The 115343-nt window shown below is 69.1% G+C and carries 82 protein-coding genes and 1 tRNA gene (2 of these 83 running past the window's edge); 33 read left to right on the plus strand and 50 right to left on the minus strand.

The features are described 5' to 3' along the window. Positions 1-47: the 5' portion of a tRNA uridine-5-carboxymethylaminomethyl(34) synthesis enzyme MnmG gene (gene mnmG, locus ISP17_RS18585; RefSeq protein ID WP_404635870.1), read on the minus strand. The gene continues 1828 nt to the left of window position 1, outside the view; 47 of the gene's 1875 nt are visible here — the first part of the coding sequence; it begins with the start codon at positions 45-47; its stop codon lies beyond the left edge, outside the window. Between the two features lie 593 nt (positions 48-640). Here mnmG and ISP17_RS18590 point away from each other — a divergent pair. Beyond that, positions 641-826 carry a hypothetical protein gene (locus ISP17_RS18590; RefSeq protein WP_404635872.1) on the plus strand — a complete coding sequence of 62 codons (186 nt, stop codon included), beginning with the start codon at positions 641-643 and terminating at the stop codon, positions 824-826. Between the two features lie 117 nt (positions 827-943). On the opposite strand, the gene pepN is transcribed toward ISP17_RS18590, so the two are convergent. Continuing rightward, a complete protein-coding gene (pepN, locus tag ISP17_RS18595) occupies positions 944-3580 on the minus strand; it encodes an aminopeptidase N (protein ID WP_404635874.1) in 2637 nt (878 codons plus the stop codon). A 65-nt stretch (positions 3581-3645) separates the two neighbouring features. Here pepN and ISP17_RS18600 point away from each other — a divergent pair, with 65 nt between their 5' ends. The 3 genes from ISP17_RS18600 (at position 3646) to ISP17_RS18610 (ending at position 6585) form a co-directional block, all read left to right on the plus strand. Then, the gene (locus ISP17_RS18600; protein ID WP_404635876.1) at positions 3646-4647 is read left to right on the plus strand and encodes an aldose 1-epimerase; all 1002 of its coding nucleotides are present in this window, start codon (positions 3646-3648) and stop codon (positions 4645-4647) included. Beyond that, positions 4644-5615 carry a pyridoxal-phosphate dependent enzyme gene (locus tag ISP17_RS18605; protein ID WP_404635878.1) on the plus strand — a complete coding sequence of 324 codons (972 nt, stop codon included), beginning with the start codon at positions 4644-4646 and terminating at the stop codon, positions 5613-5615. The genes ISP17_RS18600 and ISP17_RS18605 overlap by 4 nt, the downstream gene beginning before the upstream one ends. Positions 5616-5862: 247 nt before the next feature. After that, entirely contained in the window at positions 5863-6585 is a 723-nt protein-coding gene (locus ISP17_RS18610; protein WP_404635880.1) for an MHYT domain-containing protein, read from the plus strand. 68 nt (positions 6586-6653) lie between these two features. On the opposite strand, the gene ISP17_RS18615 is transcribed toward ISP17_RS18610, so the two are convergent. Next, positions 6654-7733, minus strand: a complete 1080-nt coding sequence (locus ISP17_RS18615; RefSeq protein WP_404635882.1) for a sterol desaturase family protein — start codon at positions 7731-7733, stop codon at positions 6654-6656. A gap of 200 nt (positions 7734-7933) precedes the next feature. Then, positions 7934-8815, minus strand: coding sequence for a DMT family transporter (locus ISP17_RS18620; RefSeq protein ID WP_404635884.1), 882 nt, complete (start codon positions 8813-8815; stop codon positions 7934-7936). Positions 8816-8907: 92 nt separating this feature from the next. On the opposite strand from ISP17_RS18620, the gene ISP17_RS18625 reads away from it, so the two are divergent. Then, a complete protein-coding gene (locus tag ISP17_RS18625; RefSeq protein ID WP_404635886.1) occupies positions 8908-9465 on the plus strand; it encodes a DNA-3-methyladenine glycosylase I in 558 nt (185 codons plus the stop codon). Positions 9466-9519: 54 nt separating this feature from the next. Beyond that, positions 9520-10038, plus strand: coding sequence for a GNAT family N-acetyltransferase (locus ISP17_RS18630; RefSeq protein ID WP_404635888.1), 519 nt, complete (start codon positions 9520-9522; stop codon positions 10036-10038). 10 nt (positions 10039-10048) lie between these two features. Here ISP17_RS18630 and ISP17_RS18635 read toward each other — a convergent pair whose 3' ends face one another. Beyond that, positions 10049-10369, minus strand: a complete 321-nt coding sequence (locus tag ISP17_RS18635; RefSeq protein WP_404635890.1) for a DUF6916 family protein — start codon at positions 10367-10369, stop codon at positions 10049-10051. Positions 10370-10420: 51 nt separating this feature from the next. After that, positions 10421-10990, minus strand: coding sequence for a phage tail protein (locus ISP17_RS18640; protein WP_404635892.1), 570 nt, complete (start codon positions 10988-10990; stop codon positions 10421-10423). A 293-nt stretch (positions 10991-11283) separates the two neighbouring features. Here ISP17_RS18640 and ISP17_RS18645 point away from each other — a divergent pair, with 293 nt between their 5' ends. The 8 genes from ISP17_RS18645 (at position 11284) to ISP17_RS18680 (ending at position 28017) form a co-directional block, all read left to right on the plus strand. Further along, a complete protein-coding gene (locus tag ISP17_RS18645; protein WP_404635894.1) occupies positions 11284-12111 on the plus strand; it encodes a sulfotransferase family protein in 828 nt (275 codons plus the stop codon). A 40-nt stretch (positions 12112-12151) separates the two neighbouring features. Next, positions 12152-20248: a DUF4347 domain-containing protein gene (locus tag ISP17_RS18650; RefSeq protein ID WP_404635896.1), complete on the plus strand. Its 8097-nt coding sequence runs from the start codon at positions 12152-12154 to the stop codon at positions 20246-20248. Between the two features lie 65 nt (positions 20249-20313). Beyond that, positions 20314-21825, plus strand: a complete 1512-nt coding sequence (locus ISP17_RS18655) for a TolC family protein (RefSeq protein ID WP_404635898.1) — start codon at positions 20314-20316, stop codon at positions 21823-21825. Positions 21826-21851: 26 nt separating this feature from the next. Next, positions 21852-22577 (plus strand): efflux RND transporter periplasmic adaptor subunit, encoded by a 726-nt coding sequence (locus ISP17_RS18660; protein WP_404635900.1) that lies wholly within the window; start codon positions 21852-21854, stop codon positions 22575-22577. Next, positions 22574-23899, plus strand: coding sequence for an efflux RND transporter periplasmic adaptor subunit (locus ISP17_RS18665; protein ID WP_404635902.1), 1326 nt, complete (start codon positions 22574-22576; stop codon positions 23897-23899). The genes ISP17_RS18660 and ISP17_RS18665 overlap by 4 nt, the downstream gene beginning before the upstream one ends. Positions 23900-23912: 13 nt before the next feature. Continuing rightward, on the plus strand, positions 23913-26036 hold the full coding sequence (locus ISP17_RS18670) for an HlyD family efflux transporter periplasmic adaptor subunit (protein ID WP_404635904.1): 2124 nt from the start codon (positions 23913-23915) through the stop codon (positions 26034-26036). A 295-nt stretch (positions 26037-26331) separates the two neighbouring features. After that, on the plus strand, positions 26332-27105 hold the full coding sequence (locus ISP17_RS18675) for a hypothetical protein (protein ID WP_404635906.1): 774 nt from the start codon (positions 26332-26334) through the stop codon (positions 27103-27105). 75 nt (positions 27106-27180) lie between these two features. Beyond that, positions 27181-28017, plus strand: a complete 837-nt coding sequence (locus ISP17_RS18680) for a transporter (protein ID WP_404635908.1) — start codon at positions 27181-27183, stop codon at positions 28015-28017. Between the two features lie 92 nt (positions 28018-28109). Here the strand turns inward: ISP17_RS18680 and treF are convergent, their stop codons facing one another. Both treF and ISP17_RS18690 read right to left on the minus strand, forming a co-directional pair. After that, positions 28110-29723, minus strand: a complete 1614-nt coding sequence (gene treF / locus ISP17_RS18685) for an alpha,alpha-trehalase TreF (RefSeq protein ID WP_404635910.1) — start codon at positions 29721-29723, stop codon at positions 28110-28112. Then, the gene (locus tag ISP17_RS18690) at positions 29720-30487 is read right to left on the minus strand and encodes a glucose 1-dehydrogenase (RefSeq protein WP_404635912.1); all 768 of its coding nucleotides are present in this window, start codon (positions 30485-30487) and stop codon (positions 29720-29722) included. Before ISP17_RS18690 ends, treF begins: the two co-directional genes overlap by 4 nt. A gap of 259 nt (positions 30488-30746) precedes the next feature. Here ISP17_RS18690 and ISP17_RS18695 point away from each other — a divergent pair, with 259 nt between their 5' ends. Continuing rightward, the gene (locus ISP17_RS18695; RefSeq protein ID WP_404635914.1) at positions 30747-31628 is read left to right on the plus strand and encodes an EamA family transporter; all 882 of its coding nucleotides are present in this window, start codon (positions 30747-30749) and stop codon (positions 31626-31628) included. A 1-nt stretch (position 31629) separates the two neighbouring features. Here ISP17_RS18695 and bioC read toward each other — a convergent pair whose 3' ends face one another. From bioC to bioB, 5 genes are all read right to left on the minus strand, one after another. Next, positions 31630-32511 (minus strand): malonyl-ACP O-methyltransferase BioC, encoded by an 882-nt coding sequence (gene bioC / locus ISP17_RS18700; RefSeq protein ID WP_404635916.1) that lies wholly within the window; start codon positions 32509-32511, stop codon positions 31630-31632. Further along, entirely contained in the window at positions 32508-33278 is a 771-nt protein-coding gene (gene bioH, locus ISP17_RS18705; RefSeq protein WP_404635918.1) for a pimeloyl-ACP methyl ester esterase BioH, read from the minus strand. The genes bioC and bioH overlap by 4 nt, the downstream gene beginning before the upstream one ends. Continuing rightward, on the minus strand, positions 33275-34036 hold the full coding sequence (locus ISP17_RS18710) for a sulfurtransferase (RefSeq protein WP_404635919.1): 762 nt from the start codon (positions 34034-34036) through the stop codon (positions 33275-33277). Before ISP17_RS18710 ends, bioH begins: the two co-directional genes overlap by 4 nt. A 48-nt stretch (positions 34037-34084) precedes the next feature. Beyond that, positions 34085-35341: an 8-amino-7-oxononanoate synthase gene (bioF, locus tag ISP17_RS18715; RefSeq protein WP_404635920.1), complete on the minus strand. Its 1257-nt coding sequence runs from the start codon at positions 35339-35341 to the stop codon at positions 34085-34087. Between the two features lie 93 nt (positions 35342-35434). After that, the gene (bioB, locus tag ISP17_RS18720; RefSeq protein ID WP_404635922.1) at positions 35435-36472 is read right to left on the minus strand and encodes a biotin synthase BioB; all 1038 of its coding nucleotides are present in this window, start codon (positions 36470-36472) and stop codon (positions 35435-35437) included. A 136-nt stretch (positions 36473-36608) separates the two neighbouring features. On the opposite strand from bioB, the gene ISP17_RS18725 reads away from it, so the two are divergent. After that, the gene (locus ISP17_RS18725) at positions 36609-36815 is read left to right on the plus strand and encodes a hypothetical protein (RefSeq protein WP_404635924.1); all 207 of its coding nucleotides are present in this window, start codon (positions 36609-36611) and stop codon (positions 36813-36815) included. A 16-nt stretch (positions 36816-36831) separates the two neighbouring features. Next, complete coding sequence (locus ISP17_RS18730; protein ID WP_404635926.1) at positions 36832-37545, plus strand: ComF family protein; 714 nt, start codon at positions 36832-36834, stop codon at positions 37543-37545. 71 nt (positions 37546-37616) lie between these two features. Here the strand turns inward: ISP17_RS18730 and ISP17_RS18735 are convergent, their stop codons facing one another. Both ISP17_RS18735 and ubiA read right to left on the minus strand, forming a co-directional pair. Beyond that, positions 37617-37994 carry a YkvA family protein gene (locus ISP17_RS18735; protein ID WP_404635928.1) on the minus strand — a complete coding sequence of 126 codons (378 nt, stop codon included), beginning with the start codon at positions 37992-37994 and terminating at the stop codon, positions 37617-37619. Then, positions 37991-38926 carry a 4-hydroxybenzoate octaprenyltransferase gene (gene ubiA, locus ISP17_RS18740; RefSeq protein WP_404635930.1) on the minus strand — a complete coding sequence of 312 codons (936 nt, stop codon included), beginning with the start codon at positions 38924-38926 and terminating at the stop codon, positions 37991-37993. Before ubiA ends, ISP17_RS18735 begins: the two co-directional genes overlap by 4 nt. A gap of 368 nt (positions 38927-39294) precedes the next feature. Between ubiA and ISP17_RS18745 the strand changes: the two genes are divergently transcribed. Next, entirely contained in the window at positions 39295-40383 is a 1089-nt protein-coding gene (locus ISP17_RS18745; RefSeq protein WP_404635932.1) for a GGDEF domain-containing protein, read from the plus strand. A gap of 12 nt (positions 40384-40395) precedes the next feature. On the opposite strand, the gene ISP17_RS18750 is transcribed toward ISP17_RS18745, so the two are convergent. The 19 genes from ISP17_RS18750 to ISP17_RS18840 form a co-directional block, all read right to left on the minus strand. After that, entirely contained in the window at positions 40396-41718 is a 1323-nt protein-coding gene (locus ISP17_RS18750) for an MFS transporter (protein ID WP_404635934.1), read from the minus strand. 52 nt (positions 41719-41770) lie between these two features. Continuing rightward, positions 41771-43360 (minus strand): threonine ammonia-lyase, biosynthetic, encoded by a 1590-nt coding sequence (gene ilvA / locus ISP17_RS18755; protein ID WP_404635936.1) that lies wholly within the window; start codon positions 43358-43360, stop codon positions 41771-41773. A gap of 5 nt (positions 43361-43365) precedes the next feature. Beyond that, positions 43366-43638, minus strand: coding sequence for an acetolactate synthase small subunit (gene ilvN, locus ISP17_RS18760; RefSeq protein ID WP_404635938.1), 273 nt, complete (start codon positions 43636-43638; stop codon positions 43366-43368). 35 nt (positions 43639-43673) lie between these two features. Beyond that, the gene (ilvB, locus tag ISP17_RS18765; protein ID WP_404635940.1) at positions 43674-45584 is read right to left on the minus strand and encodes a biosynthetic-type acetolactate synthase large subunit; all 1911 of its coding nucleotides are present in this window, start codon (positions 45582-45584) and stop codon (positions 43674-43676) included. 160 nt (positions 45585-45744) lie between these two features. Then, a complete protein-coding gene (ilvC, locus tag ISP17_RS18770; protein ID WP_404635942.1) occupies positions 45745-46770 on the minus strand; it encodes a ketol-acid reductoisomerase in 1026 nt (341 codons plus the stop codon). Beyond that, a complete protein-coding gene (ilvD, locus tag ISP17_RS18775) occupies positions 46767-48482 on the minus strand; it encodes a dihydroxy-acid dehydratase (RefSeq protein WP_404635944.1) in 1716 nt (571 codons plus the stop codon). The genes ilvC and ilvD overlap by 4 nt, the downstream gene beginning before the upstream one ends. 135 nt (positions 48483-48617) lie before the next feature. Further along, on the minus strand, positions 48618-49715 hold the full coding sequence (gene leuB, locus ISP17_RS18780) for a 3-isopropylmalate dehydrogenase (RefSeq protein ID WP_404635946.1): 1098 nt from the start codon (positions 49713-49715) through the stop codon (positions 48618-48620). Between the two features lie 55 nt (positions 49716-49770). Beyond that, positions 49771-50355 (minus strand): 3-isopropylmalate dehydratase small subunit, encoded by a 585-nt coding sequence (leuD, locus tag ISP17_RS18785; RefSeq protein WP_404635948.1) that lies wholly within the window; start codon positions 50353-50355, stop codon positions 49771-49773. After that, the gene (gene leuC / locus ISP17_RS18790; RefSeq protein ID WP_404635950.1) at positions 50352-51770 is read right to left on the minus strand and encodes a 3-isopropylmalate dehydratase large subunit; all 1419 of its coding nucleotides are present in this window, start codon (positions 51768-51770) and stop codon (positions 50352-50354) included. Before leuC ends, leuD begins: the two co-directional genes overlap by 4 nt. Continuing rightward, on the minus strand, positions 51767-52747 hold the full coding sequence (locus ISP17_RS18795; RefSeq protein ID WP_404635952.1) for a branched-chain amino acid transaminase: 981 nt from the start codon (positions 52745-52747) through the stop codon (positions 51767-51769). Before ISP17_RS18795 ends, leuC begins: the two co-directional genes overlap by 4 nt. A gap of 34 nt (positions 52748-52781) precedes the next feature. Continuing rightward, complete coding sequence (locus ISP17_RS18800) at positions 52782-54356, minus strand: 2-isopropylmalate synthase (protein ID WP_404635954.1); 1575 nt, start codon at positions 54354-54356, stop codon at positions 52782-52784. 107 nt (positions 54357-54463) lie between these two features. Beyond that, complete coding sequence (locus tag ISP17_RS18805; RefSeq protein WP_404635956.1) at positions 54464-54604, minus strand: hypothetical protein; 141 nt, start codon at positions 54602-54604, stop codon at positions 54464-54466. Between the two features lie 252 nt (positions 54605-54856). Beyond that, entirely contained in the window at positions 54857-56164 is a 1308-nt protein-coding gene (thrC, locus tag ISP17_RS18810) for a threonine synthase (RefSeq protein WP_404635958.1), read from the minus strand. Between the two features lie 31 nt (positions 56165-56195). Next, the gene (locus ISP17_RS18815) at positions 56196-57185 is read right to left on the minus strand and encodes a homoserine kinase (protein WP_404635960.1); all 990 of its coding nucleotides are present in this window, start codon (positions 57183-57185) and stop codon (positions 56196-56198) included. Continuing rightward, positions 57182-58339 (minus strand): homoserine dehydrogenase family protein, encoded by a 1158-nt coding sequence (locus tag ISP17_RS18820; RefSeq protein WP_404635962.1) that lies wholly within the window; start codon positions 58337-58339, stop codon positions 57182-57184. Before ISP17_RS18820 ends, ISP17_RS18815 begins: the two co-directional genes overlap by 4 nt. A 352-nt stretch (positions 58340-58691) precedes the next feature. Further along, positions 58692-61568, minus strand: coding sequence for a TonB-dependent receptor domain-containing protein (locus tag ISP17_RS18825; RefSeq protein ID WP_404635964.1), 2877 nt, complete (start codon positions 61566-61568; stop codon positions 58692-58694). Positions 61569-61573: 5 nt separating this feature from the next. Then, complete coding sequence (locus tag ISP17_RS18830) at positions 61574-62590, minus strand: FecR family protein (RefSeq protein ID WP_404635966.1); 1017 nt, start codon at positions 62588-62590, stop codon at positions 61574-61576. Then, positions 62587-63153 (minus strand): RNA polymerase sigma factor, encoded by a 567-nt coding sequence (locus ISP17_RS18835; RefSeq protein ID WP_404635968.1) that lies wholly within the window; start codon positions 63151-63153, stop codon positions 62587-62589. Before ISP17_RS18835 ends, ISP17_RS18830 begins: the two co-directional genes overlap by 4 nt. Positions 63154-63386: 233 nt before the next feature. Next, positions 63387-65405, minus strand: a complete 2019-nt coding sequence (locus tag ISP17_RS18840) for a bifunctional 2',3'-cyclic-nucleotide 2'-phosphodiesterase/3'-nucleotidase (RefSeq protein ID WP_404635970.1) — start codon at positions 65403-65405, stop codon at positions 63387-63389. Positions 65406-65578: 173 nt separating this feature from the next. Between ISP17_RS18840 and ISP17_RS18845 the strand changes: the two genes are divergently transcribed. After that, the gene (locus ISP17_RS18845; RefSeq protein ID WP_404635972.1) at positions 65579-67318 is read left to right on the plus strand and encodes a sulfatase-like hydrolase/transferase; all 1740 of its coding nucleotides are present in this window, start codon (positions 65579-65581) and stop codon (positions 67316-67318) included. Positions 67319-67345: 27 nt separating this feature from the next. On the opposite strand, the gene ISP17_RS18850 is transcribed toward ISP17_RS18845, so the two are convergent. The 5 genes from ISP17_RS18850 to ISP17_RS18870 all read right to left on the minus strand — a co-directional run bounded on the left by ISP17_RS18850 (position 67346) and on the right by ISP17_RS18870 (position 74181). Continuing rightward, positions 67346-69319 (minus strand): alkaline phosphatase family protein, encoded by a 1974-nt coding sequence (locus tag ISP17_RS18850; RefSeq protein WP_404635974.1) that lies wholly within the window; start codon positions 69317-69319, stop codon positions 67346-67348. Between the two features lie 136 nt (positions 69320-69455). Next, positions 69456-70610 carry an N-acetylglucosamine-6-phosphate deacetylase gene (nagA, locus tag ISP17_RS18855; protein ID WP_404635976.1) on the minus strand — a complete coding sequence of 385 codons (1155 nt, stop codon included), beginning with the start codon at positions 70608-70610 and terminating at the stop codon, positions 69456-69458. Further along, entirely contained in the window at positions 70610-71644 is a 1035-nt protein-coding gene (locus tag ISP17_RS18860) for an SIS domain-containing protein (protein ID WP_404635978.1), read from the minus strand. Before ISP17_RS18860 ends, nagA begins: the two co-directional genes overlap by 1 nt. Before the next feature lie 121 nt (positions 71645-71765). Continuing rightward, positions 71766-72827, minus strand: a complete 1062-nt coding sequence (locus tag ISP17_RS18865) for a LacI family DNA-binding transcriptional regulator (RefSeq protein ID WP_404635980.1) — start codon at positions 72825-72827, stop codon at positions 71766-71768. Positions 72828-72921: 94 nt separating this feature from the next. Continuing rightward, complete coding sequence (locus ISP17_RS18870; protein ID WP_404636066.1) at positions 72922-74181, minus strand: sugar MFS transporter; 1260 nt, start codon at positions 74179-74181, stop codon at positions 72922-72924. A gap of 463 nt (positions 74182-74644) precedes the next feature. Between ISP17_RS18870 and glk the strand changes: the two genes are divergently transcribed. The 9 genes from glk (at position 74645) to ISP17_RS18915 (ending at position 90339) form a co-directional block, all read left to right on the plus strand. Then, positions 74645-75679 carry a glucokinase gene (gene glk, locus ISP17_RS18875; RefSeq protein ID WP_404635982.1) on the plus strand — a complete coding sequence of 345 codons (1035 nt, stop codon included), beginning with the start codon at positions 74645-74647 and terminating at the stop codon, positions 75677-75679. A 146-nt stretch (positions 75680-75825) separates the two neighbouring features. Then, positions 75826-78561, plus strand: a complete 2736-nt coding sequence (locus tag ISP17_RS18880) for a TonB-dependent receptor (protein ID WP_404635984.1) — start codon at positions 75826-75828, stop codon at positions 78559-78561. A gap of 163 nt (positions 78562-78724) precedes the next feature. Next, a complete protein-coding gene (locus ISP17_RS18885; protein ID WP_404635986.1) occupies positions 78725-81076 on the plus strand; it encodes a beta-N-acetylhexosaminidase in 2352 nt (783 codons plus the stop codon). Positions 81077-81281: 205 nt separating this feature from the next. Continuing rightward, positions 81282-82370 (plus strand): acyltransferase family protein, encoded by a 1089-nt coding sequence (locus tag ISP17_RS18890; RefSeq protein WP_404635988.1) that lies wholly within the window; start codon positions 81282-81284, stop codon positions 82368-82370. Between the two features lie 231 nt (positions 82371-82601). Further along, positions 82602-84362, plus strand: a complete 1761-nt coding sequence (locus ISP17_RS18895; RefSeq protein ID WP_404635990.1) for an alkaline phosphatase — start codon at positions 82602-82604, stop codon at positions 84360-84362. Positions 84363-84501: 139 nt separating this feature from the next. After that, positions 84502-85599: a glycerophosphodiester phosphodiesterase gene (locus ISP17_RS18900; RefSeq protein ID WP_404635992.1), complete on the plus strand. Its 1098-nt coding sequence runs from the start codon at positions 84502-84504 to the stop codon at positions 85597-85599. A gap of 79 nt (positions 85600-85678) precedes the next feature. After that, positions 85679-87016 (plus strand): alkaline phosphatase family protein, encoded by a 1338-nt coding sequence (locus ISP17_RS18905; RefSeq protein WP_404635994.1) that lies wholly within the window; start codon positions 85679-85681, stop codon positions 87014-87016. A 181-nt stretch (positions 87017-87197) separates the two neighbouring features. After that, a complete protein-coding gene (locus ISP17_RS18910) occupies positions 87198-89534 on the plus strand; it encodes a TonB-dependent receptor (RefSeq protein ID WP_404635996.1) in 2337 nt (778 codons plus the stop codon). Positions 89535-89607: 73 nt separating this feature from the next. Next, positions 89608-90339, plus strand: a complete 732-nt coding sequence (locus ISP17_RS18915; protein ID WP_404635998.1) for a lysoplasmalogenase — start codon at positions 89608-89610, stop codon at positions 90337-90339. An 11-nt stretch (positions 90340-90350) separates the two neighbouring features. On the opposite strand, the gene ISP17_RS18920 is transcribed toward ISP17_RS18915, so the two are convergent. The 6 genes from ISP17_RS18920 to ISP17_RS18945 form a co-directional block, all read right to left on the minus strand. Beyond that, positions 90351-90896, minus strand: a complete 546-nt coding sequence (locus ISP17_RS18920; protein WP_404636000.1) for a hypothetical protein — start codon at positions 90894-90896, stop codon at positions 90351-90353. A 31-nt stretch (positions 90897-90927) separates the two neighbouring features. After that, positions 90928-91350, minus strand: coding sequence for a hypothetical protein (locus ISP17_RS18925; protein ID WP_404636002.1), 423 nt, complete (start codon positions 91348-91350; stop codon positions 90928-90930). Between the two features lie 210 nt (positions 91351-91560). After that, positions 91561-94572 carry a TonB-dependent receptor gene (locus ISP17_RS18930; RefSeq protein WP_404636004.1) on the minus strand — a complete coding sequence of 1004 codons (3012 nt, stop codon included), beginning with the start codon at positions 94570-94572 and terminating at the stop codon, positions 91561-91563. A 404-nt stretch (positions 94573-94976) separates the two neighbouring features. Next, a complete protein-coding gene (locus ISP17_RS18935) occupies positions 94977-98036 on the minus strand; it encodes an efflux RND transporter permease subunit (protein ID WP_404636006.1) in 3060 nt (1019 codons plus the stop codon). A gap of 10 nt (positions 98037-98046) precedes the next feature. Then, positions 98047-99207: an efflux RND transporter periplasmic adaptor subunit gene (locus tag ISP17_RS18940; protein ID WP_404636008.1), complete on the minus strand. Its 1161-nt coding sequence runs from the start codon at positions 99205-99207 to the stop codon at positions 98047-98049. Between the two features lie 11 nt (positions 99208-99218). Further along, positions 99219-100754, minus strand: coding sequence for an efflux transporter outer membrane subunit (locus ISP17_RS18945; RefSeq protein WP_404636010.1), 1536 nt, complete (start codon positions 100752-100754; stop codon positions 99219-99221). A 314-nt stretch (positions 100755-101068) separates the two neighbouring features. On the opposite strand from ISP17_RS18945, the gene ISP17_RS18950 reads away from it, so the two are divergent. Further along, the gene (locus ISP17_RS18950) at positions 101069-102355 is read left to right on the plus strand and encodes a sterol desaturase family protein (RefSeq protein ID WP_404636068.1); all 1287 of its coding nucleotides are present in this window, start codon (positions 101069-101071) and stop codon (positions 102353-102355) included. A 108-nt stretch (positions 102356-102463) separates the two neighbouring features. Beyond that, a complete protein-coding gene (locus ISP17_RS18955; RefSeq protein WP_404636070.1) occupies positions 102464-103948 on the plus strand; it encodes an amino acid permease in 1485 nt (494 codons plus the stop codon). Positions 103949-104032: 84 nt separating this feature from the next. Here ISP17_RS18955 and ISP17_RS18960 read toward each other — a convergent pair whose 3' ends face one another. Beyond that, entirely contained in the window at positions 104033-105871 is a 1839-nt protein-coding gene (locus tag ISP17_RS18960; RefSeq protein ID WP_404636012.1) for an XVIPCD domain-containing protein, read from the minus strand. Then, positions 105852-106454: a hypothetical protein gene (locus tag ISP17_RS18965; protein ID WP_404636014.1), complete on the minus strand. Its 603-nt coding sequence runs from the start codon at positions 106452-106454 to the stop codon at positions 105852-105854. Before ISP17_RS18965 ends, ISP17_RS18960 begins: the two co-directional genes overlap by 20 nt. Positions 106455-106713: 259 nt before the next feature. Here ISP17_RS18965 and ISP17_RS18970 point away from each other — a divergent pair, with 259 nt between their 5' ends. The 3 genes from ISP17_RS18970 to ISP17_RS18980 all read left to right on the plus strand — a co-directional run bounded on the left by ISP17_RS18970 (position 106714) and on the right by ISP17_RS18980 (position 110948). After that, positions 106714-108672 (plus strand): M61 family metallopeptidase, encoded by a 1959-nt coding sequence (locus ISP17_RS18970; protein ID WP_404636016.1) that lies wholly within the window; start codon positions 106714-106716, stop codon positions 108670-108672. A 77-nt stretch (positions 108673-108749) separates the two neighbouring features. Continuing rightward, on the plus strand, positions 108750-110654 hold the full coding sequence (locus tag ISP17_RS18975; RefSeq protein ID WP_404636018.1) for a M61 family metallopeptidase: 1905 nt from the start codon (positions 108750-108752) through the stop codon (positions 110652-110654). A gap of 217 nt (positions 110655-110871) precedes the next feature. After that, a tRNA-Arg gene (locus tag ISP17_RS18980) sits at positions 110872-110948 on the plus strand. Positions 110949-111219: 271 nt separating this feature from the next. Here ISP17_RS18980 and ISP17_RS18985 read toward each other — a convergent pair. The 3 genes from ISP17_RS18985 to ISP17_RS18995 form a co-directional block, all read right to left on the minus strand. Then, on the minus strand, positions 111220-113835 hold the full coding sequence (locus tag ISP17_RS18985) for an AAA family ATPase (protein WP_404636020.1): 2616 nt from the start codon (positions 113833-113835) through the stop codon (positions 111220-111222). A 271-nt stretch (positions 113836-114106) separates the two neighbouring features. After that, positions 114107-114760, minus strand: a complete 654-nt coding sequence (locus tag ISP17_RS18990) for a hypothetical protein (protein ID WP_404636022.1) — start codon at positions 114758-114760, stop codon at positions 114107-114109. Between the two features lie 431 nt (positions 114761-115191). Continuing rightward, a protein-coding gene (locus ISP17_RS18995; protein ID WP_404636024.1) for a TniQ family protein crosses the window boundary here: on the minus strand, positions 115192-115343 show its 3' portion. The gene runs 1150 nt beyond the window's last position; 152 of the gene's 1302 nt are visible here — the last part of the coding sequence; its start codon lies off the right edge, out of view — the gene reads right to left on this strand; it ends in the stop codon at positions 115192-115194.

Genomic DNA, 115343 nt, shown 5'->3' on the forward strand with positions numbered 1-115343 from the left:
TGGCCGCCGCCGATCACGATGACGTCGTAGGGTGTCGGGTGACGCATGGAACTGACCTGCTGGGTCCAAAAGTGGACGTGATTGGGCGATATGGTAAGTCGGCGTCAGTCGATGCGCCGGGCTCCCTGTTGCTGGCACGAATCGTGCAAAACCTCGGGCGCACTTTTCACGGGCAGACGCAGCGCAGTCGATGCGCGCCGAGACGGAACGACAGGGGTTCCGCCGCGTGCCGGGGAAAGGAAGCAATGACGGCGCCTTCGGGCGCCGTCTCCCTTTGTGGGGTCCGCAAATACAAAGCCCCGCGCCATGTGGCGCGGGGCTTTGTTTTGAGAGATCTGGCGTCCGGCGGTCTCAGGAACAGGGGGAATCCAGGATGACCGTGTTGCCGGACGCCAGAAACCGGGAAATCGAGTGTTGCTGGCGACCAAAACGTCGGTGACGTGGGCTCGATATTCGACTCGTGCGCGTGAACCCGGTGTGACTGAAATGGCCCTTTTGGCCTTATGGCGGCAGCACCTGACGCGATGCGTCAGTTCCGGTGGCGTACGCACAAAAGAGACGTGACGAGCATCACATTGTTGGCACGCCGAATGCATTCCCCCTGTCGGGACAACCGCATCAATCCGAAGGGGTACGCGTCATGGACATGAGCATCAATTTCGAACCGGTCTATCAGCAGCACGATCTGTGGATGGAGATTGGTCGCGTCGAGATGGCGATGGAGCAGCTCGAGCGCCGCGGCGAGCGCGAGCGCAGCACGCTGCGTCCGCGTCTGGAGTCGCGCCGCCACCGTCTGCTCGAACAGCTGCAGCAGCTCTCCGCCTGAGCTGACCAACCGTACCGGTCACGGTACGAGCTACCTTCGGTACGACGTGGAGCAGGCACTGCTCCGTCGCGCCGAAGGTCGGCGAGGGACGCCAGGCGTCTCCGCTTCGCGGATCGATCAGCTCTTCAGCACGCCCGCGACGATTTCCGCCAGATTCCGCGACAGCTCCGGCTTTTCAGCCAGCGCTGACAGCACCCGTCTGGCCGCGTCGCGGCGCACCGGCTCCAGCCTCTGCCAGCCATTGAAGGCGGTGGCCAGTCGCGCGGCAATCTGCGGATTGAGTGCATCGAGCGCCACCAGGCGCTCGGCCAGCAGCTGGTAGCCCGCGCCGTCGGCGCGATGGAAGCCGCTCGGGTTGCCGCTGGCGAAAGTGCCCAGCAGGGCGCGCGCGCGGTTGGGATTCTTCAGTGTGAAGGCCGGATCGCTCTCGAGCGAGCGCACGCGCTCCAGCGCTCTCTCGCCCGGCAGCTGCGCCTGCACCGCGAACCACTTGTCCAGCGCCAGCGGATTGTCCGCGTGGCGGCGACGGAAATCGGCCAAGGCGTCGGCGGCCGATGCCGCGTCGCTGCGCACCAGCACCGACAGTGCGGCCAGGCGATCGGTCATGCCCTGCGCCCGCCGGTATTGGGCGTCGGCACGAGCCTGCGCCGTGGGCGCATCGATCAGCGCGAGCAGTTCGAGCACGCGGCGCTTGAGCCGCCGCTGCGCCTTGGCCACCGCATCGAGCTGCAGCGGTCCGGCCACCTCGAGCGCGGCCAGGCGTTGCGCCAAGGCGAATGCGCCGATCGTCTCGGCCAGCTGCTTCTGCAGTTGCTGTCGCAAGGCGTGGATCTGCGCCGGATCCACCTCCTGCTCGCGCTCTGCCAGCTCCACCTCGCCCGGCGGCGTCAGCAGGTCGGCCAGCAGGGCCGGGTCCAGCGTGGGGTCCGCAAACAGCTGCGCCAGCGCGTTACACCATGCTTGCAGGGCGATCTGCCCGCCATGGCGGCAGTCGTCGAACGCCAGCGCGGCCAGCTGCTGGCCGGCCTCCCAGCGGTTGAAGCCGTCCGGATCATGGGTGAGCAGCAGGGCGAGGTCGGCCGGGGCGTAGTCGCACTCCAGGATCACCGGCGCGGAGAATCCGCGCAGCAGCGAGGGCACCGGCGAGCGCTCGATTTCGTCGAACGCGAACGTCTGTTCGTCCCGGTCGAGCACCACCACCGCCTCATGGCCGACCGTCTGGCCGTCCATGCGCAGCGCCAGCATGCGGCCATCGCGATCGAACAGCGCCAGCTTCACCGGGATCGGCAGCGGCGGCTTCTCCGGCAGGTCGGCATGGGCCTGCGCGTGCTGCGACAGCGTGAGCGTGTAGCGGCGCGCGCCGGCGTCGAAGTGTCCGCGTGCGCGCAGTCGGGGCGTGCCTGCTTGGCCGTACCAGGCGAGATAGGGCATCAGGTCCAGATCGTTGGCGTCGCCCAGCGCGGCAAGGAAATCCTCGATCGTGGCGGCGCGGCCGTCGTTGCGTTCGAAGTAGCGGTCCATGCCGCGACGGAAGCCCTCCGGTCCCAGCTTGCCGGCCAGCATGCGCACCAGTTCCGAGCCCTTCTCGTACACCGTGGCGGTGTAGAAGTTGTTGATCTCGCGGTACTCGGCCGGGCGCACCGGATGCGCCAGCGGGCCGGCATCCTCGGGGAACTGCGCGCGGCGCAGCAGGGCCACGTCCTCGATGCGCTTGAGCGCGGTCGAGTTCATGTCGGCGGAGAACTGCTGTTCGCGGAATACCGTGAGCCCTTCCTTCAGCGAGAGCTGGAACCAGTCGCGGCAGGTCACGCGGTTGCCGCTCCAGTTGTGGAAATACTCGTGGGCCACCACCGCCTCCACCGCCTTGTATTCGTCGTCGGTGGTGGTGTCCGGGTCGGCCAGCAGGTACTTCGCGTTGAAGATGTTGAGGCCCTTGTTCTCCATCGCGCCCATGTTGAAGTCGTGCGTGGCGACGACGTGGAACACGTCCAGGTCGTAGTGGCGCCCGTAGGCCTGCTCGTCCCAGCGCATGCAGCGCTCGAGCGCATCCATCGCGTAGTGGCAGCTGTCGATCACGTTGGCTTCGGACCAGATCACCAGCTTCACCGTGCGGCCTTCGCCGGTGAGGTAGTCGCGCTCGATCTTCTCAAGCCGTCCGGCGACCAGCGCGAACAGGTAGCAGGGCTTGGGATGCGGATCGACGAAGCGCGCCCAGTGGCGACCGTCCGGCAAGTCGCCCGCACCGTCCGGGTTGCCGCCGGCCAGCAGCACGGGAAAGCGCGCGCGGTCGGCCTGCAGCGTCACCGTGTAGCGGGTCAGCACGTCGGGGCGATCGGGGAAAAACGTGATGTGGCGGAAGCCTTCCGCCTCGCACTGCGTGAGCAGGAACCCGGCCTCGCGGCTGCCGGAGAGATACAAGCCTTCCAGTGCGGTGTTGGCGGCGGGGTGGGTGCGCACGCGGGTAGTCAGCACGCTGCCGTCGCTCACGCCATCCACCTCCAGCACGCCGTCGGCGTAGCGCCATGCGCCGGCGTCCAGCGGCTGCTCGTCCAGCGCGATCGCCAGCAGCTCCAGCCCCTCGCCGTCCAGCCGTAGCGGCCTGCTGGCGTCGCCGCGCAGATGCAGGCGGGCGGTGACCTCGGTGGTGTCGATGCCGAGCTCGAAGCTCAGCTCGATCGATTCCACGCGCCACGCGGGCGGGGCGTAGTCGCGCAGGCGGATCGGAGCGGTGGCGTGGTCGTGACGGTCGGACATGGGAGAGCGGATCGGGTGGGGCCGATCAGGCTAACATGGCCGGCCTTGTGGCCAGGTTCACGTCGATGCCGTCCTTCGAGGTTGCCCGCGACGCGCTGGGAGCGAACGCACTGATCGTGCTGCATGACGCCGCGCGGGGTCGCCGTGTGCGGATCGCCCACCGTGGCGCCACTGTGCTGTCGATCGAGGTGCGCCACCGCGGCCGCGCGATCGATCTGGCCGACGGCTACCGCGACGCCGCCGAACTCGACGCGCGAGCCAGCTCGCGCTTCGCGGTGATGGTGCCGTTCGCCAACCGCATCGCCGATGCGCGCTACCGTTTCGATGGCACCGACCACGACCTGCAGCCCGGCGTGCCGGAAACCGAGCGCGCGGCCCGCCATGGGTTCGTGCGCGGCGTCGATTTCGATCTGCAGGCGCTCAGCGCAGACGACGACGGCGCGGAAGCGACGTTCACCACCGCGATCCCGGCGAACGCGCACCCCGGCTATCCGTTCGCGATCGCGCTGGCGATCCGCTATCGGCTCGACGCGCGCGGGCTCACCCTCGAGGCCACCATGCGCAACGTCGGCGATGACGCCGCGCCGTGCTTCTTCGGCTGGCATCCGTATTTCCGCCTCGGCGACACGCCGCTGGCCTCGTGGGAACTGCAGGTGCCCGCGCGGACCGTGATCGCCGCCGGCGCGGACTACATTCCGCTGGCCGGCGCGGCAGCGCATGTTCCGATCGAGCGCGCGCCTCCGCTCGATTTCCGCACGCCACGCGCGGTGGGCGCGCTGGAGCTCAACCACGCCTTCGCCGACCTCGCGTCCGACGCCGACGGCCTGCTGCGCAGCCACCTGCGTGACCCTTCCAGCGGCCTGGGTCTGGCGCTGTGGCAGGAGCGCGGCGTGATGCTGGCATTCACCGCCGACACGGTGAGTCGCGACGTGCGCGGCTCGCTGGCGCTGGAGCCCATGGAAAGCTGGGCCGACGCTTTCAACCGGGCCGATTGCGCCGACGCGATCCGCCTTGCCCCCGGCGCCGAGCGCCGCTTCCGCTGCGGCGTGGAGTTCGAAATCGCATGAATCAGCACGCGCTTCCCACCATCGAAACCATCCGCGACGCCGCCGCGCGCATCGCCTCGCATGCCGTGGTCACGCCGGTGCTGCGCAGCGATGCGCTCGACGCGTTGGCCGGCGCCCAGCTGCACTTCAAGTGCGAGAACTTCCAGCGTGGCGGGGCCTTCAAGTTCCGCGGCGCCTGCAACGCGGTGTGGTCGCTGGATGACGCCGACGCCCGCCTCGGCGTGGTCACCCACTCGTCCGGCAACCACGGCAGCGCGCTGGCGCTGGCGGCCGCCACGCGCGGCATCGCCGCCCACGTGGTGGTGCCCGAGGGCGCGGTGCAGGCCAAGCTCGACCTGATCGCGCGCGCCGGCGCGGTGCTGCATCGCTGTGCACCGAACCAGGCCGCGCGCGAGGCGATGGCCGAACACGTGCAGCGCGACACCGGCGCCGTGCTGGTGCATCCGTATGCCGACGCGCGGGTGATGGCCGGGCAGGGCACGATCGCGCTGGAGCTGCTCGCGCAGGTGCCCACGCTGGATGCGCTGGTCACGCCGGTGGGCGGTGGCGGACTGGCCGCCGGCGTGGCGATCGCCGCGCACGCGCTGCGCCCGGGCCTGCCGTTGTTTGCCGCGGAGCCGGCCGGTGCCGACGATGCCGCGCGTTCGCTGGCCGCCGGTCACCGCATCGAGAGCGTTGCTCCCGATACCGTCTGTGACGGCCTGCGCGCGCTGGTCGGCGAGCCGAACCTGCACGCGTTGCGCGAGCACGCGGTGGAGGTGATCACGGTCACCGACGCGGAAACCATCGCCGCGATGCGGCTGATCTGGGGCGAGCTCAAGATCATCGCAGAGGTCTCCTGCGCCACCGTGCTGGCCGCGGTGCTGAAGGCGCCAGAACGCTTCGCCGGTCGCCACGTCGGCCTGGTGCTCACTGGCGGCAATGTGGATCTCGACGCGCTGCCCTGGGGCACGACGCCGCACCCCTGATCCGTGCCGGCGGCCGCAGGCCGCATCAAAAAACGGTTTTCGTCAGGTCGCCACGCATCGCACGCGTTCGATGCCGCGTTCGCGTGCATCCGCCACCGGCGCCCGCGCGTAGACGCTCGTGCCTCGCGTTGCCGTCACGGGACTGACGCCGCCACGGCAAGCCCATGTCCCGACACGCGAACCGCCGGTTCGCCAGCGGCGTTCGGGCGTCATTCCTCCGCTCCTTTGAAAAGGTCACGCAACGGCCATGCACCACTACAACTATCTGCTCGTGCTTCTTTCCTACATCGTCGCGGCACTCGGCTCGTTCACCGCGCTGCGGCTGATCGGCGGTCTCGCCCACGCGCGCGCTGGCCGCGAGCGCACGCTCACCATCCTCACCGCCAGCGTGGTGATGGGGCTGGGCGGCATCTGGGCGATGCACTTCATCGCGATGCTGGCCTGCCACATGCCCGGGCCGGTGACCTACGATATTCCGCTCACCGCGCTGTCGGCCGCGGTGGCCGTGCTCGCCTGTCTGGTGGGCTTGACGCTGGCCTCGCGCGAGCATCATTCGGCGATGACCCTGGTCACCTCCGGCAGCTACATGGGCATCGGCGTGGCCGCCATGCACTACCTGGGCATGTACGCCATGCGTCTGCCGGCCGCGGTGGGCTACGACGGCGGTACGGCCGCGCTGTCGGTGGTGGTGGCCATCGTGGCGTCGATCGCCGCGCTGTGGATCGCGTTCGACCAGCGAGGCCCGGTGAAGACCATCGTCGGTGCGCTGGTGATGGGCCTGGCCGTGTGCGGCATGCACTACACCGGCATGGCGGCGGCGGACTTCGAGCCCAACCAGATGGTCGTGCGCGCCGGTGGCCTCGGCGGCGAGTACCTCGGCCTGGTGGTGTTTGCGGCGGTGGGAGCGCTGCTGCTGGTGGTACTGATCGGCGTGGTCAGCCGCCAGCGTCGGTTCGCGTTCGACGGCTGAGATCGCGGATCATCAGGCCGTATCAATGCCGTGCGCCGCATGCTTACGCATCGGCGCGCGGCATCGGCTCAGTCGCTGATCGTCTCGCTTTGCAGGGACGCTGCGTGCTGGCCCGGCGGCGCGTCGTGATCGACCGGCACCGGCCGGTAGCCCGGGCCGAACGACACCTCGCCCGGCTTCCAGCCATCGAGCGTGCGCACCGCGCCCCAGAAGCGCTTGAACGCCGCCCAGTGCAGGCCGACCAGGCCGTGCTCGTTGTCCGCATCCACCACCGGATCGCCCACGCCGGTGGGACGGATCGGCTCGCCGTACAGCGCGGTGCCGAACAGCACGTCCCAGATCGAGAACACCTGGCCGTAATTGCAGTTGTGCAGGCCCGGCCGGGTGGGGTCGACCCGCATGTGGTGCAGGCGATGGAAGGTGGGGTCGACGAACAGCCGTCCAAACACCGGCCCGAAGTGCAGTCGCGTGTTGGTGTGCGAGAAGTTCTGCACCAGCTCGCCCAGCAGCATCAGCCAGGCGAAATCGGTGGGCGCCACGCCGATCGCCAGGCCCACCACGGCCAGGATCATCGACTGGATGAAGCCGTCCACCAGGCTGCCGCGGTCGTTGGTCCAGCAGCTCATCTGGCGCGTGCTGTGGTGCATCGAGTGCAGCGCCCACCACCACGGCAGTGCGTGCTGCACGCGGTGCATGGTGTAGTACACCAGGTCGTAGATCACGTAGTAGACGAGGAACAGCGCCAGCGGATGCTGGCCCAGCACGGGGAACCAGTGCGTGATGCCGAGGATCGAGTCGCGGCTGGAGGTGTCCGTGCCGCTGGACACGCCACCGAAGTAGTTGGCGAACGGCGTCAGCACCAGGTAGGAAAACAGCGGGAAGATTCCCAGCAGCATCCACAGCGTGTATTGGCGATCGACCCGGGTGAGCTTGCGGTCGCTCCAGCGTTCGGCCGGCCAGAAGGTCTCCAGCGGGCGGAACAGGCAGGCGATGATCGCCACCTGCACCACCGCGATCATCAGCGATTCGGCGATCTCGCGCGGGTCGCCGGCAAGCCGGTCGATGTGCAGCCACTGCAGCAGCGGCAGCACGCCGTGCCGGGAAAAGGCATCGACCAGGGCGGTCCAGGCGTGCACGAGGGAAGGCATCGAAACGGCACCGGCGGAAATCAGTCCACCCGTTAGCTTCGCCGCTGCGTCTTTCCGGCGGGTTTCTCCGGAACCGTCGATCCGGCGTGACGCATCGATGCAAAGGGCGAGCCTGTCGGCTCGCCGTTCGTCCCCGGGTCGTTCCCAGGGGCAGGTTCTCGCCGTGGCTTTTGACGGGGTTGCAGGCCGGGCGGATCGCTTCAGCGCCGCCGCAGGCGCAGGCCGCTCACCGCCAGCAGCCCCAGCAGCACGAACACGATGCCCACGCCCTCCATCGGCGACGGCTGCTCGCGGGTGATCGCCCAGGCCAGCAGCACCGCCAGCACCGGCACGCCGAGGCTGGACAGGCTGGCCACCGCAGTCGGCAGCCGCTGCAGCACGATCAGCCACAGCCACCACGCCAGGCTGGAGGCGAACAGCACGCTGTAGACCAGCGCGCCGACTAGCGCGTGGTTCCACACCATCGGCTTCTGCGGCACCGCCAGCGCGACCACGCCCAGCGCCAGCCCACCGCACAGCATCTGCCACGCGGTGAGGTTGAGCGGCGCCACCGCATGGCGCTGGAACAGTCGCTTGCTCAGCACCGTGCCGGCCGCCCACGCCGCGCCGCCGGCGATCGCCAGCGCGGTGCTGAGCGGGCTGCCCAGCCCGCGCCACGGATCCAGGATGAATACGAGGCCGATCGCCGCCAGCGCCGTGCCCGTCCACTGTCGGCGCGTGGGCCTGTCGGCCAGCAGCGGCCACGCCAGCAGCACCGCCCAGAACGGCATGGTGTAGGCCAGCAGCGCCACATGGCCGGCGCCGCCGTCGACCAGCGCCCACTGCTCCAGTCCCTGGAAGGCGGCGGTCTGGCACAGGCCGATCAGCGCGGTGGCGGCCAGCGGCGGTGGCGCGATGCGCTGGCGCGTGGCGGCCAGCGCCAGGAACAGCACGCCCGCGCCCAGCAGGTAGCGCAGCGCGGCGAAGTCGAACGGACCGGCATAGGCCAGCGCCTGCTTCATCACCACCCAGCTGTACGCCCATAGCACCAGCGTGGCGAGTAGGGCGGCGATGGCGCCGCGGCGGGAGGAGTCGTTCGACATGAGCGTGATGGCCGTGGGTAATGCGCCAGTCTAGCCAGGCCGGGGCGGCGCGCTTGCGCTAGATTGCAGCTCCGCTGTCACCGGAGTTTTCCATGCAACGCTGCCGCTGGGCCGGTCAGGACCCGCTGATGTGCGCCTATCACGATCACGAGTGGGGCACGCCGCTGCACGACGACCGCGCGCTGTTCGAGTTCCTCTGCCTGGAGGGCGCGCAGGCGGGGCTGTCGTGGCGTACCGTGCTGGCCAAGCGCGAGCGCTACCGCGAGGTGTTCCACGGCTTCGCCATCGACCGCGTGGCGGCGATGAGCGACGCCGAACTCGACGCGCTCATGCTCGATCCCGGCATCATCCGCAATCGCCTCAAGATCACGTCCGCCCGCGACAACGCGCGCGCTGCGCAGGCGGTGATCGCCGAGCACGGCAGCCTGGATGCCTGGCTGTGGTCGTTCGTCGACGGCACACCGATCCGCAACGCCTGGCGCAGTCCGGCGCAGGTGCCGGCCACCACCGCGCACTCCGACCGCATGAGCAAGACGCTGAAGAAGCGCGGCTTCCGCTTCGTCGGCAGCACCATCTGCTACGCCTTCATGCAGGCCACCGGCATGGTCGACGACCACACGGTCGACTGCTTCCGCCACGGCGTGCGCTGAATCGGCGGGCTGTGGCACGATCCCGCGCTCGCCACGTCAGACATGGATGCTCGCATGCTCGGCTCATCATCGCTGGTCGGCTCGTCACTTTCCCTACGCCCTGCCGCGCCGGCCGACGAGGCGTTCCTGGCCCGGCTGCATCGATCCACCCGCCCCGACCTGGAGCAGCTGCCGCTGCCGCCACCGCTGCTCGACGCGCTGATGGCACAGCAATACCAGGCATTGATCCAGGGCGCCGGCCATGCCTACGCCGGCGCGATGCACTGCGTGATCGAGCGGGCGGGCGAGCGTGCCGGTGCGCTCATCGTGGACATCGGGGCGAACGAAGTGCGGCTGGTGTATCTGGCCCTGCTGCCGGTGCTGCGCTGTCAGGGCTACGGCGCCGAGATCCTGCGCGGACTGCAGCAGGCCGCCGCGCAGGCGCGGGCGCCGCTGGTGGCTACCGTGTGGCACACCAATCCGCGCGCCCGCTCGCTGTACCTGCGGATGGGATTTGTGGTGGATGCGGCGGAGCCGGGTGTCGAGCGGCTGGTGTGGTACCCCGAGGCGCGCCCGATGGTGATGCTGCCCTGAACCGGCCGGCTCAGCCGAACACCATCTGGAAGCAGGGCGTGTGCGGGTCGGCGGTCCATGGGGTCACGCGCTGGATGCGGATGCCTTCGACCCAGCCCAGCTCCGGCAGCTCCATCGCGCAGGGGCCATCCAGCAGCGGTGTCGGATCGATGCCGACCAGATCCACCCGGAACGGCGTGCGCGCACCCTCCGGAGCCCCGGGTCGCTGGGCGAGCGGCTGCGCGTCGACGCGCTCGACGCATACGGTGAGCGACTGGCCATCCTCCAGTCGCAGTTCACGGCGTTGCCCCACCAGCGGATGGAAGTGGCTTTCGGCGATGCGGTCGAGCATGTAGCGGATTCCTGCGAGCCGGGGCGACACCGCGGCGTCGCCCCGGAGAGATCAGTTGCGCGAGGGGAAGATGCCGAACAGGGCGATGCTGAAGTTGATCGCCAGGAACGGATTCATGACGCCCACCGGCTGGCTGCCGCCGGCCACGCCCACGTCAACTTGCGTCGAGACGCCGGCCATCGCCACCGGCGTGTTCAACGCGTTCGACCAGATGGTTGCCGACCCCGTGCCAGCACCACTGGCGCCAAGGTAGTTGTTGGTGTCGCTCGGCGCGTTGGCCGGCGCGGTGGGTACACCGCAAACCTGCGCTTGCGTGCTGGCCGTGGCCGTATGCGAATGCACCGGCATGTTGCCGGTGGTCAACGTCACGTTCTCGGTGCCACTCACCTCGCCGATGGTGCGCGGGGTGAGCCCGGCGCCGTTGCCCATGCCGATCGGCATGCGGCCCTGCAGATCCGGCAGCTGGAAGGTGGTCTGCCCGTTGCCGCCGTAGTAGGTGCCGAGCAGTGAGAACAGCGCCGAGTTCTGCGAGATAGCCATGGTCTGGCCTGCGCACAGCGCCCAGTTCTTGGGCGGAAAATTGAACCCGAACGGCAGGATGGTTCCGATGAAGACTTCCATTGCGTGACTCCCCTATTCCCTTGCAAAGGCCGTGGCGGCCGTAATGGACGCGAAGCTCCGCGCGTGGCCGCGTGATGGCGGCCGCGGCGGGGCGGTCCGGATGGCTGCCGGGCGTTGGTCGACACCCCTGAGGCGCGCGGCAGCGGCGGCATGTTTAGCTCACCGTCGTGCAAAAGGGAACTGCCGTCAGCGGGAGGTCGGCCTGTCCTTTCCGGCAGTAGACGCCGCGTGGGCCGGTGCTACCATCGCGGCGATCAAGGGGCTGTGCGCAGGCGCACGATCGGGGCAGGGGCGTGGCAGGGAAGATCCACTTCATTTCGGGATTGCCGAGGTCGGGCTCCACCCTGCTGGCCGCCTTGCTGCGCCAGAACCCCCGCTTCCAGGCCGGCATGACCAGTCCCGTGGGCAGCCTGTTTACCGGCATGCTCAACCAGCTCGGTGCCGGCAGCGAGTTCGGTCCGGTGGTCGATCGCCAGACGCGCCGCCGCCTGCTGCGCGGCCTGTTCGACAGCTACTACGCCGGTGACGACGACCGCGAGGTGGTGTTCGACACCAACCGCCTGTGGAGTGCGCGGCTGCCGGCCATCGTCGACCTGTTTCCCGATGCCAAGGTCATCGCCTGCGTGCGCAACGTCGCCTGGGTGATGGACAGCATCGAGCGGCTGTATCGCGCCAATCCGTTCGAGCAGACCAAGCTGTTCGTCGATGACAGTGAGCGCAACACCGTCTACAGCCGCGTCGACACGCTGGCCCAGCGCAACCGGCTGGTCGGCTTCGCCTGGGCCGCGTTGAAAGAGGCCTACTACGGCGAGCAGGCCGGCTCGCTGCTGCTGGTGGACTACGACTTGCTCGCGCAGGCGCCCGAGCGCGTGCTGCGGCTGGTCTACGACTTTCTCGGCGAGCCGTGGTTCGCCCACGATTTCGAGCACATCGCCTACGACGCGCCCGCGTTCGACGAGGCGCTGGGCATCAGCGGCCTGCATCGGGTGCGCCCGCGCGTGGCGATCGAGCCGCGCCGCACCGTGCTGCCGCCGGACCTGTTCGAGCAGTACAGCAAGTTGTCGTTCTGGCAGGACGGGCAGGGCAGTGCCGCGCACGTGATCCGCAACAAGACCGATTGAAATCGCGCGGGCCGCCGGCCCGCGCCAGGGGGATAGTCCGATGGCATGGTGGAAGCGCAGCAAGCCTGTTCGCACGCCGGTGGAAAACGTCCGCGCACCCGCGCGGCGGCCGCTGGCCATGGCACTGGAGCCGCGGGTGATGTTCGACGGCGCCGTGGCCGCCACGGCGGCCCAGTTGCCGCACGGCCCGGAGCCAGCCGTCGCCGCCGGGCCGCACGCACTGGCCGCCGAGCGTGCCGAGTTCCGCTTCGCGCCGGCCGGGCTGCGGCCGGACATGCTGGCGACGCGGCCGATCGCCGAGCACGACATCGCCCCGCTGGCGGCCTCTTCCGCCGGACGCGACGTGCTGTTCATCGATGCGCGCGTGAAGGACGCCGACAGCCTGCTCACCCACGTCGCCGCGGGCACCCAGGTGGTGTTCTTGCAGCAGGGCGTGGACGGCCTGCAGCAGATGGCCGATTACCTCGACGCCCATCCCGGTGCACGCTCGGTGCAGATCATCACCCACGGCAACGATGGCGACCTGTGGCTGGGCAGCACCTATCTCTCCGCCGACAACGTCGGCCAGCATGCCGATGCGCTGGCGCGGATCGGCGCGGACATGCAGGCCGGCGGCGACATCCTGATCTACGCCTGCGATACCGCGGCGGGTGCCAAGGGCCTGTCTTTCGTCGACTCGCTGGCCAGCCTCACCCATCGCGATGTGGCCGCGTCCAGCAACCGCGTGGGCGCTGGCTACGACTGGAACCTGGAAGTGACCACCGGCAGCATCGAGGCGCGCCCTGTGCTCTCGGCGGTGGACGAGGCGGGCTACACGCACGACCTGGCCACGATCACCGTGACCAGTAACGCCGACTCCGGCGCGGGCACGCTGCGCCAGGCCATCATCGACGCCTCTACGTCCGTCAGCGACACCATCACCTTCAGCAGCAGCATGACCATCAACCTGTCCACGATCACGTCGGGCAACTCGTTGCTGGTGGTGAGCAAAAACCTGACGATCGAGGGTGATATCGACGGGAATGGCACGCCTGACGTCACGCTCAACGGCCAGTACCTTGGCCGCGTACTTGAAATTACCTCCGGATCCAACGTGCATCTCGATGGACTGGTCATCGAGCACGGCCTTGTCTATGGAAACGGCGGCAACGCCACCAGTACGAGCCTTTCCGTGCTCAATGGCGGTGACGCGCTGGGTGGGGGCATCTTCAATGCCGGCACGCTGACGCTCTCCAATTCCACCGTTTCCGGTAACCGTGCGGCAGGCGGCGGCGGCGCTTCCTACACAAACAGCAACCCCGCCAGCCCTGGTACGTTCTACGGCTTTGGCGGCGGCGGCGGCGGCGGGTACTCCGGTCGAGGCGGCGGTAGCGGCGGTCTCGCCAGCACTTCGTTCACTCCCGGTGCGCCGCGCACGTTCGGCGGCAGTGGCACCGGTGGAAACGGTGCCGAGGGCTTCAACAATACCAGCGGCGCGCATTTCTACGGCGGCGGCGGCGGCGGCGCCACGGCAGGTATCGGTGGCTATCAGGGTTCCTCCTTTGGTGGCGGCAGCGGTGGCAGCGCCGGCGGTATCGGCGGTGGCGGCGGCGGCTGGGGAAACTCGGGTGGCGTGTCGGGCAAGGGCGGCGACGCAGCTGGCGGCATCTACAACTCCGGAGCCCTGACGGTTCTCCACACCACCATCAGCAACAACGCAGCGGCCGGCGGCGGCGGAGCGGGCTGTTCATACCGAGGAGGCGCATACGTCGCGGGAGCCGGCGGCGTCGCCGCTGGCGGCATTCTGAATCGCGGGACATTGCAGATCGATGCATCCACAGCTAATGGGTTCACCGGTAACGCGGCCCAAGGGGGACAACGCGGCGAGAACGGAGCGTCCGATCCTTCCCGGCCGCTCGCAAGCAGTAGTGCTAATTCGTACGCGGACAGCGGCGGCACGCAGGTCACGCTTCCTTCGGTGAGTTCGGTTTCCGCGATCACGGCCAACGGCACCTATAGCCCGGGCGACGTGATCTCCATCACCGTGAGCTTCAACCAGGCGGTAACGGTCACCGGCACACCCTTGTTGACGCTGGAAACCGGCACCGTGGACCACACTGCCAGCTACAGCAGTGGCGGCGGCAGCAATGTCCTGACGTTCACGTACACGGTGCAGTCGGGGGATACGAGCAGCGACCTCGACTACGTGAGCAGCAGCTCCCTGAATCTGAACGGCGGCACGATCAAGGACTCGGCGGGCGGCACCCACGATGCATCACTGGCCTTGCCCACCCCGGGTGCGACGGGCTCCCTTGCTGCGAACAAGGACATCGTGATCGTCCCGGATCTCGCCCCTGTTGTCGCCAACCTCAACGGCGACAGCGTCAGCTACACCGAAGGTGGCTCGGCGGTATTCATCGATTCCGGCAGCAACGCCACCGTCACCGACAGCGACAACGCCAACTTCAGCGGTGGCAACGTCACCGTGACGATCGTCACCAATCGGGTGTCTGCCGAGGACGTGCTCGGCATCCAGAACCAGGGCACCGGCGCCGGGCAGATCGGCGTATCGGGCAGCAACGTCACCTACGGCGGCGTCACCATCGGCACCTTCACCGGCGGCACCGGTACCAGCGATCTGGTGATCAGCCTCAACGCCAGCGCCACGCCGACGGCGACCACCGCGCTGGTGCATGCGCTCACCTATACCGACTCCAACAGCACCGACCCCGCGACAGCGGCGCGCACCGTGCGCGTCACGGTCAACGACGGCAGCGGCGGCACCAGCACCGCATCCGATGTGACGGTCTCGGTGATCGGCGTCAACGATGCGCCCACGATCAGCGCCACCGGCGGCACGCCCACCTACACCGAGAACGGGGCGGCGGTCGACTTGTTCAGCGGCGTCAGCATCAGCACGGTCGAGGCGGGCCAGACCGTGAAGGCGCTGACTTTCACGGTGAGCAACGTCAGTGACGGCAGCAACGAGATCCTGGCGATCGACGGCAGCAATGTGGCACTCACCAACGGCAACAGCCTGACCACCGCGACCAACGGCATGACCGTGACGGTCAGCGTCGTCGGCAGCACGGCGACGGTTAGCGTCAGCAAGGGCGTCGGCATTTCCTCGGCGGCCGCGCAGACCCTGGTCGACGGCATGACCTATCTCGACGCCGGCAACGCTCCCACCGCCGGCAACCGCGTGGTGACGCTCACCAGCATCCAGGACAACGGCGGTACCGCCAATGGTGGCGTCGACACCACGGCGACCTCGATCGCCGCGACCGTTACCGTCGTCGCGGTCAACGACGCCCCGGTGACAACCGCCAGCGGCGGCTCGGCGGCCTTCGTGGCGGGCGACAATGTCGCCAGTACGCCGGTGGTGGTCGATGGCGGCCTCACCGTCACCGATGCGGACAACGCCACGCTGGCCAGCGCCACGGTAGCGGTCACCGGCAATTTCCACAGCGGCGAGGATGTGCTGTCGTTTACCAACGACAGCGCCACGATGGGCAACATCGCGGCCAGCTACAACGCCGCGACCGGCGTACTCACGCTGACCTCTGCCGGTGCCACGGCAACGCTCGCGCAATGGCAGTCAGCCTTGCGCTCGGTGACCTACACCGATACCGCGATCACGCCCAATGCCGCCACGCGCACGATCAGCTTCAGCGCCAGCGACGGCACCGATAGCAGCGTCGCCGCGGCCCGCACGGTGACGGTGACGGCCACCGACCAGACGCCGATCGCCACCACCAGCGGCGGCACCACGGCGTTCACCGAAGGCAACAACGTCGCCAGCACCCCAGTGAACGTGGATGGTGCGATCACACTCAGTGACCTGGACAACACCACGCTGGCCAGCGCCACGGTATCGGTCACCGGCAACTTCCACAGCGCCGAGGACGTGCTGGCATTCACCAACGACGGCGCCACGATGGGCAACATCGCCGCGTCCTACAACAGCGCAACCGGCGTGCTGACCCTCACCTCGTCGGGCGCGACGGCGACGCTGGCGCAGTGGCAGGCAGCCCTGCGGGCGGTGACCTACACCAACGCGTCCGACACGCCCAATACCGCCAACCGCTCGATCAGCTTCGCAGTCAACGACGGCAGCAAGAGCAGCGCGGCGGCGAGCAAGACAATCAGCGTCACCAGCGTGGACGACACGCCGATCGCCACCACCAGCGGCGGCACCACGTCGTTTACCGAAGGCAACAACGTCACCAGCACACCGGTGGCGATCGACGGTGGCCTCACCGTCACCGACGCGGACAACACCACGCTGGCCAGCGCCACGGTAGCGATCACCGGCAATTTCCACAGCGGCGAGGACCTGCTGGCGTTCGCCAACGATGGCGCCACGATGGGCAACATCGCGGCCAGCTACAACGCCGCGACCGGCGTGCTCACGCTGAGTTCTGCCGGTGCCACGGCAACGCTGGCGCAATGGCAGTCGGCGCTGCGTTCGGTGAGTTACACCGACACCTCGGACGCCCCCAACACGGCCAGCCGCACCATCAGCTTCACGGCGAACGACGGCAGCGTCGACAGCGCCGTCGCCACCAAGGTGGTCAGCGTGACGGCAGTGGACGACACGCCGGTGGCCACCACCAGCGGCGGTACGACCGCTTTCACCGAGGGCAACAACGTCACCAGCACGCCGGTGGCGATCGATGGCGGCTTTACCGTCAGCGACCTCGACAACACCACGCTGGCCAGCGCCACCGTGTCGATCACCGGCAATTTCCACAGCGGCGAAGATCTGCTGGCGTTCGCCAACGACGGCAGCACGATGGGCAACGTCACGGCCAGCTACAACGCCGCCACCGGCGTACTGACGCTCACCTCCGCCGGCGGCACGGCAACGCTCGCGCAATGGCAGTCGGCGCTGCGCTCGGTGACCTACACCAACGGCTCGGAGCTGCCGAATACCGCCACGCGCACGATCAGCTATGTGGTGAATGACGGCACCGTCGACAGCGGGGCGTCGACCAAACTGGTCAGCGTTGCCAGCATCAATGACGCGCCGATCAACGGAGTGCCCGCCGGCCAGTCGTTGAACCAGGACAGCAGCCTGGCCTTCAACAGCGGCAACGGCAACCTGGTCGCGGTCAGCGACGCGGACGCCAACGGCGGCATCGAGCAGGTCACGCTCACCGTCACGCACGGCGCACTGAGCCTGAGCGGCACCACCGGCCTGAGTTTCCTGGTCGGCTCGGGCAGCGGCGACGCCACCATGACCTTCCAGGGCACGCTGGCGGACATCAACGCGGCGCTCAACGGCATGGTCTACACGCCCACCGCCGGCTACCACGGCGTCGACGGCCTGCAGATCACCACCAGCGACCTGGGCAACACCGGCAGCGGCGGCGCGCAGACCGACACCGACACCGTCGCCATCACGGTCAACTCGATCAATCCGCGGGTCACCGATGTCAGCTCCACTTCCGCCGACGGCGGCTACAAGGTGGGCGACACGATCTATGAAACGGTGACCTTCGATCAGGTCGTCACCGTGGACACCTCCGGCGGCGCACCCACGCTGCTGCTGGAAACCGGCACGATCGACCACAACGCCAGCTACGTCTCCGGCTCCGGCACCAACACGCTGACGTTCGCGTATACGGTGCAGGCCGGCGATGCCTCGGCCGACCTCGACTACGCCTCCACCGCCGCGCTCGCGCTCAACGGCGCCGTGATCCGCAACGGCAGCGGCGACAGCGCCATCCTCACCCTGCCCACGACGGGCAGCGCGCAGTCCATCGCTGGTCAGAAAGCCATAGTCGTCGACGGCGTCGCACCCGCCGTCACCAGCGTGTCCGCACCCGCCAACGGTACCTATGTCGCCGGGCAGAACCTCGACTTCACGGTCAACTTCAGCGAAGCGGTCGTCGTCGATACCGCGGGCGGCACACCGCGCCTGGCGGTGACGCTGGACACCGGTGGCACCGTCTACGCCGACTATGTGAGTGGTTCCGGCAGCACGGCGCTGGTGTTCCGCCTGACCGTGACTACCGGCGAGAACGACGCCACCGGCATCCAGGTCGGCGCAACACTCGATGCCAACGGCGGCGCCGTGCGTGACGCCGTGGGCAACGACGCGGCCAGCGCGCTGAACGCGGTGGCCTCGACCGCCGCCGTCAACGTCGATGCGATCGCGCCCTCGCCCACGGCGATCGTGCGGACGAACCCCAGCCCGACCAACGCCGGCGGTGTGGACTACACGGTCACCTTCTCCGAGGACGTGACCGGCGTGGACGTCACGGACTTCACCCTCGCCTCCACCGCGACGGCCGCGGGCAGCATCGCCTCGGTGACCCAGGTGGACGGCCATACCTACACCGTGCATGTCGGCACGATCAGCGGCACCGGCACGTTGCAGCTCAACCTCAACGCGTCGGGCACCGGCATCGCCGATGCCGCGGGCAACGCGATCACCGGCGGCCTGGCCGGCGCCAGCTACAGCGTCGACCGCGACGCGCCGACGATCACCAGCGTCAGCGTGCCTGCCAACGGCACCTATGTCGCCGGACAGAACCTGGACTTCGTCGTTCACTACAGCGAGAGCGTGACGGTCGATACCACGGCCGGCACCCCGCGCCTCGCGGTGACGCTCGACACCGGCGGCACGGTCTACGCCGACTACGTCTCCGGCAGCGGCACCAGCGCACTGGTGTTCCGTCTCGCCGTCACCGCCGGGCAGGCCGATCCGAACGGCATCGCGCTGGGCGGAACCATCCAGCTCAACGGCGGCGCCATCCATGACGTCGCGGGCAACAGCGAAGTCGACACGCTCAACAGCGTGGCGTCCACCGCCGGCGTGCGCATCGATGCGATCGCCCCCATCGCCAGCATCGCGCTGTCGGACACGGCCCTGAAGGCCGGCGAGACCTCGCAGGTGACGATCACCTTCAGCGAAGCGGTAAGCGGACTGACCACGGCGGACTTCAGCGTCGCCAACGGTACGCTCGGCGGTCTGAGCAGCGCCGACGGCGGCGTGACGTGGACGGCCACGTTCACCCCGAGCGCCAACGTCACCGCGGCCGGCAATCGCATCACCCTGGACAATGCCGGCGTCAACGATGCGGCGGGCAACACCGGCCTGGGCACCACCGCCTCGGCCGCGTTCGCCATCGATACCCAGGCGCCCCAGGTGGTGTCGATCGCCCGCAACGATGCGGCCATCACCAGCGGACAGCAGGGCGTGGCCTACACCATCACCTTCAGCGAGGACGTCAGCGGGCTCACCGCCGGCGATCTGCAGCTGGTGCTGGGCGGCAACGCCAAGGCGTCGATCGACAGCCTGGTGGCGGTGGACGGCCACACCTACGTGGTCACGCTGGGCGGTGTGGCTGGCAACGGCACGCTGCGTCTGGATCTCGCCGCGGCCAACAGCGGCATTGCCGATCTGGCCGGCAATGCGCTGTCGTCGAATGCGCAGGGCGAGGTGTACACGATCGGTGGTGTGGCGCCGGTGATCCTCCCCGTTGCGTCGGTCACGCCGCTTGGGTTGCCGACGCTTGCGCCGGCACCGGACGCCTTCTCGCCGCTGTCGCCGGACGTGCTGCCCACGATCTATTTCCGCGATGCGGCGCCAATGACTTCTCCGGCGCTGCTGACCGGCGGTGGCTTCGACGGCCTGCCATTGTCGCTGTCGTCGCGCGCGAGTTTCGCCGACCAGGTGCGCGACGGCCTCGTGCTACCCAGTTCGCTGGAGATCACGCCGGGGCGTCCGTTCGTGGTCGCGTTGCCGGGGATGCCCGGGCGCGGCGGCGTCGTGCAGGTGCAGCAGGCCGATGGCCGTCCGCTGCCGGGTTGGCTGCGCTTCGATCCGGCGGCGGGCACGCTCGAAGGCCGGGCGCCGGCTGGCCTGCACGGCAGGATCGCGTTGCAGGTGCTGGTCATCGACGCCGACGGCCGGGTGCACACCACCGTGGTGGAGCTGGATCTGTCCGCGCGCGACACGCGTGGCGCGGCCACCGGGTCGCCGGATCGGCGCACCACCGCGGACACTCCGCGCGCCGTCACGGCGGGCAAGCCCGCGCTGCAGGCCCAGTTCGGCCAGCAGCGACACGCCGGTCACGCCGACCACGCGGCGCTGCTGCATCAGCTCGCCGTCGCCCAGCGCCACCAGCCGGCACCGGTGACGCCATGACCCGTTGCCCGATCGATTCGCGCCGACGTTCCCTTTTCGTTTCCTCTGCCCTGGAGAGATGCGCCTTGTCGCCCATCATGATGCCCCGGAAGATCCTCGCCGCCGCGCTCGCCACCGTCGTGCTCGGCGGCTGCGCCATCCACCCGCGTCCGATCACCGACGATGAGCGCAAGGCGGCGATGCAGGCCGACGCGCAAGCCATGTTCGGCGAGCAGGAACCGGTCGCCGCGCCGATCACGCTCGACGAGGCGATGGCTCGCGCGCTCAAGTACAACCTCGACCATCGCGTGAAAATGATGGAAGAGGCGCTTGCCCAGCGGCAGCTGGACCTGGCCAACTTCGACCTGCTGCCGCAGCTCACCGCGGCGGCGGGCTACACCTCGCGCGACAACGTGCTGGCCTCGTCCTCGCAGGACATCGTCACCGGCCAGCAGTCGCTGGTGCCGTCCACCTCCAGCCAGCGCCAGGCGACGCGCGCCGACCTCGGCTTCTCGTGGAACATCCTCGACTTCGGCGTGAGCTACTACACCGCCCAGCAGCAGGCCGACCGCGTGCTGGCCACCGCCGAGCGCCGCCGCAAGGTGGTGCAGCTGCTGATGCAGCAGACGCGCCAGGCCTACTGGCAGGCGGCCGGTGCGCAGAAGCTGCAGGGCCAGATCGAGCCGCTGCTGGCGCAGGCGCGCCAGGCGCTGGACGATTCGCACGCGATCGAGACCAAGGGCCTGAGCGATCCGCTGCAGTCGCTCGGCTACCAGCGCGAGCTGCTGAGCCTGGTGCTGCAGCTGGAATCCATCCGCGATGAACTGGCCCAGGCCAAGCCGAAGCTGGCGTCCATCATGAACCTGCCCCCGGGCAAGCCGTTCGAGCTGGCCCCGCCGGATGCGCTGGACACGCCCACGCTGGCGATCGCCCCCGAGGCGATGGAAGAAACCGCGCTGCTGCACCGCCCGGAGCTGATCGAGGCGAACTACAACGAGCGCATCGGCCTCAACGAAACGCACAAGGCACTCGCCAAGCTGCTGCCGGGCGTGCAGCTGAGCGTCGGTGCGCACTACGACAGCAACGACTTCCTGGTGAACAACTCCTGGCGCGATGCCGGCGTGCAGGTCAGCTGGAACCTGCTCAACCTGCTCAACGCCAGGAACATCAAGGGCGCCGCCAAGGCCCAGTACGAGCTCGCCCGCGAGCAGCGCCTGGCGCTCAACATGGCCGTGCTGACCCAAGTGCACGTGGCGTGGATCGACTACGACAGCCGCCGTCAGCAGTTCGAGCTGACGCGCGATCTGAACGACGTCGAGCAGCGCATCCTCGAGCACACCCGCAACGCGACGAACGCCAACGCGCAGGGCAAGCTCGCCGAGATCCGCGCCGCCACCAGCGCGCTGATGTCCGAGCTGCGGCTGTACCAGAGCTACGCGGCCTATCAGGGCGCCTACGGCCAGATGATCGCCAGCCTGGGTCTTGATCCGGTGCCGAACGCCGTCGCCGGGCACGATCTGCCCACGCTCGAAAAGGCCATCGCCGAGACTGAAAAGCAGTGGGAGCGCCCGCTGGTGACGGAGGCGGCGGCCAAGTGAGAGTCGGTGTTGCAGCAATCGTGTGGATGGCCGTGGCGCTGCCGCTGGCCGCGCAGACCAGCGATGCAGGGGCGCCGGTCGATGGCGGCAGCGGGCGCATCCGCACGCAACTGGTAGCGCAGAATGATGTGGAGATCTCCAGCGAGGTGGCCGCCAAGATCGATCGCCTGCCGCTGAAGGAAGGGGATGCCTTCGCCAGGGGCGATCTGTTGGTCGGCTTCGACTGCAGCCTGTACCAGGCGCAGCTCAACAAGGCGGCCGCCACCGCCGCGGCGGCCACGCGGCAGCTCGACGTCACGCGCCAGCTGGCGAGCCTGCACTCGGTGGGTGCGATGGAGGTGGCGCAGGCCGATGCGCGCGCCAAGGAGGCGGCGGCCGATGCCGCCTACATGCGCACGACGGTGGGCAAGTGCGCCATCCGCGCGCCGTTCGCCGGGCGCGTGGCCAAGCGCGATGCCGCGCCGTTCGAGTACGTCACGCCGGGCAAGCCGCTGCTGGAGATCCTCGATACCGGCACGCTGGAAGTGAAACTCATCGTGCCCTCGCGCTGGCTGGCGACGATCGAGCCGGGTTCGCGTTTCGTGGTGCATGTGGACGATCTCGACCGCGACGTGGATGCCGAAGTGGTGCGGCTCGGTGCACGCATCGACCCGGTGAGCCAGACCGTGTCGCTGAGCGGCCGCATCGTGGGCGCGCAGGCGCAGTTGCTGCCGGGCATGAGCGGCTGGGCGAGCTTCCCCGGCCATCCATGAGTACGGTCAACGCTTCCGTGCAGGGGCTGCTGGGCCTGCTGCAGCTCGGTCAGCGCGTGCGCGCCGCCACCAGCATCGAGGCGCTGGGCTTCGTGGCGGTGAACGAGACGCGCGCCGTGCTCGGCTACCGTCAGGCGGCGCTGTGGCGCGAGGGTTCCGGCGTTGCGGCGGTCTCCGGCGTGCCGCAGGTCGAGCACGACGCTCCTTACGTGCAGTGGCTGGCGCGGCTGTTCCGCGCGCTGGGTCCCGTGCATGCGCCGCGCGTGCTGGATCCGGCCACGCTGCCCGCGCTGGTCGCCGAGGAGTGGACGACCTGGCTGCCGCTGCACGCGCTGGTGATGCCGCTGCCGCAGGCCGGCGGCGGGCCGCAGGCGTTGCTGCTGTTGGCGCGCGAACAGCCCTGGCTGGACGAGGAGCTGGCGCTGGCCGGCGAACTCGGCGCCCTGCTCGGGCACGGCCTGTATGCGCTGCGTCCGCGCGAGGCGCTGTGGCGGCGCGGCGTGGCGCTGCTGCGTCGGCGCAAGGCGTGGTGGAAGATCGCGCTGGCGCTGCTGGTGGTCTGCCTGATCCCGGTGCGGCTGTCGGCGCTGGCGCCGGCCGAAGTGACGCCGGTGGACCCGTTCGTGGTACGCGCGCCGCTGGACGGCGTGATCGACAGCCTGAAAGTGGTGCCGAACCAGCCGGTGAAAACCGGCGCGCTGCTGTTCAACCTCGACGCGACCACGCTGCGCAGCCGCTATGCCAGTGCCCGCAAGGCGTACGAGACGGCCCAGGAGGAGTACCGGCAGAGCGCGCAGCAGGCGGTCACCGACGACAAGAGCAAGCTGCAGATGGCCGAGCGTCGCGGCGACCTCGCACAGAAGGCAGTCGACGTGGCGTACAGCGCCGACCAGCTCGCCCGCGTGCAGGTGAAGGCCGAGCGTGACGGCGTGGCCGTATTCGCCGACGTCAACGACTGGACCGGCAAGGCCGTGGTGGTGGGCGAAAAGGTGCTGGTGCTGGCCGATCCGGCGGGGGTCGAACTGACCGGCTTCCTGCCGGTAGGTGACCAGATCGCGCTGGCGCCCGGCGCGGACGTCACGTTCTATCCCAAGGCCTCACCGTTCACCGCCTATCACGCGACCGTGGAGAGCGTGGCCTACAAGGCAACGCCGACCGACGAGGCCGTGCTGGCCTATCGCGTGAAAGCGCGCTTCGCTGCCGGCGAAGCGCTGCCGCGGCTGGGCCTGATGGGCACCTCGCGGCTGTATGCCGGACGCGTGCCGCTGATCTACTACGTGCTGCGCCGGCCGCTGGCCAGCCTGCGGCAGTGGCTGGGCTGAACCGATGCAGGCGATGGCCGACCCCGAGGCCCTGCGGCTGCCGCCGCTGCGGCAGGAGCTGACGCTCCACGCCGCGCCGGCCGCACCCGACGGCGCGCCCACCTGGACGCTGCACGATCCGGCCGCCAACCGCTTCTACCAGCTCGGCTGGCCGGCGTTCGAGATGCTCTCGCGCTGGGGCCTGGGCGATGCCGAGGCGGTGGTTGCCGCGGTGAACGCACAGACGACCCTCACCGTGGAGCGCGACGACGTGGTGTCGCTGCTGCAGTTCCTGCTCGGTCATCACCTGGTGCTGGCGGTCAGCGCGTACGACACCCAGCGCCTGCAGCAGGCGGCGCAGCGGCAGCAGCTGTCGCCGGCGATGTGGCTGCTGAAGAACTACCTGTTCCTGCGCGTGCCGCTGGTGCGGCCGATGCCGTTCCTGCGTCGCGTCTCGCCGTGGATCGCCGGTGTGTATCGGCCCGGCTTCTGGTGGCTGGTGGCTGGTGTCGCGCTCACCGGCCTGTACCTGGTGTCGCGGCAGTGGGACAGCTTCGTGCACACCTTCCGCGCCTACACCACCTGGCAGGGCCTGCTCGGGCTGGCGCTGGCGCTGAGCTTCGCCAAGGTGCTGCACGAACTCGGCCACGCGTTCACCGCGTACCGGCACGGCTGCAAGGTGCCGACCATGGGGGTGGCGCTGCTGGTGATGTGGCCGGTGCTGTACACCGATACCAACGAAGCGTGGAAGCTCGCCTCGCGCCGCCAGCGCCTGCAGATCGGCGCGGCCGGCGTGCTGTCGGAACTAGCGCTGGCCGCGTTCGCCACGCTGGCGTGGAATTTCCTGCCCGATGGCCCGCTGCGTGCCGGCGTGTTCATGCTGGCCACCAGTACCTGGCTGGTGACGCTGGCGATCAACGCCAGCCCGTTCACGCGCTTCGATGGCTATTACCTGCTGTCGGACTGGCTCAATGTGCCGAACCTGCACGAGCGCGCGTTCGCGCTGGGCCGCTGGTGGCTGCGCGAGCAGCTGTTCGACTACGGCGATCCGCTGCCGGAAACCCTGCCGCCGCGGCTGCAGCGCACGCTGATCGCATTCGCGCTGGTGACCTGGGTGTACCGCTTCGTGTTGTTTCTCTCCATCGCGCTGCTGGTGTTCCACCTGTTCTTCCGTGCGCTCGGGATCGTGCTGATGGGCGTGGAGATCGGCTGGTTTCTCGGCCTGCCGATCGCGCGCGAGATGCAGGTGTGGTGGCGGCGGCGCGCCGAGCTGCGCTGGAACCGGCGCACGCTGCGCACCTCGCTGCTGGCCGTGCTGCTCGGCGTGATCGCCTTCGTGCCGTGGCAGGGCGTGGTGCATGCGCCGGCGGTGGTCGGCCAGGTGCAGGCGCAGACGGTGTACGCGCCGCGTCCGTCGCAGGTGCTCTCCGTGAACGTACGCGAAGGCGATCGCGTGACCGCGGGCCAGGTGCTGGTGGCGCTGGCTTCGCCGGACCTGGATTACCAGCGCAAGAGCGCCGAGCAGCAGGCCGCACAGTGGAAATGGCAGCTCGACCAGCAGCCGTTCGACGCTGACCTGCGCGCACTCGGCCCGGCCCTGCGCAAGCGCTGGGAGACCGCGCAGCAGGCGGTCGACGGCTACCGCGACGAACAGCAGCGCCTGCTGCTGCGTGCGCCGTTCGACGGCCGCGTGGTCGACGTCAACGACGCGCTGCACGCCAATGGCTGGCTCAAGGGCGGCGAACCGGTGCTGGGCGTGGTGGGCGGCGGCGGCGTCAAGGGCGAGGCGTTCGTGGGCGAGTCCGATCTCGCGCAGCTGGCGGCCGGTCAGCGCGTGCGATTCGTGGCGGCCCTGCCGGAGTCGCCGACCCTGCATTGCCGGGTCAGCGACGTCGATCGACTCAATCTTGCCGCGCTGGACGAACCCTACGTGGCCAGCGTGTACGGCGGCGCGGTGCCCAGCGTGCATCGTCCCGATGGCAGCCTCGCCCCGCTCGACTCGACGTTCCGGGTGCGCTTTGACCACTGCGAAGGCGCCCCGGCCACGCTGACGCGCGAATGGTCCGGGCGCGCGGCGATCGCCGGCGAGTCGCGCAGTCTCGCCATGCGCTTCGTGCGCTGGCTGGCCGCGCTGATGCGGCGCGAGGCGAGTTTCTGAAGGCTTGTCCGCGCGCGCCCAGCGCGAAAGTTTTTGCGGAGCGAGTGCCTGCGTGCACATCGTGTGACGCAGTTGGCACGAATCGTCTCGATTCCCGCACAGGAGCTGAGCGAAGCCCCAACGCTGTCTAAACAAAGGGCTTCGCAAGCCTTGTTGTTGCGTCGGTACTGCGAAACGATGCAGCGGGTTTTGCTGCACGCGGTCGCCATCGGCACACGATGCGCGACGGGACACAGGGGCGTGGCAGGGACGGCAGCAAGCATGACCTCCACTCATCCACCCATGGAGAACCCGCATGAAGACCAAGCAGCTTGCGCTTGCCTGCGCCATCGCACTGTCCGCGCTCGTCGCGGCTCCTGCTTTCGCGCAGACCTCGGCCGACGACACCACGGACGCCCAGACCAGCACCACCATCGGTCCGGAGTCCACTCGCCTGAGCACCGAGTTCTCGACCTTCGCCGGTTCGGACACCAACTCACAGGCGCTGGTCACCGGCCTGCGTGACGGCACCGCCATCACGCTGGACCAGACGGTGACCAATGCCGACGGCACCACCAGCACCACGCAGACGACCATCCAGCCGGCCACCGGCCCGCTCGGCTACGGCAACGTGCGCATCGCGCTGGCGCTGGCCGAAGCCAGCCTGGCCCAGCAGGGCATCACCGATCCCACCGCCGAGGAAATCGCGGCCGCTCTCAACGGCGGCACGCTCACGCTCGCCGATGGCACCACCGTCGACCTCAACGGCGTGCTCGCCGATCGCGCCGCGGGCCAGGGCTGGGGCCAGATCGCCAACGCGATGGGGTTCAAGCTCGGCGACCTGATGCGTTCGCCGAACGCCGTCGCCCACGCCGCCGCCGCGGCGCACGGCCACGCCGACGCGAAGGTGGCCAAGGTGGATCTCGCCACCCACGGTCGCGCCGGAGCGCACGCCTCGGTGCCCGATCACGTCGGCGCGATGGCAAAGATCGATCGCCCCGAGCGTCCGACCCGCCCCGAGCGTCCGGAGCGTCCCGAGCGCCCGCAGCTGCCGGATCATCCGACCCACGTCGGCCGTCCGGGCGGCTGATCGCCGTTCTGTCCCACGGGTCCGTCGCACTGCCGACGGGCCCGCTCCCATTCAAGACATCAGGAACCACACGACATGCGCAACACAGCGTATTGGATCGCCCTTGGCTCGCTCGCACTGATCGCCGCCCCGGCGGCCCATGCGGCTGACGGCGAAGGCCAGTTCAGCCTCAGCGGCGGCGCCGACTACAGCAGCGGCAAGTACGGCACCAGTGTCACCACCGACATCTGGTCGGTGCCGGTCACCGCGGCCTATCAGACCGATCGCTGGACGTTCAAGCTGGTGGTGCCATACGTCAGCATCAGCGGCGCCAGCAACGTCATTCCCGGCACCGGCCCGGTCAACAACGGCAACCCGATCGGCCGCGGCCTGGGCCGTCTGCTCGGCAATGGCGGCGGCAGCACCACGCCGACTACCACCTCCGGCTCCGCCTCGGGTCTGGGTGACGTGGTGGCCTCGGCCGGCTATCAGGTCTACACCAGCCAGGATGGCACCTTCGGCCTGGATCTCACCGGCAAGGTCAAGTTCGGCACCGCCGACGAGAACAAGGGCCTGGGCACCGGCAAGAACGACTACGGCGTGTCGCTGGACACGTACAAGGTGGCCGGCAACTGGACCCCGTTCGGCGGCGTGGGCTGGACCAAGTACGGCAGCTCGCAGTACATCAAGCTGAAGAACGCGTTCAACGCCAACCTCGGCGTCGACTACAAGCTCGATGCCGCCAACAACTTCGGTGCGTACTACTACTACCGCGAGCGCATCGCCGAGGGCGGCGCCTCACAGAGCGAGCTCACCGGCTACTGGAACCACAAGATCGGCACCAACTGGCGCCTGCAGGCGTATGCATTGACTGGTTTCAGCAACGGCAGCCCGGACTGGGGCGCCGGTGCCTCGGTGAAGTTCCTGTTCTGAGCCCGGCGCGGACGACGCACCCGTCGCCCGCGCGTCTTTCAGCCCCGCCGTGCACGTCGCGGCGGGGCTTTTTTTGGCCCCGCCGCGGAGCCTCAGGTGCCGCGCCGCGATCGCGCACACGCGCGGTGCGCGGGGTGCTCGGGATCCTCGTGCAGCAGGCGGCGGGTGACGCCGTTGGTCCAGCCGAAGCCGTCCTGCAGCGGATACTCGCCGCCGTCGCCGCCGTGCGCCCCGTCGTCGTCGTGGGTGAGCACGTATTTCTCCACCAGCTTGCCCTCGCGCTGATACAGGCTGCCCACGGTGTGCAGCCAGCGCTGCGCGATGTCGCGCGCCAGCGCCTGCTGGCCGCAGCGGGCGAAGCCCTTGATCGCCAGCCACTGCAGCGGCGCCCAGCCGTTGGGGCTGTCCCACTGCTGGCCGCTGTCCACCTCGCTGGTGGCGATGCCGCCCTGCGCCAGCAGGCGCTCGCGCACCGTGGCGGCCACGCGCTCGGCGCGCGGGTCGTCGTCCACCAGTCCCGCGAACAGCGGCGCGGCCGTGGCCGCCGTGACCAGCTCGCGCCGGCTGCCGTGCTGCCAGTCCAGGTCGACGAAGGCACCCTGCGCTTCGTCCCACATCCAGCGCAGCATCGCGTCGCGTCGCGCCCGCGCGCGCGAAGCGAAATCGGCCGCGTCCTCGCGCCGGCCGGCCGACTCGCTCAGCCGCGCGAGCTGGCGCTCGGCGATGTACAGCAGGCTGTTGAGGTCCACCGGCAGGATCGCCGTGGTGCGCGTGGTGGAAAGATCGTCCGCGCGATCGCACCAGCGCGCGCTGAAATCCCAGCCGGAGGCGGCCGCCGCGCGCAGGTCGCGATACACCTCGTGGGCCGGGCGCACGCTGCGCGAAGCGGTGGTCTCGTCTTCCAGGAACGACTCCTCGCGCGGCGTGTCGCGGTCGTCCCAGTAGCGGTTGAGCACGCTGCCATCGTCCAGCCGCACGCCGTGGCGGTGCGCGTCGCCGCGCCGCAGATCGTCGGTGCCATCCATCCACCACGCGTACTCGCGGCGCAGCTGCGGCAGGTAGCTGAGCGCCTTGCACAGCCCGCGCTCCTCGAATAGCGAAATCATCAGCGCGAACACCGGCGGCTGCGAGCGGCTGAGGTAGTAGCTGCGGTTGCCGTTGGGCACATGGCCGTAGTGGTCGATCAGCCAGGCGAAGTTGTCGGCCATCGTCGCGAGCAGGTCGCGTCGGCCGCTCTCGACCAGGCCGAGCATGGTGAAGTACGAATCCCAGTAGTAGATCTCGCGGAAGCGCCCGCCCGGCACCACGTAGTCGTTGGGCAGCGGCAGGATCGAGCTGCCGGCCGGATGCTCGTGCGGGTGGCGGGTGAGCACGCTCCACAGGCCGTCGATGTGCGCCTTGAGCGACTGGTCGGGGTCGGAGGTGTAGTGGCTGGCCACTGCTTTCTCCTCTGCGAAGTGCGCGTGCACGAAGTCCGTCAGCTTGAAATCGTCGCGATGCTGCTGCGCGCGATAGCGCTCCAGGATGCGCTGCGGATCCTGCCGCGGGATGCAGTCGACGAACGTCTTGCCGTCGGGAAACACCCGCGTGCGCTGCACCGCCTGGAACAGTTCCTGGTAGCGATCGGCCGGCGTCAGCGGATCGGCGGCCGGCACCGCGGCCACGCGTTCGGCCGTGTCGCGCGAAGAAGCGTCGGCCCCCGTCATTGCTCGGCGTAGTTCCACAGCAGGCCGCCGTCGACGAACAGCGTGGTGCCGGTGACGTAGGCCGCCTCGTCGCTGGCGAGGAAGGCCGCGGCGTTGGCCACGTCCTCGGGCGTGCCCAGCCGTTTGAGCGGGATGTTGGCCAGCAGCGCCTTCAGCTTCTCCGGCTGCGCCATCAGCGCGGCGTTGATCGGCGTCTGCACGGCGCCCGGCGCGATGTTGTTGACGCGGATGCCCAGCGGCGCGAGCTCGATGGCCAGGTCGCGCATCAGCATCTTCAGGCCGCCCTTGCTGGCCGCGTAGCTGGCGAAATGCGGAAACGGCAGCTCCTCATGCACCGAGCTGACGTTCACCACCACGCCGCCGTCGCCGCGCTCGCGCACGTGACGCACGAAGGCCTGGGTCATGAAGAACGCACCACGCAGGTTCACGCCCATCACGGCGTCGTAGTCCGCCTCGGTCACCTCGACGAACGGCGCGCGCTTTTCGATGCCGGCATTGTTGACCAGGATGTCTACCCGGCCCATCGCGGCGACGGACTGCTCGATCACCCTACGATCGATCTGCGCATCGCCGACGTCCCCGGCGATCACGCAGCCAGAGCTGCCGACCTGACGCACTGCGGCCAGCGTTTGTTCGGCGGCGGCGTTGTCGCTGCAGTCCTCGACCACTACCCGTGCTCCGTCCTGCGCCAGGCGGACGGCGATCGCGCGACCGATGCCTTGGCCGCTGCCGGTGACCAATGCCACCTTGCCCTGTAGTCGCATGCTCGCTCCTTAAGGTCGCCTCGTTACCGACGAACGAGCATGCGGGGTCGCCCGTGAAGGGCACGGCAGAATGGGCAGCGTTGGCGGCGCAAGAACCAGCGAGGTGGTGCCGCGTTGCCACTTCGTGGTCGCCGAGGCGGAGTCGGCAGGAAGGGTCGGGCAGGCTGCTGCCATCCGCCGTCAGCAGCCTGTGCCGCGGGGCATGGGCGAGGCGTCGCGAAGCTGACACCATGCGCATCCCGCTCCGGTGTGGCTCTCCATGTCCCCGACTTCCCATCAGCCGCCGCTGTGGCTGGCGATCGCCGCGCTGCTGGTCAGCATGGCGTCCTACCAGTGCGGCGCGGCCCTGGCCGAACGGCTGTTTCCGCTGGTCGGTGCGCAGGGCGCGACGGCCTTCCGGCTGGGCCTGGGCGCGCTGGTCCTGCTGGTGCTGCGCCGGCCCTGGCGGCGCTGGCGCGGTGGCCGCAACTGGCGCGTGCTGTGGGGCTACGGCCTAGCCATGGGCGCCATGAACCTGGTGTTCTACATGGCGCTGCGCACGATTCCGCTGGGCATTGCGGTGGCGTTGGAATTCACCGGGCCGCTGGCGATCGCGCTGTTCGGCTCGCGTCGCCTGCTGGACGTGGCGTGGGTCGTGCTGGTGGTGATCGGGCTGGCGCTGCTGTTGCCCTTGCATCGACAGGAACACGCGCTCGATCCGGTGGGCGTGGCCTACGCTCTGGCGGCCGGCGTCGGCTGGGCGCTGTACATCCTGTTCGGCCAGCGCGCCGGTGCGGCTTATGGCGGCGACGCGGTGACCTGGGGCATCGCGATCGGCGCTCTGCTGGCCGTGCCGGTCGGCGCGGTGCACGCCGGCGCAGCGCTGCTCTCGCCGGCGTTGCTGGCGCTGGGGTTGGGCGTGGCGGTGCTGAGCTCAGCGTTGCCGTATTCGCTGGAGATGATTGCCCTCACCCGACTGTCGGCGCGCCATTTCAGCGTGCTGCTGAGCCTGGAGCCGGCGATCGCCGCGCTGGCCGGTGCGGCCTTCCTCGGCGAGCAGTTGGGGCCGCGGCAATGGGCAGCGGTCGTGGCGATCATGGTCGCTTCCACCGGCACCGCCTACACGGCGCGTGCGCCGGTGGCGGAGCCGCTGGCGAACTGACTCAGCGCCGGCGCGAACCGCGCAGGCTGTCGACCGAGAAGCTGGCGATCTCGCCGCCGTCGCGGCTGCGGCGCGACTGCCCCGGCGGCGGGCCCCAGGCATGCGCGGTGACCACTTCCCAAGTGGCGGGAATGCGCCCATCCACGCGCATGCCCTCGTAGGCGGCGAGCATGCGCTGGTAGTGCGCCTTGCCGGTGAGGTGACGTTCGCGGGCGCGGTCGGCGTGGGTGGCGCCGAGGCCCTTGAGCTCCTTCAGCAGCATCGTCGGCGAGCTGTAGGTGAGCGTGTAGCGGTCCACGTCGAGCACCGGGTCGCGCAGGCCGGCGGCGATCAGTGCGTCGCCCACGTCGTGCATGTCCAGGAAACGGCTCACGTGCGATTGCTCGTCGGCGCTGGCCCAGGCGGCGCGCAGTTCCTTCAGCGTGTCCGGGCCGAAGGTGGAGAACACCAGCAGGCCACCGGGCTTGAGTACGCGCGCGCACTCGTTGAACAGCGCGGCGAGGTCGTCGATCCACTGGAAACACAGGCTGGAGTGCAGCACGTCCACGCTGTGGTCGGGGAAGGGCAGGCGGGTGGCCTCGGCGCACACGCGCTGGAACGGCTTGAGCCACGCGCTGTGCTTCTTCGCCACCTTGAGCATGGGCAGGGCAAGGTCGACCGCGATCACCTCGGCCTTGGGGTAGCGCTTCTTCAGCAGTGCGGTGCCGCGGCCGGTACCGGCGCCCACGTCGAGCACGCGCGCGGGCGATTCCAGATAGAAGTCCAGGCGTTCCAGCAGCGACTGCTGCACCTCGCGCTGCAGTGCGTCGTGTTGCTCGTAGGTCTGTGCGGCGCGGGCGAAGTTGCGCTGCACGCGCGCGCGGTCCAGGTGGAACTCGTTCATCGAACCGTCTCCAGCAGCGGCCGCAGGGCGTCGACCACGGCGTCGACGTGGCCCAGGAACGGCGCGTGGCCGGCGTGCGCGATCTCGTGGAAGTCGCCCTGCGCGCGCGCGGCGGACCAGCGCATGGCATCGGGATGCACCAGCCGGTCACGGCGGCCGGCGATCCACGCGTTGGGCAGGCACAGCGTGGCCAACGTATCGCGCCAATCCGTATTTTCCAGCAGCGCGATGCCTTCTTGCAGCACGCGCAGGTCCGGCTCGCCGTACGCAAACACCAGCTCGCGCAGGTGGCGCAGCTCGGCGCGCGGATCGGCGCTGCCCATCGCTTCCAGCGCGAGGAAGCGCTCCAGCGTGGCGTGGTAATCGGTTTCCAGGTCGGTGGCGAGTTGGCGCACCAGCGCACCGTCGCTGCCGTGCGGCCAGCTCGCGTCGCGCACGAACTTCGGCGTGGCGCAGAGCATCGCCAGTCCGCGCGTGGGAATCCCCGCCTCGCGCACCGCAGCCAGCGCCACCAGTCCGCCCATCGACCAGCCCAGCCACACCGCCGGCGGCACGTGTTCGGCGATGGCGCGTGCGATCGCCGTCGGCTCCAGCGGCAGGCCGCAGTCGCGCGAGCGGCCGTGGCCGGGCAGGTCCACCACGTATAGCGTGCAGCGTTCGCGCAACGCCTCGACCAGCGGCGCGAACACGCCGCCATGCATGGCCCAGCCGTGGATCAGCACCAGCGGCACCGGGCCGCTTCCGCTGCGCTCGATGAAGAGGCTCATGCGTCGGCGCTCCTGGCTTCGCTTGCCGGCATGCTGGGCGCCAGCGACGGATCCACCGCGCCGCGTTCGTCGAACACGAAGCAGTCGCCCTGCCAGTGCGCGCCGCCGGTCTCCTCGAAATATTTGAGGATGCCGCCTTCGAGCTGGAACACGCGCTGCATCCCCAGCGCCTGCATGTGCAGCGCGGCCTTCTCGCAGCGGATGCCGCCGGTGCAGTACGACACCACGGTCTTGCCGGCGTAGCGGTCGCGGTCGGCGGCGATCGCCTCGGGGAATTCGGTGAAGCGGGCGAGCCGGTAGTCGACTGCCTGCGGAAACTTGCCGGCGTCGGTCTCGTAGTCGTTGCGGGTGTCCAGCAGCACCACCTCGCGGCCGTCGTCGTCGTGGCCCTGGTCGAGCCAGCGCTGCAGCGTCACCGCATCCACCGCGGGCGCGCGGCCGGCCTCGGGGCGGATCACCGGCTGGCGCATGGTGATGATTTCCTTCTTCAGCCGCACGCGCATGCGGCCGAACGGCACGGCCTCGGACAGCGACTCCTTCGCATCGAGCCCGGCGAAGCGCGGGTCCTCGCGCAGCCAGTGCATGAAGGCGCCCACCGCCTCGCGCGGCCCGGCCAGGAACAGGTTGATGCCCTCCGGCGCCAGCAGGATCGTGCCCTTCAATGCCAGCGCCTCGCAGCGCGCCAGCACGCGCTCACGCAGCGCGGGCAGGTCGTCCAGGCTGACGAAGCGGTAGGCGGAGAGATTGACGATCGACATGGGGGAGGTCGCGGCGCGGAGCCCGCAATTATAGCCGGCGGCTCCGCATCACCCGGCGGCGGGAAGCCGCAGCGTGGCCAGTGCGTCGAGCAGGCGGTCGACATGCTCCTCTTCGTGCGCCGCGCTGAGCGTGATGCGCAGCCGCGCCTGTCCGGTCGGCACGGTGGGCGGACGGATCGCGGTGACCAGCAGACCCTGCGTTTCCAGCCGCAGCGCGGCGGTCAGCGCGGCATCGGCATCGCCCAGCAGCAGCGGCTGGATCGGTGTGTCCGAGCGCATCAGCGGCAGGCCGAGTTCGCCGGCGCCGCGGCGGAAGCGGGCGATCAGGACGGCGAGCTTCGCGCGTCGCGCGTCGTCCGCACGGGCGATCTGCACCGCAGCCAGCGCGGCGGCGGCCAGCGCGGGCGGCAGCGCGGTGGAGTAGACGTAGGGCCGGGCAAACTGGGTGAGCCCTTCGATCAGCGCGGCCGAGCCGGCCACGAAGGCCCCGGCGCAACCCAGCGCCTTGCCCAGCGTGGCCATCAGCACCGGCACCTCGTGCGCGGACAGGCCGGCGGCCGCCACGCTGCCCGCGCCGTGCTCGCCCAGCACGCCCAGGCCGTGCGCATCGTCGACCATCAGCGTGGCGCCTTCGCTGCGGGCGAGCGCGGCCAGTTCGCGCAGCGGCGCCACATCGCCGTCCATGCTGAACACGCCGTCGGTGGCAAGCATGGCGGGGGCCTGCGGTCGGCTGCGCAACTGGCGCGCGGCGCCGTCCACGTCGGCATGCGGATAGCGCTTGAGTTCGGCGCCGGCCAGCCGCGCGCCGTCGATGAGGCAGGCGTGGTTGAGCTTGTCCTGCACGCAGATCGCGCCCTCGACCCCGCCGAGCAGGGCCTGCAGCGCGCCGAGGTTGGCCGCGTAGCCGGTAGAGAACAGCATCGCGCGCTCGCGGCCGGTCCACTCGGCCAGCGCTTCCTCCAGCATCGCGTGCTCGCGGCGGTGGCCGCATACCAGGTGTGCCGCCGTGCTGCCCACGCCCTCGTCGTCCGCCACCCGCTTGAACGCGGCGATCAGCTGCGGATGCTGGGCGAGGCCCAGGTAGTCGTTGCTGCAGAAGCCCAGCAGGCGGTGGCCGTCGATTTCCAGCCAGGGGCCGTCGGCGTGATCCATGGTGCGGGCGCGACGCAGCAGCGATGCCTGCGCGCGTTCGGACGTCCGGACGTCCAGACGGGCGAGCAGGTCCGCGCGCTGTGCCCCCTCTCCCCCGGCGTCGCCGGGGGAGAGGGGGGGGGTGAGGGGGGCTTTGGCTTTTTGGTTGCTCATCACATCAAGGCGAGAAGCCGCCCCCTCACCCCAGCCCTCTCCCCCGAGCTTGGCTCAGGGGAGAGGGAGCCTGCGAGCTGCGGCGGGGAGAAGTCAGGCCGCGCAGCCGCAGCCCTGGCCGCAGCTGGCCGCTTCGGTTTCCAGGATGTCGGCGTGCACGGTGCCGGATTCTTCCACCGTCTCCAGCGCGTGCAGGTCGAGGCGGCGGAACAGCGCGCGGTCGTGTTCCACGTCGGGGTTGCCGGTGGTGAGCAGCTTCTCGCCGTAGAAGATCGAGTTGGCGCCGGCGAAGAAGCACAGCGCCTGCACCGCGTCGTCCATCTGCTGACGACCCGCGGACAGGCGCACCATCGAGGCCGGCATCAGCAATCGGGCCACGGCGATCGTGCGCACGAACTCGAACGGGTCCAGCGCCTCGGTGCCGTGCAATGGCGTGCCTTCCACCTGCACCAGCTGGTTGATCGGCACCGACTGGGGATGCTCGGGCAGGTTGGCCAGGGTCTGCAGCAGGCCGGCACGCTGGCCGCGCGTCTCGCCCATGCCGACGATGCCGCCACAGCAGGTCTTCAGGCCGACCTCGCGCACGTGCTCGAGCGTGTCGAGGCGGTCCTGGTACTCGCGGGTGTGGATGATCTCGCCGTAGAACTCCGGCGCGCTGTCGAGGTTGTGGTTGTAGTAGTCCAGCCCGACCTGCTTCAGCGTGGCGGCCTGCTCGCCGGTCAGCATGCCCAGCGTGGCGCAGGTCTCCAGGCCCAGGCCCTTCACCGCGGACACGATCTCGGCGACCTTGGCGACGTCGCGGTCCTTCGGGCTGCGCCAGGCCGCGCCCATGCAGAAGCGGCTGGCGCCGGCGGCCTTGGCGGCCTGCGCGCGGGCCACCACGGCGTCCACGCTCATCAGTTTCTCGGCCTGCACGCCGGTGGCGTAGCGCGCCGCCTGCGGGCAGTAGGCGCAGTCCTCGGGGCAGCCGCCGGTCTTGATCGAGAGCAGGGTCGACACCTGCACCGCGTTGGGGTCGTGATGTTCGCGATGCACGCTGTGCGCGCGGTGCAGCAGCTCGTTGAACGGCAGCGCGAACAGCGCGGCGACTTCCTCGCGCGTCCAGTCGTGGCGCAGGGCGGATACGGTCATGCGGGGGACTCCTTCAAGCAGGGCGCGAGTGTGGGAGCCGCTTCCGGGGGTGTCAACTCGATGCTGTAGCGTATGGTTGACGGGCGGCGTGCGCGGATTCGCTACCATCGACCCACCTTTCAGGAGAGAACGGCCGATGAGTGCAGGACAGGGCAGTAGCGGCAACGTGATCGCCGCGGTGTGCAGCTTCTTCATCCCCGGCCTGGGCCAGCTGGTGCAGGGGCGTCTGCTCAAGGCGATCGTGATGTTCGTGCTGGCTGGCGTGCTGTGGATCTTCTGGCTGGGCTGGATCATCCACCTGTGGTCGATCCTCGACGCGGCGCTGTTCAAGCCCACGAACTGACGCCGCGATCCCGCGCATGGATGCGCTCCGTTCCCGCCTCACCGCCATCGGCCACTGGCTGCTGCCGCCGCGCTGCCTGCTGTGCGGCGATGCCGGCCACGAGGGCCTGGACCTGTGCCGCGACTGCGCCGCCGAGCTGCCGCGCAACGCGAGCTGCTGCGCGCGCTGCGCCCTGCCGTTGCCGCTGCCGGCCGCGCTGTGCGGTCGCTGCCAGCGCCATCCGCCGCCGTGGGAGGCGGCGTGGGCGCCGTTCCGCTACGGCTGGCCGCTGGACCGGCTGGAGGCGCGCTTCAAGTTCGGCCGCGATCTCGCCGCGGGCCGTTCGCTGGTGGCGCTGTGGCGTGGCCAGCCGCGCCCGCTCGCGCTACCCGAGGTCGTCGTGCCGGTGCCGCTGCATCGCGCGCGGCTGCGCCAGCGCGGCTACAACCAGGCGCTGGAGCTGGCTCGCCCGCTGACCCGTGCGCTCGGCGTGCCGCTGCGCCACGACCTGCTGGCGCGCACCCGGTCCACCGCCGCGCAGAGCGAGCTGGATGCGCCCACGCGCCGTCGCAACGTGCGCGGCGCGTTCGTCGTGCGCGCCGAGGCTCCGTTGCCCGCGCACGTGGCCGTGCTCGACGACGTGATGACCACCGGCGCCACCTTGGCCGAGTGCGCCCGCGTGCTCAAACGTGCAGGCGTCGCGCGGGTGGACGTGTGGGCGCTGGCGCGGGCGCCGGCCTCGCGGCGATAACCCGGCCGCGGTGCCCGCCGGGTGGAGGCTTCCAAGCCAACGAGTGGCCAGCACGGGCGACGCCGACCCGCTCAATGCACGCGTCGCCACAGCCACCACGCCACCGATCCCAGCGCCAGCAGCCACAGCAGCACGATGACCACCGCGGCCGCGCGGCTGGTGCTTCGCCCGTGCACCGCACGCGCGCGCCGCCGCGCATCGAGCACCAGCGCCCGCGGTGCCAGGCGCAGGATCAGCGCCAGCCCCAGCGGCACGATCAGCAGGTCATCCAGATAGCCCAGCACCGGGATGAAGTCCGGGATCAGGTCGATCGGGCTCAGCGCATAGGCCGCCACGGCGAGCGCCAGCAGGCGCAGCGGCGTGGACAGGCGCGGATCGCGGGCGAGGAAGTACACGGTCAGCGTCTGCCGCTTGAACCGGCGGGCCCAGCGCCGGAGCGCGGCGATCACTTGAGCGCCAGCGCCACCACGATGCCGGCCCAAAGCGTGAGGCCGAGCCAGTTGTTGTGGCGGAACGCGGCGAGACAGGCATCGCGATCACGGCCGCGGATGCGCCACAGCTGATAGCCGAACAGGGCGACGCTGCCGGCCAGCGCCAGCCAGTACGGCCAGCCCAGCTGGGCCCGCTGCCCGACGAACACCATCGCCAGCTCGAACGTGGCCATCAGGATCGCGAGGATCGGCAGGTCGGCGTCGCCGAACAGGATCGCGGTGGACTTGGCGCCGGCCTTCAGATCGTCGTCGCGGTCGACCATCGCGTATTCGGTGTCGTAGATCACCGACCACAGGATGTTGCCCAGGAACAGCAGCCAGCCCAGCGGCGGCACGCCGTGGGTCACCGCCGCGAACGCCATCGGGATCGCCCAGCCGAACGCCGCGCCCAGCACCACCTGCGGCAGGTAGGTGTAGCGCTTGGTGAATGGATACACCGCCGCCAGCGCGGCACCGGCGAACGACAGCTTGATGGTCAGCGCGTTGGTGAACAGCACCAGCACGAAGGCGAACGCCAGCAGTGCGCCGAACACCAGCAGCGCTTCGCGCGGCGTGACCCGGCCGCTGGCGATCGGCCGCCCGGCGGTGCGCGCCACCTGCGGGTCGAGCTTGCGGTCGGCGTAGTCGTTGATGGCGCAGCCGGCCGCGCGCATGGCGAACACGCCGAGGGTGAAGATGATCAGCGTGGACCACGGCGGAAAATCGCCGGCGGCCAGCCACAGCGCCCACCAGGTCGGCCACAGCAGCAGCAGCGCGCCAACCGGGCGATCCATGCGGGTGAGCACCAGGTAATCGCGTGCCTTCTCACGCACAGGCGGCGGCAGCGGCGCGAGCAGGCGGTCGAGCACGCGGGTGGCGCGCTGTGAGGCGTCGGCCGGTCGAGCGGGCATGCGGCCGGTGGCGGTCGGGCGTAGCCGTGAGGCCGGCGGCGGCGCGGGACGCCGGGGGTGTTTGCGCGAGGTCGGAGCCATCGCCGAAGTCTAGCGTGCCGCCCCGCCCGATTTGGCGAGCCGTGACCCATCCCGCGCAGTCGCCGCGGGGCGCGCGCACGCCGCTTTCCTGTCCCGAGGTCGAGCGCCGGTGCGATGCCCGCACCGCGCCGTCCGGGCATCACGCTTGCGCATCGGAGGGTGCAGTACATCGCCCTGGCGAACGCCCGCTCAAGTCGCCCCGGCGCCGGTCGATACGTCATGCGTAGGCATCGTTCCGACTCGCACCGCGGGCCGGGGCGGTGCCGCTGCTCGACACCGGGAGTGCCGTGTCCACCGAAACCGCCCATGCCGCCGATACCCTGCCGCCGCTGTTCGCGGAGCTCGCCGCGTGGGCCGGCAACGACGGCTCGCCGCAGCTGCGCGTGCTCGATTCGGTGGCGCAGTTCACCCATCACCGCGACATCGACGCGCTGGACCACAGCCTCACCCTGTCGCTGGCCGAACTGGCCGACGCCGACGTGGTGACGCTGTACAAGCGTGACGGCGAGCGCGGCGCGCGGAGCGATCCGGACGAGCGGCTGGTGCGCTGTGCACGCGCGGCCAACGGCCGCTACGGGGTGACGTCGCTGCCGCAGGCCGCCGACACGGCCAGCGAGGCGCTACTGCGCCAGGGCGAGCGCGACGGCGGCTGCGTGCGCCTGCGCGACGGCAACCACGGCATGCTGGTACCGATCCGCCGCGAAGGTCGCGTGATCGGCGCACTGATGCTCGAAGGCGAGCATCCGATGCAGCACCTGCGCCCGCTGGTGGAAGGCTTCGCCCGCATCTATGCCAACTACATCGCGCTGCTCGACGAGAGCGAGCGCGACAAGCTCACCAGCCTGTACAACCGGCGCACGTTCGAGCGCCACATGCAGCAGCGGCCGCACGTCAGCACCGGCCGCCCCGATCCGCGCGGCCTGCCCGCGCGTCGCTGGCTGGCGATCCTCGACATCGACCACTTCAAGCGCATCAACGACAGCTGGGGCCATCTGTATGGCGACGAAGTGATCCTGGTGATCGCCCAGCAGATGCGCGCCAGCTTCCGCCAGGGCGACGGGTTGTTCCGCTTTGGCGGCGAGGAGTTTCTGGTGCTGCTGGAGGCCGCCGACGAATCCTCCGCCGGCACGGCGCTGGAACGCTTCCGCCAGCGCGTGCAGGACCATGTCTTTCCGCAGGTCGGCCAGGTGACCGTGAGCGTGGGCTATGCCGCGGTGGGCGAACAGGACTACCCCGCCACCGTGCTCGACCGCGCCGACAAGGCGCTGTACTTCGCCAAGAACCACGGCCGCAACCGCGTGTGCAACTACGAGACGCTGCGCGCGCAGGGTGCGCTCGAAGAAGGCATGGCGCCGGGCAGCGTCGACCTGTTCTGACGCGCGTCGCGCTCAGCGCGGCGGCAGGCGCGGATGGGTTTCCTCGGCGCGCCACGCCATCCACCCGCCCGATACCAGCAGCAGCACGGCGGTGAAGCCGAACGCCGGCAGCAGGCTGCCGCGCGCCTGCGCGATCAGGCCCAGCACCAGCGCGCCCAGCGCATAGCCGGTGTCGCGCCAGTAGCGGTACGTGCCCAGCGCGGAGCTGCGCCAGTCCGGATGGGCGATGTCGGCCACGGCGGCGATCAGGTTCGGATACAGCAGCGCCATGCCGGTGCCCATCACCGCGGCGATCAGCAGCCAGGCGGCGACTCCCTGCACCAGCGTGACGGCGCCGATGCCCAGCGCCAGCAGCCACAGCCCGGCGATCACCGGCCGCTTGCGCCCGATGCGATCGGACAGCGCGCCGGTCCACAGCTGCGAGGCGCCCCACGTCAGACCGTAGGTGCCGGTGATCCAGCCGATCTGCACCAGGTCCAGCCCCTGCTCGTGCAGGTACAGCGGAAACAGCACCCACAGCAGGGTGTCGGCCACCTTGTTGGCCACGCCGGCCTGGCACAGCGCGGCGAAGGTGGGGTGGCGGAACGAGACGAAGGCGAACACCTGGTGCCAGCCCGCATGCGCGGACAGCCCCTGCGCAAAGCGCGGCGGCGGCCCGGCGTGCTGGCGCTGCGCGTGGCGATGGCTTTCCGCGCGCGCCCACGGCAGCGTCTCGCGCACGAACAGCGCGGCAGTGATCAGCCCTGCCGCGATCACCGCCAGCGCAAACCACAGCAGCGCCGCGCGCGGGCCGTAGTGGTGGCCGAGATAGCCGGTGGCGATGCCGGCCAGACCCACCGCCGCGTAGCCGGCGAACTCGTTGATGCCGGTGGCCAGGCCGCGCTGCTCGGCCTTGGCGATGTCCACCTTGCTGGTCACCGTCATGCTCCAGGCGAGGCCCTGGTTGACGCCGAGGAACAGGTTCGCCGCCACGATCCACCACCAGTTCGGCGCGAAGTAGATCAACAGCGGAATCGGGATCGCCGCCAGCCACCCCATCAGCAGCACCGGCTTGCGCCCGATCCGTTCGGACAGCCGCCCGGCGACGAAATTGAGCACGCCCTTGACCAGTCCGAACGAGATCACGAACGCCATCAGGTACACGAACGAGCGCGGCGGCACGCCGAAGTCGTGGCTGGCCACCACCGGCAGCACGTTGCGCTCCATGCCGATCACCATGCCCACCAGTGCCACCTGCAGCGCCTGCCAGACGAACTGCTGCAGGTTGATGCGGATGCCGGGCTGGTGGGCGTCGTGCGGCGAGCTGGATGGGGGCGGGAGTGCGGACGGGCTCATGCGCGCATCGTAGCGCCCGCTGTCCGCCGCGCAGCACGGTCCGTGTGGACCCTCAGCGCGCCAGCGCCACGCCGCCACTCATCGCGTGGCCGGCTGCCTGCGGCGGCTCGCACAGCAGCAGGCGATACGCCGGGTTGGCGCTCTCGTCGCGGTACGGATAACCCAGCGTGGCGAGGAAGCGTGCGAACAACGCGCGCTCGGCCGGCGGCACCTGCAGGCCGACCAGGATGTGGCCGTGGTCGGCGCCCTGGTTGCGGTAGTGGAACAGGCTCACGTTCCAGTCCGGATGCAGCTGCGCCAGGAAGCGGGTCAGCGCGCCGGGACGCTCGGGGAAGTCGAAGCGGTACAGCAGCTCGTCGTGCGCCAGCGGCGAGCGGCCGCCCACCATGTGGCGCAGGTGCAGCTTGGCCAGCTCGTCGTCCGAAAGATCCAGCACGCCGAAGCCCTGTGCCTCGAACGTGTGGGCCAGCGCGCGGCTCTCGGCGCGCCCGCCGGTGCGGATGCCGACGAACAGGTGCGCCTGCCGCGCGTCGCCGATGCGGTAGTTGAACTCGGTGAGGCTGTGCCGGCCCAGCGCCTCGCAGAAGCGGCGGAAGCTGCCGCGCTCCTCGGGAATGGTGACGGCGAACAGCGCCTCGCGCTGCTCGCCCACCTCGGCGCGCTCGACAACGAAACTGAGCCGATCGAAATTCATGTTGGCGCCGGAGCAGATCGCCACCAGCGTGGCGTCCTTCAGGCCGTGCGCGGCGGCGTACTGCTTGAGCCCCGCCACGGCGAGCGCGCCGGACGGCTCGGGCACGCTGCGGGTGTCGGCGAACACGTCCTTGATCGCCGCGCAGATGGCGTCGGTGTCGACCCGGACCATGCCGTCCACGTGCCGCCGGCAGATTGCGAACGTCTGCTCGCCCACCTGCTTCACCGCGGTGCCATCGGCGAACAGGCCGACCTCGTCCAGCAGCACGCGCTCGTCCTTCGCCAGCGACTGCGCCATCGCATCGGCAGCGGCGCTCTGCACGCCGATCACCTTCACCTCCGGCCGCACCGCCTTGACGAACGCGGCCACGCCGGCAAGCAGGCCGCCACCGCCGACCGGCACGAAGATCGCGTGCAGCGGCCCGGCGTGCTGGCGCAGGATCTCCATGGCCACCGTGCCCTGGCCGGCGATCACGTCCATATCGTCAAACGGATGCACCAGGGTGTAGCCGTGCTTCATCTGCAGCGCGGCCGCGGCGGTCTGGGCGTCGCTGTAGGAGTCGCCGGCCAGCACCACTTCCACCGCATCGCCGCCGATCGTGCGCACCGCGTCCACCTTTACCTGCGGCGCGGTCTGCGGCATGACGATCACCGCGCGGATGCCCAGCCGCGCCGCGGCCAGCGCCACGCCCTGCGCGTGGTTGCCGGCCGAGGCGGTGATCACGCCGCGCGCCCGGGCCGCGGCATCGAGATGCACCATCTTGTTGTAAGCGCCGCGCAGCTTGAACGAGAACACCGGCTGGTTGTCCTCGCGCTTGAGCAGCACCGTGTTGCCGAGCCGCCGCGACAGCGCGGGCGCGGCGTCGAGCTCGGTCTGCCGCGCCACCTCGTAGACGCGCGCGGTGAGTACGCGGCGCAGCAGGTCGAGGTGGGCTTCGCGGACGCCCATCGCGTTCACGCGCCGGCGGCCGGGTCCGACGCCAGCGCCACCGGCGCCGGCAGTTCCACCGCCTCGATCACGTCCACCAGCTTGCGCGCCTGCTTGAGGATCTGGTCGATCGAATCCTCGCCGCCGTGGGTCACCACGATCAGCCTTGAGACCTCGATGTCGGTGGTCGGCGCCACGTTGAGCGAGTCGATGTTGTAGCCGCGCGAGGAGAACAGGCCGGCGACGCGCACCAGCGCGCCGGCTTCGTTTTGCAGGAGGATGGAGAGGGTGTGCTTCATGGGTGGTATCGGATAAGGCCGGCGTGGTGTGGGCGTCAAAACATGTCCGCCGGCGAACCGTCCGCCGCTTCCGGCGGCGTGCGCGAGGCGATGTGCTCGCCGGTGATCATCTGTGCGTAGGTCATGCCGGGGCCGACCATCGGATAGACGCCCGCATCCGGATCGATGATCACCTCGAGGAAGGCCGGGCCGTCGAAGGCGAGGAAGTCGGCGATCACGTCGGCGATCTGCGCCGGCTGGTCCAGCCGCTGCGCCCAGGCGAACCCGTCGGCCTGCGCGGCCTTGACGAAATCCTTGGTGTGCAGGGTCTTGTCCGACGAGGCGAAGCGGCTCTCGAAGAACAGCTTCTGCCACTGCCGCACCATGCCGTCGCCGGCGTTGTTGAACACCACCACCTTCAGCGGCAGGCCGTAGGTGGTCACCGTTTCCAGCTCGCCGAAATTCATGCGGATGCTGGCGTCGCCGTCGATGTCGATCACCAACGCATCCGGCCGCGCGAACTGCGCGCCGATCGCCGCCGGCAGGCCGAAGCCCATCGTGCCCATCGAGCCGGAGGTGAGCCACTGGCGCGGTCCGCGGAAGTCGAAGTACTGCGCGGCCCACATCTGGTGCTGGCCGACGCCGGTGGCAATGATCGCGCGGCCGTCGGTGATGCGGTTGATCGCCTCGATCACCGCGTAGGGCTGGATCATCGCGCTGCTGCGGTCGTAGTTCATCGCGTGCACGCGCTTGAGATCGGCCACGTGCGCGTGCCACTCGGCGTAGCGGCGATCGCCCTGCGGGCGAAAGCCCTGCGCCTTGCCGTAGCGGCGCAGCCGATCCAGCGTGCGCACCATCGGGCCGCAATGGTGCCAGTCGACGGCCTTCACCTTGCCGATCTCGGCCGGGTCGATGTCGACCTGGGCGATGTAGCGCGCGCGCGGGGCGAACTTGGCCGGGATGCCGGCCACGCGATCGTCGAAGCGCGCACCCAGCGCGAGCACGAAGTCGCAGTCCTCCACCGCGTAGTTGGCGTACGCGGTGCCGTGCATGCCCAGCATGTGCAGCGCCAGGGGGCCGGTGGTGTCGACCGCGCCCAACCCCATCAGCGTGGTGGTGACCGGCAGGCCGAACGCGTCGGCGAACGCGCGCAGCGCCTCGGCCGCCTCGGCCGCGATCACGCCTCCGCCGGCATAGATCAGCGGGCGCTTCGCCCGGCCCAGCGCGGCAAAGAACGCGGCGCAGTCGGCGTCGGACAGGTGCGACTGCTCCACCGCCCGCATCCGCGCGCGGTAGCCGGGGATCGCCAGCTGCCCCTCGCCCTGGAAAGTCAGCGCCGCGTTCTGCACGTCCTTGGGGATGTCCACCACCACCGGGCCGGGCCGACCGCTGCGCGCCAGCTCGAACGCGGTGCGCAGGGTCGATTCCAGCCTGGCCGGCTCGGTGATCAGGAACACGTGCTTGGCGCAGGCACTCATGATGTTGGTGATCGGCGCCTCCTGGAACGCGTCGCTGCCGATCGCCGCGGTGGGCACCTGACCGCAGATCACCACCATCGGGATCGAGTCGGCCATCGAGTCGCGGACCGGCGTCACCGTGTTGGTGGCGCCCGGGCCGGAGGTCACCACCGCCACGCCGACCTTGCCCGAGGCGCGCGCGAAGCCCGCCGCCATGAACCCGGCACCCTGCTCGTTGGCCGGCACGATCAGCGGCATCGGCTCGCGGCCGTCCTCACGCGGGTGCTCGGCGTTGTAGCGGAACACCGCGTCGTACACCGGCAGGATCGCCCCACCGGAATAGCCGAACAGCACCTCCGCTCCTTCGTCGGCGAGCACCTGCACCACGATCTCGGCACCGCTCATGGCGCGGCCGGCGAGCGGATGCACGCCCGCCGGCGGCGCGAGTGCCGGCGCAGCGTGCGGAGCCTGACGGGTGTCCGGTGCAGCTTTCAGCGATGGCGCATTCATCAGCAAACATCCTCAACGGTGAGTAGGCCTTTCACGCCCTCCCCCGCTTGCGCGGGGAAGAGGGCTTGAAGCAACAGCGACCGGCATCCCGCAAGGCGCCGGCTTCTGGCTCCCTCTCCCTTGGTGGCGAAGCCGCCGGGGGAGAGGGCCTCGAGCGGCGTCAGCCCACCTTCTTCAGCGCCTCGGCGGCTGGCTTGGCGGCCGGTGCGTTGCCGGTCTGCAGCCACGGCATGCGGGCGCGCAGGGCGGCGCCGACCTGCTCGATCGGGTGGTCGAGGTCGGCCTGCTTGAGGCGCTTGTAGTTGGGCAGGCCGGCCTTGTATTCCTCGGTCCAGTTCTTCGCGAAGGTGCCGTCTTGGATGTCGGTGAGCACGTCCTTCATGCGCGCCTTCACGCCGGCGTCGATCACCCGCGGGCCGCTGACGTAGTCGCCGTACTGGGCGGTCTCGGAGACGAACTGCAGCATCTTGGTGAGGCCGCCCTCGTAGAACAGGTCGACGATCAGCTTCAGCTCGTGCATCACCTCGTAGTAGGCGATCTCCGGCTGGTAGCCCGCTTCCACCAGGGTCTCGAAGCCCGCCTTCACCAGCTCGCTGGCGCCGCCGCACAGCACGGCCTGCTCGCCGAACAGGTCGGTCTCGGTCTCTTCCTTGAAGTCGGTCTTGATCAGCAGCGCGCGACCGCCGCCGATGCCGTCGGCGTAGGCGTGCGCCCTGGCCTCGGCCTGGCCGCTGACGTCCTGGTAGACCGCCCAGATGCTCGGCACGCCGCGGCCGCGCTCGTACTCGGTGCGCACCAGCGCGCCCGGGCCCTTCGGCGCGACCAGGATCACGTCGATGTCCTTGCGCGGCACGATCTGGCCGAAGTGCACGTTGAAGCCGTGCGCGAACAAGAGCGCCGCGCCGGGCTTGATGTTCGGCTCGATCGATTCCTTGTAGAGGGTGGGCTGCACCATGTCGGGGGTGAGCACGGCGACCAGGTCGGCGCCCTTCACCGCCTCGCCGGGTTCCACCACGGTGAAGCCCTCGGCCTTGGCCTTGTGCCAGGTCGGGCCGTTCGGGCGCAGGCCCACGACCACGTCGAGGCCGGAGTCGCGCAGGTTCAGCGCATGGGCGCGGCCCTGGCTGCCGTAGCCGAGTACGGCGATGCGGCCCTGGGCGAGGAGGTTGTCGTTGTTCGTGCTCATGCGGTGACTCCTTGGGTGTGTGCTTGCGAGGATTTGGCCGTCTGGACGGTCGAAGCGGAGGGAGCGTCGGCGCGGGTGGTGGCGCCATCGGAGGCGGAGCCGACCAGTCGCGCGTACTTGGCCAGCGCGCCCTGGGTGACCTTGGGGGGTGGCGCTTTCCAGCCGGCGCGGCGGGCGTCGAGGTCGGCGGTGGTGCGCAGTTCGCGCCGCTCGCCGTCGATGACGATACGGTCGCCGTCGTGCAGCAGGGCAATCGGGCCGCCGCGCACGGCTTCGGGCGCGATGTGGCCGACCATGAAACCGTGGGTGGCGCCGGAGAAGCGGCCGTCGGTGATCAGCGCCACGTCGTCACCCAGGCCGCGACCGACCAGCGCCGCGGTGACGCCGAGCATCTCGCGCATGCCGGGGCCGCCGGCCGGGCCCTCGTTGCGGATCACGATGACGTCGCCCTTGGCGATGCCGCCGGACTGCACGGCGGCGAATGCGGCCTCTTCGCTCTCGAACACGCGGGCCGGGCCCTCGAACTGCGCGCCGGTCTTGCCGGCCAGCTTGAGAATGCAGCCCTCCGGGGCGAGGTTGCCGTAGAGGATCGAGTAGCCGCCGCGCGGCTTCAGCGGCGCGCTGACCGGATGGATCACGTCCTGGGTTTCGGCACGCGGCGCGGCGGCGGCTTCGGCGAACAGCGAGCGGCCGGTGACGGTGGGCGTGTCCTGCAGCATGCCGGCAGCGATCAGCTCCTGCGCCACGCGGGCGGCGCCGCCGGCACCGAACATCTCCACTGCGGTGTAGCGCCCGCCGGGCAGCAGGTCGGCGATCACCGGGGTGTGCACCGAGGCCGGCTCGAAGTCCTCGATGCTCCACTCCACACCGGCCTCGCGGGCGATCGCCAGCAGGTGCAGCACCGCGTTGGTGGAGCCGGCGGTGGCGGCGACCATGCGCGCGGCGTTCTGGAACGCGCTGCGGCTGAGCAGGTCGCTCGGGCGACGGTTGGCCTTCAGGCACTCCATCACCAGTTCGCCGCAGCGGTAGGCCGCCTGCTGCTTGGCCGGATGCGTGGCGGGGATATCGTTGAAACCCATCGGCGACAGGCCCAGCGTGCTGAGCACCATCGCCATGGTGTTGGCGGTGAACTGGCCGCCGCAGGCACCGGCGCCGGGGCAGGCGTCGCGCTCGACCGAGGTGAGTTCGGCGTCGCTGATCTTGCCGGCGCCGTGCGCGCCGACCGCCTCGAACACCTGCTGGATGGTGATCGGATGGTTGTCGTGGTTGCCGTGCGCGATCGAGCCGCCGTACAGCGCCACGCCGGGAATGTTCAGCCGCGCCAGCGCCATCGCGGCGGCGGGGATGGTCTTGTCGCAGCCGCACAGCACCACCATCGCGTCGAGCGAATGGCCGTCCACTGCCAGCTCTATCGAGTCAGTGATCACCTCGCGGCTGACCAGCGAGGCGCGCATGCCGGGCGTGCCCATCGCCATGCCGTCGGTGATCGCGATGGTGTTGAACTCCACCGGCGTGCCGCCGGCGGCGCGCACGCCTTCGATCGCCGCGTTGGCCAGCTCGCGCAGGTTGAGGTTGCACGGGCTGACGTTGGTCCAGGTGTGCACCACCGCGACCAGCGGCTTGGCGATCGCCGCGTCGTCCAGGCCGGTGGCCCGCATCATCGCCCGGGCCGGCGCGCGGTCCGGGCCGGTTTTCATCACATCACTGCGCATCACATGCTCCATCGGAACCAAGAGAAAGGCTTCCCCGCGCGCCCGGGACACGTCTGCGAGTACCGGGGAGGTGGGCCGCGCAGCGCGACGGGGGGTTGCCGGCGGGCGCGCGGGGCAAGCCAAACGGAGCCGGGTTCAGCCGCATGCGCGGCCGCCGGCGAAAAAGGCGTGGTGGATCGAGGCGTGTTCTTCCACCGCCATCAGCACGGCATCGCGCACCGCGGCGGTGCCGGCGTGGCCGCCGATGTCGCGGGTGCGCGGGCCGTGCTCCAGCACGTGGGCCACGGCGGCCTCCACGCACTGCGCCTCCTCCTCCAGGCCCAGCGAATGGCGCAGCAGCAGCGCGGCGGAGAGGATGGCGCCGGTCGGATTGGCCACGCCGGTGCCGGCGATGTCCGGCGCCGAGCCGTGGATCGGCTCGTACAGCCCGCGCGTGCCGTCGCCCAGCGAGGCGGACGGCAGCAGGCCGAGCGAGCCGGCCAGTGCGGCGGCCTCGTCGGTGAGGATGTCGCCGAACAGGTTCTCGGTGACCACCACGTCGTAGCGCGAGGGCTGGGTCAGCAGCAGCATCGCCATCGAGTCGACCAGCTGGTGCTCGACCTTCACGTCGCGGTATTCCGCGGCGAGACGCTGCACGACGTTGCGCCACAGGCGCGAGGTCTCCAGCACGTTGGCCTTGTCCACCGAGGTGAGGTGGTGGCGGCGCTCACGCGCCAGCGCGAAGGCGCGGCGCACCACGCGCTCGATCTCGGCTTCGGTGTACTTGCACTCGTCGGTGGCGGTGTCGGCGGTGCGCGTCTTGGCGCCGAAGTAGGCGCCGCCGGTGAGCTCGCGCACGAACAGCACGTCGACGCCGGCGAGCTTCTCGTTCTTCAGCGGCGACAGCTTGGCCAGCGCCGGATGCACCTGCAGCGGGCGCAGGTTGGCGTACACGCCCAGCGCCGCACGCAGGGCGAGCAGGCCCTGTTCCGGCCGCACCGGTGCATTCGGGTCGGACCACTTCGGGCCGCCGACGGCGCCCAGCAGCACGGCGTCCGCCTTCCTGCATGCCGCCAGCGACGCGGCCGGCAGCGGCTCGCCGGTGGCGTCGATGGCGCAGCCGCCGATCGGGTGCTCTTCGAAGCTGAACTCATGGTCGTAGTGCTCGGCCACGGCCTCGAGCACGGCGACCGCAACGGCGGTCACCTCGGGGCCGACGCCGTCGCCGGGCAGGGTGACGATATGGGCTTTCATGCGTGCGACTCCGGGAGGGTGGGTGAAGTGGGGGAGGGGCGGGTATCGGCGAACGTCATGCCGCCTCTCCCCTGCGTGCTTCGAACGCCGCGATCGCCTCGTCGTGCTGCAGCAGGAAGCCGAGCTGGTCGACGCCTTCGAGCAGGCAGTGGCGGGCGAAGGGTTCGAGCTGGAAGGCGATGCGGCCGCCGTCGGGCAGCGCGACGTACTGCTCGCGCACGTCGATGCTCAGCTCCACGCCGGGATGCTCGAGCAGCCAGCGGTGCTCGGCTTCGCTGACCATGATCGCCAGCAGGCCGTTCTTCAGCGCGTTGCTGCGGAAGATGTCCGCGATCTCGCTGCACAGCACCGCCTGGATGCCGTAATCGAGCAGCGCCCACGGCGCGTGCTCGCGCGAGGAGCCGCAGCCGAAGTTCCGCCCGGCGACCAGGATCGCGCAGCCCTTCGCTTCCGGCCGGTTCAGCGGGAAGGCGGGGTTGTCGCTGCCGTCGGCCTGGTAGCGCCAGTCGTGGAAGCACAGCCTGCCCAGGCCGTCGCGGGTGGTGGTGGTGAGGAAGCGCGCCGGGATGATGCGGTCGGTGTCGATGTTCTCGTCCGCCAGCACGGCGGTGCGCGAGTGGATGCGGGTGACGGGTTTCATGCGGCCTGCTCCTGACGGACGTACTCGCGCGGATCGGCGATGCGCCCCGCGACAGCCGAGGCCGCCGCGGTGGCCGGGCTGGCCAGCACGGTGCGCGCCCCCTTGCCCTGGCGGCCCTCGAAGTTGCGGTTGGAGGTGGACACGACCAGCTGGCCGGGCTGGGCGAGATCGCCGTTCATCGCGATGCACATCGAGCAGCCGGGCACGCGCCATTCGGCGCCGGCGGCGGCGAACACCTCGTGCAGGCCCTCGCGTTCGGCGTCGCGGCGCACCGCCTCGGAGCCCGGCACCACCAGCATGCGCACGCCGTCGGCGATGCGCCGGCCGCGCAGCACGCCGGCCGCTTCGCGCAGGTCGGACAGGCGCGAGTTGGTGCAGCTGCCGACGAACACCACGTCCACCGGCGTGCCCTGCATCGGCTTGCCGGCTTCGCTGTGCATGTAGTCGAGCGCGCGCTTTTCCTGCGCGTTGCGGGCGGCCGGCACCGGCGCGTCCATCGCGATCGCCATGCCCGGATGGGTGCCGTAGGTGACGGTAGGCTTGACTGCGGCTGCGTCGATGCGCACCTCGCGGTCGTAGGCGGCGCCGGCGTCGCTGGGCAGCTGCTTCCAGCGCGCCACGGCGGCATCCCAGGCGGCACCCTGCGGCGCGTGCGGGCGGCCCTTCAGCCACGCGAAGGTGGTCTCGTCCGGGGCGATCAGGCCGGCGCGCGCGCCCGCCTCGATCGACATGTTGCACACCGTCATGCGTTCTTCCATCGACAGCGCCTCGATCGCCGGGCCGCGGTACTCGATGACGTGGCCGGTGCCGCCGTCCACGCCGATCTGGCCGATGATGTGCAGGATCAGGTCCTTCGCACCCACGCCCTGCGGCAGCGCACCGTCGACATGGATCGCCAGCGTCTTCGGCTTGCGCTGCAGCAGGCACTGGGTGGCCATCACGTGGCCGACTTCGGTGGTGCCGATGCCGAATGCCAGCGCGCCGAACGCACCGTGGGTGGAGGTGTGGCTGTCGCCGCAGACGATGGTCATGCCCGGCCGGGTGGCGCCGAGTTCCGGGCCGATCACGTGCACGATGCCGCGGTCGGCGCTGTCCCAGCCGTGCAGGTCGATGCCGAACTCGCGGCAGTTCGCTTCCAGCTGCGCGACCTGCGCCCTGGCCTCGGCATTGGCGTAGGGGCGCTCACCGTCCGCGCCGGCGGGCAGGGTGGGGGTGGAGTGGTCCAGCGTGGCCAGCATGCGGTCGGGCCGGCGAGGCTTGAGGCCGCGCTCGCGCAGCTCGGTGAACGCCTGCGGCGAGGTCACCTCGTGCACCAGATGCAGGTCGACGTAGAGCACCGCCGGGGTGTCGGCGCTTTCGGGCGCCACCACGTGGGCGTCCCAGATTTTTTCGAACAGGGTTTTCGGAGCCGTCACGCCGGGATCTCCATGGAGGCGGGTTGGGAATGGGAAGCGCGGACGTGGGCGGCCGCGGCGGGCGCATCGACCGCCTCCAGCCAGCCCCAGCGATCCGCGGTGCGGCCGTCGAACAGGCCGAAAAAGGCGTCCTGCAGGGCGCGGGTGATCGGGCCGGGCTTGCCGGCGCCGACGGCCTTGCGGTCGACCGAGCGCACCGGCGTGATCTCGGCGGCGGTGCCGGTCATGAAGATCTCGTCGGCGCTGTACAGCGCCTCGCGCGGCAGGTCGCGCTCTTCCACCACGAGGCCGAGATCCGCAGCCAGCGTGATCACGCTGTCGCGGGTGATGCCGGCGAGGATGCCGGCGCTGGTCGGTGGGGTGAGCAGCTTGCCCTTCTTGACCAGGAACAGGTTCTCGCCGGCGCCCTCGCTGAGCAGGCCGTTGTGGCCCAACGCGATGCCTTCGTCGTAGCCGCCGCGGCGCGCTTCGGCCGCGATCAGCTGGCTGGACAGGTAGTTGCCGCCGGCCTTGGCCCAGCTCGGCAAGGTGTTCGGCGCGGGCCGATGCCAGGACGACACGCACACGTCGGCGCCCTTCTCGCGCGCGTCGCCGAGGTAGGCACCCCACTCCATCGCCATGATCGCCACGTCGACCGGCGCGCCGTCCTTCGGCAGCACGCCGAGCCCGCCGGCACCGCGGAACACGATCGGCCGCACGTAGGCCGAAGGCATCGCGTTGGCGCGGATCAGTTCGCGGCAGGCTTCGTTGATCTCCTCCTCGCTGTAGCCGATGGCGATGTCGTACACGCGCGCGGATTCGAACAGCCGCGCGGTGTGGTCGGCGAGGCGGAAGTACGCCGGGCCGGCCGGCGTGGCGTACACGCGCTCGCCCTCGAACACCGACGAGCCGTAGTGCAACGCGTGCGTGGTGACGTGGACGGTGGCGTCGGCCCATGGCACCAGGCGGCCGTTGTGCCAGAGGAAGGGCGTGCTCATCGGGGGCTCCGGAGGGACGGTGGCATGGGAGTGCTCACAGGTGCGCCACGGCGGCGGCTTCGCGGGCCGGCGCCTGGCGTTCGATGCGGTTGACGATGGCCAGCGCGGCCAGCGCGGTGGCTTCGACGATGTCGGTGCTGATGCCGTGGCCGCGCCAGTCGCGGCCGCCGTGGCGCGCGGTGAGCTTGGCCTGCCCCTGCGCGTCGCCGCCTTCGCTGACCGCGCGCACGCTGAAGTCGGTCAGTTCCACCGCGTGACCCGTGGCGCGCTCGATCGCGCGCAGCACCGCGTCGACCGGGCCGTCGCCGATCGCCGCCTCGCTGGCCTCGTGGCCATCGTCATGGGCCAGCTTCACCGAGGCGGATGCGCTGCCCTGATGCGTGCTGCTGTTGAGCTGCACGATCCGCCACGGCCCGGTCGCCTGCGGGTCCTGGCCCAGCGCGAGGGCTTCCAGATCCTCGTCGTGGATCTCGCGCTTCTTGTCGGCCAGCGTCTTGAAGCGGGCGAGGATGTCTTCCATCGCCGCCTCGTCCGGCGCGTGGCCCAGCGCTTCCAGCCGTTGGCGCAGCGCGGCGCGGCCGGAGTGCTTGCCCAGCACCAGCTTGGTCTCGGCGATGCCGACATCCTGCGGGCGCATGATCTCGTAGGTGCCGCGGTGCTTGAGCATGCCGTGCTGGTGGATGCCCGACTCGTGCGCGAACGCGTTCTCGCCGACGATCGCCTTGTTGCGCGGCACCGCCTGGCCGGTGAGCTGGGTCAGCAGGCGCGAGGTGGGGTAGAGCCGGCGCGTGTCGATGCGGGTGTCCACGCCGAAGTGCGGCGCACGCACCTTCAGCGCCATCACGATCTCCTCCAGCGCGGCGTTGCCGGCGCGCTCGCCGATGCCGTTGATGGTGCACTCCACCTGGCGCGCACCGGCGCTGATCGCGGCCATCGAATTGGCCACCGCCATCCCCAGGTCGTCGTGGCAGTGGCTGGAGAAGATCACCTTCTCCGCGCCCTGCACGTGGGCGCGCAGGTAGGAAAACAGCTCGATCATTTCCGAGGGCGTGGTGTAGCCCACGGTGTCCGGCGCGTTGAGCGTGGTGGCGCCGGCGGCGACCGCGGCGCTGAACACCTCGGCCAGGAAGTCGGGCTCGGTGCGAAGGGCGTCTTCGGCGGAGAACTCGACTTCGTGGCAGAGCTGCACGGCGCGCTCGACCGCCTTGATGGCGGCATCGACCACCTGGGCCTTGCTCATGCGCAGCTTGTGCTCGCGGTGCAGCGGGCTGGTGGAGAGGAACACGTGGATGCGCGAGCGCTGCGCCTTTTCCAGCGCGCGGGCGGTGGTATCGATGTCGCCGTCCTGGCAGCGCGCCAGGCCGCACACGGTGGTGGTTTTCAGCGTGCGGGCGATCTCCGACACGGCGGCGAAATCGTCCGGCGAGGCCTGCGGGAAACCCGCTTCGAGCACGTCCACGCCCAAGGCCTCCAGCGCCTGCGCCATGCGCAGCTTGGCCCGGCGGTCCATCGAGAAGCCCGGCGCCTGCTCGCCGTCGCGCAGGGTGGTGTCGAAGATCCGCACGCGGTCTTCGGCAGTGGGTGTGGCTACGTCGTGCTCGGGGTTCATCGGTGTCTCCGGGAAAGGCGGGACGCGGGCCAAAAAAAACCCCGCGCCGGTGTCGGTGCGGGGTCTGGGGGTGTCTCAGGTGTGTTTCTTTTGCCTGGACGCAGCCGCTAGCCCGCACCTCCGCTGGTAATGAGGAGTACGAGTACAAGGGAAAGAAGAAGGAGGCCGCCGCCGATCAGCAGCGGGTCGCCGACCGTCGTGGGACGACGGCTCAGGGCGAGGCTGTGATGGCTGTTGCGCTGCGACATGAAACCGACCTTAGGTCACCCGAAAAGGCCGCGTCAACAGTTTCATGTGAATCCATGCGAAAAAAGTTGTTTGGACGTCCAGATGTCCAATTGAAATTGGCCGCCAGCCTTTGTGCCACAAGGGCTGAGGCCCCATTCGCATGAACTGGCGTTTCTTCCGCTTCAAGTCTCGCCGCCTCTCCACACAGGCGCGGGAACGGGCGGCGGTGTGTCATGACGCGTCGCCGCAGCTTCCGTTCGCGCAGGTACGGATCAGCCGGGAGACGATCGCAGCCAGGCCTTCAACGCCGCATCGTCCGCGGCCATCGGCGTGGCGTGCGCCGGACGCGCCAGCATCGCAGACAGCGCCGCCGGCACCGCAACCGGATGCCCGATCAGCGGCTCCACCACGCTCTCGAACTTGGCCGGGTGCGCGGTGGCGACTACGGTCCAGTCGCTGTGGTCGCCGGCTGCGCGCAGTGCGTCGAGCACGTGCACTGCGGTGGCGGTGTGCGGGCAGAACACCTCGCCGTGGTCGCGGGCGTGGCGGGCGAGGGTGGCTCGGATGGCATCGTCGTCCACTGCGGTGGCGGGCAGGTCGCGGCGCAGGGTGGCGTCGTCGAAGGTCCAGCGCAGGCGCTCGACGTTGCTCGGCGCGCCCACGTCCATCGCGTTGGCGATCGTGGCTACCGCTTCGCGCGGCCGGTAGTCGGCGCCGGCCAGGAACTCCGGCAATGTGGCGTTGGCGTTGCAGGCCAGGTGCACGCGGCCGACCGGCAGGCCGAGCGCGCGCACCCACAACGCGGCCAGCGCATTGCCGAGATTGCCGGTGGGCACGATCAGCTGCAGCGGCTCGCCGCGTTCGCGCCACCAGGCCAGCGCGGTGTGCGCGTAGTAACTCATCTGCGGCAGCAGTCGGCCGAGGCTGATGCTGTTGGCCGAGGACAGCGGCACCTCGGCCTGCAGCGCGGCGTCGTTGAGCGCGGCTTTCACCATGCGCTGGCAGTCGTCGAAGCGGCCGGCCACGCGCAGCGCGCTGACGTTGTCGCCGAAGCAGCCAAGCTGGTGCGCCTGCCGCGGCGAGACCTTGCCGTCCGGATACAGGATCACCACGCGCACGCCGGGCCGGCCGAGGAACGCTGCGCCGACTGCCGCGCCGGTGTCGCCGGAGGTGGCGACCAGGATGGTCAGCGGGCGCGAATCCGTCCGCGGCAGACGTGCCAGGCAGGCGGCGAGGAAGCGCGCGCCGACGTCCTTGAACGCGGCGGTGGGGCCGTGGAACAGCTCCAGCACGTGGGCGCCGTCGGCCGGCAGCGCGCGATGCGGCACCGGGAAATCCAGCGCCTCGGCGCAGATCGCAGGCAGCGCCCCGGCCAGCGGGTCGCCGGCGAAAAACGGCGCGAGCAGGGTGGCGGCGGTGTCGGCCAGCGAGCCGCGCGGATAGAAGTCGGCGACGTCAAGCCGCGGCATCGTCTGCGGCACGTACAGGCCGCCATCGGGAGCGAGCCCGGCGGCGATGGCCTCGCTCAGGCCGGCGGCCGGACTGCCGCCGCGGGTGCTGACGTAACGCAGGGTGCTCATCAATGCCCCGCCTGATGGATGTTGGAGCGGCTCATGCATCGACTCCGGCGTCGAGCGAGGCGAGCACGCTGGCGGCCGGCCCGTCGACCGGGGCGACGAAGCTGTCGCTGTCCAGCCCGGCTTCGGCGAAGGCGGCGCGCATGGCGACGGCGGCGTTCTCCGCGTCGGCGCGGTGCTCGTACCAGCCGAACACGCTGGGGCCGGCGCCGGAGATGCTGGCGCCCATCGCGCGGTGATCGAGTGCGGCCTGCTTCACATGGGCGAAGTTCGGCACCAGCGGCGCGCGGCGCGGTTCCACCAGCACGTCCTTCAGGCCTTCGCGCACCAGCGCGGCCTCGCCGCGGTAGCAGCCGGCCAGCACCAGTGCGAGGTTGGCGCTCTGGCTGACGAAGCTGCCCAGCGGGTAGTCGCCGGCCAGCGCGGCGCGCGCCTTGCGCGTTTCCAGCACGAAGTGCGGATGCACCAGCGCGCAGTGCCAGCCGGCGGGCACGGGGATGCGCACCAGCCGGTCGTGCGTGGCCAGCACCAGGCCACCGAGCAGCATCGGCCCGATGTTGTCGCCGTGGCGACTGCCGCTGGCCACCGCCTCGCCGTCCAGCGCGAAGCCGTACAGCGATTCGGGCGGCAGTGGTCGTTCCAGCAAGGCGTTGGCAGCGACCAGCGCGGCCACGCAGGACGCGGCCGAACCGGCCATGCCCGAACCCAGCGCGATGCCCTTGTGCAGGGTCAGTTCGAAGCCGTGCGCCAGGCCCAGCGCCTTGCGCAGCGACACCAGCGCCATGCCGGCGGTGTTGCGCATCGGGTCGAGCGGCAGCTCGGTGACCACGCCGTGGATCGCGGCGATGCGCACCACCGGCTCATCGATGCGGCGCACCTCGGCGCGATCGCCGGCGCCGGCCATCGAGTGGCCGAGGATGTCGAAGCCGACGCCGACGTTGCCCACGCAGGCGGGGGCGAAGGCGTAGGCGTGCAGGGCGCGTTGCGGGGCGGTGGTCATGCGGTCTCGCAGTTGGGCGTTCATGCGCGCAGCTCCAGCGATTCGGCGATGCGCAGCAGGTCGGCGAAGATGCCGGCGGCGGTGACTTCGGGACCGGCACCCGGCCCCTGCACCAGCAGCGGATTATCGCAGTAGCGGCGGGTGGTGAACTGCACCACGTTGTCGGTGAGCCGCGAGTGGGCGAACGCGTGCGCGGCCGGCAGCACGGCGAGCTTGACGCTGGCGCAGCCGCGGGCGTCGAGATGGGCGACATGGCGCAGCACGCCGCCGCGCGTGCGCGCCTCGGCCAGCTTGGCGGCCATCGGGGCGTCCAGTTCCGCTAGCCGCTCCATGAACTCCTCGCGCGACAACGACGCCAGCGCGGCCGGCACCAGGCTTTCCACCGCCACGTCGTCCAGCGACAGTGCCCAGCCGGCTTCGCGGGCGAGGATCACCAGCTTGCGCGCCACGTCCAGGCCGGAGAGGTCGTCGCGCGGGTCCGGCTCGGTGTAGCCCAGCGCGTGCGCCTCGCGCACCAGCGCGGAGAACGGCTGCGCGCCGTCGTGGCGATTGCACAGCCAGGCCAGCGTGCCGGAGAACATGCCCTCGACCGCGAGCAATTCGTCGCCGGTGTCGAGCAGGTCGCGCAGCGTCTGCACCACCGGCAGGCCGGCGCACACCGTGGCCTCGTAGCGAAAGCGCGCGCCGCTGGCGGCACTCGCCGTGCGGATGGCCTGCCAACGCGCCAGCTCGCCGCTGCCGGCGAGCTTGTTCGGGGTCACCACGTGCAGCCCAGCGGCGAGCCAGCGCGGATAGTGCGAGGCCACCGCGTCGCTGGCGCTGCAGTCGATCAGCAGCGCATCGCGCGGTTCGAGGCCGCGCACGTGGGCGGCAAACGCATCGAGATCGTTCGGTCGCCACACCTGGGCGCCGCCGGCGCGGCCGTTGAGCTCGGCGTCGTCGCAATCCAGCCACATGCGCTTGCTGGCGACCACGCCGCACAGCTTCACGTCGACGCGGCCCTCGCGTCGCAGCCGCGGCTGGGCGGCGCGCAGCTGGTCGAGCAGCGCGCTGCCCACGCGACCGGGCCCAATCACGCCGACGGCGAGCTGGCGGCAACGCAGGGAGGGAGCCGCCGGCGCGAACGCCGACGGCAACGGTTTGGGATGTTCGAGCAGCTGGGGTGCGCAGGTATTCACGTAAGCCTCCGGATGAGGCCCGTGCTCGCTGCTGGCGGTGTCGGTGGTGTACGCCGGCCCGCCTCGTCGAGGGCGGGGCCGTTGCGTGATGGTGAAGCTAGTCGCGCACGGACACCCACCCCGACCGAGTGGTAATGGTCGTGGTGGTAATGGTGGCCGCGGCGCAGAAGAGGGTGTCGACGCAGCGCGCGCCAGCGCAGCGCACCACGCCGGGGAGGCGAGCGGGGCGGAGGCTGGCAGGGGCGTTGTCGATCGACATGCGACCGACGTTACGGGCGATGTTGCGCTGCGGTCAACAGGTGCAATTGCAACCATCCGCGCAGCGTGACGGCCGTCGCGCCCGACTCCGGGATCAGCGCTGGTAGTGGAAGCTGAGCAGGAAGTAGCGCCCCGCCACGTCGTCGAACGACGGACTGTAGGCCAGCGAGGGACGGCTGTAATACTGCGGCCGATGGTCGAGCACGTTGTGCACGTTGATGCCGATCCGCCAGTGCGCCAGGCCGCCGTAGTCGAGATTGAGATCGAGCAGGGTGAAGGCCGGCGTGTTGCAGTGGCCGGCGCTGCGCAGCCCGTCCGGACAGGTCAGCAGGCTGTTCGCACTGGCCTGGTAGGCGTAGTGGCCGGTGTAGCGCAGGTTGGCCGTGGTGACCCAGTCGCCGCGCGTCCATTCCACGCCGGCCAGCGCGGTGGCCTTGGGCTGGTCGGCGTAGCCGTCGTAGGGCTCCGGTGGCGCCTCGGGCGCGATCTGCCGGCGCAGCTTGGACAGCCAGTCCACGCCGAGGTTGAAGCTGAAGCTGCCCAGGTGCACGGTGTCGAGCCGGTAGCGCACGTCCAGGTCGAACGAGCGCACCATCGTCTTGCCCAGATTCACCAGTTGCTGGTCGAAGGCGTACAGCGCGCCCTGGGCGTCGCGCCGGAACAGTTCGGGATAGGCGTCCGGATGATCCAGCGCGTAGGACACCGGCAGTGCGCGAATCTCGTTGCGGCGGTCGACCTGGTAGACGTCCAGCGCGATGCCCAGCGCCGGCGTGGGCGCCAGCACGACGCCGAAGGTGAGGCTGCGCGAACGCTCCGGCTGCAGGTCGGGGTTGCTCACACTGTCCAGCCGCAGCGTGCACAGCGAATAGCCGTGGCCGACCGAGCGGGCGTTCACGCACGGCAGCAACGCATCGGGCACTTCCACCCGCACGCCGGTGGGCAGCAGCGCCTGCGGGCGATCGAGTTCGGGCAGGGTCGGTGCGCGGTAGCCGCGCGCGATGGTGCCGCGGAAACTCACGCTGTCGGAGACGTCCCACTTCAAGCCCAGACGCGGCGAGAACGCCCAGCCGAAGCCGCCGCTATGGTCGGCGCGCGCGGCCACGTTGGCAGTGAACCCCTTCGCCAGCGGGGTTTCCATTTCCACGTAGGCGGCGGAGATCCAGCGGTCGCCGCGGCGCACGTAGGGCGGCTGGAACTGGAACACGTCGCTGGCGATCAGCAGCGGATCGGGCTGGTCGTCCAGCTGCTCGCGGTAACCCTCGATGCCGGCGGCGAGGCCCACTTCGCCCAGCGGCCACTGCGCCAGCGGGCCGTCCGCGCGCAGGCTGAAGCCACTCTGGCTGGTGTGGCCGGTGCGCAGCAGCTCCGGCGACAGCGCGGCGAGCAGGGCCGGGTCATTGTGGCCGCCGGGCTGGTAGCTGCCGTCGGCCAGCGCCCGCTCCAGCACGCTGGAGCGCAGCAGGCCGCGCGCGCGGTCGGTGCCGGCGTTGTGCTGATCGTCCAGCCGCAGATCCCACTGCCAGTCGCCGGGATGGCCGCGCAGGCCGGCGCTGAGCTGGGTGCTGCGCGATTGCGTGATATCGCGGATCGGGCCGACGTCGCTGAAGGCGTAATTCACCACCCGCGCACCCCGCGGGGTGGCCGGGTCATAGACCAGCAACTGCTCGGTGGCCGGTCCGGTCTGCTGGCGCTGGCGCACCATGTTCCAGCGCAGGTCGGCGTAGGCCTCCAGCGCGCCCAGCGGATGGTCGACGTGGGCCAGCAGCGAGCGGCTGTCCAGGCCGGTCTGCAGCGTGGTCAGCGGACCGGAGGTGTTGGTGCACGGACCGTCCAGCGTGGTCTGCGTGCAGCCGCCGCCGGTGTTGCTGTAGCCGATCTGCCCGCCATCGAAATAGTAGGTGCCATCGCCACCGTCGCCGCCGTTGCGGGCCCAGCGGCGCGCGCTGCCCAGCAGGGGCGCGCGGTCGAGATAATCGGCGCCAAGCACGAGATGGCCGTCGTGGCCGAACGCCGTGCCGAAACTTGCCGTGCCGCGATGCTGCGCGGCATCGCCGCGCGAGGAGATGCCGGTGTTGCCGTCCAGCGCCACGCCTTCGAAGTGCTTGCGCAGGATGATGTTCACCACGCCGGCCATGGCGTCGGAGCCGTAGATCGCCGAGGCGCCGTCGCGCAGCACTTCCACCCGCTCGACCAGCGACAGCGGGATGCTCTCCAGGTCGTTGACCAGGCTGAACTCGCCCTGCGACAGGCCGTAGCCGGCCATGCGCTGGCCGTCGACCAGGAACAGCGTGGCAGTGGCGCCCAGCCCGTGCAGGTCCACCGCCGCCGCACCGGTGGCACCGGACAGCCCGTTGGCCTGGTAGAGCGCGTTGTCGCTCAGCGCGACCGGGGCGTTGTTCACGCGCACGCCCGGCTGGGCGCGCAGCAGCTCGAACAGGGTCTGGTAGCCGCTGTGTTCGATCTGGCGACGGTCGATCACGGTCAGCGGCGAGGCGGTTTCCATCGCGGTGCGGCGCAGGTGGGTGCCGGTGACTTCCACCGCGAGCAGCGGCACCGGCACGCTTTCCAGCGGCGCCGGCGGCAGCGCGCGTGGCGCCGGGATAGGCGCGGTTGGAGAGGCGTCCGCGCGGCGCAGCACGAAGGTATCGGCGTTGACCGCCTCGGCGGTGAGTCCGCTGCCGCGCAACAGGCGCGTGAGTGCCTCGCCGGCGGTGAAGTCGCCCTCCAGCGCCGCGGCGCGGCGACGGCTGGTCAGGTCCGGTGCGTACAGCAGCTGGATGTTGCCGCGCCGGGCCAGGAGGTGCAGCGCGTCGTCCAGCGACGTGCCGGCCGCAATGCGGTAGTGCCGGGTGGACGCGGCGGGTGCGCCGAGGGCGGCCGGCGGGCAGGCGATCAGCAGCAGCGCCAGCGCGAGCCCGTGCGCGGCGAGTCGACGACCGGGCGCGGCGAACGCGACGTGGCGCCGGGGCATTGCGATCAGCGCGCCCCGGCGGCGGATGGCAACAGGGTCAGCTCGTCGGTGCCGGTGCGCTCCACGCGCAGTTTCCAGCCCTGCGCCAGCGCTTGCGCCAGCGCGTCCTGGTCACCGGCATGGAAGCTGCCGCTGACCTTGAGCGAGGCCAGCGCGGGGTCGCCCAGGCGCAGCTGGGTGGCGGAGTAGCGGTTCATCGACTGCAGCAGGTCGTCGAGCCGGCGCTGGTCGAACGACAGCTCGCCGCGCGTCCAGCCGCGCGCCTGGTCCAGATCCAGCGGCGCCACGTCGGCCGCATGGCCCTGCGCATCGATGTGCAGCTGCTGCGCCGGGGCCAGGTTGCTGCTCCAGGTTTGCCCCACGGTGTCGCGGCTGACCGACACGCGGCCTTCCAGCAGCCCCACCGTCACACCCTCGGCGCGCCGGCTGACCTGGAACGTGGTGCCGATGTCGCGGATCACGTTGCCGTCCACCAGCACCACGAACGGGCGCGCGGCGTCGTGCGCCACGTGGAACTGGGCGCGGCCGTTGCGCAGGATCACCTCGCGCTGGTGCGCACTGAAGCGGGTGACCAGGCTGGACTGCGCATCGAGCTGCACCTGCGTGCCGTCGGTGAGTGTGACCGCCTGCGGCAGACCGGTGCCCGCCGCGTAGCTCTGCTCCACCGGCGCGCCGAGGCGCACCATCTGGGTCAGCCCCACCGCCACCAGCACGCCGGCGGCGAGGCCGGCGGCCATCCACCAGGTGCGCTGCGGACGCGCGACCGGGCGCCGGGCCAGGTCGCGCCGGGCGGCCCGCGCCACCGCGCGCAGCAGCGGGTCCTCGGCCAGCATGGCGGCATTGCGGTGCAGGTAGTCCACCTCCGCGAATGCGGCGGCGTGATCCGGGTCGGCGGCGCGCCAACGCTCGAACGCTTCCTCGTCCTGCGGGCTGCGGGCCGGCGAATGCAGCCTGGCCAGCCAGGCTTCGGCACTGTCGGGAAAGCCGGCGGCCGGCGGATCCATCGCGTGACGGTTCATCATGATTCGACCTCCGTGTGAAAGGCGCCCAGACGCTCGCGCAGCGAGCGCAGGGCCCGGCTGATGTGCTTCTCCACCGCCTTGACGCTGATGCCGCAGTGGTCGGCGATTTCGGTGTACGTCATGCCTTCGATCCGGTTCAGCAGATAGATCTGCCGACAACGCTGCGGCAGGCGCAGCAGGGCGCGCTGGAGTGCCACCAGCTCCTGCTGCGAGGCGGTGCGCTGCTCGTGGCTGGGCTCGTTGGCGGCCAACTCGCCGGCCTCGTCGTCCAGGCTCACGTGGTGCGCATCGAAGTGGCTGGCGGCGCGCCGGCTGCGGTCGTGCAGGGCATTGACGGCGATGCGATAAAGCAGCGCCATCCAGGTTTCCGGCGCGTGGCCGCGGTAACGCATCAGCCGGGTCAGGCTTTCCTGGGCCAGATCCTCGGCGTCGTCCGCCGAGCGCGTGCGCCTGTGCAGGAAGCGCACCAGCGTCTCGCGCTGCGATCGCACGAAGCCGTCGAATTCGTTTGAGTGACCGGTGCCGGCAAGCGTCTGCTCGGGCTCGGCCGCGCCCAGGGCCATGCGGAGGCACCGTGTGTTGACCAGAGATATAGTCGTCACGATATCGCAACCGCCGCCGCTTGTGGCCACCGATGAAGTGCTTCCGCGTCCATGCGGAAGGCTTGAGGGCCGCAATCCCTGCGCGGGGGGATGCCGGGACCGGGATGGCTGATGCCGCCAAACCGGGCCCACACCCCTTCAACGCGATCGGCGCCGATCCCCCCTACCTCCCATTTCGCCTGCGCCCCCGATCCTCAGGGGGACAGGTCGATCGCGTAGGTGGCGGTGCCGTCGCCGTGGTCCTTCAGCTGGCGTACGTGGTTCAGGCCAGCGGCTGCCGCCACCGCCTGCTTGCCCGCGGCGGCGCGGAACACCACCGGGCCGCGGGTCTTCAGCGGGGCGAAGTGCCAGGAGGTCGGCTCCAGGTCGGCGGCGGTGAGGTGCTGTTTGCGCTCGATCCAGCGCGCCAGGATCTCGCGCGCGCCGTCGGGCGAGGCCAGCACGATGTTGCTGCCGTCCAGACCGGGGAAATGCCCGCCGCCGCTGGCCCGGTAGTTGTTGGTGACGATCACGAACGGCTGCTGCGGGATGACCGGCTTGCCGTCATAAGTGAGTGAGGTGATGCGCTCGCCGGCCGGCTTCGACACGTCGATGGTGTAGGCGATGCCGCCCTGGATCTGGTCGAAGTTGTAGCCGACGTAGTGCGGGTTGATCAGCGCCTGCTCGCCGGCCTTGGCCGGGTCGATGCGGTTGAAGCGGCGCGCCGACTGTTCCAGCCAGGCCTTGAGCCCGGCCCCGTCGGTCTTCACCGCGGCCAGGGTGTTCGGATAGAAGTACAGGTCGGCGGCGCTGCGCAGGGTGAGCGGGCCGGGGGCCACGTCGGTGTAGTCGTCCGGGCCGCCGAAGCCGGTGCGGAATGCGGCGGCGGCCGACAGCACCGGCACATCTGCCAGCTCAGGATGGGTCTTGGGCAGCTCGGCGCGCACGTACTCCGCCTGCGCGGCGTTGATCGGCGCCAGCGCGGTCATGTCGCCCTCGTCGGCAAAGTAGCTGCTCAGCCGCACGCGGCTGTCGCCGATCGGCGTGTTGACGTAGGCGATGGCCGCCTCGTGCACCTTGGCCACCAGCGGGGCGATCGCCGGATCCGGCGCCACGCAGTCCGGTGCCTTGCCCTTCACGGCCGGCTGGCAGATCGGACGCACCTCGCTATGGGTGTCGGCCTTGTCCACCACCCACTTGCCGCCCTGGCGCACCAGCGCCAGCTTGATCACGCCCAGGTCCTTGCCGAAGAAGCCGCCCATCACCGCCGGCACGCCGCGCACCAGGCCGCGCTCGGCGTCCACATCCTGCATGCCGGCGTAGTGCGGGCCGGGGAACTCGGTGTGCGAGTGGCCCAGCAGCAGGGCGTCGATGCCCGGCACGCCGGCCAGGTGCCAGCCGCCGTTTTCCATGTCCGGCGTGTAGGGCCGGTCGTCCAGGCCGCCGTGCAGCACGGCGACGATCAGGTCCGGGTGCTGCGCCTCCAGCGCCGGCAGGTATTTCTGCGCCGCCTCCACCACGCCGCTCACGGTCACCCGGCCCTCGAGCTTCTGCTTGTCCCACTGCAGGATCGGCGGCGGCGCGAAGCCGAGGATGCCCACCTTCAGCGGCACCGCCAGCTTGCTGCCGTCCGGGGTGTAGGCCTCGATGGTCTTGCTCACCAGCGCCCACGGCTTGAACAGCGGCTTGCCGTCGCGCGCGCTGGCCACGTTGGCCAGCACCAGCGGGAAATGCGGGCCGGCGCAGCGCTTGGATGTGCCGCCGTCCACGTTCATCGGCGTGCCGGTGACCTGCGACAGGAACGGCAGGCCGTAGTTGAACTCGTGGTTGCCGGCGGTGGCGCCGTCGTAGCCGACGCTGTCCATCGCGCGGTAGACCGCCAGCTCCTCGTTGCAGCCCACCGGCCTGGCCAGCGCCTGGTAGTCGGCCAGCACGGAACCCTGGATGGTGTCGCCGTCGTCGAACAGGAAGGTGTTGGGAAATTCCTGCCGCGCCCGGCGGATCAGCGTCGCCGTGCGCTCGTAGCCCAGCGTCGGATCGGCCTTGAGCTTGTAGTAGTCGTAGCCGAGCAGGTTGGAGTGGATGTCGGTGGTTTCCAGGATCGCCACGTCGGCCCGAGCGCCGTCGACCAGCGCGGGGTGGCGAGACAGCAGGCCGCTGCAACCGGCCAGCAGGCCCGCGGCGAGCACGCCCAGGACCAGCGTGGAAACGGGGCGGGGGCGGGGTGCGGACATGGCGGGTTCCGTCGATCAGAAGAGGAGCGAAACCTAGCAGATCGGCGTGTCGTTTCGCCCCGCGATCGCTTCCCTAATGGCCGACAACGACCAAACGTGCGGCACTCACCGGAGCTGTCATCGCACCGTAAGATTCGCGCCGGATCACCTCGATCCGCACAGGGGCCGCCTCGATGAATGCACTCTCGTCCCGCACGGCACGCCTGCGGGCTGGCCGGTGGCTGGCGGCCGCCTGGTTTGCCGCCTGCGTGGGATTCACCGCCTGGCAGGAGCCGGCGCCGGGCCAGCAGCTGTTCGTGCTGGTGGTGATGCTGTGCAGCCTCGGCGTGGCCGTGTGCCTCACGGCGCGACCCGCGCTGGCGCTGGTGCTGACCGGCGCCGGCTTCGTGCTGCTCAAGGCGCTGGGCCAGCTCAAGCTGCGCTACCTCGATTCCTCGCTGATGCCGGCGGATTTCATCTACTTCGTGCGCTCCAGCCTGGTCGAGACGCTGGAGCACTACCCGCCGCTGCTGGCCGCCGCCGCGGCCGTGGCGATCGGCCTGCCGCTGGCGGTGTGGCTGCTGTGGCGGCGCGAGCCGGCGGTGGATGCCATGCAGCGCCGGCCGCGCGCGCTGGCGACGCGGGCGCTGGGCGTCGCCGCGGCGGTGTTCGCGCTGCACCTGGCGCTGGCCGCCAATGGCCCGTTCGCGCAGGTGCACAACCGCAACGCGTGGCAGAAGCTGTCCGATGCCGCGCAGCTGACCAACTTCTTCGTCAACCTGGAAGACGACGACGTGCACCTGCCGCCGCGTTCCAGCGATGCGATCGCCGAGCAGGCCTGGGCGCATACCGCCGGCAGCGCACCGCCAGCCGTGCCAGCGCCGGCCGCCCGTTACCCGGACATCGTGCAGGTGCTGGAGGAGAGCACCTTCGATCCGTCGGTGTTCACCGCCTGCAACCTGCCGCCGTGCCGCGTCGGCATGTTCCGCGCCGACGCGCACACCCGCGCCCACGGCGCGCTGCGCGTGCACACCTTCGGAGGCGGCACCTGGGTGAGCGAGTTCGCCTCGCTGACCGGCCTGCCGCAGAGCATCTTCGGCCCCGGCGGCATGTATGCGCCCTACGTGCTGGCGCCGCGCGTGCACGACACGCTGCCGCTGCAGCTGCAGCGGCTGGGCTACCTGACGGTGGCGATCTATCCCACCGCCGGCGGCTTCATCAACGGCCGCAACGCCTACCGCGACTATGGCTTCGAGCAGTTCTACGACGTCAACGACCTGGGGCTGCAGGCCTGGAAGAGCAGCGACGCGCAGATGTTCGCCGCGGCGTGGAAGGTGTACCAGCGCGTGAAGCAGCCGGGCCGTCCGGTGTTCATGATGATCCTCACCCTGGCCCAGCACGGCCCGCACGACATCCACCCGCTGTCGTCGCTGCCGCCGCCGTACAACCGCGGCCTGCTGCACGGCCTGCCCGAGCAGGCGGCGCTGAACTTCGACACCTACCTGTCGCGGCTGCAGGCCTCGGACCGGGCCATGCGCGAGCTGGAAGCGCGCTTCCTGCACCGCCCGCAGCCCACCGTGCTGATGACCTTCGGCGATCACCAGCCGGCCTTCAGCGGGCTGATCCGCGAGCTGACGCGCACGTTGCCGGCCACCGCGCCGGCGAGCGTGCGCGAGAAGCAGGACTACCTCACCTACTACATGCTCAAGAGCAACCTGGTCGATCCGCCGCTGCTGCCGTCCTACCCGCTGCTGGACATCGCCTACCTGCCCAGCATGGTGCTGCAGGCGGCGGGGTTGCCGACCGATCCCTACTTCGCCGCCGAGACGACGCTGCGCGATCGCTGCGACGGCCTGTACACCGATTGCGCCCAGCCCGACCTGCTCGCCTCGTACCACGCCTGGATCTTCGACCGGCTGCACGTCTACCAGTGACGCGCAGCCGATCACCCGCCGCCGCGCTCAGTGGCGGTCGGCGGCGGCCTGGTCGAAATAGGTCCAGCTGCGGCCGTCGAACGACAGCCGCTTCTGCTGCACGGTAAAGCTGTAGCGGGTGGCGGGCAGCGGCGCACCGTCGATGCGCACGGTCTTCAGCCCCGTCGCCGGCTGCGCGGGGCGGATCGCCGCCGGCTTCACCGCGTAGTCCGACAGCGGTCGCGCCAGCGCGCCGGTGAGCGCCTCGTGCAGCACGCGGCCCTGCGCGGTGTGCAGCGGCAGGTTCAGCAGCGCGGCCAGCGTGGGTGCCACGTCCACGTTGCCGCTGGGCAGCGGATCGCGCATGGCCTGGCGGAAATCCGGGCCGCTGGCGATCAGCGTGTTGTGCACGTCGCGCGGGCTGAAACTGCCGTGCTGGCCGCGCTCGGTGGACACCGTGCCGACCTCGGTGCCGGGGAAGCCCTGCACCACGGCGTTGGCGTCCCACGCGTAGCTGATGATGATGTCCGGCCCGCGGCGGGCGTTGTCCAGATGCACCGCTTCGGCCGGCAGGGTGCCGGGGATGGCGCCGTAGCGTTTGGCCACGAACACCGTGTTGACCACGGCGCGCGACTGCAGGAAGCGCACCACGCGCTTGACCACCGCCGCATCGTGCGTGGGTACGTACAGGTAATCGGTGCCGTCGTTCGGCGCGATCACCACGGCGTCCTTCGGCAAAACGTCGGGCACCACATAGCTCGGCGTGGTGTACGGGCCGGGCTTGCCGCACACGCGGCCGTCGTCGTCGTAGTGGGTGGGATGCAGCGGCGTGCCGTCGGCGCGGATGCCGCTCATCACCGGAGCGTAGATGCAGCCCTCGCCGTCGTAGGCGTGGAAGCCGGCACGGGTGAGGTCGTCGGCCATGCGCACGCTGCCGGACACCGAAAAGCCCCAGTCGCGGTCGATGCCCGCCACGCGGCCGTCGTTGATCGCGCGCAGCGGAAACAGCGCGGCGGGGCCGGCGACGTTGCTGTGGCCGTGGTCGGAAACTACGACGAGGTTGGTGTCCTGCGTCATGCCCAGTTCGCGCAGCTTCGCCTCCAGCTGGCCGAGCAGCGCGTCCTGCGCCTGCAGCGCGAGGTGGAACTCCGGCGAGCCCACACCGTACTGGTGCTGGGTGGTGTCGGGATTGCGCAGCCACACGATGCTCACGTCCGGCCGGTGCTTCGGCAGCACCTCGTCCAGGTAGACCTTCATCATCCATGCGTTGGCTGGGCCGGGCGTGGTCTCGCCGGCGGCGGTGGCGTCGGAAGTGACGCCGTCCTTGAGCTTGACCAGCTTGCCGGCTTCGGTCGGCACGTCGTTGTCCTCGCGCAGCTGCAGCTGGCGGGCCTCGTAGGTGTAGGCGGTGTGCGCCGGAAGCGGGTAGCCGGCGCTCTGCAGCTCCTTGGCGAAGGCCAGCGGCAGCACGGTGTTCTCATCCAGCAGTACGTTGTTGCCGCCGACGTTCGGCAGCTTGTAATCCTGCAGGAAGGCCGGGCCGGACTTGCCGATCACCGCCGTGGTCAGGCCGGCCTTGTGCGCGGTGGCGAGCAGGGTCGGCACTTCCAGCAGCGCGCCGTCCTCGTGGCGGTCGAGGTCGCGCAGCACGGCGTAATCCTCGGTGTAGATCGGGTCCTGGAAATCCGCCGCCTCGCCCTTGGCGTTGAGGCCTTCGCCGCCCGGCGCATAGAAGCTGTTGCCGTAGAAGCCGATCGGCCCCGGAAACGCACCGGTGGCGAAACTCGACGCGTTCGCCATGGTGAAGGTGGGGTAGGTCGAGTGGTTGTCGGTGAAGAACACGCCGCGCTGCGACAGCGCCAGCAGGTTCGGCGTGTCCTGCGCGCTGATCGCGTCCGGCCGCATGCCGTCCCACACGAACACGATGATGCGGTGGTGCGGCGTGGGTGCCGCCGCGTGCGCCGATCCGGCCAGTGCGGCCATGCAGGCGAAGGAGACCAGCAGACGACGGAGCAGGGACATGCACGAGCCTCGCGGAAGACGGACGAATCAGCCGCGCATCATCGCATCGCGTTGTTTGCAGTTGAGTGGCAACGCGGCTTGGAGGTTGCGAAAAAATCGATCGCCCCGCAGTAGGCGCGCGATTTTTCGCATCCTTTTAGTGCGCGGCGTGATTTCCTGCGATCCAGCTGTCGTGCACGAGCAACGCATCGTCCAGTGCGACCAGGTCGGCCTGCTGCCCGGCGTCGATGCGCCCGCGCGTGGCGGCGAGGCCCAGCCAGTCGGCAGGATAGGCGCTGGCCATGCGTGAGGCTTCTTCCACGGACATGCCGACCATCCGCACGAGATTGCGCAGGCCGGTGGCCATGTCCAGCGCGGAGCCGGCGAGCACGCCGTCGTCGCTCTGGCAGATGCCGTCCTTCATCACGATGGTCTGGCCGTTGAGTGTGTAGTCGGGACGATCCGAGCCCACCGGCGGCATCGCATCGGTGACCAGCACGCACTTGCCGCGCGCCTTGGCCGCGATCGCCACGCGCAGGCTCACCGGATGCACGTGGTGGCCGTCGACGATCAGTCCGCACCAGCTGTGCGCGTCGTCCAGCGCGGCGCCGACCACGCCGGGCTCGCGGCTGGTGAGCGGGGTCATCGCGTTGTAGAGATGAGTGAAGCCGCACAGGCCGGCGTCGAGCGCGGCGCGGGTGGTGGCGTAGTCGGCGCCGGTGTGGCCGGCGACCACGAGCACGCCGGCATCGGCGAGGCGGCGGATGGTCGCCGGCGGCACGCATTCGGGGGCCAGCGTGAGCATCACCTTGCCGCGGCGCGGCGCGCTGATCAGTGCGAGATCTTCTTCATCCAGCGGACGGAACAGCGTGCTGTCGTGGATGCCCTTGCGCGCGCCGGCGAGGAACGGGCCTTCCAGGTGGATGCCCAGGATGCCCGGCACGCCTGCCTCGATCGCCGCGTCCACCGCGTCCAGTGCGCGGCGCATGGTCTCGCGCGTGTCGGTGATCAGCGTGGGCAGCAGCCCGGTGGTGCCGAAACGGCGGTGCGCGGCGGCGATGCCGCGCAGCGTGTCCACCGTGGGCGCGTCGTTGAACAACAGCCCGCCGCCGCCGTTGACCTGCACGTCGATGAAGCCGGGCAGCAGCTGTTTTCCGCCCAGGTCGTGCCGGGTCGCCTGCGCCACGCGCGGATCGTCGGCCGGACAGACGGCGGCGATGCGTGCGCCGTCGATCAGCACGGCAAGCCCCTCCCGCAGGCCGTGCTCGCCCATCACACGAGCGTTGACGAGGGCAGTGAGCGAAGCGGACATCAGACGGTCTCCGTGACCTTGCGCAGGTGGGGCGGTACGTCCGGATCGTAGCCGCGCGCGAGCGACAGCGCGCTGGCTGCCTTGTAGAAACTCTGCACCGCCAGCAGTGGTGCGGTGAGCGGCGACACGCCCGAGGCCAGCGGCAGGCTGTCGTCGCCGCTCACGCCCGGCGCGGCCAGCAGCACGCGGGCGCCGCGGGCGCGGAATTCGCGCGCGACGGCCACGGTGTTGTCCATGGTGCCGTCGTCCTGGGCGAAGAACAGCACCGGGAAGCCGGCGCCGACCAGCGCCATCGGCCCGTGCTTCACCTCGGCCGCGCTGAACGCCTCGGCGTGCAGGCCGCAGGTTTCCTTGAGCTTGAGCGCGGCCTCCAGCGCTGCGCCGAAACCGAAGCCGCGCCCGACCACGAACAGGTTCTGCACGCCGGCGAAGCCTTCCACCATCGGCGACCAGTCGGCGTTCCAGCCTGCGCGCAGCTGCTGCGGCAACGCGGCCAGCGTGGCGTCGAGCGCGCCGTCGCCGCGCCAGCTGGCGGTGAGCTGCAGCACGGCGGCGAGCGAGGCGAGGTAGCTCTTGGTGGCCGCCACGCTTTTTTCCGCGCCGGCGTGCAGCGGGATGCAGGTGTCGGCCATCGCCGCCAGCGGCGAATCCTCCACGTTGACCAGGGCGAGCACGCGCGCGCCGGCGTCCTTCGCCGCCCGCGCCGCGCGCAGCAGGTCCGGGCTCTTGCCCGACTGCGAGATCGCCACGAACAGCGCGTCGCCCAGCGCCAGCGGCGCGTCGTAGATCGACGACACCGAGGGCGAGGCCGAGGCGGTGATCAGGCCGAGCTGGGTCTCGAACACGTACTTGGCGTAGGCGGCGGCGTGATCGGAGCTGCCGCGCGCACAGGTGACGATGAAGCGCGGCGGCTTCGCGCGCAGCTGCTCGCCGAGTGCGCCCAGGCGCGTGGCGTTGCGCGCGAACTGCTGCGCGATCACCTCGGCGCTCTCGCCGGCCTCGCGGTACATCAGGGTGGTGCTGGCATCTTTCATGAAACGGTCCGTCGGTGGGGGCGGGGCGCAAGCGCGCACACCGCGAGGCCGGGGGCCGGCGTCGCGGGTGGCATGAGCGATGGGAGGGGATGCGCGTCGCGGAACTGCGCGACGCGCGCGGTCAGCCGGGGCGCTTGGCCGGCGTGGCGCCGCGCGGCGGCGCGGTGGAGCCGCGCACCACCAGCTCGGGCACGAAGCCCTCGTTCGCCGGGGGCGGGCTGTCGTCGTCGCTCTCGGCGTGCTGCAGCTCGGCCATCAGGCGCAGCGCGGCGTGCCGGGCGATTTCGCGGGTGGACTGGCGCGCGGTGGTCAGCGCCGGCCAGGCCTGCTTGGAGAACGGGTTGTCCTCGAAGCCGGCAATGGACAGGTCCCACGGCACGTCGAGCCCGGTCGAACGTGCTGCGGCCAGCACGCCGGCGGCGATCTCGTCGTTGCTGCCGAAGATCGCGGTCGGCGGCTCCTTCAGCGCAAACAGCTTGCGCGCGCCGCGAAAGCCGTCGTCGAAGGCGTAGCGGCCCGGCAGCACCAGCTTCTTGTTGAGCGCGATGCCGTAGTCCTTCAGCGCGTCGGCGTAGCCCTGGTAGCGCTCCGGGCTGGAGCGGTGGTGCGGCTCGCCCCACAGGAAACCGATGCGCGTGTGGCCGAGCTGGATCAGGTGCTCGGTGATCGCATAGGCCGCGTCGCGATCGTCCACGTAGACGCAGGGGTAGCCGTCCTTCGGGTCGTCGCGCGAGGCGATGATGCGCACGAAGTGCACATCGTGTTCCTTCAGCGTGGCGATCAGTTCGGGCTGCTCCGACATCGGCGGCGCCAGCACCAGCCCGGCCAGCCGCGCGCGCTTGACCAGCGCCACCAGCTCCTCGGCCAGGTGCGGCGAGCTGGCGTCGCAGGGATGGATCTGCAGACCGAAGCCGCGCTCGCGGCAGGCGGAGAGCACGCCCTCCTGCAGGCTGATCACGTAGTGCGCGTTCGGGTTGTCGTACACGAGGCCGATCGCGTACGAGTGCGCCGCGCGCAGGCTGCGCGCCGACAGGTTGGGCCGGTAGCCCAGCGCCTCGACCGCGCGCTCCACCTTCTGCCGCGTGTCCGCGCGGACGGACGCTTCCTGGTTGATCACCCGCGAGACGGTCTTCAGCGAGACACCGGCTCGCTTGGCGACGTCCTTGATGGTGGCATGACGCAACGCAGGGCACTCCTTCGGATGGGCGACGCATCGTAGCCCACCCGGACCGGCAGATGGCGGCGACAGGCTTGGACTTTGGCCGCATGCCGGCGGGTCAGCCCGCCCGCAGGCCCACGCGGTGGCCGCGCACGCCGTAGAACAGGATGTAGAGGTAGCAGGGCACCATCAGCAGCGCGAACACCGCCTGGAAATCGAAGTGCTGCTTGAGGTGCGCGAACAGCTGCGGCACCACCGCACCGCCGGCGATGGCCATGATCAGCAGCGCCGAGCCGGCCTCGGTATGGCGTCCCAGCCCCTTGATCGCCAGCGGGAAGATCGCCGGCCACATCATCGCGTTGGCAAAGCCCAGCGCGGCGACGAAGCCCACCGAGAGGTAGCCGCTGGTGGCGTACGCGCCCGCGCTGAACAGCACGCCGAGCACTGCCGATATCGCCAGGTAGCGCTGCTGGGTGAACACGCGCGGGATCAGCAGCAGCCCGGCCACGTAACCCACCAGCATCGCGCCGAGGGTCAGCGCGGTGAAGCGGCTGGTCCATTCCAGCGGCAGATGGAAGCCGGCGCCGTAGGTGCCGATCGCGTCGCCCGCCATCACCTCCACACCGACGTAGAGGAACAGACACAGCACGCCCAGCCACAGATGCGGGAAGCTGAAGATGCTGCCGTCCGCGTGGCCCACCGCCGCCTCGCTGTTCGCACCGGACGGCTTGATCTCCGGCAGCGACGAGCGCACCACCCACACCGCCAGCAGCACCAGCAGGCCGGCCATCACCAGGTAGGGCAGGTGCACCTTGGCCGCGAACGCATCGAGCAGGCCCGTGCGCGCCTCGGGCGTGGCCGCATCGCGCACCTGCTGGTCGATCTTGTCGATGCCCTTGAGCACCAGCGCGCTGAACGTCAGCGGGGCCAGCACGCCGGCAAGCTTGTTGCAGATGCCCATGAAGGCGATCCGCTGCGCGCCGCTCTCGATCGGGCCGAGGATGGCGATGTACGGGTTGGACGCCGTCTGCAGCAGCGACAGTCCGGCGCCGATCACGAACAGCCCGACCAGCGCCCCGGCAAACACGCGCAGGCTGACGAACTGGCTGAACAGCACCGCGCCCACCGCCATTGCGAACAGCCCCAGCGCCATGCCCTTCTTCATGCCGGTGCGCCTGAGCAGTGCGGATGCCGGCAGCGAAAACACCAGGTAGGAGATGTAGAACGCGAACGGCACCAGGAACGCGTAGGCGTCCGGCACCTGGAAGGCCAGTTTGACGAAGGCGATCAGCGGTCCGTTGAGCCAGGTCACGAAGCCGAAGATGAAGAACAGCACGCCGATCATGATCATCGGCCCGAGGGTGGAGCGGCCCGTCATGGGCGATGCGTCGAGCGTGGTGGACGACATGCGGAACTCCCCCGAACCGGTCTGCGGACAGTGATGCGATGCGGGTGGATCGCGCTCGGCGACCACCCTCCCCGAAGTCGGCTTTATGGACGTGCAGGCATAACGTTGTCAATCGGAATGTCCCGCGCGCCGTCCCGCAGCGTGTCGTCGTGGCGGCTGGCGGAGGTGTCGGTGCGCGCCGCCGCTGGTGCACCGCGACACGGCTTTTCTGAAGCCTTGAAGTGGCCATGATCCGCGCAGTGGCGGGTCCTTTCGCCTTGCTCATGAGGTGCGCCCGACCTTCATTCATGCGCGCCTGTTGCGGCGCGAAAGCGTCCGTTTCAGGCCCTGCCACGGAAATGGTTGACAACGTTGTCATGCCTTGCACACACTCCGGCCATGCGTGTCTTCGCCGAGCACTGGCGCAGGACCATCGGGAAAGGGGGAATACGGCGTGGCGGAAGTGGCGGGACACAGCGCAGTGGCGAGTGCGGCGGCCGCGCGGCCGTTTCTGGCCGCCGACGTCGGCGGCACCCATGCGCGCATCGGGCTGGTCAGCCGTGACGCGGACGCCGCGCAGCCGGTAAGCGTGCACGCCTACCAGCGCTACGCCTGCGCCGAGTGGCCGAGCCTCACCGCGGTGCTGGAGGATTTCGTGGCGCACGTGGCGCCCACCGCGCCGATCGAACGCTGCGCCGTCGCCAGCGCCGGCTACGTGCTGGGCGACGCCATCGTCAACGACAACCTGCCCTGGCCGGTGTCGATCCGCGAGATCCGCGAGCGGTTGGGGCTCGCCCAGCTCGCGGTGATCAACGATTTCGAGGCGGTGGCCTACGCCACCCAGTTCCTCACCCGCGCCGACACGCTGGGCGTGATCGACAACACCGCGCCGGCGGCGCCCGGTCCGGTGCTGGTGATGGGGCCAGGCACCGGCCTGGGCTCGGCGGTGCTGCTGCCCGGCGCGCACGGACCCAGCGTGCTGGCCACCGAGGCCGGGCAGATCGCGCTGGCGCCGGGCAACGAGCGCGAGATCGCGGTGCTGCGCATCCTGGCGCGCGAGCGCTCGCACGTCTCGTTCGAGCATGCGCTGTCCGGTCCGGGCCTGATCAACCTGTATCGCGCGCTGTGCGAACTGCGCGGCGTCGCGCCCGCGCTCACGCTGCCGGCTGAAGTCACGCGCAGCGCACTGACTGGTTCCGATGCGGCGGCGGTGGAGGCGGTGGACATGTTCTGCGGCCTGCTGGGCAGCTTCGTCGGCGACCTGGTGCTGCTGTACGGCGCGCGCAGCGGGGTGTTCCTCGCCGGCGGCATCCTGCCGCAGATCCGCGAGCTGCTGCTGGCCAGCACGTTCGCCGCGCGCTTCTTCAACAAGGGCGTGATGCACGCCTACCTGCAGCAGGTTCCGGTGCGCCTGATGGAGCACGGCCAGCACGGCGTGATCGGCGCTGCCGGTCTGTACCTGGACGGCCATTCCGCGGAACTGCGCTGAGCGGCCACGACAACCCACGGCTTTTGTAACGCGACCACCAAGCAATCGACGTTCCACACCACCGGGCAATCGCCCAGCAACTACACCGGCCACGGCAGCTCCACACACAACAACCGTTGCCGATCCGGCTCTGAGGGGAGGACACCATGTCACATCGCAAAACGCTGTTAGCCGCGAGCATCGTCGCCAGCTTGTGCCTTGCCGGCACGCTGCAGGCACAGGATGCCAACCAGAACACCGCACCGCGCAAGGACAAGGCCAAGGAGCTGGCCGCGATCACCGTCACCGGCATCCGCGACAGCGAGGCCGAGTCGCTGGCGCTGAAGAAGGACGCCGCCTCGCACGTGGAGATCGTCACCGCCGAGGACATCGGCAAGCTGCCGGCCAAGAACGTGGCCGACACGCTGCAGCGCCTGCCCGGCGTCAACATCAGCTCGTCCAGCGCCAGCGAGGGCGGCTTCGACGAGAGCGACCGCGTGAGCCTGCGCGGCACCAACCCCAGCCTCACCCAGACCCTGGTCAACGGCCACACCGTGGGCACCGGCGACTGGTTCGTGCTGAGCCAGGTGCAGACCGTCGGCCGCAGCGTGAGCTACAGCCTGCTGCCGTCGGAGATCGTCAGCCAGGTGGTGGTGCACAAGGCGTCGGAGGCGCATCTGGTCGAGGGCGGCAGCGCCGGCTCGGTGGACATCATCACCCGCAAGCCGCTGGAATTCGCCAAGCCGTACACCGCCGAGGCGTCCATCGGTGGCGTCTACTCCGACCTGCCCGGCACCACCAAGCCGCAGTTCAGCGGCCTGTTCAACTGGAAGAATGATGCCAACACCGCCGGCGTGCTGGTGCAGGCGTTCTACGAGAAGCGCGAGCTGCAGCGCAACGGCCAGGAGATCGTGGGCGGCTACAGCCAGATCGGCGCCAACGATCCGATCGCCGTCGCCCATCCGGACCTCGCCGGCGTGTACTACCCGAACCTCACCGGTGCCGCGCTGTTCACCCAGCAGCGCGAGCGCAAGGGCGGCGTGATCGACTTCGAGATCAAGCCCACCGACAACCTCACGCTGGACCTGAGCGGCTTCTACTCCAAGCTCAAGGCCGACAACTACAACCGCAACTATCTGATGTGGGCCAGCCAGTTCGTGCCCTCGGGTGCGGGCCTGCAGCCGGGTTACACGGTCAGCAACAATGTGCTGACCAACGCGGTGTTCGCCCCGGTCGCCGGCAGCACCACGCCGTACGGCGTGTACGACCAGATCTCCCGTCCCGGCGCGTCGTCCGAATCGAAGTACCTCACGCTGGACGCCGACTGGCGCGTCACCGATCACCTGGACATCAAGGGCCAGATCGGCACCACCCGCGGCAGCGGCGCCAGCCCCACGCAGGACGTGATCGAGCTGGGCGTGGGTGCCGGCGCGGGCGCCAGCTGGGGCATGAACGGCATCGGCAAGCCGACCAACTGGACGCTGGGCGGCGACAACAGCTCGCCCTCGGGCATCCTGCCGCAGGCCGGCTGGATCTTCGGCGGCCAGGGCATCAAGGTGAAGGACAAGGAGGACTGGGCGCAGTTCGACGGCGAGCTCGATTTCGACGACGGCGCGCTCACCTCGCTGCAGTTCGGCGCCCGCTACGCCAAGCACGAGCGCAGCAATCCGTTCGAGGTGGCGCAGGGTCCGAACTGGGCGTCCGACTGGCAGAACCCGGCGGCGTATCCGACCGGCCACCAGAACTACCCGAGCGATTTCGGCAGCTCGCTGGGCGGCAGCTTCCCCGGCAACATCTGGTACTACACGCCGGGCCAGCTGGCGCAGATCGACGCGCAGTTCGCCAACCGCGATCCGGTCAGCCGCTTCTACTTCAACGACATCTACAAGGTGCAGGAGAAGGACTCGGCGGCCTACGTGCAGCTGAACTTCCAGTCCGGCATCGCCAGCGGCAACGTGGGCGTGCGCTACGTGCAGACCAAGGAGACCATCGGCTACACCAGCACCGCGCCCGATGCCGAGGCCAGCTCCGTCACCGGCCCGATCACCGGCTCGGCGTTCGGCGACTACTACTGGAACGTCTACAAGCACGACTACGGCAAGTTCCTGCCCAGCGCCAACCTCAAGTTCGACATCAACGACCAGTGGGTGGCGCGTTTCGCCGCCTCGCAGACGATGACCCGTCCGGACTACTCTGCGCTGGCCGGCTCGGTCTCCGCCGACGACCTCACCCACACCGGCAGCGGCGGCAACCCCAAGCTCAAGCCGCTGATCTCCACCAACTTCGACGCCGCGGTGGAGTGGTACTTCGCCCCGCGCGGCCTGCTCTCGGCCAGCGTGTACGCAATGAACCTGAAGGACTACGTCAACTTCGGCAACGAGGTGCGCACCTTCAAGGATCTGCAGGCCACCCAGAACGCCGGCCAGGACGTCTACTCCGACTACCTGATCAGTGTGCCGACCAACGTCAATGGCCAGGTGCGCGGCGTCGAGCTGAACTACATCCAGCCGATCGGCGACAACTTCGGCGTGCAGGCCAACTACACCTACGCTGACGGCCACGCCTCCGGCGACAAGCCGCTGCAGGGCACCTCGAAGAACACCTACAACGTGTCGGGCTACTTCGAGAACAAGCAGTTCAACGCGCGTGTCAGCTACACCTACCGCTCGGCGTTCTATGCGGGCGTGAGCCGCACCGACACGTTCTTCCAGCAGGGCATCGGCAACCTCGCGGTATCGCTGGGCTACCAGATCAACGACCACATCGCGCTGTCGCTGGACGGCATGAACCTCAACAACCCCAAGCTGAAGTACTACACGCAGAACGCCGCCTACGGAAAGCAGCCGTACGCGTTCTACGTCAACGGTCGCCAGTACTACCTCAACCTGCGCTTCAAGCTCTGACGCGCCCGTCGCGCCGCCGCCTCGACCCCGGCGGCGCGGCCGGCACCCGGCCACGGACGGCCACCCCTTTTCCTCCCCGCGGGTCCGACGTTCGGGCCCGTTTTTTTGGTGGGCGTGGCAGCATCGCGAATCGATGCGGCCACCACCCGCCAAGGAGACCTGCATGACGCGTCGCCCGCTGCTGCATCGCCTCGCCCTGCTCGCCGGCATCGCATTGGTACTGGCCGCCTGCGCCATCGCCCCGGCGCCGCGTGCCGTGCCCGACGCCCCGGCATCGCCGGCCGCCGAAGCGCCGCTTTCGCTGATTCCCCAGGTCGCGCGGCTGGTCCGTGCACCGGGCCAGTTTCCGCTGCGCGACGGCGTGCCGCTGGTGGCTGCCGCAGGTGACCGCGGCGCCGTCGCCGCCGCCCGCTGGCTGGCCGATGCCGCGCAGCGCAGTCGCGCGCTGGTGTTGCCGCTCGCACCGTCTGCACCGGCAACGCCGTCACCCGCCGTGCGCTTCGTGCGCGATGCTTCCATCGTCGGCGACGAGGCGTACCGCCTCTCCGTCGCACCCGACGGCGTGCAGATCCGCGCGCGCACCGACGCCGGCCTGTTCTATGGCGCGGTGACGCTGTGGCAGCTGCTCACCGCCGTGCCGGCCGGCGCGCCGCTACCCGCGCTCACCATCGACGACGCGCCGCGTTTCGCCTGGCGCGGACTCATGCTGGACTCCGCACGCCACCTGCAGACGCCGGAGGAGATCCGCGCGCTGATCGAGCAGATGGCCGAGCACAAGCTCAACGTGCTGCACTGGCACCTTACCGACGACCAGGGCTGGCGCATCCAGATCAAGCGCTACCCCGCGCTCACCCGCGTCGGGGCGTGGCGCGTGCCGCCCGACGCCGGCCGCGACGGCGAGCCGAAGCGCTACGGCGGCTTCTACACCCAGCAGCAGATCCGCGAGATCGTCGCCTACGCCGCCGCGCGGCACATCACCGTGGTGCCGGAGATCGACCTGCCCGGCCACGCCACCGCGGCGGTGGCGGCGTACCCGCGGCTCGGCGTCACCGGCAAGCGCATCGCCGTGTCGCCGGACTGGGGCGTCAACACCACGCTGTACAACCCCAGTCCCGCCACCGTGCGCTTCATGCAGCACGTGCTGGACGAGGTGATGGCGCTGTTCCCCTCGCGCTTCATCCACCTCGGCGGCGACGAGGCGGTGAAGGATCAGTGGCAGGCCTCGCCCGCCGTGCAGGCGCAGCGCAGGCGCCTGGGGCTGGCCAGCGACGACGCGCTGCAAAGCTGGTTCATGGACCAGCTGGGCAGCTACCTCGCCGCGCACGGGCGCCGCATGATCGGCTGGGACGAGATCCTCGACGGCGGGGTGCCGGGCAATGCCGCGGTGATGTCCTGGCGCGGCAACAAAGGCGCCGTGGCTGCCGCGCAGAAGGGGCACGACGTGGTGCTGTCGCCGGCGCCCGATCTGTACTTCGACCAGCTGCAGAGCGATCGCGCCGACGAGACCACGGGCCGCATCCCGGTGAAGTCGCTGGCCGACATCTACGCCTTCGAGCCGGTGCCTAAACAGCTCGATGCCGCGCAGGCCAGCCACGTGCTGGGCGCGCAGGCGAATGTGTGGACCGAGCACATGCCGAGCTTCGCGCACATCGAGCATGCGGTGTTCCCGCGCCTCGACGCGCTGGCCGAGGTGACCTGGACGCCCGTCGCGCGGCGCGACTGGCCTGATTTCCTCGCCCGCCTGCCGGTGCAGCTGGCGCGCTATCGCGCCGCCGGCATCGGCTATGCCGACAGCGCGTTCGCGCCGTCGATTGACCTCGATGCCGAGGCCGCGCTGGCCAGCGGTCGCGCCGTGATCACGCTCGCCAACCAGGCGCGCTTCGGCACGCTGCGCTACACACTGGACGGTAGCGAGCCCGGCGCGACTGCACGGCGTTATGTGGCTCCGTTCGAGGTGATGCTGCCGGCTACGATCCGTGCAACGGCGTTCGCGCCCGACGGCATTGAGCTCGCCGCGCCGCGCACGCGGGTGATCGATCGCCGCGCACTGCTTACGCGCTCGGGCAACGCGCTCCTCAACTGCCCCGGGAGCGCGTTCCGCCTGCGCGTGCAGCCCGAGGCGGATGCCACCACGCTGGCGCCGGTCTACACCGTGCCGCTGTTCAACAGCTGCCAGCAGTGGCCGGCCGCACCGCTCGATGGCATCACCGCGTTGCGCGTGACACTGCAGCGCCTGCCCAACAACTACGCCCTGGCGCACGAGGCCAGCCTCGTCGTGCAGCACCCGCACGCCACGCCGTTCGGCGAGCTGGTGGCACACGTCGACGGCTGTGACGGCAAGGTGCTGGCCAGCTGGCCGCTGCCCGATCCGGCGCACTCGCCGCGCGCGTTGCACTTCGACTCTTCCATTGCGCCGCCCGCCGGCAAGCACGACCTCTGCTTCGTCATCACCGCGCCCACCGACGGTCCGCTGCATGCGTTTGACCGGGTGGAGTTGGGGGAGGGCGGGAAGTGAGGCTGGTCGGGCGAACGGGCAGTTGTTCGGATGGGCGATCGCGCAAAAGACGCTGGATTCCGGCTTTCGCCGGAATGACGACTTGGAGAGTTCGAGGTGGCTGGGCAATCCGATGCAGCACGAACCGCCTCACCGTCATTCCGGCGAAAGCCGGAATCCAGTGACTTCGGCTCCTGAGATCCGGCGCGCGACAAACATCCGAGCCATGCCTGAATCCACCTGCCATCCATCCGGCCCACGCTTCGCCTCCGTCGACGCCCTGCGCGGCATCACCGTGGCCGCCATGCTGCTGGTCAACGACCCGGGCGACTGGGATCACGTGTACTGGCCGCTGGAGCACGCGCAGTGGCACGGCTGCACGCCGACCGACCTGATCTTCCCGTTCTTCCTGTTCGTCGTTGGCGTCTCGATCGCGCTTGCCTTCGGTCCGAAGCTTGAACGTGGCGACGCGCGCGCACCGCTGCTGCGCGGTGCGTCGCTGCGGGCGCTGCGCATCCTCGCGCTTGGCCTGGCGATCAATGTCCTCGCCGCGTGGCTGATGCCCGGCGCGCACCTGCGCCTGCCGGGAGTGCTGCAGCGGATCGCGCTGTGCTTTGCGCTGGCCGCGTCGTTCGCGCTGTACACGCGGCCGCGAACCCAGGGCGCGACGATCGTGGCGATCCTCGCCGGCTACGCATGGCTGCTGCATCTGGGCGGCACGCTGGCGCCGTGGGACAACCTGGTCAGCCGCAGCGACAGCGCGCTGTTCGGCCGCTTCGTCTACCAGATCGATCCGCTCACCGGCCGCGGCCACGATCCGGAGGGCTTGCTCGGCACGCTGCCGTCGCTGGCCACCACGCTGCTCGGCCTGTTCGCCGGGCGCTGCCTGCGCGCTGGACGCGCGCGCTGGCTGTGGCCGGCGGGCCTCGTGCTGCTGGCAGCAGGCGCGGCGTGGTCGCTGGTGTTGCCGTTCAACAAGAACCTGTGGACGCCTTCGTTTGTACTGTGGACCGGCGGCTGGGCGATGCTCGCCCTGGCGTGGTGCCATGTCGCCGTCGACCACCGCGGCTGGCCTCCGATCGGTCGCCGCTTCGGCGTCAACGCCATCGCAGCGTACGCCGGCTCGGAGCTGATGCAGATCCTGCTGCCGGCCTCGGGCGCACAACAGGTGCTCTACACCGAGGGCCTGGCGCGCTGGCTCACCCCCGTGGCCGGGCCGTACGTGGCGTCGCTGGCGTGGGCGATCGCCTTCGTCGCGCTGTGGTGGTTCATCGTGTGGGCGATGGACCGGCGCGGGATCCATCTGAAACTCTAGGAGCGTGGGCCGTAGAAGCCATTCGGACTGCAAACCCCTCTGCGCGGTCCATTTTTCCGTCGCTTTTTGGCCCATGGAACCACCATGGGCCGGCAAACCGCCGAAAAACTGTCCTCGCACAGAGGACTTCTCGCCGCGAACGTTTCTACGGCCCACGCTCCTGGCCCGCGCGGTCGCTGCGGCGGGCGCTCGTTATCATCGACGCCCCTGCCTGTCCCCGAGGAGTCGACGATGAACCGATTGCCGTCCGCGCTGCGCCGCGCACTGTGCTCTGCCGGCTGCGCCGCGCTGCTGGCCGGCTGCGCCGGCGTCGCCACTGCGCCCGCCGCTGCCGACCGGGGCGCCGCCACCGCGGCCGCCATCAGCGTGCCGGCGATCGCGCGCCCGTCCGGCGAAACACCCGCCTGGTGGTTCCGTGCCGGCGCGGCGCAGGCGGCGGCCGCATCGGCACAGGCGCAGGCCGGCGGCCAGCGTGCGAAGAACGTCATCGTCTTCCTCGGCGACGGCATGAGCCTGCCGACCATCGCGGCGGCGCACATCCTGGCCGGCCAGCGTGCGGGAGTGGACGGCGAGAGCTACCGGCTGAGCTTCGAACAGTTTCCCTTCAGCGCGCTCAGCCGCACCTATGAGACCGACCAGCAGACGCCCGACTCGGCCGGCACCATGACCGCCATCATGACCGGCGTGAAGACTCGCGCCGGCTACATCGGGGTGTCGCAGGTACCGCGGCGCGACGACTGCGCCGGCAGTCGCGGCCAGGAGCTGGTGACCACGCTGGAACTGGCCGCCGCGGCGGGCATGAGCACCGGTGCGGTGACCACCACGCGCATCACCCACGCCACGCCCGCGGCCACCTACGGCCATCTGCCCGAGCGCAATTGGGAAGTCGATGCCGAGCTCACGCCGGAAGCTAAGGCGCAAGGCTGCAAGGATTTCGCCGCGCAGCTGGTCGACTTCCCCGGCGGCGGACTCACCGTGGCGATGGGTGGCGGACGCACCGAGTTCCTGCCGGCGGGCGCGGCCGATCCGGAACACGCCACCGCGGTGGGCCGCCGCCTCGATGGCCGCAATCTCGTTGCCGAATGGACGGCCCGACATCCGCAGGGCCGCTACGTATGGAACCAGCACCAGCTCGACGCGCTGGATCTCGCGCACACGCCGCAGCTGCTGGGCCTGTTCGAGCCCTCGCACATGCACTACGAGCACGAGCGTCTCCACGACGCCGCCGGCGAGCCCAGCCTGGCGCAGATGACGACCGCCGCCATCACCGTGCTCAGGCAGAACCCGAACGGTTTCTTCCTGATGGTCGAAGGCGGGCGCATCGACCACGCCCTGCATGCGGGCAACGCGTTCCGCGCGCTGGACGAAACCATCGCCTTCGCCGAGGCGGTCAAGGCCGCGCAGGCGGCCACCGATCCGGCCGACACGCTGATCGTGGTCACCGCCGACCACAGCCACACGATGACCTTCGCCGGCTACCCGCGTCGCGGCAACCCCATCCTGGGCAAGGTGCAGGGCCACACCAGCAGCTACGACGAGGGCAGCACGCCCGGCAACGCACCCGACGCCACCGGCCTGCCGTACACCACGCTCGGCTTCGCCAGCGGCCCCGGCTACACCGGCGCCAGCGATCGCCAGAGCGAAGGCCCCAAGCACTACCCGCACGCGCCCAACCACATCAGCCCCGCCACGCAGGGACGCCCCAACCTCACCGACGTGGACACCACCGATCCCGATTACCTGCAGGAAGCCACCGTGCCGCTGAAGGCCGAGACGCACGGCGGCGAAGACGTGGCGATCTTCGCCAACGGCCCCGGTGCCGCGGCCTTCCACGGCGAGCTGGAGCAGAACGCGATCTTCCACATCATCGTGCAGCACACGCCGCGCCTGCGCACCGAGTTGTGCCAGCTCGGCAGCTGCAACGCCGCCGGCGTGCCGGTCGAGCGCCCGCTGTATTCGCGCTGGCTGCAGCAGGAACAGCAGGGCAGGTAAAGCACATGGATAAAGCCCCTCTCCCGCCGGGAGAGGGGTGGGGTGAGGGTACGGCCGGCGCGTGATGAGGAGCGCCGTTGCCATCCCCCTGCAACCACCGATCCGTAAAACGCACGGCATCTCCCTGCCGGAATCGCCCATGCGTCGCCTAAGCTGTCTCACCCTCCTGCTCGGACTGCTGCCGATGGCCACTGCCGCATTGCACGCCGCCGAGAAACCGCTCGCGTCGAAGGTGCTGGTGATCGGCCACCGCGGCGCCAGCGCGCTGCGGCCCGAGCACACGCTGGCCTCGTACGCCAAGGCGATCGCCGACGGTGCCGACGTGATCGAGCCGGACCTGGTGATGACCAAGGACGGCGTGATGGTGGCCCGCCATGAGAACAACATCGCCGGCACCACCGACGTGGCCAGCCATCCCGAGTTCGCCGCGCGCAAGACCACCAAGGTGATCGACGGCCAGCGCGTCACCGGCTGGTTCACCGAGGACTTCACCCTCGCCGAACTGAAAACCCTGCGCGCCCGCGAGCGCCTGCCCGAGCTGCGCGGCACCGCCTGGGACGGCCAGTTCCAGATCGCCACGCTGGACGAGATCATCGACTTCGTCGCCGCCGAGTCGGCCGCGCGCGGGCGAGTGATCGGGCTGATCCCGGAGATCAAGCACGGCACCTACTTCCAGCACATCGGCCTGCCGATGGAAGACGCGCTGCTCGCCACGCTGGCCGCGCATGCGTACACGCGCACCGCGCCGGTGGAGATCCAGTCGTTCGAGATCGCCAACCTGAAGTACCTGCGCGGCAAGCTGGGCAAGGCGCATCCCAACATTACGTTGCTGCAGCTGATCGACGAGCCGGCGATGCACCCGGGCGACGTGCTGGCGGCCGGCGGCACGCTCACCTACGCGCAGATGATCACGCCGGCGGGGCTCAGGACGATCGCCCGGTACGCCGATGCGATCGGCCCCGACTACCACGCCATCATCCCGTACACCGCCGATGGCCACCTCGGCACGCCCACCGCGCTGGTGCACGATGCGCACGCCGCTGGCCTGCAGGTGCATCCGTACACCTTCCGCCCGGAGAACACCTTCCTGGCGAAGGACTTCTGGCAGGGCGACGACCCGAACACCTTCAATGCCGCCGGCATGCTGGCGCAGCTCAAGGTGTACCTCGATGCCGGCATCGATGCGTTCTTCACCGACGATCCGGCGCTGGGACGGCAGGCCGTCGACGCGCGCTGACGCGGGCGGACACGTGGCTGTCACCACCGTGTAGCGCGCGGCGGCAAGCATGCGCGGCTCCCTTCCCCGGATCGCCGCCATGCCTCGCCTGTTCCGTTCCTGCCTGGGCCTGCTGGCCCTCGCGTTCGCTCTGCCCAGCGCCGCCGCGCCGGTGCTGCTGATCTCCATCGACGGGCTGCGTCCCGGCGACGTGCTGCATGCGAAGGAGCGCGGCCTGGCGCTGCCCAACCTCACCCGCTTCCTGCGCGAGGGCAGCTATGCCGAAGGCGTCACCGGCGTGCTGCCCACGCTCACCTATCCCAGCCATGTCACCCTGCTCACCGGCGTGTCGCCGAGCGTGCACGGCGTCGGCGGCAACCTCAGCTTCGATCCCACCAACAAGAACCAGCTCGGTTGGGACTGGTACGCCAGCGACATCAAGGTGCCCACGCTGTGGCAGGCCGCGCACGACGCGGGACTCTCCACCGCCAACGTGCACTGGCCGGTGAGCGTGGGCGCCGTGGGCGTGGACTGGAACCTGCCGCAGATCTGGCGCACCGGCACCGACGACGATCGCAAGCTGCTCGCCGCGCTGGCCACGCCCGGACTGCTGCCGGCGCTGGAGAAAGACCTCGGCCCGTATCCGCAGGGCATCAACGAGGAGCTCGACGGCGACCAGGCACGCGCGCGCTTCGCAGTAGAGCTGCTGACGCTGCATCGGCCGGATTTCATGACCGTCTACTTCGCCTCGCTCGACCACGAGGAGCATGCCAAGGGCCCCGGCACGCCCGACGCCAACCGCGTGCTCGAGCAGATCGATGCCCTGGTCGGCGAAGTGGCCGCGGCCGCACGGCGCGTGCATCCGGACGGCGTCGTCGCGGTGGTCTCCGACCACGGCTTCGCGCCGGTCACGCAGGATGTGAACCTGTATGCGCCGTTCCTCAAGGACGGTCTGGTGACGCTGAAGGACGGCGCCATCACCGACTGGCAGGCGGCGGTGTGGAACGACGGCGGCAGCGCGGCCATCGTGCTGCGCGATCCTTCCAATGAAGCGGTGAAGGCGCGCGTGCAGGCGCTGCTTGATCGTCTGCGCCAGGACCCGGCCTACGGCATCGCCGAGATCCTCGATCGCCAGCAGCTGCTGGCCAAGGGCGGCAGCGACAAGGCAAGCTGGTTCGTGGTGCTCAAGCCCGGCTACGAGCTGGGTGTCACCCTCGATGCGCCGCTGCCGGCACCCTCGCATTACCACGGCATGCACGGCTATGACCCGTCGCGCCCCGATCAACGCGCCACGCTGCTGATCGCCGGTTCCGGCGTGCCGGCCGGCCGCGACCTCGGCGTGGTGGACATGCGCGACATCGCGCCCACGCTGGCCGGTTACCTCGGTGTGACGCTGCCGACGGCGCAAGGACATGCGCTGCTCGCGCCGAAGCGCTGAACGATCCGGCGCATGTGACAGAACGGTTTAGCCGTCCAAACGCGCTGACACACCGGTGTAAGCGTCGCTTCACACGCGCCACTCATGCTTTCGCGATTCGCCCGATCGGGGCGATCGCAGATTTCCCGTTTCTCCCACTGATGCCGCGAGGGCCGTGCCCCCGCGACGAGGATGTGCACGCATGTCGAACCGCCTGATCTCCCATCGCCGCGCCGTGCTGGCGCTTGCCCTTTTCGCCGCGCTGCAGGGAAGCGCGCTGGCCACCGACACGCCGAGCGCCACGGATGCCGCGCCCGCCGATGCCGCCGCCGATGCCAGCAAGGTCAAGCAGCTGCAGACGGTGTCGGTGATCGGCCAGGGCGAGTCGCGCCAGGTGCAGCGCATCACCAGCGAAGACGTGAAGGTGCTGCCGCCGGGCAGCAGCCCGCTCAAGGTGCTCGAAGGAAAGCCCGGCGTGCACTTCGAGTCGGCCGATCCGTTCGGCAACTACGAGTGGTCCACCCGCATCAGCCTGCGCGGCTTCAACCAGAACCGCCTCGGCTTCACGCTGGACGGCATTCCGCTGGGCGACATGAGCTACGGCAACCAGAACGGCCTGCACATCAGCCGTGCGCTGATCGCCGAGAACCTCGGCGGCGCCGAGCTGGCCGAGGGCATCGGCTCGCTGGGCACGGCGTCCACCAGCGACCTCGGCGGCACCGTGCAGTTCTACTCGGCCGATCCCACGCCCGACTACGGTGTGACCGTGGCGCAGAGCATCGGCAGCGACTCGGCCCGCCGCACCTACGCGCGCCTCGACACCGGCGACCACCACGGCTTCGCCATGTACCTGTCCGGCGCCTACGCCACCGTCGACAAGTGGAAGGGCCAGGGCGACCAGACGCAGAAGCAGTTCAACGGCAAGGCGGTGTACGACTTCGGCGACGACAGCCGCGTCGGTGCGCTGCTCACCACCTCCAGCCGCCACGAAAACGACTACCAGGATCTCTCGCTCGCGCTGGAAAAGCGCAACGGCTGGAACTGGGACAACTTCCGCCCCGACTGGAACCGCGCCGTGGCCGTGGCCACCCAGTACCAGACCACCGGCACGGTCAACGACGGCAACGTGCAGAGCGTGGATGACGCCTACTACGACGCCAGCGGCCTGCGCGACGACACCGTGGCCAGCGTGTTCGGCGATTTCGCCCTCAGCGACACGGTGCGCCTGAAGGCCACCGGCTACTACCACAACGATCGCGGCCAGGGTCACTGGTGGACGCCGTACGTGCCCTCCTACCCGGGCACGCCGCAGCAGACGCCGATCTCGATCCGCACCACCGAGTACGGCATCGACCGCGGCGGCCTCACCGCGGCGCTGAGCTGGGACATCGGCAGCCACCACGTGGAGGCGGGGTTCTGGTACGAGGACTCCAACCACAACGTGCAGCGCAACTACTACTACGTCACCGGTCCGATCAGCGACAACTACTTCCTCGAAGATCCGAACCTGCGTCAGTTCTACCAGCACTACGAAACCACCACGCGCCAGTTCTACGTGCAGGACAGCTTCAAGCTGCTGGACGACCGCCTGAGCGTGGACGTGGGCTTCAAGTCGCCGCACAGCAAGGTTACCGCGCGCGCCGTGCCGGGCACGCTCACCTACGGCACCGCCGGTGCCTACGCAGCCGGCACGCTGACCGCGAAGAAGACCTTCCTGCCGCAGATCGGTGCCAGCTATCAGCTCGGCGGCGGCTTCGAGGTGTTCGGCTCGTACGCCAAGAACATCGCCGCCTACCAGGCCGGCATCACCGGCCCGCTGGCCACCACCCAGGTCGCCTTCGACACCTTCGGCAAGCAGTTGAAGCCCGAGCAGTCGCGCACCATCGAGGGCGGCCTGCGCCAGGTCAGCGACTTCTACCAGGCCTCGCTGGCGCTGTACGACGTGAAGTTCGACAACCGCCTGCTGGTGATCTCGCAGTGCGCCGGCATCGTCGGCTGCGCCAGCGGCTACGCCAACGTGGGCTCGGTGAGCAGCCGCGGCGCCGAGCTGGCGGTGAACTTCAAGCTGGCCGACGACCTGCACTGGTCCAACTCGCTCTCCTACAACCGCTCGCGCTACGACAACAACTACGTCAGCGGTTTCGATGCGCAGAACAACCCGATCGTGGTGCCGACCAAGGGCAAGACCGTGGTCGACAGCCCCAAGCAGCTGATCGCCTCGGAGCTGGTGTGGACGCCCGGCCCGTGGGACGTGCGCGTGTCTGCGCACTACACCGGCAAGCGCTACTACACCTACATCAACGATGCCGGCGTGCCGTCGTACTGGCTGTTCAACGCCGAGGTGGGCTACGACCTGGGCAAGGTCGGCTTTGCGCAGGACATCAAGCTCGCGCTCAACGTCACCAACCTCGCCAACAAGCGCTACTTCGGCACCATCGGCTCCAACGGCTTCGTGGTCAGCGACGCCGGCGGCACCTACCAGACCCTGCTCGCCGGTGCGCCGCGCGCCAGCATGCTGACGGCGACCGTGCGGTTCTGATCCACCCGGCGCCGCCCGGCCCTGCGCCGGGCGGCGCTATGATCGAGCGGACCTGCCCCGAAGGATCTCCGGCATGACCGATGCTCGTCGCGGGAACGTGCCGTCCACGGCTCGTTCCCTGATCGTCCCGACCATCGCATTCGCGGCGACCGGGGCCATCCTCGGCGGACTGATGGCGGGGCCGGGTGCCAGCGGTGGGTGGTATTGGCTGCACTGGACATTCAAGCCGCTGGCCACTGTGCTGGTCATCGGCGTGGCTTTGCGTGCGCCGTCGCCACTGTCGTTGCGCTACCGCCAGCGTGTCGTGATTGGCCTGGCCTTCGCGCTGCTCGGCGATGTGCTGCTGATGCTGCCGGGCGACTTCTTCGTGCCGGGGCTGGCCGCCTTCCTGCTCGCCCACCTGGCTTTCCTCGCCGCGTGGCTGGACGACAGCCGCTTCGCGGTGCGTCCGCAGGCCTGGCTCGCCTGCCTGCTGGCCGCCGTCGGACTGTTGTGGCTGCTGTGGCCGTTCGTCGCGCCCGCACTGCGTGTGCCTGTGGCGGTCTACGCGCTGGTGCTGGCAACGATGGCCGGGCAGGCGGCAGGTCGCGCCTGGCAGCACGCGGCGATGGCTGACCCGCTGGCACATCCCGCGCGTCGCGCTGCGTTCGGCGCTGTGCTGTTCATGGTCAGCGACAGCCTGCTGGCGTGGGATCGTTTCCGCCATGCACTGCCGCTGTCGGCGTTATGGGTGCTTGGCACCTACTACCCGGCGATCGGGTTGATCGCCTGGTCGGTCAGGCGCGAATTCGGCCACGGGCGCTGATCGGCGGTGACTCAGCGTTCGCAGCGAGGGGTGCTCTCGGGCGCCTCATCGATCAGAGGGTGTCCTGCAGGGTTCGCAGACGGCGTTGCTCCCGGGGGAGTCTGCTTGCCAAGGTAACGGTGCCCGTCGAAGTCCAGCACGGCGTCGTGCGCGGCACCACCCCCGCCGCCCACATGGACCTGCAGCGAACGCCAGCCATGGTGACGTTGCTCCAGCAGTCGGACCGGCAGGCGAGTGGCCGGTATCTGTGAGACCCGAAGCCAATTTCCCCGCTGCCCGCGAAGCACCAGCAGAGTACAGCCGCCGCTTCCGCACCACTCGCTGCCACGCAGGTATACGAGCGCCTCCGATCGTCCGTCGCTGTCGAGATCGGCAAGGGCGACCAGTCGATTGGCGGGATCGAACCCCTGCGCATCGAGGAACTGCTCCAGACCGAGGGGCAGTCCGCCCCGCGCGTGACAGGTAGGTGGGGTTTCCCGGGCGCTGGCAGTGCCTGCCATGCAGAGCGCGACCACACAGGCCATGCCACGCAGGTGAAGCCTGCCGACTGAGCTCATGGCGTCAACCCAAGCGGGCCTCTCGTGCGCCTCATGTCGTCCAGCCGCGCGCGTTGGCGTAGCCCGCAAGCGGCACCAGGCCGATCGCCACGAGCAGCACGACGCCCTGCAGCAGCGGAGCCACGCCGCTTGCTGCTTTCAAACTTTCCAGCATGACGAACAGGCCGACATCCTGTGCCAGCACGCCCAGCAGGGAGGCGATGAGCAGGCCGGTGGCCCAGCGCTTGCGCAAGAGCAGGCAGAGGCTTCCCAATGCGCCGCCGATGGTCGCGATACCGGTGGCGCCGATGGCCCAGAGCGGGCGAGCGCGATAGAGCGCCTGCTGCGCATCGGGCAGCTTGGCGATGTCCTCGGGGGTCAGGTGCAGGTCGGCCACGAAGGCCACGCAGCCGGCCAGGTTCCACAGCAGGGCGAGCGTGGCGACGACGTAGAACCAGGTGGGAGGCTTGCTCATGGCGTGCTCCTTGGACAGGGGCCGGACCGATCGGCCGGCGACGAGATTAGACCGCTCTGCCCCAAGCAGCCGTCAAGCCGCGCTGCAAGGTGGGCCGCTCGCCCGGCCGGATCGTGTCCGTCGCCCCAAAAAAAAGCGCCACCCGTTGCCGGGTGGCGCCAATGCAGCATGGGTGAGGCCGGGGCACCGCCCCGGCCTCCGCCCGCACGATCAGAAATCGTACGAAGCGCTCAAACGCACGTAGCGCGGGGCCTCGAAGAAGATGCCCTGGTTGTACGTGTTGGAGACCGTGTACCGGTCGTCCTCGAACGTTGCATCCGTCTGCAGCGCCTTGGTCTCGTTCAGGACGTTGAACACATCCAGGCCGAAGGCCAGCTTGTGGTCGGCGAACGCCGGACGGTAGGTCACGTTCAGGTCCAGCTTCTTGGTCCACGGGTTGCTACCTGCGGCGCCCGGAGCGGACGGCTGACCTGCGCACCAGTGGTAGTTCGCGTAGTAGCCGGACGGATCGCCCTCGTTGGTGCCGTAGTAGCCGATGCAGCTCTTCGGCGCGCCCGACTGCACGCGCAGGGCGCCGGACACCATCCACTCCGGCGACACCTGGTAGCTGCCACGGACCTTCAGCTGGTGACGACGGTGGTTGGCGAGCAGGCCGTAGGAGTTCTCCATCAGCGCCGCGGTATCCCAGTCCGAGGTCTTGGAGACGTCGGTCTGGCCGATGTCGGACTTCACCTGGCCCTCGGTATTGCCGTAGCTGCGCGAGAAGGTGTAGTCGACACGCGCCTGCCACTTGCCGTCGAACGGGTGCTCCAGGTACAGGTCGAGCGCGTAGTACTTGCGCTTGGCGCCCTCGGTGAAGCCCCAGTCGGAGTTGCGCATGGTGACGTCGGTGAAGCCCGAGCCGTCCACATGGTTCAGGCGGAACGTGTTGGTCTCACCCGGGTTGAAGATGTAGCAGCCGCGGATTGCCAGCGTGTCCGGATCGACACCCATGGAAGCCGCCTTGGCCGCCAGGGCGTCGGTATCGCAGACGTCGTCGATGGCGGTCTGCAGCTGACGGTAGGTCGCCTTCGCACCGGTCACCCAGCTGTCACCCAGCGACTTGTCGAAGCCCAGCTGGACTTCGTCCTGGTACTGCGACTTGAGGTTGGTCGCGGCCACCGTCTTCGGGTCCGGCGCGGTGCCGTACTCGTTGTTGGTCGAAACCGGGCCCGGGCCCAGGGCGGTCAGGCCGGTCGGTTCACCGTTGGCGTCGACACCCGTGTAGGTGAAGTACTCGTAGGTGAAGGTCGAGGCGGAGGCACCGCGGATCGCCACGCTCGGCGGCAGCGCCAGGTAGTAGCGACCCAGGTTGCCGTACACCTTCAGCGAGGAATCGCCGAACACGTCCCAGCTCACACCCAGGCGCGGCGCCCACTGGTTGTCGTTGTTGATGTACGCCTGGCCAGCATTGTTGTAGTTGGTGAACTTGTCGTTGCGCAGGCCGAGGCTCAGCAGCACGTTGTTGCTGACCTGCCACTTGTCTTCCAGGTAGTAGGCCTTCTGCTTGACCGACATGCTGGTGACGTTGTCGAACACGTAGCGACGCACGTAGTAACCGTCACCACCCGGGGCAGCGATGCCGAAGGTGGTCGAAAGCGGCTGGTTCGGCTGCGAGGTCTTGCCGTAGAGCCAGGCATAGTTCGGACCGGTCAGCTGCTGGCCTTCGTCCGACGAATAGAAGTACATGTTGTCGATACCGGCGCTGAGCGTGTGGTCGCCCAGGCGATACTCGGCATCCAGGCGCAGACCGTGCGTCTTGTTGTTGGCGTTCGGGTTCTGCGTGTAGAGCTGGGTCTGGTCGTTGCGGATGATCGCACCGCCGGTGGCGGCCGGATCCTGCAGGTCGGGCCGCGACAGGTACGGGTTCGCACTGCCGCCCGGAACCACCTGGTAGTCCTCGGTCTTGCTCCAGCCGTAGAGCGCGCTGACGGTCAGGTCATCGGTGATATAGCTGGTGTACTTGCCGATGTAGTAGTCGGACGAGCTCTTGTTGGTCGTATCGTGACCGATCAGATCACCGGTGGCAGTGCCCGTGCCGTAGTCGTAGCCGTACTGGGTACCTTCGTACTCGTTCTTGTCGTGGACGACGCTCAGCTCGAACACGTTGTTCTGGTTGATGTTCCAGTCGAGCTTGCCGTAGACCTTCGGGCGATCGTACGAGTAGTAGGTGTTGTTCGTGTTGGCAGCGAGAATGGACGAGGTCGACTTGCCCTGCTCCTTGTCCGCCTCGGCGGCCAGGAAGAAGAACAGCTTGTCCTTGATCAGCGGGCCGCCGACATAGGCACTGTAGGTGGTCTCCCACGACGTGTTGCCCTTGCGAGAGCGATACAGCGTGCCCGGCAAGGAGGGGTCGGTGTAACCGTAGCCGGCAGGCAGGTTCCGCTTGGGGAAATAGATGTCAGCCGGGTCGGCGGCCGCGAAAGCCGGCGCCCACTGCACCTGTGCACCGAAGTGCCACTCGTTGGTGCCGCTCTTGCCGATCTGGTTGATCACGCCACCGTCGGAACGACCGTACTTGGCGCTGTAACCGCCGGTGAGCACTTGCTGCTGGTCGATGGCACCGTAGGGCAGGCCAACGCCACCGGTCGCGTTCAGCGGATTGGTGGTGTTGTAACCGTTGATGTAATAGGCGTTCTCAGTGACGCCTGCGCCGCCGAACGAGACGGCATTGTTGAAGTAGCCGCTGCCCGAGACGGTGCCCGGTGCGAGCAGCGCGATGGACTCGGCGGTGCGGTTGAGCGGCAGGCGCTGCAGATCCTGCGAGGTGATCACCGTACGCGAGTCGACCGAGGTGACGTCGATCGAGGGCAGCGCGTTGGCCGACACCGAGATCGCGCTCAGTTCCTGCGCATTGCTTGCCGAGGCGCCCAGGTCGACTTCGACGCCGCCGCCAACGCGCAGTGACACGTTGTTGCGCGAGTCGACGGTCTGGCCATCCTTCAACAGGGTGACGGTGTAGGTACCCACCGGCAGCGAGCTGGCCGAATAGCGACCCGATGCATCGATCGCGACTTCGCGGGTAAAGCCCGAGCCGCTTTCGATCTTCACTGTCTGACCGGCACCGTTCGGCACCTGGCCGAAGATGGCACCCGTGGTGGCCTGGCCAAACGCGGCGCCGGCCAGGCTCATGCCCACGGCCAACGCCAGGGCCGAGCGGCGGTTAAACAAGATGTGCTTCATTGTTATTGGAACTCCAGACAAACAATCGCCGCCGGCCAGCACCTGCGTGCTGGGCCATTTGGCTTGGAGACGGAACGCCGACCTCGGGGAAGGCGGCGTGCCACGGCATCGTCCAGCTTGGGGGATCGACGATGTAATTCCGACGTTAAGTGAACGCGAGACTGCTCCGCAACCCAGCTAAAGACATGCTTCACGCCAGCCAAGCGAGAGTGCAAGAACCTGCCGCACTACATCGCCTTTCTCAGCGCTGAAGCCAGCGCGCCGCTTGCCGCCGTGCTCGCGCCGGTTTCGCGCGCCTGGCTGCGTCCCGTGCTCGGACGTTGTCGATATCCCGGCGAGCAAAAAAGAAGAGGCGCGGTTGCCCGCGCCTCTTCGGTGCCTCATGACGGTGGCCGAAAGGCGGCTCAGGCCTCCAGCAGCGGCTGGTCTTCGTCGCTGGCCTGATCGGCGTGGTGGTCGGTAGACAGCAGCATGTAGAACGCCGGCACCACGAACAGGGTGAACAGCGTGCCGATGGCCAGGCCGGTGGAGATCACCAGGCCCATGTTGAAGCGGCCCGCGGCGCCAGCGCCGGAGGCGATCACCAGCGGCAGCACGCCGAGCACCATGGCGGCAGTGGTCATCAGGATCGGGCGCAAACGCACGGCGGCGGCGTGTTCGATCGCCTCGCGCTTGCCCATGCCGGCCAGCTGCGAGTGGTTGGCGAACTCCACCATCAGGATGCCGTGCTTGCTGATCAGGCCCATCAGGGTCACCAAGCCCACCTCCGTGTAGATGTTGAGGCTGGTGAACAGGTTCACGAAGATCAGCGCGCCGAACAGCGCCAGCGGCACCGACACCAGGATCACGATCGGGTCGCGCAGGCTGTTGAACTGCGCAGCCAGCGCCAGGAACACGATGATCACCGCGAACAGCAGCGTGCCACCGAACCCGCCGGACTCCTGGGTGAACTGCCGCGACTGGCCGGCGTAGTCCACGGTGTAGCCGGTGGGCGCGACCTCCTTCACCAGGTCGCTGAGGTATTTCAGCGCATCGCCCTGCGACATGCCGGACACGCCGGAAATGGTCGCCGAGTTCAGCTGCTGGAAGTGGTTGAGCGAACGCGGCACCACCGAGTGCTTGATGCTGGCCACGGTGGACGCCTGGATCACCTCGCCGCCTGGCGTGTTGATGTAATAGTCCAGCACCTGGTGCGGGTTGAGGCGGTCGGCCTGCAGCACCTGCGGGATCACCCGGTACGAGCGCCCGGAGATCGAGAAGTAGTTGACGTAGCCGCCGCCCAGCGCCGCGCCCAGCGAGGCACCGACGTCCTGCTGGGTCAGCCCCAGCGAGGTGATCATGTCGCGGTCGAACGACACCGTGGCCTGCGGCTTGTCCACCTTCAGGTCCGAGTCGATGAAGTAGAACTTGCCGCTGGCCTGGGCCTTGGCCAGCACCTGGCTGGCCACTTCGTTGAGGTTCTCGAACGGCTCGGTGGTGGTGATCACCATCTGGATCGGCAGGCCCGAGGCGCCCGGCAGCGGCGGGAACTGGAACGCCGCCACCTGCGCACCGGCGATGCCGTTCCAGGCACCTTGCAGCTCCTGCTGCAGCTCGTGCGCCGAGCGCGTGCGCTGGTCCCAGGGCTTGAAAAGCACGCCGCCGATGCCCTGGCTGGTGGTGGGCACGCCGGTGAGCTGGAACATCTGCTCGTACTCCGGCAGCTTCTTCGCCGCGGCGAACATCTGCTCGGCGTACACGTTCATCTGCTGCGCGGTGGCATTCGGCGCGCCGACGATCTGCCCGGCGACGATGCCCTGGTCTTCCTCCGGTGCCAGCTGCGACTGGGCGGTCATGCCCAGTGCGATGGTCGCCAGCAGCAGCAGGGCGGACATCACGATCACCACCGACCAGGTCGACAGCGTGCCGTGCAGCATGCGCTTGTAGCCGCGCTGCACGCGCTCGAACTGGTGGTCGATGAACTTCACGAAGCGGCCTTCGTCCTGCTCGGAGCGGAAGAACTTCGCGCACATCATCGGCGACAGCGTCAGCGCCACCACCGCCGACACCGTGACCGCGCCGGCCAGGGTGAACGCGAACTCGGTGAACAGCGCGCCGGTGAGGCCCTTCTGGAAACCGATCGGCACATACACCGCGATCAGCACCACGGTCATCGCGATGATCGGCCCGCCCAGCTCGCGCGCCGCCAGCAGCGCCGACTGCAGCGGGGTCTTGTGCTCCTCCTTCATGTGGCGGTCGACGTTCTCCACCACGATGATCGCGTCGTCCACCACCAGGCCGATCGCCAGCACCAGCGCCAGCAGGGTCAGCAGGTTGATCGAGTAGCCCAGCGCCAGCATCACGAAGAACGTGCCGACCAGGGACAGCGGCATCGCGATCACCGGGATGATCACCGCACGCAGGCTGCCCAGGAACAGGAAGATCACCACGGTGACGATCACCAGCGCCTCGACCAGGGTCTTGACCACCTCGTCGATCGAGCTGTTCACGAACTCGGTGCCGTCGTAGACGATCTCGCCGGTAAGGCCGCTGGGCAGCTGCTTCTGGATGTCCGGGAAGGCCTCGCGCACACGCTTGGCCACGTCCAGCACGTTGGCATCCGGCGCCACCTTGATGCCGATGAACACCGAACGCTTGCCGCTGAAGGCCACGTTGAAGTCGTAGCTGTCCGAACCCAGCGTCACCGTGGCGACGTCCTCAAGGCGCACGATGGCGCCCTTGTCCTGTTTCACCGCCAGCTGCTTGAACTCGTCCACCGTGTGCAGGTCGCTGGCAGCGGTGAGGTCGACGGTGACCGCCTGGCCCTTGGACGAGCCCACTGCGGCGAGGTAGTTGTTGGCCGCCAGCGCCTTGTTGACGTCCGCCGCGGTGACGCCGTGGGCGGCCATCTTGGCCGGGTCCAGCCACGCGCGCAGCGCGAAGTTGCGCGCGCCGAGCAGCTCGGCGGTCTGCACGCCGGAGATCGAGTCCAGCTTGGGCTTGACCACGCGGGAGAGGTAGTCGGTGATGTTGTTGGTGGGCAGCACATCGCTGTAGAAGCCCATGTACATCGCATCGACCGTCTCGCCGGTCTGCACGGTGAGCACCGGCTGCTGCGCCTGCTGCGGCAGCTGGTTCTTCACCGAGTTCACCTGGGTGGTGATCTCGGTGAGTGCGCGGTTGGCGTCGTAGTTCAGGCGCAGCGTGGCGGTGATGGTCGACACGCCCTGCACGCTGGTGGAGGACAGGTAGTCGATGCCCTGCGCCTGCGAGATCGCCTGCTCCAGTGGCTGGGTGATGAAGCCGGCCATGGTCTGCGCATCAGCGCCGTAGTAGGCGGTGCTGACGGTGACGGTGGCGTTCTCGGTTTCCGGGTACTGGCGCACCGTGAGGCTGGTGACGGCCTTCAGGCCGAGCACCAGGATCAGCAGGCTGACGACGATCGCCAGCACCGGCTTGTTGATGAACAGGTCGGTGAATTTCATGGGCGCTCGCTCAATGCTCCTGCGGTGACGGGCTTGCGCTATCCGCCGGCTGCACGCTGTTGTCGACGGTGATCGGGGCGTCGTTCTTGAGCTTCATCTGGCCGCTGCTCACCACCTCGGTGCCGGCGCTGACGCCCTTGAGGATCGCCACCTGGTCGCCACGGCTGTCGCCGGTGGTGACAAAGGCCTGCTTCACCGTGGGCGGTAGCGGCTTGCCCTTGGCGTCCTTGCCCTTGGACGGCTGCACCACGTAGACGGTGTCGCCGTAGGGGTTGTAGACGATTGCCGCCTGCGGCAGCGTGAGCTGCGAGCGCTGCTTGCCGACGTCCACGCTGACCTTGGCAAACATGCCCGGGGTCAGCGTCTGGTCGTGGTTGGGTACGGTGGCTTCCACCTGCACGTTGCGCGTGCTGGCATCCACCTTGGGGTTGATCGCGCTGAGCTTGCCGCTGAAGCTGCGGCCGGCGTAGGCATCCAACGTCAGGGTCACCGGCTGGCCGACCTTGAGCCGGCCCAGCTCGCCCTGCGGCACGTTGAAGTCCACGTACAGCGGATCGAGCTGCTGCACCGTGACCACCGACGTGCCGGCGGCGAGGTAGTCGCCGGGGCTGATGGTGATGATGCCGGCGCGGCCGTCGAACGGCGCGCGCAGCTGCTTCTTGGCGATCACCACCTGCTGCTGCGCCACCGCCGCCATGCGGGCCTTGGTGTCGGCCTGTGCCGTGTCGAAGTCGGCCTGGCTGATCGCCTGGGCGGCGAGCTGCTTGCGCGCGCGCTCCAGGGTGATCTTCGACAGCTCGGCGTTCGCCTGCAGCTGCTGCAGCTGCGCCACCTCGTCGCCGTCGCGCAGCTGCACCAGCAGCTGGCCCTTCTTCACTTCCTGGCCGGACTTCAGGTTCACGTCGGTGACCAGGCCGGCCACTTCGGCGGCGAGATCGGCGCCGTTGGCCGCGCGCAGGCTGCCGACCGCATTGAGCGCGGGCTGCCACGCCTGCTCGCTGGCCTTCACCGTGCTCACGGTGACCGGCGCCGGCTGGGGCATGGAATGGATCATGCGCATGACCAGCAGCACCTTGATGCCGACGATTACCGCAATCAGGGCGAGCGTGCCCAGGATCACCCAGATCATCCGCTTGAGCGTGCTGGGCTTCTTGTCTGCGCGCGTCGTCATGCGCGATCTCCTTATCGGGAAACGTTGGAAGGGGAAGCGGAGGTCGCCATCGGTGCGGCGGCGTCCTGGCGCCAGCCGCCGCCGAGCGCGGTGTACAGCGCGGCGGTGTCGGACAGCCGTGCGGCGCGCGCCTGGATCAGCGTGATGTGCGCCTGCTGGTAGCTGCGCTCGGCATCGAGCAGGTTGAGGTAGCCGGTGGCGCCGAGGTGGTACTGCTCGCGGGTGAGATCGAGCCGCTGCGAAGCGGCCTGCTCGGCGGTAGCCTGCGCGGCCAGCGTCTGCGCGTCGTACTCCAGCGCCTGCAGGGCGTCGGCGACATTCTGGAACGCGGTCAGCACGGTCTGCTGCCAGTCGGCGGCGACCTTGTCGAGACCGGCCTGCGCGGCGCGCTTCTTGTGCAGCAACTCGCCGCCGTGGAACAGCGGCTGGGTGAGGCCCAGGCCCAGCGACCACGCGCCGGTGCCGGCGGAGAACAAATCGCCGCGGCTGAATGCCTGCGAGCCTGCGCTGCCGGACAGGGTGATCTGCGGCAGCATCGCGGCGGTCGCCACGCCGACCTGGGCCGAGGCGGCGTGCAGCGCGGCGGAGGCGGCGCGGATGTCCGGGCGCTGGTCCACCAGCTGGGCGGGCAGGCTGACCGGGATGTCCTGCGGCAGGTGCACGGCGTCGAGCGTCAGCGCCGCCGCGTCCAGCTGCGCCGGCGTGGTGCCGAGGTAGGTGGCCAGCCGGTTGCGGGTGGCGGCGAGCTGGGCGCGCAACGGCGGCAGGGTCGCCTCGGTGGTCGCCAGCTGCGCCCGCACCGCCAGCGTGTCGGACAGCGACTTTGCGCCGATCTGCTGCTGCTTGTCGGCGATGTCCAGCGTCTTGCGCTGCCAGTCGACGATCTGCTCGGTGGCACGGATCTGCTCGCGCAGCGAAGCCTCCTGCAGCGAGGCGGTGACCACGTTGCCGGCGAGGGTGAGGTAGGTGGAGTCGAGCTGCGCCTGCTGGTAGTCGCGCTGCGCCAGCTGGGCCTCGATGCCGCGGCGCACGCCGCCGAACAGGTCGAGCGTGTAGCCCACGCTGACCGAGGCGTTGTACAGCGTGAACGGGCCCGCGCCGCCGGGCACGCCGGAATCGACCGCGGACTGCTTCTGCCGCGTGGCGCCGAGGTTCGCATCGACGGCGGGGAACAGTCCGCCGCGCGCCGCGCTGGCGTTCTCCTGCGCCTGGCGCAGCGCCGCCTGGGCCGAGGCGATCGACGGGCTGTGCTGCAGCGCCATCTGCACGCGTCGGCTCAGTTCGTCGTTGCCATAGGTGGACCACCAGCGCTGCGGCACGTCGCGCCCGGCGAGGAAGCGCTGCGCATCGCCGTCGGGGGTGTCGGCCGTGACGGTGGCAGCGGGCAATGGCTGGGTGGTGTAGCGGTCCACGCTCGGCGCGTCGGGGCGCCGGTAATCGGGGCCGACGGCGCAACCACCGAGCCACACGACGGTGGCGATCAGTGCGAGCCGTTGCGCGCCGCGACCGAACAGACGCGGCGCCATGAAGGCAAAGTGTCGAGACAAGGGAAACGACCTGGCAGGAGAATTGGCCGGGCGAGACATTACCATACCCATTGGTTTAGATATCCGTGTCGCCAGTCATATTGTGGAAAAAAGCGAAGTCGTGACCGCTCGCCGGATGCCACGGGCGCGGGCGGCAACGCCGGGAGCGACTGGGGACGACGATCCGCTGCCGCCGATTTCGACATCGCCCCGGGCCTTCCCCGGTGTGCTTGGCTATGATCCGGGCGGACTGCTGCGGAGGTATGAATGTTTCTGTCGTCACCCGTTCCGGCATCGGCTCGCCGCGGCCCCGTTCCCTGCGCGGGCGCATCGCGATGATTGCCGCCGAAACCGTGATCACCTTCGCCACCCCGGTGTTCTTCGCGCTGATCGGCGTGGAGCTGCTGGTGGCGAAGCTGCGCGGCCGGCGTGCGTATCGCAGCAATGATGCGGTCACCAGCATCGGGCTGGGGGTGATCTCGCAGCTGGCGGGCGTGTTCCTGAAGGTGCTCACGGTGGGCGTGTACGCCTGGTGCTTCGAGCACCTGGCGCTGTTCGCGCTGCCGGCTGGCGCCTGGTGGGTATGGGTGAGCGCGCTGCTGCTGTACGACTTCCTCTATTACTGGCTGCATCGCATGGGGCATGAGGTGAACATCCTCTGGGCCGCGCACGTGGTGCATCACCAGAGCGAGGACTACAACCTCTCCACCGCGCTGCGCCAGACCGCCACCGGCGGCCTGCTGGGCTGGCTGTTCTATCTGCCGATGGCGCTGCTCGGCTACCCGGTGAGCGTGTTCGTGGCGGTGGCGCTGATCGACCTGCTGTATCAGTTCTGGGTGCATACCGAGCAGGTCGGCAAGCTGGGCTGGTTCGATCGCGTGTTCTGCTCGCCTTCCAACCACCGCGCGCACCACGCGGTGAACGATCGCTACCTGGACAAGAACTACGGCGGCATCCTGATCCTGTGGGACCGCCTGTTCGGCACCTTCGTCGAGGAGGACGACAGCGATCGTCCGGTGTACGGCACGCGTGCGCCGCTGCGCAGCTTCAACCCGCTGTGGGCGAATCTGGAGGTGTACTGGGCGACCTGGCAGGACGCGCGGCGCGCGACCCGTTGGCGCGACCGGCTGCAGATCTGGTTCCGCCCGCCGGGCTGGCGGCCGGCCGACGTGGCGGCTCGCTTTCCCAAGCCGGCCTTCGAGCTTGCACGCGAACGCTTCGATCCGCCGCTCACGCGCCGTCGTGCCATCTACGGCCTGGTGCAGTTCGTGCTGCTGCTGGGCATGACCACGCACTTCCTCGGCCTGGCGGCGCAGGCCGGCCTGGGCGTGCTGCTGGGCTACGCGCTGGTGATTGCGCTCAGCCTCACCGTGCTCGGCGCGTGGTGGGAAGGGCGGCCCGGCGCGGTGTGGCTGGAGGCGGCGCGAGTGGTCGCACTCGCCGTGGTGCCGGCGGTGCTGGGGCGCTGGTTCGGCATCGAGGGGGCGGCGATCGGCGCGGTGTTCGCGCTGCTGTTTGGCGCCAGCGCGCTGGCGCTGGCGTGGGTGACGCGCGGTGTCGACGGCACCTCCGGCTCGGATGCGTCGGCAGGAAATGGTGTGCATGCGGCTTCTTCCAGATAGCCGTCTATACGTCCAAATGATTTGCCTTGTTAGATGCCCGTGAAGGTTTTCGCGGGCATCGTTGTTATGATCGTCCGCTGTTACACGTCGGTATCAAGGGGATGCATGATGGGTTTTCTAGCCAAGTTGGTGCGCCACAAGTCGATCGAACAGCTGCAGGCCGAGGCCGGCTCGCGCGGTGATTTTCGCCGCGTGCTGGGGCTCTGGCAGCTCACTGCGATCGGCGTGGGCGCGATCATCGGCGTGGGCGTGTTCGTGCTCGCCGGCCAGCAGGCCGCCGCGAACGCCGGCCCGGCGGTGGTGCTCAGTTTCATCATCGCGGGCCTGGGCAGCGCCTGCGCCGCGCTGGCCTATGCCGAGTTCGCCGGGATGATCCCGGTCACCGGCAGCGCCTACACCTACGGCTACGCGGTGCTGGGCGAGCTGTTCGCCTGGATCATCGGCTGGGACCTGCTGATCGAATACGCGCTGATCGTGGGCGTGGTGGCGATCGGCTGGTCCGGCTACGTGCAGGCGCTGATCGAGCAACTGTTCGGCGTCACCTTGCCGGTGTGGGCGCAGGGCGCCTACGACCCGCAGCATCCGGACAGCGGCAAGGTATTCAACGTGATCGCCGCGGCCATCACCTTGCTGATCGCCTGGATGCTCACGGTGAAGACCGAGTGGGGCGCGCGCGCCAACACCGTCATCGTGGCGATCAAGGTGATCGGCGTGGCGCTGGTGATCGGCGTGGGCGCGTTCTACGTCAACACCGCCAACTGGCATCCCTTCATTCCCACCGCGGTGGTGAAGGACGGCATCACCACCTACGGCTGGGGTGGCGTGCTGGCCGCATCGAGCATCGTGTTCTTCGCCGTATTCGGCTACGACACGCTGACCACGGCGGCGGAGGAATCGAAGAACCCGCAGCGCGACCTGCCGCGCGCCGTGCTGCTGTCGCTGGCGGTGTCGATGGCGCTGTACCTGGCGGTGTCGCTGGTGCTCACCGGCATGGTGCCGTACGACCAGCTCAGCGGCGCGGCGCCGGTGGATGCGGCGTTCAAGGCGCTGGGGCTGGACTGGGTGCGCGGCATCATCTCGGTGGCGGCGATCGCCGGCATCACCAGCGTGATGTTCGCCTTCATGCTGGGCGCGGCGCGCATCTGGTTCGCGCTGTCGCGTGACGGCCTGCTGCCGAAGTGGTTCGCCAAGATCCATCCGAAGTACGGCACGCCCGCACGTCCCACCATGATTCTGGGCGTGTTCACCGCGCTGGTCGCCGGCTCGCTGCCGATCGGCGAGGTGGCCGAGCTGGTCAACATCGGCACGCTCGCCGCCTTCATCATCATCTGCGGCTCGGTGCTGATCCTGCGCGTGCGCCAGCCGAACGTGGAGCGCCGCTTCCGCACGCCGATGCTGTGGCTGGTGGCGCCGGCCGGCATGCTGTTCTCGCTGTTCCTCATCATCGGCTGGCCGTGGTTCGCCGACGGCCACTTCCAGCTGCTCGGCGGCCTGCCGATGATCACCATCTGGCGCTTCATCGCCTGGATGATCCTGGGCCTGGCGATCTACTTCGCCTACGGCATCCGCCACAGCGAGCTGGCCAAGTCGTAAGCCGCGCTGTTTGCCCTCAATGAAACGCCCGCGGAGCCGGCTCGGTTCCGCGGGCGCATTGTTTTTGATGCAAGCGCAGGCGGTTCACCGCTGCAGCGTGTGTCCTGTTGCCTGCAGCTGGTCCAGTGCCTGTGCCGGGGGTGCCAGCGCAGCGGTGGGTGAGGCGGGCAGGCTGGCTGCCTGCGCCGAACTCTGCTCCAGCGGCATGCGCACCGCCTGCGCGGTATCCACCACGGCGTGGCGCTGGAAAGTGCGGCCCAACACCTGCTCGGTAGCGATGGCATGGCTGCCGTCCTCGCTGAGCGTGACCGCGTCGATGCGCGTCATGCCTTGCGCCTTGCAGGCCGTCACCAGCGCGCCGGTGAGGTTGGCGCTGCACTGATCGGAAGCGCGACCACGCTCGGCGTCGAGCCGCTGCACCTGGCTCCAGCCCTGCCGGTACATCGGGTGATCCGGATGGCGTGGATCGTCGAGGCGGGGCGTGCCCTGGAGGTTGTCCTCAAGCGCATCATGCGCCTGGGTGGAGGCCAGCCCGTCGACGGCATGCTGCACACGCTGGCCGGCGTCGTGCCATTGGCGTGCTGCCCATGACGCGCCGTCGTGGAGGGCGGTTCCCGCCTTGTGCAACTCTTGCGAGGCCCACTCGCTCGCGCCGTGGAACAGGGATCCGGCGGCGCTGGCCTTGCTGGCCAGATCGTCTGCCGCCATCTCGCCAACCGCGCCGACGATCCGCGCACCCAGGCCCACCGCGTCGGCGGCAAGCGGTGCGACAGGTCGCAGTTCTGTCGCGGTATCGGCAGCGGCACCACTCGCCTGATGCCAGGCCCGCCCGCCGTCATGCAGCACACGGGATGCGGCATGCGCGACGCCGTCCACGGTCTCGCCCGTGGAATGGATATTCGCCGCCGTTGCATCGACGTTGGCCTGCGCCGCGCTGCCGAATACCTGCGTGAGGTTGCCGACGACCTGCATCCGCGCTCCGGTGTCGTCCAGTCCCGTCACGTACTCCAGCCCGCGCACCGCCACCTTGTAGCGCATCACGTCGACGGCATCGTCGAGCTGGTCGGTCAGGTGGGCCTTGTTGGCTGCCCGGTTCGTGTCGTTCAGCAGATCGTGCAGCGCCACCCGAGAGGTGAGCACGTCATGACGGAAATGGTCGAAGGCGGCCTGGTGCTGCTCGTAGCGCGCTTCATTGGCTGCGGTTAGGACGCTTTCGCCTTCGCCGGATTCCGGCGCGAAGTTCGAGATGAAGTGCGCGCCGAGCTGGCCCGCAATCATCGGGTTGGCCGGATGCCGTGGGTCCGGCGCATCGAGGTAGCGCCCCTCCCTGAGATCGGCCACATCCTGCTCGGTGGCATAGATCTTCACCGTGCCGTAGTGGCGACTCGCGGCACTGACGATATCGGTTGCCTTGGCGTGGTTGATGAACGGGGGAGCTTCTTTCGGCTGCCCCTGAGGGACGCCGTAGTCGAGATCGACCGCCCCGTAGCCGTTGAAGGCTTCGCCGCCCAGGCCGTGGCGGTATCCCATCACCTCGGCAAGGGTGCCTCCCAGCGAGTGCCCACCAACGGTGACTTCAACAGGGTGGTGATAACGCGGTTCCAGTTCTTTCGCCTCGGCGAGCACTTTGAGTGTGAATGCCTCGGCCTCGGGCATCTGGGCGTTGAGCCGCGAGCGGACCATCTCGAGGTCGACCTTGTCATCGCGAAATCCGTCGCCCATGGCCTCGGTGCCGCGATACATGATTTCGACCTTGCCTTGGTCGACGTCCAGGTACGCGGTTGCCTGGAACCCCGTGGCTGAAGATCTCACCGAATCCAGAACGGCATAGCGGACGCCATGAATGAGCACGCTATCGTTCTTTGCCCGGTCGGTGTAGGCGTCTGCAGCCAGGCCGGCCTTTTCATTCCATGGTGTGCTCATCGTGCCGCTCCTTGGCAGTCAGTTCCATTGCGAAGAATTTCTCCGGGTGCTGCGCGACCTGGACATCTGAAGGGCCTGCCGGATAGTTGAGGTTGTCCATTGGCGCAGGTGCGTAGAGGTCCTTGGGAACGTATTGATCGTGGGTGCCCTGCGCACGGATCTGGTCAGGGGTGAAGTTCGCGCCGAAGGTCCGATTGAAGGCGCTTGCCGTCACGATCAGGCCATTGAAGTGCCAATGACAGGTGCCCAAGCCGAAGTAATCGTCATCCTGCAGCAGGTCGAGATAGATGGTGCCGCGATATCGGCCACCGCCCAGGGCCTCAAGCGGAACGGGTGGATAGCGGGTCGGAACCTTCCGTGCGCCGCTGACCAGATCCTGCGGAACGCAATTGCTGTTCTCGACCTCGAAAGCCATTTCGCCTTTCACGGAATCGAACGGCCCCGGGGCATCCCGGATGGTCACGGTGATCTCGTACGCCTGTTTTGGATGCGGGTTCTGCTTGATGTCGGAGTCGTCCATGGTTCGGCTGCAGGCAGTGAGGAAGAGCAGGGTGAGGGCGGCGGCAACGGGAAGTCGCGGCATCGGAGTTCCATGTCCTCGGGCAACGAGTGGGGAACCTAGCACGCGTGTTGTGCTGCGTTCTGTCGGCCTTTGCCGATCCTTGATGGTTCTGCCGCGCCGAGCGTGATGCGGTGCACGGCGGTCTCCCATTTGCCTCGCCGGGCCATGGCCGATGGTCGACGTCGTGACCTCTGGCAGGGGGCCGGGCGTGACCTTCGACCTACCATCGAGCCCTTGTCCCATGCCAGGCCCGCACCACAGGACGTGACGGGTCGCCGGCATGGTTGCGGCCGGGGGAGGTGAGGCATCGCGTTCCCGGCGTCTGTCCGGAGTGCGTCCTGTGCCACGTGTATCCCGCCTGTGTTCCGCCCTGATCCTGGCCCTCGCACTGCCGGCCGCGCATGCGGCCGCGCTGCCCGCGCCGCTTGACCAGCCGTATGCCGGCACGCTGACGTTGGCGGTGGATCTGGCCGATGCGCCGAAGAAGATCTTCCGCGTGGCCGAGACCATCCCGGTCACACCCGGCGCGCTCACGCTGTACTACCCGAAGTGGATTCCCGGCGAGCACGCGCCGTCCGGCCCGATCCAGAACGTGGCGGGGCTGGTGATCAGCGCCAACGGCAAGCAGTTGGCTTGGCGGCGCGACCTGCGCGAGATGTACGCGATCCACCTGGACGTGCCCGCCGGCGTCAGCCAGCTCGATCTCGCCTTCCAGTTCCTGTCGCCGGGCGACGGCGGCGAGTTCGGCGCCAGCGCGTCTTCCACGCCCAAGCTGGTGGACGTGGAGTTCAACCAGGTGGCGTTCTACCCGGCCGGGCACTACACGCGGCAGATCACCGTCGCGCCCAGCGTCACGCTGCCGGCCGGCTGGAAGTTCGGCAGCGCGCTGGAGGTGGCCAGCCAGTCCGGCGCCACCACCCAGTTCAAGCCGGTCACCTTCAACAACCTCGTGGACTCGCCGCTGATCGCCGGCGCGCACTTCAACCGGGTGGATCTCGATCCCGGCGCCGAGGTGCCGGTGCACTTGAACGTGGTGGGCGACGGGGCCGACGACGTCAAGCTCACCGACAAGCAGCTCGCCGGCCAGCGCGCGATGGTGCAGCAGACGCTCAAGCTGTTCGGCGCGCACCACTACGGCCACTACGACTTCCTGCTCACGCTGTCGGACCACACCGGCCACTTCGGGCTGGAGCACCACCAGTCCAGCGACGACCGCCTGCCGGCCAACTTCTTCACCGACGACACCATGCACATGCTGGCGGCCAGCCTGATGCCGCACGAGTACGTGCACTCGTGGAACGGCAAGTTCCGCCGCCCGGCCGACCTGTGGACGCCCACCTTCAACGAGCCCATGCAGGACGATCTGCTGTGGGTGTACGAAGGCCTCACCGACTACTGGTGCGGCGTGCTCACCTCGCGCGCGGGCCTGTGGAGCGCGGCGCAGTACCGCGACTCGCTGGCCTCGATCGCCGCGGCGATGGCGCACCGCACCGGCCGCGGCTGGCGCTCGCTGCAGGACACCGCCGACGCCGCGCCGCTCACCTATTTCGGCGGCGGCGGCTGGATCAACTGGCGTCGCGGCACCGACTTCTATCCCGAAGGCCAGCTGCTGTGGCTGGACGTGGACACGCAGATCCGCGAGCTCTCGCACGGCAAGCACTCGCTGGACGATTTCGCCCGCGCCTTCTACGGGCAGGACAACGGCAGCTACGTCACCAAGACCTACACCTTCGACGACGTGGTCGGCACGCTCAATCAGGTGCAGCCGTACGACTGGGCGCGCTTCCTGCGCCAGCGTCTGGACTACACCGGCACCGAGCTGCCCGAGCACGGCATCGAGCGCGGCGGCTGGAAGCTGGTCTACACCGATCAGCCCAACGACATGGACAAGGCGATGGAGAAGGTGCGCCACGGCGTGAACCTGGGCTATTCGCTGGGTTTGTCCGCCGGCAGCAACGGGCAGATCTACGATGTGCAGTGGGACGGCCCCGCGTTCAAGGCCGGCCTCGTACCGGGCCTGGGCATCGTGGCCGTGAACGGCAAGGACTACTCGCCCGACGCGCTGAAAGACGCCGTCACCGCGGCCAAGGGTGCCAACGCGCCGATCGAGCTGCTGGTGAAGAACGTGGACACCTACAGCACCTACCGCGTCGACTACCACGACGGCCTGAAGTATCCGCACCTGGTCCGCGCCAGCGGCAAGGATTTGATTGGCGACATCGCCACCGCCCGCAAGTAATCCCCATCCGCCTTCATCCCCACGGCCGGCGCGCGCCGGCCGGGTCCACCGACCACCCCGCATCGAGGAGATGCCTCTTGAAGAACACCGCTCTCGCTTCCGCCCTCCTGATCGCCGGCCTCGGCCTGCTGGCCGCACCGGCCCACGCCGACAGCGTGCCGCCCGTGCAAGACACCCCGTACACGCCGGGCACGCTGAAGATCCACGTGGACGCCACCGACGTGGCGCATCGCGTGTTCCGCGTGCACGAGACGATTCCCGCCGCGGCCGGCCCGCTCACGCTGCTGTACCCGCAGTGGATTCCGGGCAACCACTCGCCCACCGGCCCGATCGACAAATTCGCCGGCCTCACCGTGAAGGCGAACGGCAAGACGCTCACCTGGACGCGCGATCCGCTCAACGTCTACGCGTTCCATGTCGACGTGCCGGAAGGTGCCAGCGCGGTGGACGTGGACTTCCAGTTCCTCTCCGCGCAGGAGCGTGACCAGGGCCGCGTGATGATGACGCCCGAGATGCTCAGCCTGCAGTGGGACAAGGTCTCGGTGTACCCGGCCGGCCACAACATCCGCATGATCAACGCCGATGCCAGCGTCACCCTGCCGGCCGGCTGGGAAGGCGCCACCGCGCTGGAGCTCGCCTCCAAGAACGGCGACACCCTGACCTACAAGACCATCACCTACAACGCGCTGGTCGACTCGCCGATGCTCGCCGGCAAGTACCACAAGCAGGTCGATCTCGACCCGGGCGCCAAGGTGCCGGTGCACATGGACCTGTTCGCCGACGCGCCGAAGTACCTCGAGTTCACCCCCGAGCAGATCAAGCCGCACCGCGAGCTGATCCAGCAGATGTACAAGCTCTACGGCGCGCACCACTACGGCCACTACACCTTCCTCACCTCGCTCAGCGACAAGCTCGGCGGCATCGGCCTGGAGCATCACCAGTCCAGCGAGGACGGCGTCAAGGCCGACTACTTCACCGAGTGGAAGAAGAACGCGCTCTCGCGCGACCTGTTCTCGCACGAGTACAACCACTCCTGGGACGGCAAGTACCGCCGCGGTGCGGACCTCACCACGCCCAACTTCAACGTGCCGATGAGCGACACGCTGCTGTGGGTGTACGAGGGCCAGACCCAGTTCTGGGGCTACATCGTCGCCGCCCGCGCCGGCCTGTGGACCCCCGAGCAGACCCGCGACATGCTCGCCTACGCCGCCGCCACCTACGACAAGGGTCGCCCTGGCCTGGCCAGCTGGCGCAACGTGCAGGACACCACCAACGACCCCACCATCGCCCAGCGCTCGCCGCTGCCGTACCGCAACTACCAGGCCAGCGAGGACTACTACGTCGCCGGCGCGATGATCTGGCTCGACGTGGACGCCAAGCTGCGTGCACTCAGCGGCGGCAAGAAGAGCATCGACAACTTCGCCAAGGCCTTCTTCGGCATGAACAACGGCGACTGGAAGGTCAACACCTACACCTTCGACGACGTGGTGAAGACGCTCGACGGCATCGCCAAGTTCGACTGGGCACCGTTCCTGCGCGAGCGCCTCGATGGCCACGGTCCGCTGATCAACGGCATCGCCGAACACGGCTGGAAGCTGGTCTACACCGACAAGCCGTCCGACGCGATCAAGGCGATCGAGGCCATCCGCGGCAACGCCGACCTCACCTACTCGTTGGGCGTGTCCGTGGGCAAGGACGGCTCCATCGGCGACGTGCTGTGGGACGGCCCGGCCTTCAAGGCCGGCCTGTCGCCGGCAATGAAGATCGTCGCCGTCAACGGCACCGAGTACTCGGCCGACGCGCTCAAGGACGCCGTCACCGCCGCCGCGAAGGACAAGAGCCAGCCGGTCGAACTGCTGGTGAAGAACTTCGACAGCTACAAGACCGTGCGCGTGGACTACCACGACGGCCTGAAGTACCCGCACCTGGAGCGCGACGACAGCAAGCCGGACACCCTGGCCAAGCTGATCAAGCCGCTCTGAGTTGCGCCACACCCTCTTCCCGCCGGGAAGAGGGTTCGCCCTGCCTCGCGCTCTCTCCCCGCCGGGGAGAGAGCAGGCCCTGACGTGATTCCGCGGGCGGGAGCGAGGCAAGCCGAGCGTGCGGCCATCGCATCACCAAGCACCGATCCAACTCCGCTATACTTCGCGTCCGCCGCACCCCGGACACCGTCCGCACCGCGGCTGGCAGCACCAACACGCGCCTGTAGCTCAGCCGGATAGAGTAGTGGCTTCCGAAGCCATTGGTCGGGGGTTCGAATCCCTCCAGGCGCGCCACTTTCCCGTCGGTCAAGGCAGACTGTGCGTTAAAGCATAACTTTGCCGAAACGGCAGATTTATGCTTTAGCGTCAAGCATATACCTACCGCCCCTTGGCGACCTGAGTGGCCCACCGCTACGCGTGGTCTTGCGCCAGGCGTGCTCTGGCAAGGGGCGGCTGACGGCAATCGGCAGATTGCGGTCCTCAAGGCCGGTATGGCCTCTGCCCCCCAATCACCTAAAGCAGCTGTCCAATTTGCGTTGGGAGGTTCGCCGAGCGATGGATGTTCTCAACCCCTGCGCTTGCGGATTCCTTGGAACAACGCATTCACCGCCTCGATGTCCTGCAGTAGCTCGGCTGGCTGCGTCACCGCGCGTTGCTGGCCCGCGGCATGGGAATGCGCACGGACGTTTCGGCAGCACCTATCGTGAAGGCGTTGAACCTCGCGGTACTCTGCATCCTGCACGATCATCACTCCGTCGAGCCGGCCGACCGAGATGTTGTCCCGGAACCGCACGACGGTCTCATTAAGAATTGTGTCCTCGATTCCGACCTCGATCGTCACCCGAAGGTCGTCGTAGGCATTGCGGATTGCGAGCCGCTCTTCGTCTCCCGGAGGATTGTTGAAGTTGGCGACGATCCTCTGGTGATCAGCGCGATGTTGCGCGATACGCTCGCGGTGGCGTCGCATGTCGTAAGGCAATCCCGTGTCGATGTATCCGGGACCCTCGGCGCGATAGCTGATTGACTTCACGCAGGGCGCCTGCCGGATATCACCGCAAAGCGTGGTCAGTTCTCCAAAGAAGACTGCGTCGTGGGTGAAGACAATGACTTGCCGGACAGCAGATTCCTCGACAATTCTTCGTGCGACGGCAGTTCGATGGTTATGGTCGAGGCTGGAGACAGGATCGTCGAACACAATCCCGGAAGAGGATCCTGATTGGTAGAGTTCTGCGAAGAAGTACGCGAGCGCGCACATGCGCTGCTCGGCCTCGCTGAGCACGAGGTGCGGGTCGAGTCGACTGTCAGCAAGGAGGATGCCGAGGCGTACCGACCCCGCGTCGCCGCTTGAGCTGACCCCAGCTCGGATATGGTAGAGATCAAGTTTCCTGAGCTCATCATTCATCCTGCCGGCTAGCGCCTCGCTGATGTAGGTCTTGGCAAGTTGGCCCGCGAATAGGGTGATCGGACGCGTGTTTCCAATATCTTCTAGGCATTTCTGAAGCTTCAGCTTTTGATCGAGATTACCAATCACCTGAGCAATGCCATCAATGTGCTCCGACAGAAGACACCGCGCTTCAAGTTCTTTCAGGCGTAGCCGCTTCGCCGCGAGAGCCGCCGCATCAAGGTTCGCTCGCAAGGCGGTCGCCTCGGCCCGTAAGCTGTCTGCAATCTTGCGAATCGAAGCGGTTGGAATCGCACCACTGTAGGTCGGCCGATCCTCCCAATGCCCACCTTCCACAGCGGCTCTGAGCCACTGAAGGCGATGGAGCAGGTCCTCCTGGAAGATCTGGATATCTTCTGGCAGGGTCTCAATTCGCCCCCGCAGGCTCTCGGACATGACCTGGGAAACGTTGAACGTAACTGTCAGCTTCCCGGTGTCATGGACGATCTGTTGCCAAGCCTTACGCGCAGCCTGTGCGGCTTCTGACGCCGTGTCCCTGACATAGCGATCGAAGCGCTGCAGACGGTCCTTTGCCGCCGGAGTGAGCTCCTGCTGGCAAAGCACGCATTGCGCGCGCTCGCTGGTGACCGGGAAGGCCTGCTCTGGGTATGCTGCGCCGGTCGAATATTCGCGCGCTGCGTTGAACAGGAGCGCCCAGGGGCCTTGGCCCGTGCCGGCAAGCAGCGGCGTGTCATCCCCGGCTTGCAGAAGGGCGGACGCGGCCCGTTCTGCTGCCTCGGCGGCCAGCAGAGTTTGATGCGCCGACCGCGCGGTATCGATGGCTTCATCAGACACAAAAGCAGCGGCGGTACCGATGGCGTTGGCAAGCTCATCGACCCTGGTCGCGGCGTTGTCCAGCAGCGCAGCGTTGGCTGTTGGATCTTTTTCGCTAATTTCCTGAGGCAGGCGCGCGCGCTCTGCTTGTTCGTCCGTGCTGATCACGGCAAGCGCGCGTGCCCCCGCCAGATCCGTTGTGGCGCTGATTGGATGCACAGCCCGACCAGCGTCGGTATCTGCGGGAATGGCGTTGAAAGGCGTCACATCCACTGCGAGGCCATTTATCTCTGCCTGAAGCCGCGGACGCAGCATCTGACTGAGGCCGTTGGCCAGTTGCTGAAGATAGGTTAGGGCGGTGGGCTGGAAAGTGGCAGTTTCCCGCGCCTGAAGGTAGTGGCGGGCACAGTCGCCGTCGAAGACGGAAATGCCCCTGAGTTCGGACCGAGAAACGTGGCCACGTTGACCGCTCCATAGCGCCTCATCTGGGACGCCGTCCATCTCGAAGGCGATGGTGGCGCTCGGCGTGAGTTGCGTGAAATTGGGGTCGTAGGCATTGGCATAGACGGTGCCGGGGCTTCTGGCGCGGCACGCCTGCTTCAGCACGCGCGCATAGCCGGACTTGCCGGTGCCGTTTCCACCGTACGCGATGGTGAGACCCTGCGACTGAAACCCCAAGATCTGGTCGCTCGGAATTTTCCCGACATTGACCAGCGTATGCAGGGACGTGAGTACAACAGTCGTGCCCTGGTTCGCCTCGGCGGGAAAATGATCTCTGGCGAACGGGATTGGTCGAGGCGTCGGGTCTAGCTTGGTGCCTATCGCGTGATGTTGCTTGGCAAGATCGAGAATCTCGTCAAGATCGGAATCGCTCCATTCTCCCTGAACACATAAGCGTCTCAGAGCGTCCTGACGCCACAGCGGCAGCCTGTCAGCCCACGCCAGCACTTCCTCATAAATCGCCATGCGCCAGCCTCCGAATTCCCTGGTGGCCAAATACTAGTCACCAACCGACCCGCTCAATTTGCGCTACAAACGAGCCAACGTTATAAAGCTTGCGTCCGTCGGGGGAGGCCCCGACGGACGCAGCTTTCGAAAGCCTGCCACGACCTCTGCCAGTTAGGCCGTCAAACTTGGCTGGCAGCGGGTCTTATTCTGTTGCGCTTGGCGGGCAAACTGCACCAAGCGCCAAATCTGTTGTCGTCTTCATACGGCCTCCTACGTGTGTTGGGGTGGGCTAAGTCTTTGCCTTCGGTCGACTGATTCGCTTTTTGCGTGCAGCAGATCCCGTTTCCGCAGGCGGTGGTGGTACTCGCTGTTTCTCCGCAGCTTTTTTCGCGGCTTCAGCAGTCTCTACGCAAAACGCTTTGTAGGCATCCATTTCGGCGCTCGCGCCAACCTCAGCCAGCCGATCCTGGAATCGACCATACAGTTCGTCTTGGACCCTCCTGTCCTGCCGTAGGTATTCGACAGCAACGTTCGGATTGAGTAGGAGAACGTAGTGGAAGTCTCCGGAAGGGCCCTTTTTTGGGATCAGGAACTGAAGGTCACGGAGCACCTTCATTCGGCGACGCCAGGTGTCCACTGCGCGCGCTCCCGTAAAGCCTGCCTCAGCAGCAAACGTCGCTGGATTCTCGATCACCAGAAGGGGGCCGTCGGGAGCGCGAGCCCAAAGACAGAACAGGGTGTGCCCTGCAGGCTGGCCTTTTGATAGGTGATCAATCGCCTCCATGGCCAGCGGCAAAGTACGGGGGACAGTGGTGAACCCTTTGGCTTTTCTGCGCTGCCAGAGCCACGCCTCTGGGAAGTTGGGAAAGTGGATCGCCATGAGCGCCGCAGCACGTTCAGCCATGCCTGAGCGGCGAGCCATCGCTTGTTTCAAGTTCATCATCTCGCCTCCTTCATCGGTTGCAGCCGGGTCGTGGTGAGAAAGTATCGACGCTGCACACTCCTAAGACCACGATTTGATACGCGCAATAAATCGTCATGTTTCAAGGACGCGAACGGGCTCTTTGGGAGAGTGTAGATTCACCATATAGTGCCTTTGTAGGTCTGTGAAATGCGCGTTTCCGCACGGAAATTATGGCGCAAAGCCGCATCGCTGAGCCATTTCTCTCACCTAAACCTGTCCTCCACGTTATCCCGTCTTCCGGGTTATCCGTGTGCTCCACGTGCTCCAGGGGTTCTCCAAGGGGGCAAAGGAGGGGGCTCTCACTCTGGCAACACCACCTGTGGATTGGTGTGCTCACCCCGCGAACGTCACCTCGAAGGACTTTGGCGCCAACTGCCTTGCCGCCAAAGCGTCCGCTGGACATGAACCAGCTACCGCGGCTTCGTCTTGCGGCTGCTTCGTGTGACGACCGGATGGGCGGTTCTACGAAGTACGGAAACTCTCTTCCTTGCGATGTAGATGCTGACAGACCACTGTCGAGCGACGAAGTGTGGGAGCTTGTGCCATCCAATTGCCTGCATCT

The sequence above is a fragment of the Dyella ginsengisoli genome, from assembly GCF_044904665.1.
Taxonomy (GTDB): Bacteria; Pseudomonadota; Gammaproteobacteria; order Xanthomonadales; family Rhodanobacteraceae; genus Dyella_A; species Dyella_A ginsengisoli.

Coding starts and splice junctions, on each gene's coding strand:
- ISP17_RS18590 (WP_404635872.1), top strand. CDS start 641: ATGGACATGAGCATCAATTTCGAACCGGTCTATCAGCAGCACGATCTG.
- pepN (WP_404635874.1), bottom strand. CDS start 3,580: ATGTCCGACCGTCACGACCACGCCACCGCTCCGATCCGCCTGCGCGAC.
- ISP17_RS18600 (WP_404635876.1), top strand. CDS start 3,646: ATGCCGTCCTTCGAGGTTGCCCGCGACGCGCTGGGAGCGAACGCACTG.
- ISP17_RS18605 (WP_404635878.1), top strand. CDS start 4,644: ATGAATCAGCACGCGCTTCCCACCATCGAAACCATCCGCGACGCCGCC.
- ISP17_RS18610 (WP_404635880.1), top strand. CDS start 5,863: ATGCACCACTACAACTATCTGCTCGTGCTTCTTTCCTACATCGTCGCG.
- ISP17_RS18615 (WP_404635882.1), bottom strand. CDS start 7,733: ATGCCTTCCCTCGTGCACGCCTGGACCGCCCTGGTCGATGCCTTTTCC.
- ISP17_RS18620 (WP_404635884.1), bottom strand. CDS start 8,815: ATGTCGAACGACTCCTCCCGCCGCGGCGCCATCGCCGCCCTACTCGCC.
- ISP17_RS18625 (WP_404635886.1), top strand. CDS start 8,908: ATGCAACGCTGCCGCTGGGCCGGTCAGGACCCGCTGATGTGCGCCTAT.
- ISP17_RS18630 (WP_404635888.1), top strand. CDS start 9,520: ATGCTCGGCTCATCATCGCTGGTCGGCTCGTCACTTTCCCTACGCCCT.
- ISP17_RS18635 (WP_404635890.1), bottom strand. CDS start 10,369: ATGCTCGACCGCATCGCCGAAAGCCACTTCCATCCGCTGGTGGGGCAA.
- ISP17_RS18640 (WP_404635892.1), bottom strand. CDS start 10,990: ATGGAAGTCTTCATCGGAACCATCCTGCCGTTCGGGTTCAATTTTCCG.
- ISP17_RS18650 (WP_404635896.1), top strand. CDS start 12,152: ATGGCATGGTGGAAGCGCAGCAAGCCTGTTCGCACGCCGGTGGAAAAC.
- ISP17_RS18660 (WP_404635900.1), top strand. CDS start 21,852: ATGGCCGTGGCGCTGCCGCTGGCCGCGCAGACCAGCGATGCAGGGGCG.
- ISP17_RS18665 (WP_404635902.1), top strand. CDS start 22,574: ATGAGTACGGTCAACGCTTCCGTGCAGGGGCTGCTGGGCCTGCTGCAG.
- ISP17_RS18670 (WP_404635904.1), top strand. CDS start 23,913: ATGGCCGACCCCGAGGCCCTGCGGCTGCCGCCGCTGCGGCAGGAGCTG.
- ISP17_RS18675 (WP_404635906.1), top strand. CDS start 26,332: ATGAAGACCAAGCAGCTTGCGCTTGCCTGCGCCATCGCACTGTCCGCG.
- ISP17_RS18680 (WP_404635908.1), top strand. CDS start 27,181: ATGCGCAACACAGCGTATTGGATCGCCCTTGGCTCGCTCGCACTGATC.
- treF (WP_404635910.1), bottom strand. CDS start 29,723: ATGACGGGGGCCGACGCTTCTTCGCGCGACACGGCCGAACGCGTGGCC.
- ISP17_RS18690 (WP_404635912.1), bottom strand. CDS start 30,487: ATGCGACTACAGGGCAAGGTGGCATTGGTCACCGGCAGCGGCCAAGGC.
- ISP17_RS18695 (WP_404635914.1), top strand. CDS start 30,747: ATGTCCCCGACTTCCCATCAGCCGCCGCTGTGGCTGGCGATCGCCGCG.
- bioC (WP_404635916.1), bottom strand. CDS start 32,511: ATGAACGAGTTCCACCTGGACCGCGCGCGCGTGCAGCGCAACTTCGCC.
- bioH (WP_404635918.1), bottom strand. CDS start 33,278: ATGAGCCTCTTCATCGAGCGCAGCGGAAGCGGCCCGGTGCCGCTGGTG.
- ISP17_RS18710 (WP_404635919.1), bottom strand. CDS start 34,036: ATGTCGATCGTCAATCTCTCCGCCTACCGCTTCGTCAGCCTGGACGAC.
- bioF (WP_404635920.1), bottom strand. CDS start 35,341: ATGAGCAACCAAAAAGCCAAAGCCCCCCTCACCCCCCCCCTCTCCCCC.
- bioB (WP_404635922.1), bottom strand. CDS start 36,472: ATGACCGTATCCGCCCTGCGCCACGACTGGACGCGCGAGGAAGTCGCC.
- ISP17_RS18725 (WP_404635924.1), top strand. CDS start 36,609: ATGAGTGCAGGACAGGGCAGTAGCGGCAACGTGATCGCCGCGGTGTGC.
- ISP17_RS18730 (WP_404635926.1), top strand. CDS start 36,832: ATGGATGCGCTCCGTTCCCGCCTCACCGCCATCGGCCACTGGCTGCTG.
- ubiA (WP_404635930.1), bottom strand. CDS start 38,926: ATGCCCGCTCGACCGGCCGACGCCTCACAGCGCGCCACCCGCGTGCTC.
- ISP17_RS18750 (WP_404635934.1), bottom strand. CDS start 41,718: ATGAGCCCGTCCGCACTCCCGCCCCCATCCAGCTCGCCGCACGACGCC.
- ilvA (WP_404635936.1), bottom strand. CDS start 43,360: ATGGGCGTCCGCGAAGCCCACCTCGACCTGCTGCGCCGCGTACTCACC.
- ilvN (WP_404635938.1), bottom strand. CDS start 43,638: ATGAAGCACACCCTCTCCATCCTCCTGCAAAACGAAGCCGGCGCGCTG.
- ilvB (WP_404635940.1), bottom strand. CDS start 45,584: ATGAATGCGCCATCGCTGAAAGCTGCACCGGACACCCGTCAGGCTCCG.
- ilvC (WP_404635942.1), bottom strand. CDS start 46,770: ATGAGCACGAACAACGACAACCTCCTCGCCCAGGGCCGCATCGCCGTA.
- ilvD (WP_404635944.1), bottom strand. CDS start 48,482: ATGCGCAGTGATGTGATGAAAACCGGCCCGGACCGCGCGCCGGCCCGG.
- leuB (WP_404635946.1), bottom strand. CDS start 49,715: ATGAAAGCCCATATCGTCACCCTGCCCGGCGACGGCGTCGGCCCCGAG.
- leuD (WP_404635948.1), bottom strand. CDS start 50,355: ATGAAACCCGTCACCCGCATCCACTCGCGCACCGCCGTGCTGGCGGAC.
- ISP17_RS18795 (WP_404635952.1), bottom strand. CDS start 52,747: ATGAGCACGCCCTTCCTCTGGCACAACGGCCGCCTGGTGCCATGGGCC.
- ISP17_RS18800 (WP_404635954.1), bottom strand. CDS start 54,356: ATGAACCCCGAGCACGACGTAGCCACACCCACTGCCGAAGACCGCGTG.
- ISP17_RS18805 (WP_404635956.1), bottom strand. CDS start 54,604: ATGTCGCAGCGCAACAGCCATCACAGCCTCGCCCTGAGCCGTCGTCCC.
- thrC (WP_404635958.1), bottom strand. CDS start 56,164: ATGAGCACCCTGCGTTACGTCAGCACCCGCGGCGGCAGTCCGGCCGCC.
- ISP17_RS18815 (WP_404635960.1), bottom strand. CDS start 57,185: ATGAACGCCCAACTGCGAGACCGCATGACCACCGCCCCGCAACGCGCC.
- ISP17_RS18825 (WP_404635964.1), bottom strand. CDS start 61,568: ATGCCCCGGCGCCACGTCGCGTTCGCCGCGCCCGGTCGTCGACTCGCC.
- ISP17_RS18830 (WP_404635966.1), bottom strand. CDS start 62,590: ATGATGAACCGTCACGCGATGGATCCGCCGGCCGCCGGCTTTCCCGAC.
- ISP17_RS18835 (WP_404635968.1), bottom strand. CDS start 63,153: ATGGCCCTGGGCGCGGCCGAGCCCGAGCAGACGCTTGCCGGCACCGGT.
- ISP17_RS18840 (WP_404635970.1), bottom strand. CDS start 65,405: ATGTCCGCACCCCGCCCCCGCCCCGTTTCCACGCTGGTCCTGGGCGTG.
- ISP17_RS18845 (WP_404635972.1), top strand. CDS start 65,579: ATGAATGCACTCTCGTCCCGCACGGCACGCCTGCGGGCTGGCCGGTGG.
- ISP17_RS18850 (WP_404635974.1), bottom strand. CDS start 69,319: ATGTCCCTGCTCCGTCGTCTGCTGGTCTCCTTCGCCTGCATGGCCGCA.
- nagA (WP_404635976.1), bottom strand. CDS start 70,610: ATGTCCGCTTCGCTCACTGCCCTCGTCAACGCTCGTGTGATGGGCGAG.
- ISP17_RS18860 (WP_404635978.1), bottom strand. CDS start 71,644: ATGAAAGATGCCAGCACCACCCTGATGTACCGCGAGGCCGGCGAGAGC.
- ISP17_RS18870 (WP_404636066.1), bottom strand. CDS start 74,181: ATGACGGGCCGCTCCACCCTCGGGCCGATGATCATGATCGGCGTGCTG.
- ISP17_RS18880 (WP_404635984.1), top strand. CDS start 75,826: ATGTCACATCGCAAAACGCTGTTAGCCGCGAGCATCGTCGCCAGCTTG.
- ISP17_RS18885 (WP_404635986.1), top strand. CDS start 78,725: ATGACGCGTCGCCCGCTGCTGCATCGCCTCGCCCTGCTCGCCGGCATC.
- ISP17_RS18890 (WP_404635988.1), top strand. CDS start 81,282: ATGCCTGAATCCACCTGCCATCCATCCGGCCCACGCTTCGCCTCCGTC.
- ISP17_RS18895 (WP_404635990.1), top strand. CDS start 82,602: ATGAACCGATTGCCGTCCGCGCTGCGCCGCGCACTGTGCTCTGCCGGC.
- ISP17_RS18900 (WP_404635992.1), top strand. CDS start 84,502: ATGCGTCGCCTAAGCTGTCTCACCCTCCTGCTCGGACTGCTGCCGATG.
- ISP17_RS18905 (WP_404635994.1), top strand. CDS start 85,679: ATGCCTCGCCTGTTCCGTTCCTGCCTGGGCCTGCTGGCCCTCGCGTTC.
- ISP17_RS18910 (WP_404635996.1), top strand. CDS start 87,198: ATGTCGAACCGCCTGATCTCCCATCGCCGCGCCGTGCTGGCGCTTGCC.
- ISP17_RS18915 (WP_404635998.1), top strand. CDS start 89,608: ATGACCGATGCTCGTCGCGGGAACGTGCCGTCCACGGCTCGTTCCCTG.
- ISP17_RS18920 (WP_404636000.1), bottom strand. CDS start 90,896: ATGAGCTCAGTCGGCAGGCTTCACCTGCGTGGCATGGCCTGTGTGGTC.
- ISP17_RS18925 (WP_404636002.1), bottom strand. CDS start 91,350: ATGAGCAAGCCTCCCACCTGGTTCTACGTCGTCGCCACGCTCGCCCTG.
- ISP17_RS18930 (WP_404636004.1), bottom strand. CDS start 94,572: ATGAAGCACATCTTGTTTAACCGCCGCTCGGCCCTGGCGTTGGCCGTG.
- ISP17_RS18935 (WP_404636006.1), bottom strand. CDS start 98,036: ATGAAATTCACCGACCTGTTCATCAACAAGCCGGTGCTGGCGATCGTC.
- ISP17_RS18940 (WP_404636008.1), bottom strand. CDS start 99,207: ATGACGACGCGCGCAGACAAGAAGCCCAGCACGCTCAAGCGGATGATC.
- ISP17_RS18950 (WP_404636068.1), top strand. CDS start 101,069: ATGATTGCCGCCGAAACCGTGATCACCTTCGCCACCCCGGTGTTCTTC.
- ISP17_RS18955 (WP_404636070.1), top strand. CDS start 102,464: ATGGGTTTTCTAGCCAAGTTGGTGCGCCACAAGTCGATCGAACAGCTG.
- ISP17_RS18960 (WP_404636012.1), bottom strand. CDS start 105,871: ATGAGCACACCATGGAATGAAAAGGCCGGCCTGGCTGCAGACGCCTAC.
- ISP17_RS18965 (WP_404636014.1), bottom strand. CDS start 106,454: ATGCCGCGACTTCCCGTTGCCGCCGCCCTCACCCTGCTCTTCCTCACT.
- ISP17_RS18970 (WP_404636016.1), top strand. CDS start 106,714: ATGGTTGCGGCCGGGGGAGGTGAGGCATCGCGTTCCCGGCGTCTGTCC.
- ISP17_RS18985 (WP_404636020.1), bottom strand. CDS start 113,835: ATGGCGATTTATGAGGAAGTGCTGGCGTGGGCTGACAGGCTGCCGCTG.
- ISP17_RS18990 (WP_404636022.1), bottom strand. CDS start 114,760: ATGATGAACTTGAAACAAGCGATGGCTCGCCGCTCAGGCATGGCTGAA.